General features: G+C 56.0%; 99 protein-coding genes and 3 tRNA genes (2 of these 102 running past the window's edge). 64 read left to right on the forward strand and 38 right to left on the reverse strand.

Translation table 11 applies throughout. From position 1 onward, the window contains the following. Nucleotides 1-1,546: the 3' portion of an NAD-dependent DNA ligase LigA gene (ligA, locus tag B142_RS0102840; RefSeq protein ID WP_018120037.1), read on the forward strand. The gene continues 533 nt to the left of window position 1, outside the view; 1,546 of the gene's 2,079 nt are visible here — the last part of the coding sequence; the start codon falls outside the window, past its left edge; the stop codon is at nucleotides 1,544-1,546. Here the strand turns inward: ligA and B142_RS0102845 are convergent. Continuing rightward, nucleotides 1,535-2,197 carry an ACT domain-containing protein gene (locus B142_RS0102845; RefSeq protein WP_018120038.1) on the reverse strand — a complete coding sequence of 221 codons (663 nt, stop codon included), beginning with the start codon at nucleotides 2,195-2,197 and terminating at the stop codon, nucleotides 1,535-1,537. The two genes, ligA and B142_RS0102845, sit on opposite strands and share 12 nt — an antisense overlap. Nucleotides 2,198-2,393: 196 nt before the next feature. Between B142_RS0102845 and gatC the strand changes: the two genes are divergently transcribed. Continuing rightward, nucleotides 2,394-2,684, forward strand: coding sequence for an Asp-tRNA(Asn)/Glu-tRNA(Gln) amidotransferase subunit GatC (gene gatC, locus B142_RS0102850; RefSeq protein ID WP_018120039.1), 291 nt, complete (start codon nucleotides 2,394-2,396; stop codon nucleotides 2,682-2,684). Nucleotides 2,685-2,744: 60 nt separating this feature from the next. Beyond that, nucleotides 2,745-4,232: an Asp-tRNA(Asn)/Glu-tRNA(Gln) amidotransferase subunit GatA gene (gatA, locus tag B142_RS0102855; protein WP_018120040.1), complete on the forward strand. Its 1,488-nt coding sequence runs from the start codon at nucleotides 2,745-2,747 to the stop codon at nucleotides 4,230-4,232. 9 nt (nucleotides 4,233-4,241) lie between these two features. Here the strand turns inward: gatA and B142_RS0102860 are convergent, their stop codons facing one another. Continuing rightward, nucleotides 4,242-4,565: a hypothetical protein gene (locus B142_RS0102860; protein ID WP_018120041.1), complete on the reverse strand. Its 324-nt coding sequence runs from the start codon at nucleotides 4,563-4,565 to the stop codon at nucleotides 4,242-4,244. A gap of 182 nt (nucleotides 4,566-4,747) precedes the next feature. On the opposite strand from B142_RS0102860, the gene B142_RS0102865 reads away from it, so the two are divergent. From B142_RS0102865 to B142_RS0102880, 4 genes are all read left to right on the forward strand, one after another. Further along, nucleotides 4,748-6,154, forward strand: coding sequence for a DHA2 family efflux MFS transporter permease subunit (locus tag B142_RS0102865; RefSeq protein WP_018120042.1), 1,407 nt, complete (start codon nucleotides 4,748-4,750; stop codon nucleotides 6,152-6,154). Between the two features lie 117 nt (nucleotides 6,155-6,271). After that, the gene (locus tag B142_RS0102870; protein ID WP_018120043.1) at nucleotides 6,272-7,303 is read left to right on the forward strand and encodes a 6-phosphofructokinase; all 1,032 of its coding nucleotides are present in this window, start codon (nucleotides 6,272-6,274) and stop codon (nucleotides 7,301-7,303) included. A gap of 82 nt (nucleotides 7,304-7,385) precedes the next feature. Continuing rightward, the gene (gene gatB / locus B142_RS0102875; RefSeq protein WP_026167784.1) at nucleotides 7,386-8,903 is read left to right on the forward strand and encodes an Asp-tRNA(Asn)/Glu-tRNA(Gln) amidotransferase subunit GatB; all 1,518 of its coding nucleotides are present in this window, start codon (nucleotides 7,386-7,388) and stop codon (nucleotides 8,901-8,903) included. Between the two features lie 105 nt (nucleotides 8,904-9,008). Further along, nucleotides 9,009-10,427, forward strand: coding sequence for a YkvI family membrane protein (locus B142_RS0102880; protein ID WP_018120045.1), 1,419 nt, complete (start codon nucleotides 9,009-9,011; stop codon nucleotides 10,425-10,427). 156 nt (nucleotides 10,428-10,583) lie between these two features. Here B142_RS0102880 and B142_RS0102885 read toward each other — a convergent pair whose 3' ends face one another. Continuing rightward, the gene (locus B142_RS0102885) at nucleotides 10,584-11,678 is read right to left on the reverse strand and encodes a glutathione S-transferase C-terminal domain-containing protein (RefSeq protein WP_018120046.1); all 1,095 of its coding nucleotides are present in this window, start codon (nucleotides 11,676-11,678) and stop codon (nucleotides 10,584-10,586) included. Between the two features lie 166 nt (nucleotides 11,679-11,844). Between B142_RS0102885 and B142_RS11670 the strand changes: the two genes are divergently transcribed. Beyond that, nucleotides 11,845-12,687 carry an HNH endonuclease family protein gene (locus B142_RS11670; protein ID WP_018120047.1) on the forward strand — a complete coding sequence of 281 codons (843 nt, stop codon included), beginning with the start codon at nucleotides 11,845-11,847 and terminating at the stop codon, nucleotides 12,685-12,687. Between the two features lie 69 nt (nucleotides 12,688-12,756). After that, on the forward strand, nucleotides 12,757-14,004 hold the full coding sequence (locus B142_RS12825; protein ID WP_018120048.1) for a DoxX family protein: 1,248 nt from the start codon (nucleotides 12,757-12,759) through the stop codon (nucleotides 14,002-14,004). Between the two features lie 42 nt (nucleotides 14,005-14,046). Here B142_RS12825 and B142_RS0102900 read toward each other — a convergent pair whose 3' ends face one another. From B142_RS0102900 to B142_RS11680, 4 genes are all read right to left on the reverse strand, one after another. Further along, nucleotides 14,047-15,339, reverse strand: a complete 1,293-nt coding sequence (locus B142_RS0102900) for a glycosyltransferase 87 family protein (RefSeq protein ID WP_162138196.1) — start codon at nucleotides 15,337-15,339, stop codon at nucleotides 14,047-14,049. After that, complete coding sequence (ilvD, locus tag B142_RS0102905; RefSeq protein WP_018120050.1) at nucleotides 15,332-17,173, reverse strand: dihydroxy-acid dehydratase; 1,842 nt, start codon at nucleotides 17,171-17,173, stop codon at nucleotides 15,332-15,334. Before ilvD ends, B142_RS0102900 begins: the two co-directional genes overlap by 8 nt. 89 nt (nucleotides 17,174-17,262) lie before the next feature. Next, nucleotides 17,263-17,838 carry a PH domain-containing protein gene (locus B142_RS0102910; protein WP_236588361.1) on the reverse strand — a complete coding sequence of 192 codons (576 nt, stop codon included), beginning with the start codon at nucleotides 17,836-17,838 and terminating at the stop codon, nucleotides 17,263-17,265. 32 nt (nucleotides 17,839-17,870) lie between these two features. After that, nucleotides 17,871-19,109 (reverse strand): mechanosensitive ion channel family protein, encoded by a 1,239-nt coding sequence (locus B142_RS11680; protein WP_018120052.1) that lies wholly within the window; start codon nucleotides 19,107-19,109, stop codon nucleotides 17,871-17,873. A 301-nt stretch (nucleotides 19,110-19,410) separates the two neighbouring features. On the opposite strand from B142_RS11680, the gene B142_RS0102920 reads away from it, so the two are divergent. The 5 genes from B142_RS0102920 (at nucleotide 19,411) to serA (ending at nucleotide 25,672) form a co-directional block, all read left to right on the forward strand. Next, entirely contained in the window at nucleotides 19,411-21,297 is a 1,887-nt protein-coding gene (locus B142_RS0102920) for an acetolactate synthase large subunit (RefSeq protein ID WP_018120053.1), read from the forward strand. Between the two features lie 2 nt (nucleotides 21,298-21,299). Next, on the forward strand, nucleotides 21,300-21,815 hold the full coding sequence (ilvN, locus tag B142_RS0102925) for an acetolactate synthase small subunit (protein WP_018120054.1): 516 nt from the start codon (nucleotides 21,300-21,302) through the stop codon (nucleotides 21,813-21,815). Between the two features lie 110 nt (nucleotides 21,816-21,925). Beyond that, nucleotides 21,926-22,939, forward strand: coding sequence for a ketol-acid reductoisomerase (gene ilvC, locus B142_RS0102930; protein WP_018120055.1), 1,014 nt, complete (start codon nucleotides 21,926-21,928; stop codon nucleotides 22,937-22,939). Then, nucleotides 22,926-23,885: a hypothetical protein gene (locus tag B142_RS11685; RefSeq protein WP_155860918.1), complete on the forward strand. Its 960-nt coding sequence runs from the start codon at nucleotides 22,926-22,928 to the stop codon at nucleotides 23,883-23,885. Before ilvC ends, B142_RS11685 begins: the two co-directional genes overlap by 14 nt. Nucleotides 23,886-24,091: 206 nt before the next feature. Further along, the gene (gene serA, locus B142_RS0102940; RefSeq protein ID WP_018120057.1) at nucleotides 24,092-25,672 is read left to right on the forward strand and encodes a phosphoglycerate dehydrogenase; all 1,581 of its coding nucleotides are present in this window, start codon (nucleotides 24,092-24,094) and stop codon (nucleotides 25,670-25,672) included. Nucleotides 25,673-25,674: 2 nt separating this feature from the next. Here serA and B142_RS11690 read toward each other — a convergent pair whose 3' ends face one another. Next, nucleotides 25,675-26,892: an aminotransferase class I/II-fold pyridoxal phosphate-dependent enzyme gene (locus B142_RS11690; RefSeq protein ID WP_018120058.1), complete on the reverse strand. Its 1,218-nt coding sequence runs from the start codon at nucleotides 26,890-26,892 to the stop codon at nucleotides 25,675-25,677. Further along, a complete protein-coding gene (locus B142_RS0102950; RefSeq protein WP_026167786.1) occupies nucleotides 26,889-27,614 on the reverse strand; it encodes a 6-carboxyhexanoate--CoA ligase in 726 nt (241 codons plus the stop codon). Before B142_RS0102950 ends, B142_RS11690 begins: the two co-directional genes overlap by 4 nt. A gap of 108 nt (nucleotides 27,615-27,722) precedes the next feature. Between B142_RS0102950 and B142_RS0102955 the strand changes: the two genes are divergently transcribed. The 6 genes from B142_RS0102955 to B142_RS0102980 are packed head-to-tail and all read left to right on the forward strand — an operon-like array spanning nucleotide 27,723 to nucleotide 34,797. Then, nucleotides 27,723-28,640: a hypothetical protein gene (locus tag B142_RS0102955; protein ID WP_018120060.1), complete on the forward strand. Its 918-nt coding sequence runs from the start codon at nucleotides 27,723-27,725 to the stop codon at nucleotides 28,638-28,640. 47 nt (nucleotides 28,641-28,687) lie between these two features. Then, complete coding sequence (locus B142_RS0102960) at nucleotides 28,688-29,707, forward strand: 3-isopropylmalate dehydrogenase (RefSeq protein ID WP_018120061.1); 1,020 nt, start codon at nucleotides 28,688-28,690, stop codon at nucleotides 29,705-29,707. Nucleotides 29,708-29,717: 10 nt separating this feature from the next. After that, complete coding sequence (locus B142_RS0102965) at nucleotides 29,718-31,388, forward strand: cell wall-binding repeat-containing protein (protein WP_236588360.1); 1,671 nt, start codon at nucleotides 29,718-29,720, stop codon at nucleotides 31,386-31,388. Between the two features lie 50 nt (nucleotides 31,389-31,438). Further along, a complete protein-coding gene (locus tag B142_RS0102970; protein WP_018120063.1) occupies nucleotides 31,439-33,304 on the forward strand; it encodes a DUF294 nucleotidyltransferase-like domain-containing protein in 1,866 nt (621 codons plus the stop codon). A gap of 22 nt (nucleotides 33,305-33,326) precedes the next feature. Then, nucleotides 33,327-33,983 carry an exonuclease domain-containing protein gene (locus B142_RS0102975; RefSeq protein ID WP_026167788.1) on the forward strand — a complete coding sequence of 219 codons (657 nt, stop codon included), beginning with the start codon at nucleotides 33,327-33,329 and terminating at the stop codon, nucleotides 33,981-33,983. A 19-nt stretch (nucleotides 33,984-34,002) separates the two neighbouring features. Then, a complete protein-coding gene (locus tag B142_RS0102980) occupies nucleotides 34,003-34,797 on the forward strand; it encodes a fumarylacetoacetate hydrolase family protein (protein WP_026167789.1) in 795 nt (264 codons plus the stop codon). Between the two features lie 4 nt (nucleotides 34,798-34,801). Here the strand turns inward: B142_RS0102980 and B142_RS0102985 are convergent, their stop codons facing one another. Then, nucleotides 34,802-35,899: an isochorismate synthase gene (locus tag B142_RS0102985; RefSeq protein WP_026167790.1), complete on the reverse strand. Its 1,098-nt coding sequence runs from the start codon at nucleotides 35,897-35,899 to the stop codon at nucleotides 34,802-34,804. A 49-nt stretch (nucleotides 35,900-35,948) separates the two neighbouring features. On the opposite strand from B142_RS0102985, the gene gltX reads away from it, so the two are divergent. From gltX to B142_RS0103010, 5 genes are all read left to right on the forward strand, one after another. Further along, nucleotides 35,949-37,454, forward strand: a complete 1,506-nt coding sequence (gene gltX, locus B142_RS0102990; RefSeq protein WP_018120067.1) for a glutamate--tRNA ligase — start codon at nucleotides 35,949-35,951, stop codon at nucleotides 37,452-37,454. 153 nt (nucleotides 37,455-37,607) lie between these two features. After that, nucleotides 37,608-37,679 (forward strand) — tRNA-Gln (locus B142_RS0102995). Nucleotides 37,680-37,712: 33 nt separating this feature from the next. Further along, nucleotides 37,713-37,785: transfer RNA gene (locus B142_RS0103000), tRNA-Glu, on the forward strand. A 70-nt stretch (nucleotides 37,786-37,855) separates the two neighbouring features. Continuing rightward, nucleotides 37,856-38,164, forward strand: a complete 309-nt coding sequence (locus B142_RS0103005; protein WP_018120068.1) for a hypothetical protein — start codon at nucleotides 37,856-37,858, stop codon at nucleotides 38,162-38,164. Nucleotides 38,165-38,320: 156 nt separating this feature from the next. Then, the gene (locus B142_RS0103010; protein ID WP_018120069.1) at nucleotides 38,321-39,160 is read left to right on the forward strand and encodes a GDSL-type esterase/lipase family protein; all 840 of its coding nucleotides are present in this window, start codon (nucleotides 38,321-38,323) and stop codon (nucleotides 39,158-39,160) included. A 33-nt stretch (nucleotides 39,161-39,193) separates the two neighbouring features. Here B142_RS0103010 and B142_RS14150 read toward each other — a convergent pair whose 3' ends face one another. Then, nucleotides 39,194-39,325: a hypothetical protein gene (locus B142_RS14150; RefSeq protein WP_018120070.1), complete on the reverse strand. Its 132-nt coding sequence runs from the start codon at nucleotides 39,323-39,325 to the stop codon at nucleotides 39,194-39,196. A gap of 119 nt (nucleotides 39,326-39,444) precedes the next feature. Between B142_RS14150 and B142_RS0103020 the strand changes: the two genes are divergently transcribed. Then, on the forward strand, nucleotides 39,445-40,365 hold the full coding sequence (locus B142_RS0103020; RefSeq protein WP_026167791.1) for a DMT family transporter: 921 nt from the start codon (nucleotides 39,445-39,447) through the stop codon (nucleotides 40,363-40,365). A gap of 236 nt (nucleotides 40,366-40,601) precedes the next feature. Continuing rightward, entirely contained in the window at nucleotides 40,602-41,975 is a 1,374-nt protein-coding gene (locus B142_RS0103025) for an NAD-dependent succinate-semialdehyde dehydrogenase (protein WP_018120072.1), read from the forward strand. 96 nt (nucleotides 41,976-42,071) lie between these two features. Here B142_RS0103025 and B142_RS0103030 read toward each other — a convergent pair whose 3' ends face one another. Continuing rightward, nucleotides 42,072-43,589 (reverse strand): cryptochrome/photolyase family protein, encoded by a 1,518-nt coding sequence (locus tag B142_RS0103030; RefSeq protein WP_236588359.1) that lies wholly within the window; start codon nucleotides 43,587-43,589, stop codon nucleotides 42,072-42,074. Nucleotides 43,590-43,806: 217 nt separating this feature from the next. Continuing rightward, nucleotides 43,807-44,505, reverse strand: coding sequence for an IclR family transcriptional regulator (locus B142_RS0103035; RefSeq protein WP_018120074.1), 699 nt, complete (start codon nucleotides 44,503-44,505; stop codon nucleotides 43,807-43,809). 29 nt (nucleotides 44,506-44,534) lie between these two features. On the opposite strand from B142_RS0103035, the gene leuC reads away from it, so the two are divergent. Both leuC and leuD read left to right on the forward strand, forming a co-directional pair. After that, on the forward strand, nucleotides 44,535-45,968 hold the full coding sequence (leuC, locus tag B142_RS0103040; RefSeq protein ID WP_126843899.1) for a 3-isopropylmalate dehydratase large subunit: 1,434 nt from the start codon (nucleotides 44,535-44,537) through the stop codon (nucleotides 45,966-45,968). Nucleotides 45,969-45,997: 29 nt separating this feature from the next. Beyond that, nucleotides 45,998-46,585, forward strand: a complete 588-nt coding sequence (gene leuD / locus B142_RS0103045) for a 3-isopropylmalate dehydratase small subunit (protein WP_018120076.1) — start codon at nucleotides 45,998-46,000, stop codon at nucleotides 46,583-46,585. On the opposite strand, the gene B142_RS0103050 is transcribed toward leuD, so the two are convergent. After that, a complete protein-coding gene (locus B142_RS0103050) occupies nucleotides 46,586-47,581 on the reverse strand; it encodes an NUDIX hydrolase (RefSeq protein WP_018120077.1) in 996 nt (331 codons plus the stop codon). Between the two features lie 90 nt (nucleotides 47,582-47,671). Here B142_RS0103050 and B142_RS0103055 point away from each other — a divergent pair, with 90 nt between their 5' ends. Both B142_RS0103055 and B142_RS0103060 read left to right on the forward strand, forming a co-directional pair. Continuing rightward, nucleotides 47,672-48,664, forward strand: a complete 993-nt coding sequence (locus tag B142_RS0103055) for an NAD(P)H-dependent glycerol-3-phosphate dehydrogenase (protein WP_018120078.1) — start codon at nucleotides 47,672-47,674, stop codon at nucleotides 48,662-48,664. Between the two features lie 49 nt (nucleotides 48,665-48,713). Beyond that, a complete protein-coding gene (locus tag B142_RS0103060) occupies nucleotides 48,714-49,775 on the forward strand; it encodes a D-alanine--D-alanine ligase family protein (protein ID WP_018120079.1) in 1,062 nt (353 codons plus the stop codon). Between the two features lie 25 nt (nucleotides 49,776-49,800). Here B142_RS0103060 and B142_RS0103065 read toward each other — a convergent pair whose 3' ends face one another. Continuing rightward, a complete protein-coding gene (locus tag B142_RS0103065; RefSeq protein ID WP_018120080.1) occupies nucleotides 49,801-50,967 on the reverse strand; it encodes a DUF3515 domain-containing protein in 1,167 nt (388 codons plus the stop codon). A gap of 41 nt (nucleotides 50,968-51,008) precedes the next feature. Between B142_RS0103065 and B142_RS0103070 the strand changes: the two genes are divergently transcribed. The 6 genes from B142_RS0103070 to coaD all read left to right on the forward strand — a co-directional run bounded on the left by B142_RS0103070 (nucleotide 51,009) and on the right by coaD (nucleotide 57,961). After that, nucleotides 51,009-52,040, forward strand: a complete 1,032-nt coding sequence (locus B142_RS0103070; RefSeq protein WP_018120081.1) for a thiamine-phosphate kinase — start codon at nucleotides 51,009-51,011, stop codon at nucleotides 52,038-52,040. Next, nucleotides 52,037-52,765 carry a uracil-DNA glycosylase gene (locus B142_RS0103075; RefSeq protein ID WP_018120082.1) on the forward strand — a complete coding sequence of 243 codons (729 nt, stop codon included), beginning with the start codon at nucleotides 52,037-52,039 and terminating at the stop codon, nucleotides 52,763-52,765. The genes B142_RS0103070 and B142_RS0103075 overlap by 4 nt, the downstream gene beginning before the upstream one ends. 19 nt (nucleotides 52,766-52,784) lie before the next feature. Continuing rightward, nucleotides 52,785-54,494: a DAK2 domain-containing protein gene (locus tag B142_RS12830; RefSeq protein WP_018120083.1), complete on the forward strand. Its 1,710-nt coding sequence runs from the start codon at nucleotides 52,785-52,787 to the stop codon at nucleotides 54,492-54,494. A 1-nt stretch (nucleotide 54,495) separates the two neighbouring features. Beyond that, nucleotides 54,496-56,736 (forward strand): ATP-dependent DNA helicase RecG, encoded by a 2,241-nt coding sequence (locus tag B142_RS0103085; protein ID WP_018120084.1) that lies wholly within the window; start codon nucleotides 54,496-54,498, stop codon nucleotides 56,734-56,736. A 47-nt stretch (nucleotides 56,737-56,783) separates the two neighbouring features. Next, complete coding sequence (rsmD, locus tag B142_RS0103090; RefSeq protein WP_039733635.1) at nucleotides 56,784-57,365, forward strand: 16S rRNA (guanine(966)-N(2))-methyltransferase RsmD; 582 nt, start codon at nucleotides 56,784-56,786, stop codon at nucleotides 57,363-57,365. A gap of 98 nt (nucleotides 57,366-57,463) precedes the next feature. Then, a complete protein-coding gene (gene coaD, locus B142_RS0103095) occupies nucleotides 57,464-57,961 on the forward strand; it encodes a pantetheine-phosphate adenylyltransferase (RefSeq protein ID WP_018120086.1) in 498 nt (165 codons plus the stop codon). On the opposite strand, the gene B142_RS0103100 is transcribed toward coaD, so the two are convergent. Beyond that, nucleotides 57,958-58,788 carry a DUF368 domain-containing protein gene (locus B142_RS0103100; protein WP_039733636.1) on the reverse strand — a complete coding sequence of 277 codons (831 nt, stop codon included), beginning with the start codon at nucleotides 58,786-58,788 and terminating at the stop codon, nucleotides 57,958-57,960. The genes coaD and B142_RS0103100 overlap by 4 nt on opposite strands. A 155-nt stretch (nucleotides 58,789-58,943) precedes the next feature. Here B142_RS0103100 and B142_RS0103105 point away from each other — a divergent pair. The 6 genes from B142_RS0103105 to B142_RS0103135 all read left to right on the forward strand — a co-directional run bounded on the left by B142_RS0103105 (nucleotide 58,944) and on the right by B142_RS0103135 (nucleotide 62,448). After that, nucleotides 58,944-59,020, forward strand: a tRNA-Leu gene (locus B142_RS0103105). 392 nt (nucleotides 59,021-59,412) lie between these two features. Next, on the forward strand, nucleotides 59,413-59,709 hold the full coding sequence (locus B142_RS0103110; RefSeq protein WP_018120088.1) for an RNA-binding protein: 297 nt from the start codon (nucleotides 59,413-59,415) through the stop codon (nucleotides 59,707-59,709). A gap of 495 nt (nucleotides 59,710-60,204) precedes the next feature. Further along, the gene (locus B142_RS0103115; RefSeq protein WP_018120089.1) at nucleotides 60,205-60,567 is read left to right on the forward strand and encodes a hypothetical protein; all 363 of its coding nucleotides are present in this window, start codon (nucleotides 60,205-60,207) and stop codon (nucleotides 60,565-60,567) included. 174 nt (nucleotides 60,568-60,741) lie between these two features. Then, on the forward strand, nucleotides 60,742-61,284 hold the full coding sequence (locus tag B142_RS12835; protein ID WP_018120090.1) for a hypothetical protein: 543 nt from the start codon (nucleotides 60,742-60,744) through the stop codon (nucleotides 61,282-61,284). Nucleotides 61,285-61,659: 375 nt separating this feature from the next. Then, nucleotides 61,660-61,950 (forward strand): hypothetical protein, encoded by a 291-nt coding sequence (locus B142_RS0103130; protein WP_018120092.1) that lies wholly within the window; start codon nucleotides 61,660-61,662, stop codon nucleotides 61,948-61,950. A 168-nt stretch (nucleotides 61,951-62,118) separates the two neighbouring features. Continuing rightward, entirely contained in the window at nucleotides 62,119-62,448 is a 330-nt protein-coding gene (locus tag B142_RS0103135; RefSeq protein ID WP_018120093.1) for a hypothetical protein, read from the forward strand. 869 nt (nucleotides 62,449-63,317) lie between these two features. Here the strand turns inward: B142_RS0103135 and B142_RS0103140 are convergent. Next, a complete protein-coding gene (locus tag B142_RS0103140; protein WP_018120094.1) occupies nucleotides 63,318-63,950 on the reverse strand; it encodes a hypothetical protein in 633 nt (210 codons plus the stop codon). Between the two features lie 725 nt (nucleotides 63,951-64,675). Here B142_RS0103140 and B142_RS0103150 point away from each other — a divergent pair. After that, nucleotides 64,676-65,047, forward strand: a complete 372-nt coding sequence (locus B142_RS0103150; RefSeq protein WP_018120096.1) for a hypothetical protein — start codon at nucleotides 64,676-64,678, stop codon at nucleotides 65,045-65,047. 41 nt (nucleotides 65,048-65,088) lie between these two features. On the opposite strand, the gene B142_RS0103155 is transcribed toward B142_RS0103150, so the two are convergent. The 6 genes from B142_RS0103155 to B142_RS13940 all read right to left on the reverse strand — a co-directional run bounded on the left by B142_RS0103155 (nucleotide 65,089) and on the right by B142_RS13940 (nucleotide 68,551). Next, nucleotides 65,089-65,316, reverse strand: coding sequence for a hypothetical protein (locus B142_RS0103155; RefSeq protein ID WP_018120097.1), 228 nt, complete (start codon nucleotides 65,314-65,316; stop codon nucleotides 65,089-65,091). Between the two features lie 376 nt (nucleotides 65,317-65,692). Continuing rightward, complete coding sequence (locus tag B142_RS0103165) at nucleotides 65,693-65,920, reverse strand: hypothetical protein (RefSeq protein ID WP_018120099.1); 228 nt, start codon at nucleotides 65,918-65,920, stop codon at nucleotides 65,693-65,695. Further along, a complete protein-coding gene (locus tag B142_RS14155) occupies nucleotides 65,910-66,044 on the reverse strand; it encodes a hypothetical protein (protein ID WP_018120100.1) in 135 nt (44 codons plus the stop codon). The genes B142_RS0103165 and B142_RS14155 overlap by 11 nt, the downstream gene beginning before the upstream one ends. 529 nt (nucleotides 66,045-66,573) lie before the next feature. Further along, nucleotides 66,574-67,287, reverse strand: a complete 714-nt coding sequence (locus B142_RS0103175; RefSeq protein WP_222703919.1) for a hypothetical protein — start codon at nucleotides 67,285-67,287, stop codon at nucleotides 66,574-66,576. A 134-nt stretch (nucleotides 67,288-67,421) separates the two neighbouring features. After that, a complete protein-coding gene (locus B142_RS12840; RefSeq protein ID WP_018120102.1) occupies nucleotides 67,422-68,240 on the reverse strand; it encodes a HipA family kinase in 819 nt (272 codons plus the stop codon). 74 nt (nucleotides 68,241-68,314) lie between these two features. Next, complete coding sequence (locus B142_RS13940; RefSeq protein ID WP_018120103.1) at nucleotides 68,315-68,551, reverse strand: hypothetical protein; 237 nt, start codon at nucleotides 68,549-68,551, stop codon at nucleotides 68,315-68,317. A 452-nt stretch (nucleotides 68,552-69,003) separates the two neighbouring features. On the opposite strand from B142_RS13940, the gene B142_RS13945 reads away from it, so the two are divergent. Further along, complete coding sequence (locus B142_RS13945) at nucleotides 69,004-69,204, forward strand: hypothetical protein (RefSeq protein WP_236658164.1); 201 nt, start codon at nucleotides 69,004-69,006, stop codon at nucleotides 69,202-69,204. Continuing rightward, on the forward strand, nucleotides 69,201-70,217 hold the full coding sequence (locus B142_RS0103195) for an iron-siderophore ABC transporter substrate-binding protein (protein WP_018120105.1): 1,017 nt from the start codon (nucleotides 69,201-69,203) through the stop codon (nucleotides 70,215-70,217). Before B142_RS13945 ends, B142_RS0103195 begins: the two co-directional genes overlap by 4 nt. Before the next feature lie 285 nt (nucleotides 70,218-70,502). Here the strand turns inward: B142_RS0103195 and B142_RS14160 are convergent, their stop codons facing one another. The 3 genes from B142_RS14160 to B142_RS14250 form a co-directional block, all read right to left on the reverse strand. Next, on the reverse strand, nucleotides 70,503-70,637 hold the full coding sequence (locus B142_RS14160) for a hypothetical protein (RefSeq protein ID WP_259816105.1): 135 nt from the start codon (nucleotides 70,635-70,637) through the stop codon (nucleotides 70,503-70,505). Between the two features lie 948 nt (nucleotides 70,638-71,585). Beyond that, nucleotides 71,586-75,857 carry a type ISP restriction/modification enzyme gene (locus B142_RS11720; RefSeq protein WP_407927006.1) on the reverse strand — a complete coding sequence of 1,424 codons (4,272 nt, stop codon included), beginning with the start codon at nucleotides 75,855-75,857 and terminating at the stop codon, nucleotides 71,586-71,588. Continuing rightward, the gene (locus tag B142_RS14250; protein ID WP_407927001.1) at nucleotides 75,823-76,500 is read right to left on the reverse strand and encodes a restriction endonuclease; all 678 of its coding nucleotides are present in this window, start codon (nucleotides 76,498-76,500) and stop codon (nucleotides 75,823-75,825) included. The genes B142_RS11720 and B142_RS14250 overlap by 35 nt, the downstream gene beginning before the upstream one ends. Before the next feature lie 344 nt (nucleotides 76,501-76,844). Between B142_RS14250 and B142_RS0103210 the strand changes: the two genes are divergently transcribed. After that, nucleotides 76,845-77,333: a hypothetical protein gene (locus B142_RS0103210; protein WP_049148735.1), complete on the forward strand. Its 489-nt coding sequence runs from the start codon at nucleotides 76,845-76,847 to the stop codon at nucleotides 77,331-77,333. Here B142_RS0103210 and B142_RS11725 read toward each other — a convergent pair. Then, nucleotides 77,326-78,048 carry a GDSL-type esterase/lipase family protein gene (locus tag B142_RS11725; protein ID WP_236658165.1) on the reverse strand — a complete coding sequence of 241 codons (723 nt, stop codon included), beginning with the start codon at nucleotides 78,046-78,048 and terminating at the stop codon, nucleotides 77,326-77,328. The genes B142_RS0103210 and B142_RS11725 overlap by 8 nt on opposite strands. Before the next feature lie 262 nt (nucleotides 78,049-78,310). On the opposite strand from B142_RS11725, the gene B142_RS11730 reads away from it, so the two are divergent. Together B142_RS11730 and polA are read left to right on the forward strand one after the other, a co-directional pair. Beyond that, a complete protein-coding gene (locus B142_RS11730; protein ID WP_018120109.1) occupies nucleotides 78,311-78,682 on the forward strand; it encodes a hypothetical protein in 372 nt (123 codons plus the stop codon). A gap of 100 nt (nucleotides 78,683-78,782) precedes the next feature. After that, nucleotides 78,783-81,407, forward strand: coding sequence for a DNA polymerase I (gene polA, locus B142_RS0103225; RefSeq protein ID WP_018120110.1), 2,625 nt, complete (start codon nucleotides 78,783-78,785; stop codon nucleotides 81,405-81,407). A 3-nt stretch (nucleotides 81,408-81,410) separates the two neighbouring features. Here polA and B142_RS11735 read toward each other — a convergent pair whose 3' ends face one another. The 5 genes from B142_RS11735 to B142_RS0103250 all read right to left on the reverse strand — a co-directional run bounded on the left by B142_RS11735 (nucleotide 81,411) and on the right by B142_RS0103250 (nucleotide 88,599). Beyond that, nucleotides 81,411-83,198 carry a siderophore-interacting protein gene (locus B142_RS11735; RefSeq protein ID WP_018120111.1) on the reverse strand — a complete coding sequence of 596 codons (1,788 nt, stop codon included), beginning with the start codon at nucleotides 83,196-83,198 and terminating at the stop codon, nucleotides 81,411-81,413. A gap of 63 nt (nucleotides 83,199-83,261) precedes the next feature. After that, entirely contained in the window at nucleotides 83,262-84,932 is a 1,671-nt protein-coding gene (locus tag B142_RS0103235) for a dipeptide ABC transporter ATP-binding protein (protein ID WP_039733714.1), read from the reverse strand. A gap of 80 nt (nucleotides 84,933-85,012) precedes the next feature. Next, nucleotides 85,013-85,969 carry an ABC transporter permease gene (locus tag B142_RS0103240; RefSeq protein WP_018120113.1) on the reverse strand — a complete coding sequence of 319 codons (957 nt, stop codon included), beginning with the start codon at nucleotides 85,967-85,969 and terminating at the stop codon, nucleotides 85,013-85,015. Next, nucleotides 85,959-86,888, reverse strand: coding sequence for an ABC transporter permease (locus B142_RS0103245; RefSeq protein ID WP_018120114.1), 930 nt, complete (start codon nucleotides 86,886-86,888; stop codon nucleotides 85,959-85,961). The genes B142_RS0103240 and B142_RS0103245 overlap by 11 nt, the downstream gene beginning before the upstream one ends. A gap of 115 nt (nucleotides 86,889-87,003) precedes the next feature. Next, a complete protein-coding gene (locus B142_RS0103250) occupies nucleotides 87,004-88,599 on the reverse strand; it encodes a peptide ABC transporter substrate-binding protein (protein WP_018120115.1) in 1,596 nt (531 codons plus the stop codon). 558 nt (nucleotides 88,600-89,157) lie between these two features. Here B142_RS0103250 and rpsA point away from each other — a divergent pair. The 7 genes from rpsA to B142_RS0103285 all read left to right on the forward strand — a co-directional run bounded on the left by rpsA (nucleotide 89,158) and on the right by B142_RS0103285 (nucleotide 97,268). After that, on the forward strand, nucleotides 89,158-90,624 hold the full coding sequence (rpsA, locus tag B142_RS0103255; RefSeq protein WP_018120116.1) for a 30S ribosomal protein S1: 1,467 nt from the start codon (nucleotides 89,158-89,160) through the stop codon (nucleotides 90,622-90,624). Nucleotides 90,625-90,740: 116 nt separating this feature from the next. Further along, complete coding sequence (gene coaE / locus B142_RS0103260; RefSeq protein WP_018120117.1) at nucleotides 90,741-91,346, forward strand: dephospho-CoA kinase; 606 nt, start codon at nucleotides 90,741-90,743, stop codon at nucleotides 91,344-91,346. Nucleotides 91,347-91,430: 84 nt separating this feature from the next. Next, nucleotides 91,431-93,536: an excinuclease ABC subunit UvrB gene (gene uvrB, locus B142_RS0103265; RefSeq protein ID WP_018120118.1), complete on the forward strand. Its 2,106-nt coding sequence runs from the start codon at nucleotides 91,431-91,433 to the stop codon at nucleotides 93,534-93,536. A gap of 152 nt (nucleotides 93,537-93,688) precedes the next feature. Next, the gene (locus B142_RS0103270) at nucleotides 93,689-94,963 is read left to right on the forward strand and encodes an acyl-CoA dehydrogenase family protein (RefSeq protein WP_018120119.1); all 1,275 of its coding nucleotides are present in this window, start codon (nucleotides 93,689-93,691) and stop codon (nucleotides 94,961-94,963) included. Nucleotides 94,964-95,030: 67 nt separating this feature from the next. Next, the gene (locus B142_RS0103275) at nucleotides 95,031-96,200 is read left to right on the forward strand and encodes a CaiB/BaiF CoA transferase family protein (protein ID WP_018120120.1); all 1,170 of its coding nucleotides are present in this window, start codon (nucleotides 95,031-95,033) and stop codon (nucleotides 96,198-96,200) included. Between the two features lie 99 nt (nucleotides 96,201-96,299). Beyond that, nucleotides 96,300-96,770 carry a universal stress protein gene (locus tag B142_RS0103280; protein WP_018120121.1) on the forward strand — a complete coding sequence of 157 codons (471 nt, stop codon included), beginning with the start codon at nucleotides 96,300-96,302 and terminating at the stop codon, nucleotides 96,768-96,770. A gap of 21 nt (nucleotides 96,771-96,791) precedes the next feature. Next, nucleotides 96,792-97,268, forward strand: a complete 477-nt coding sequence (locus tag B142_RS0103285) for a universal stress protein (RefSeq protein ID WP_018120122.1) — start codon at nucleotides 96,792-96,794, stop codon at nucleotides 97,266-97,268. Between the two features lie 20 nt (nucleotides 97,269-97,288). Here B142_RS0103285 and B142_RS0103290 read toward each other — a convergent pair whose 3' ends face one another. The 3 genes from B142_RS0103290 to B142_RS0103300 all read right to left on the reverse strand — a co-directional run bounded on the left by B142_RS0103290 (nucleotide 97,289) and on the right by B142_RS0103300 (nucleotide 101,233). Beyond that, a complete protein-coding gene (locus tag B142_RS0103290) occupies nucleotides 97,289-99,568 on the reverse strand; it encodes a HelD family protein (protein WP_018120123.1) in 2,280 nt (759 codons plus the stop codon). Between the two features lie 21 nt (nucleotides 99,569-99,589). Next, nucleotides 99,590-100,441 carry a DoxX family protein gene (locus tag B142_RS0103295; RefSeq protein ID WP_018120124.1) on the reverse strand — a complete coding sequence of 284 codons (852 nt, stop codon included), beginning with the start codon at nucleotides 100,439-100,441 and terminating at the stop codon, nucleotides 99,590-99,592. Between the two features lie 192 nt (nucleotides 100,442-100,633). Beyond that, a complete protein-coding gene (locus B142_RS0103300; RefSeq protein WP_018120125.1) occupies nucleotides 100,634-101,233 on the reverse strand; it encodes an MBL fold metallo-hydrolase in 600 nt (199 codons plus the stop codon). Between the two features lie 125 nt (nucleotides 101,234-101,358). On the opposite strand from B142_RS0103300, the gene uvrA reads away from it, so the two are divergent. The 7 genes from uvrA (at nucleotide 101,359) to pheT (ending at nucleotide 110,388) form a co-directional block, all read left to right on the forward strand. Then, nucleotides 101,359-104,202 carry an excinuclease ABC subunit UvrA gene (uvrA, locus tag B142_RS0103305; RefSeq protein WP_018120126.1) on the forward strand — a complete coding sequence of 948 codons (2,844 nt, stop codon included), beginning with the start codon at nucleotides 101,359-101,361 and terminating at the stop codon, nucleotides 104,200-104,202. A gap of 302 nt (nucleotides 104,203-104,504) precedes the next feature. Further along, a complete protein-coding gene (infC, locus tag B142_RS11740) occupies nucleotides 104,505-105,026 on the forward strand; it encodes a translation initiation factor IF-3 (RefSeq protein ID WP_081604912.1) in 522 nt (173 codons plus the stop codon). A gap of 32 nt (nucleotides 105,027-105,058) precedes the next feature. Further along, complete coding sequence (gene rpmI / locus B142_RS0103315; protein ID WP_018120128.1) at nucleotides 105,059-105,253, forward strand: 50S ribosomal protein L35; 195 nt, start codon at nucleotides 105,059-105,061, stop codon at nucleotides 105,251-105,253. 58 nt (nucleotides 105,254-105,311) lie between these two features. Next, entirely contained in the window at nucleotides 105,312-105,695 is a 384-nt protein-coding gene (gene rplT, locus B142_RS0103320) for a 50S ribosomal protein L20 (protein WP_018120129.1), read from the forward strand. A gap of 115 nt (nucleotides 105,696-105,810) precedes the next feature. Beyond that, nucleotides 105,811-106,632, forward strand: coding sequence for a TrmH family RNA methyltransferase (locus tag B142_RS0103325; protein ID WP_018120130.1), 822 nt, complete (start codon nucleotides 105,811-105,813; stop codon nucleotides 106,630-106,632). 163 nt (nucleotides 106,633-106,795) lie between these two features. After that, nucleotides 106,796-107,854 carry a phenylalanine--tRNA ligase subunit alpha gene (gene pheS / locus B142_RS0103330; RefSeq protein ID WP_018120131.1) on the forward strand — a complete coding sequence of 353 codons (1,059 nt, stop codon included), beginning with the start codon at nucleotides 106,796-106,798 and terminating at the stop codon, nucleotides 107,852-107,854. Between the two features lie 29 nt (nucleotides 107,855-107,883). Continuing rightward, complete coding sequence (gene pheT, locus B142_RS0103335) at nucleotides 107,884-110,388, forward strand: phenylalanine--tRNA ligase subunit beta (protein WP_018120132.1); 2,505 nt, start codon at nucleotides 107,884-107,886, stop codon at nucleotides 110,386-110,388. 239 nt (nucleotides 110,389-110,627) lie between these two features. Here the strand turns inward: pheT and B142_RS0103340 are convergent, their stop codons facing one another. The 3 genes from B142_RS0103340 to B142_RS0103355 all read right to left on the reverse strand — a co-directional run bounded on the left by B142_RS0103340 (nucleotide 110,628) and on the right by B142_RS0103355 (nucleotide 114,694). Next, nucleotides 110,628-111,656 (reverse strand): ornithine cyclodeaminase, encoded by a 1,029-nt coding sequence (locus tag B142_RS0103340; RefSeq protein WP_018120133.1) that lies wholly within the window; start codon nucleotides 111,654-111,656, stop codon nucleotides 110,628-110,630. Between the two features lie 106 nt (nucleotides 111,657-111,762). Further along, nucleotides 111,763-113,280, reverse strand: a complete 1,518-nt coding sequence (locus B142_RS0103345) for an amino acid permease (RefSeq protein ID WP_051067295.1) — start codon at nucleotides 113,278-113,280, stop codon at nucleotides 111,763-111,765. A gap of 394 nt (nucleotides 113,281-113,674) precedes the next feature. Further along, complete coding sequence (locus B142_RS0103355; RefSeq protein WP_018120136.1) at nucleotides 113,675-114,694, reverse strand: formamidase; 1,020 nt, start codon at nucleotides 114,692-114,694, stop codon at nucleotides 113,675-113,677. A gap of 152 nt (nucleotides 114,695-114,846) precedes the next feature. Between B142_RS0103355 and argC the strand changes: the two genes are divergently transcribed. Beyond that, nucleotides 114,847-115,343, forward strand: partial view of an N-acetyl-gamma-glutamyl-phosphate reductase gene (gene argC / locus B142_RS0103360; RefSeq protein ID WP_018120137.1) — the start only. 547 nt of this gene lie beyond the right edge of the window; only the first 497 of its 1,044 coding nucleotides appear in the window; the start codon lies at nucleotides 114,847-114,849; the stop codon falls past the right edge of the window.

Here is a 115,343-nt window from a genome sequence, read left to right on the forward strand (position 1 = left end):
GAACCCCGAAGACTTCGCCGCCATCAACGAAGAACGCGTCCGGCTCGCCGAAGAAAAAGGTAAGAAGCCAGAGACGTTCGCTAACCCGCGCAACGCGGCGGCCGGTGGGCTGCGCATGAAAAACACCGAAGAAGTGAAAAAACGTCGGCTGCGCATGATCGCCCATGGCCTGGGCGCCCGGGAAGGCTTCGCGCCGGGCTCGCAGTGGGATGCGTATCAAGCGTTGGAGGCGTGGGGGCTTCCGGTTTCGCCATACACCAAACGCGTGGAAACGAGCGCCGAGGTACTTGAGCAAGTCTCGTACTGGGGTGAGCATCGTCATGATGCTTCTTTCGAGATGGATGGCCTGGTAGTCAAGGTTGATGACTTGTCTACACAGCGTGGTCTGGGCGCTACTTCGCGCGCTCCGCGATGGGCAATTGCTTATAAGTATCCACCAGAAGAAGTCACCACCAAGCTATTGGGTATTGAGGTGGGCGTCGGCAGGACCGGACGTGTCACTCCTTATGCGGTGATGGAGCCGGTCTTTGTTGCGGGAACCACCGTGTCGATGGCGACTCTGCACAACCAAACGGAAGTGAAGCGCAAAGGGGTGTTGGTCGGCGATACCGTGGTCATCCGCAAAGCCGGTGAGATTATTCCGGAAGTGTTGGGTCCAGTGACCGCGCAGCGCGACGGCAGCGAATACGAGTGGTCTTTTCCGAAAGAATGCCCCTCGTGCGGCAGCATCCTGGCGCCGCAAAAAGAAGGCGATGCTGACTGGCGGTGTCCGAATGCACAGTCGTGCCCGGCGCAGCTGGGTGCGCGCTTGGAATACCTGGCTTCCCGTAAAGCTTTCGACATCGAAGCACTCGGCGAAAAAGGCGCCCATGATCTGATCGCCAGTGGTGTGGTGGTCGATGAGTCTGACCTGTTTGCTATCGACGAAGTCGCGCTTACGAAATCCAGCGTCTACACCCGGCTGGACAAAGAGGACAAGACGAAACGCGTGGTCAACGCGTCCGGCGAGAAGCTTCTGGAAAACCTCGAGACCGCACGCCAGGCGGATTTCTGGCGCGTGCTTATCGCGCTGTCGATCCGCCACGTCGGGCCCACTGCGGCGCGGGCATTGGCGACGCGCTTTGGCTCCATGCAGGCGCTGCGGGAGGCCGACGTCGACAAGATCGCTGATGTGGATGGCGTTGGAATGACGATCGCGAATTCGTTGCAGGATTGGTTCGGTGTCGAATGGCATCGTGCGATCGTGGATAAGTGGGCCGAGGCCGGTGTGACGATGGAAGTCGAGGCTGACCAACGCGTGGAGCAGACGCTGGAAGGCCTGACGATTGTGGTTACCGGAACGCTGGAGGGCTTTAGCCGCGATAGCGCGAAAGAAGCCATCGTTTCCCGGGGTGGAAAAGCCACCGGTTCGGTCTCGAAAAAGACCAATTACCTGGTGGCTGGGGAAAATGCGGGCTCGAAAGAAACCAAGGCGCGTGATCTGGGCGTGCGAATCTTGTCGGAAGCAGAATTCGTGCAGCTTCTCGACGGCGAATTAATCGATTAACTTTCCCAAGATATTGCCCAGATGCCCAAGGTGAACCACTTCGCTGGCCAAGTAATCTGGGCCGCCAGCTCGGCCGATAATTAGTACCAGGCCACTGTCGCCCAGTGGAGCGCCGGCGAGTGCGGAATCGAGGATGCGCCAGGAATCTGGGATCCAGTCTTCACTCTCGGCAATCAGCACTCGGGCCGCGGTGATGTCAATATCGGCGGGGATGGAGCCATCATCTTCCGGCGCCGCACTCGAGGCGGCCACACGTGTGATCTCGTTCGTGGTATCAACGATGATCGCCCAGGAAGAAGTCAGGGCTTTGGGGAAAACTGAGACGAAATCTTGAAGCGAGGTGCGTAGGCTTCCACGGCTGGTTGCCAGCTCTGACAGCATCTCAATTTGGCCCCGCCGGTCTACTCGGCCGGAAAATGGGCGAATCGAATCGACCTCCACACCATCCACGGAATTGGCTGCCGTGATGAGGGCATCGGCCATGACTCCTTGGGGTAAATCGACAACGATATCGTCCATGACCGCATCAGCGGAAAACGATTCGATGATGTCGACGGACTGGATATTGCCGCCAGTTTGGCCGATGGCGTCGGCTAATTGTCCGAGCGCTCCGGGGGTATCCGGGAGCAGGACACGGATCAAAAACGACATGAGTTGTTGCCACCACTTTCTGAGCGTCTAGTTCGCTGTCACTATCCTAGCAATCTGGCACGTCACTTTGGGGGCAAAAACAGTGCTTTGCAGTCTCACGTACCAGACTCGCAGGCGTTGGTTAATCGATGGGTCCAGTGGCGTAGCATAGTACGGAAGAAAAAGGATTCACGGATATCGAAGGATTGAATCGACTGTGTCAGAAATTTCCCGCGAGAAAATTGAGCACTTGGCGAAGCTGTCCCGCCTGGCTTTGAGCGATGCAGAAATCGCTACTTATGCAGAACAGATTGACGGCATCGTCGATGTGGTATCAGCAGTACAAAACGTGGACACCACCGGAGTAGAACCAATGAGCCACCCGCATTCGGTGGACGCCGCGATGCGTCGCGACGAAGTAGTGCGCACACTGAATTCGGAGCAGGCCCTGGACCAAGCTCCGGATGCGCGCGACGATCGTTTCGTGGTTCCGAAGATTCGTGGTTAGTTCAGCGCACGAATACGAGCAGCTGACAAATTCTGAAAGAGCGACAGAGGTAGATAATTAATGACTGAATTTACGCGTCCACACGATGGCACCACCTCGGAAACCGCAGCGGATTTGGCGCAGCGCATCCATAATCGCGAGATCACCTCGCGGGAGGTTACCCAGGCATACTTGGACCGCATCAGCGAAACCAACGAGACGCTGAACTCGTTTTTACACGTTGGAGCCGACGAAGCGTTGGCCGCCGCCGATGCCGTGGACAAGGCTTTGGACAACGGCGAAAAGCCCGCTTCACCATTGGCGGGTGTGCCGCTGGCGCTCAAGGATTTGTTGGTGACTACCGACGCCCCCACCACAGCTGCCTCCAAGATGCTGGAAGGCTACCGCAGTCCATATGATGCGACCGTAACCCGGCGTCTGCGCGAAGCTGGGATTCCGATCCTGGGTAAAACCAACTTGGATGAGTTCGCGATGGGGTCATCGAATGAAAACTCGGCTTTTGGCCCAGTTCGAAACCCCTATGACACAGAACGTACTCCTGGTGGTTCCGGCGGTGGTACCGCGGCTGCGTTGGCATCCGGCCAGGCACCGTTGGGCATTGGTACGGATACCGGTGGTTCCATCCGCCAGCCGGCTGCGCTGACCAATACCGTCGGTGTGAAACCTACCTACGGCACGGTGTCGCGTTATGGCTTGATCGCGGCCGCATCCTCGTTGGATCAGGCTGGCCCGTGTGCGAATACCGTACTGGATACCGCGCTGCTGCATGAGGTCATCGCAGGTCACGACCCACACGATGCCACCAGCATCAACAAACCAGTTCCGGATGTCGTTGCCGCTGCCCGCGAGGGCGCACACGGTGATGTGACAGGCCTTAAAGTTGGCGTCATCAAGCAATTTGAGCGCGATGGTTGGCAGACTGGCGTGATGGATCAATACCGCAAGGCGGTGCAGACGTTGGTCGATAATGGCGCGGAAGTTGTTGAAGTTGATTGCCCTCACTTTGACGACGCATTGGCCGCGTATTACCTGATTATGCCGTGTGAGGTCTCTTCTAACCTGGCACGTTTCGACGGCATGCGTTACGGCAAGCGCGTTGGCGACGACGGTGAGAATTCCGCGAACCGTGTGATGGAGCTTTCCCGCGAGGCTGGTTTTGGACCAGAGGTCAAGCGCCGGATTATGGTCGGCACCTACGCGCTGTCCGTGGGCTACTACGACGCGTATTACCTGCAAGCACAGCGTATCCGTACGTTGGTGGCGCAGGATTTCGCTCGCGCATACGAAAAAGTCGACGTGTTGGTCTCCCCAACGACGCCGACCACGGCCTTCCCACTGGGGGAAAAGGTGGAAGACCCGACTGCGATGTACAACTTCGACTTGTGCACGTTGCCGTTGAACCTGGCTGGTGTGTGCGGTATGTCCGTGCCATCCGGCATGGCGGCCGATACCCAGTTGCCGACCGGCCTGCAAATCATGGCCCCGGCCTTCGCCGACGATCGTTTGTACCGCGTCGGTGCAGCCTATGAGGCTTTGACGAGCAACTAGCTTGCGTCGTTATTTCCTGTCGGAGATGGCGTAGGCCGCCCCAGCGGTAGCTGCGGTGACTACGCCTACTGCTGGCCAGGAACCGATTTTCTTTGCCAGTGGGTGTGATAGACCGAAGGCGGCCACGTAGCCGCCGAGTAAGCCAGCGGTGGTAGCTGGGCTGGTTTTTGCGGCCCAGGAACGAGCTGCCCAGTAGCCTGCAGCGCCCAGTACGACGCCGCCGAGTGGTCGGATTCCGGTTTGCACGGCGGTGAGGTAGCCGCCCACCAGGCCGAATGCGGTCGTGGTTGCGGTAGATACTTCCTGTGGGGATTTCTTATCAATAAGTGCCATGCCTTTTAGTCTAGGCCTCTGGGCAGCGCGGTGCAGTCTGCACTGTCGTGGTCGCTGATTGGTGTCATAGCGATAGCAGATTCACACTGTTGCAGCAGCTGTTCCACGCTAGGATCGGCGGGGTGACTACCTCGCCCGATCCACGACAAGCATCTGTACAACCACAGAATTCTGCACACCAAATGACTTCTGCACAGCCGCCCCGTTCTGCTCCTGCAGATACGGTGCTTCCAGAAGCTCAAGCGTGGAAGGCAATGTTCGCCCTCTCGTTGGGCTTTTTCATGTCTTTGTTGGATCAGACTTTGATCGCGGTGGCAATTCCGAGCATCCGCCGGGCGTTCGATGCCACGTTGGCAGAAACTTTGTGGGTGTCGTCGGGGTACCTGTTATTCGTCGTCGTGCCGTTGCTATTTACCGGTCGTCTGGGGGACCGTTTCGGGCAACGCCGCTTATTCCGTATTGGCATCGCGGTTTTTGTTATCGGGGCGGTGGCTTCTGCTTTAGCTCCCACGATCGAACTATTGATTGCCGCGCGGTGCCTGCAGGGGCTTGGTGCTTCCATCCAAATGCCGCAGACGATGTCGGTGATCAACCGGGTATTTGCCCGGGAGCGTCGTGGACGTGCACTCGGCGTGTGGGGCATTATCGGTTCGGTTGCAGCGATAACCGGCCCGGTTTTGGGCGGTTTTCTAGTGCAATCTGCATCGTGGCACGCAGTTTTTCTGATTCAAGTTCCTTTCGGTGTTATCGCCATCGCCTTGGCCACTATCTGGGTGCCTCGGATGCCGACCTACGCACGCAATCTCGACCCGGTTTCTGTCGTGGTCTCGTTGGTGTCAATGCTGTTGGTCGTCGGTGCGATCCAACAAGCACCGGAAGCCAATTGGGCGTGGTGGATTTGGTTGCTGCTGGCTTTGGGCATTGCGGGATTGTTTGGCTTTATCAAGCTGCAAGGCAGTGCACAGGCGCGCGGCGTGGAAGCGATGATCCCGCTGTTTTTATTCCAGAATCACAATTATCGCCTGGGCATTATCATTATTTCGTGCATGGGATTTATGGCTGCTTCTCTGATGTTGCCGATCATGCTGTGGCTGCAAGATGGTCAAGACTTAGATTCTGGAACGGCCGGCCTTGTCATCGCCCCGATGGCATTGACCTCGTTGTTTGTCTCGCCAATCGCGGGCATTATGGCCGATAAATTTCACCCACGCAATCTGGTGGTCGCTGGCTTTAGCGTCATGTTGGCAGCCTGTGCGGCGTCGTGGTGGATCATGGCCCATGAACAACCAGTCTGGTGGCTGGCGATTGTTGTGAGTTTTTTGGGAATCGGACAATCATTTATTTGGGGCACGAATTCTGTGACGACGATGCGTGATGTGGAAGCTCCCATCATGGGGGCAGCATCAGGGGTATATAACACCGCGCGGCAGTTGGGTTCGGTGATGGGAGTATCTATCTTGTCGGCGCTGATGCAGATTACCGTCGCCGCGCAAGGCTTGGCCGTTGGTACCGCGAATACCGTGTTGTTGTTGGTCGTTGTGCTTGCCATTGGTTTGGTGACCTCGCTGTTTTATCGCAAGACCATCTAGACGATTGCGCCTGACTAGACACTGAGCTCATTGAGCTATCAGCTAATTCGATGCTGAGCACCGTAGGGAAGCCCACCACTTACTGACACCACGTCGCGGGTTGCCTACAGTAGAAGCATGCGCATTGCCACATTGACCTCGGGAGGCGACTGCCCGGGTCTGAACGCCGTTATCCGTGCCATCGTGCGCACGGCGAATCAAGAGCATGATTCCACCGTTGTCGGTTACCGCGATGGTTGGTTGGGGTTATTAGATGATGATCGGGTCGATCTCTACGACGACGATGCCATCGACAAGATCCTTGTCCGGGGCGGCACTATTTTGGGGACCGGTCGCCTGCACCCTGATATTTTCAAAGCCAATCTGGAAACGATTAAGGCGAATCTTGCCGACGCCCGCGTTGATGCCTTAATCGCAATTGGCGGGGAAGGCACGCTCAAGGGGGCAAAGTGGCTGGCGGATAATGGGGTGCCGGTGATTGGAGTGCCCAAGACCATTGATAACGATGTACTGGCCACCGATTACACCTTTGGGTTCGACAGCGCGGTAGCCGTTGCTACCGACGCGATTGATCGGCTGCACACCACCGCGGAATCGCACAAGCGGATTTTTCTGGTCGAGGTCATGGGGCGCCATACCGGGTGGATCGCTTTGCATGCGGGTTTGGCCGGCGGTGCGCATCATATTGTGATTCCGGAAGTGCCTTTCGATGTCAGCGAGATCACGAAGTCGATGGAACGGCGCTTTCAGATGGGCGAGAAATACGGCATCATTGTCGTCGCCGAGGGGGCGCAACCGCGACCTGGAACCATGGCGGTCGATGATAAAGGCGTCGACGAATTCGGCCACCGTCGCCTCGGCGGGATGGGGCAGTTAATTGGTGAGGAAATCTCGCGCTCTACTGGCTACGACGTGCGCACCACTGTGTTGGGGCATGTGCAACGCGGTGGCGTTCCCACGGCGTTCGACCGCGTTCTTGCCAGTCGGTTTGGCGTACATGCTACGCGTGCGGCGCACAGGGGCGAGTTTGGATCTTCAGTGGTGCTTCGCGGCGAATTTATCGAGACTGTTCCTTTGTCAGAAGTCGTCGCCAAGGTAAAAACTGTGCCGATGCAGCGTTATGAGATTGCCGAGGCGTTATTCGGCTAGCTTGCAGTCGGCTTGCTTGCGTTCGGCTAGATTGCAGCAACCCGGAAACCCTGTGCACGAAAGCGAGACAGAAACCATTACCATGGTGGCTATGACTGCTGCGATGTATGACTTGCTGGACTATGACGAAGTCCTAGAAAAATACGACCCGGTGATGGGCATGGAAGTTCACGTGGAATTGGGTACGGAAACCAAGATGTTTTCGACCTCTTCGGCCCATTTTGGTGATGAGCCTAACTCCAACGTGGATCCAGTTTCGCTGGGATTACCTGGCGCTCTCCCCGTCGTGAACGAGAAGGGAGTCGAATGGGCGATCAAAATTGGCTTGGCGCTGAATTGTCAGATTGCAGAATCGTCGCGGTTTGCCCGGAAGAATTACTTCTACCCGGATCAGCCGAAAAATTACCAGATCTCTCAGTATGACGAGCCGATCGCGTACGACGGCTACCTGGACGTGGTGTTGGATGATGGCACCGAATGGCGTGTTGAGATCGAGCGCGCCCATATGGAAGAAGATACGGGCAAATTGACTCACCTTGGCGGTGTTGATGGTCGTATCCACGGTGCTACTGCCTCGCTGGTTGATTACAACCGTGCTGGCATTCCGCTGATCGAGATCGTGACCAAACCAATTGTCGGTGCTGGTGAACGTGCCCCAGAGGTGGCCCGTGCTTATGTCACCGCCCTGCGTGAACTCGTCGCTGCGCTGGGGGTTTCTGATGCTCGCATGGACCAGGGGTCTATGCGCGTGGATTCCAACCTTTCGCTGCGGCCAAAGGGCAGTGAAGAATTCGGTACCCGCACAGAGACGAAGAACATCAACTCGTTGAAATCAGTCGAGCAGGCCGTGCGCTTCGAGATGCAGCGCCAGGCGTACGCACTGGACAACGGCGAGGAGATCGCTCTGGAGACCCGTCACTACCAGGAATCCGATGGCTCAACCTCCAAGGGACGCCCAAAAGAAACTGCCGAGGATTACCGCTATTTCAATGATCCGGATTTGCCTCCAGTTTCCGCCCCACGTGAATGGGTCGAAGAGATCAGGCAGACGCTGCCAGAAATGCCGTGGATTCGCCGCGCGCGTATTCAGGAAGAGTGGGGGCTCAAAGACAAAGAAATGCGTGATCTGGTCAACGCTGGGGCGTTGGACTTGATCATTGAAACCACTGAGCATGGTGCGAGTGCCGACGAAGCACGTGCCTGGTGGGTGTCCTACTTGTCTGGCAAAGCCAATGAAGCTGGTGTGGAGTTGGCAGCGTTGGAGATCACCCCGGCGCAGGTTGCTCGCGTCGTGGAGCTGGTTAAGGAAGGCAAACTGACCACCAAGTTGGGTCGCAAAGCCGTGGACGGAGTGCTGGAAGGCGAAGGAGACGTCGACGAGGTTGTCGCCAAGCGTGGCCTGGAGGTCGTGCGTGATGATGGTGCGATCGAGAAGGCCGTGGACGATGCGCTGGCCGAAAACCCGGATATCGTCGAGAAATACCGCGCTGGAAACACAAAGGTCACCGGTGCCATCGTCGGTGCCGTGATGAAAGCGACCCAAGGCAAAGCCGACCCAGGTCAAGTCAATAAATTGATCGCGGAAAAGCTTGCACAGTAGCTAATAGAGGCGAAAACAAAAACACACAATGCTGTGATGCGTGTATCGTAGGAACGTCAATCATCCGAAGACAGTTTTCTTAAGCAAAGAAAGAGCGATAATTCGGTGTCCTATAAACGCATTACAGGTATTGCCTTGTCCTTTGTGGGCCTCGTTGTCGGTGCGGGATTCGCCACCGGCCGTGAGGTCGTGCAATATTTCTCGTCCTATGGAATGTGGGGGCTGGCAGGTGCTGCGATAGCTGGCATCGTGATGGCGCTTGCCGGAACAGTTTTCCTGCAGCTGGGCAGCTATTTCCACGCCCGTGAACACCGGCTGGTGTTCAAGCGTACGACGCACCCAATCGTGTCGATCCTGCTGGATATCTCCGTAGTCATCACGTTGTTCTCCATTGGTTTCGTGATGCTCGCCGGCGCTGGCTCCAACCTGGAGCAGCAATTCGGTTGGCAGCCATGGGTTGGTTCCACCGTCATGCTGGGGTTGGTGCTTGTCGCCGGCATGCTGGATGTCAACAAAGTATCCCGAATCATCGGGCTGCTCACTCCGCTGATCATCATCGCGATTCTTGCCGTAGCGGTGTACACGTTCGTGAACTGGCCAGATGATGTCAACCTGGTCGCGCAACGGTCGGCAGAAATTGAAAGCCCTATTAGTAACTGGCTGCTGTCCGCGCTGAACTATAACGGCTTGGCGCTGATCTTGGCTGTATCGATGACGCTGGTTATCGGTGGCGACTACTTAGACCCACGTGAAGCCGGCTGGGGTGGCCTGTTCGGTGGTATTGCTTATGCCATCATGCTGGTACTGGCCACGATGGCCATGCTGTTCAACGCTGAATTGATCGACGGCACGTCGATCCCAATGCTCACCCTGGTTGCTGACATCAACGAGAACCTGGGCTTGGTCATGGCGCTGGTGATCTTCGCGATGGTCTTCAACACTGCCATCGGTATGTTCTACGCGCTGGGTAAGCGCTTGTCCGCTGGCCGTGAGAGTCAGTACCGCGTCATCTTCATCGTCGGGACCTTGCTGGGCTTTGCAGTCAGCTTCGTCGGCTTTGACACCTTGATGGAATACGTCTACCCGGTATTGGGCTACATGGGTATGGTCATGGTCGTCATCCTGGTTGGTGCGTGGGTTAAGTCCTTCGCACGGATTCGCGATGAGGCCACCAAGCGTGCTCGCCTGCGTCAGCTGATGTACCTGTCGTTGCACCCAGATAAAGAGCTGGAGAAGAAGCACAACGAGGAGATGCAGCAGTTGGTTGCTGAGTCCAACTTGGGTGATAAAGAGCTCTACAACTACGTCTCTGACGAAGTTGCTACCCAGCTGGATGAAGACGAAGACGTCGAGTTCAGCATTGGCGAGGACTACAAGTTGCTTGCCGACGAAAATCAGTTGGAGGCCAAGGAAGAAAAGAAGGCTGACACTTATGCGGATTCCCGTGCCCAGGATTCCGTCCGCCCGGCCGATGAGTCTCCATCCGAAAAGGATGAAAAGCAAAACAAGGCTGATAACAGCTAGCGTGCTGTAAAGAGTGCACGTGATGCCAGCGGCTAAACGTGCACGGTGTCGTGGTTTGTTCACTGGCTTTTAGCATTGAGCTCTAAGCCAGAAAAACAGGAACGCCCTGCGAGGATATATTCCTTGCAGGGCGTTTTCGCCATCTCGAATGGGGAATTAGTTGAACAGTTTCCGCTGTATTTGGGTGGGATTTTTAACTCGTTCTGTTTCTGGCACTGTCCCGGGCAGGCTAGTTCCTTCTGCGAATGGTGCGCCGGGAAGGTGATCGCGGCCGTGTGGTTGCGCCAAGCCGGAGATATCTGGCCCTGCAGGCACGGTCTGCATGGGGTTTACCTCGCGGTGCACGAGGTAGTAATGCTGCTTAATTTCGGTGAAGTCGGTGGTATCACCGAAGCCCGGCGTTTGGAATAGCTCACGCAGGTAGCCGTAGACGTTGGGCATCTCGCTGATTTTGTTGCGATTGGTTTTGAAGTGACCGTGGTAAACGGCATCGAAGCGGATGAGGGTGGCATACGCGCGGATATCGGTTTCGGTGATGTGCTCGCCCATGATGAACCGCCGCGTCGCCAAGCGCTTTTCCAACCAGTCGAGCACCTCGAAGACATCAGAATATGCCTTTTCGTAGGCATCTTGTGCCGCGGAGAATCCGGCGCGGTAGACGCCGTTGTTGAATTTCCGGAAGATAAATTCGTTGATTTTTTCCATCTCATCGCGTTGTTCTTCCGGTGGCAACAAATTGGGGGCACCGGTGCGGTGATAATCAGTCCACTGGGTCTGGAAATCCCGGACCATCGAGTTGAAATCGTTGGTTACTACCTTGCCGCTGGATTCTTCGACCAGTGCAGGCACCGTGATGCCGCGCGGGTAGTCCGGGAAACGCTTGAAATAGGCGTCTTGCAGGCGCGAAATGTGCAGCACAGGGTCGACTTTGCCGGGGTCGAGGTCAAAGGTCCAGGAACGTTTGTCGTGGGTTGGTCCTGCTAGACCTAAAGAGATGACATCTTCTAGCCCCAGCAGACGGCGCACGATCACCGCGCGGTGTGCCCAAGGGCAGGCGCGGGCAGCTACCAAGCGGTAGCGGTGTGGTTGTACCGGCCAATGTAGCGTCTCGTCGTTTGTGGCTTGCGGTTGTTCGGCGGTGACGGAGGCAACGACGCGATCTGCAATGTAGCTGGTATCGCGAGTGAATTCACCATCGGTTGCAGCATTCTGGGCATCGCCGGCCCAGTCGTTGTCGTTTTCTGCTGCCACGGTATTCCTCCTTGGCGTATCGAAAATATATGATGCATCAACTATATCATTGTCGTGTATACAAGCGGCAGCGCATGCGATGTGCTCAGCCATGGTTGGGCGAGGTGTTTCAGTGCTGTCTCACCGTTCCTGTTGAAACCCGAGCTTGTGCTACTGTGTGCAAATTATGTACGCAGGTAAAAAACTCACCGGCCTCGCTCTTGCAGGCATAGTCTCGGTTTTCCTCGCTGGTTGTTCGGATGTGGAATCTGCGCACGGCGATGGCTCACATGAGTCAGCGGTCTCCATGGCCACAACGGTGTCGACGGTCTCAACGACGGTTACAACCACTCAGGGTGCCCAAGCAACTGATGGGGCAGAAGAGCCGAGTGCACCTACTGCACCTTCAGCAGACAAAGACCTGAAGGATTCCTTCCCGCACGCAGAGCCGGGCGTGTATACCGATGACAGCCTCGATTACCGCGCCATGCACGCTGCACTTGAGATCAAAGGGCGGGCACCGAACTCGGATTATGACCGTGCTTTATTTGGCCAGCCGTGGAGCGATGACGTTAACGTCGCAGGCGGGCACAATGGCTGCGATACCCGGAATGATATTCTGCAACGCGATTTGGACGAGATTTCCATCCGCAACGGGACCCGGGGGTGTTTGGTCGAAAGCGGTCGGTTGGTCAGCCCATATTCCGGCGAGACCATCAATTTTCACCGTGGCGATAATCAGGTAGATATCGAGCACGTGGTTGCGCTTGGCGACGCCTGGGTGAAAGGAGCATTCCAGTGGGATGAAACCAAGCGCCGCGATTTCGCCAACGATCCGATCAACCTGCTGGCTGTCGATGCTTCCAATAACCGCGCGAAAGGTGCTGCTGATGCTGCTACCTGGCTGCCGCCGCACAAGCCGTTTCGCTGTGATTATGGGCGTATACAGGTCCACGTGAAATATGTTTATGATCTCTGGGTCACAGAAGCGGAGCATCAGGCGCTGCGTAACCTGTTGGACCAGTGCTAAAACAGGGAAAATCCCATCGTAGGCGGGTTGGTACCGGTTATACGCTGGGCTGTCGCATAAATTGGGGCCATGAGCGATGGTAAAAATAACCCAGATAAATCGAAGGCTAAGAGTAATTTCGCGCCCCAGCCCGACAAAGCGGATTTTCATGACGACGAGTTTGATGTTCCCACTTATAAGGGGCCGCAAACATCACAGAAAAAGTCTGCAGCAGATTCCGATGCTAAAACGGAAGTGAAAGCAGACTTTAAACGGGATGCCGAATCTGCATCGGAGGGACAACGCACCACGATTTTCCAGCGGGCCGGTCGAGCGGCGCCGCAGACCATTGAGCCGAATTCAGGTGCTAGCAGGAACCGTGCTGACAGTACTGGGCCTGGTAACGATTCCGAACCGACTACCCAATTTGCGCAGCAGAGTTCTGCAGCCGGAGTAGGTAGTTCGGAAAAGGCTGCGGCTTCTAGCGCTAATGGCGGTCCAGACGGTAACGACAACCAAGTAGACGCTGATTCGCAGCGTCCGGAATACCGAGACGAAGATTTTGCAACTACCGAGGTTATTGACCCTGCAGGAAAGCAGACTACGGTGCCGGTGGCGGCATCCGCTATCCCAAACCAGGCCGCACAATCGAACAACACACCGTCGAACAACATGCAGCCGGGACCTACCCAGCCGGGACAGCCGCATGATGGCCAGCAGCAATTCCCGGATGATGTGCCTTATGCGCAGGGCAATGGCATACCAAACGAAGAAGCAGCAGGTGCAGGTGCCATGGAGCACGCTGAACTAACCGAGACGCGTCGCGGCACTATCGACTTCGGGTTGTTCTTATTGCGTATTGTATTTTCGGCCTGGCTGATTATTCAGGCAGTGGGGACGTTTTTCTCCTTGGGCAACCACGAGGGCATCGCGGGCTTAGAATCCGAATTCTCTGCTTATAACCAGGACCACTTGTTGGCTATTTTGGTGCCGGCGCTGCAGCTGGCTGCTGGTATTTTCTTGCTGCTGGGTCTATTAGCACCGATTGCTGGCATGGTTGCGGTGACAGTGAGTGGTTTTCTGGCTGTGCACCAGCTTGCCGACGCGCAGGTTGGCCTCAATATCTTTAATTGGGAAGAAACCCTGTGGGTACCGGTCATGGTTGCCGCGATCGCGGTGGTTGTACAATTTACCGGTCCCGGTTTGTATGCGCTTGATGGTGCCCGTGGGTGGGCACGACGTCCGCTGGCATCGTCCTGGATTTTCGCGATCCTCGGAATCGCTGCTGTGGTTGCTGCGTGGTGGCTATTCGCAGGTACCAACCCGTTGGCCAGCTAAACACCCAACTCTTGCGGTTCTGGTTCTGGGTGCACCGCGTGCTTACATATCGGCGGGTGCGTGGTGCTCCGGGGCCTGGTGGTGCAGACGTCTACGGTCCCGAGCGCCGGACAATTCCCAGCCAAGGATAAGCAGGGTGGCTAACCCCAGCCAGACAAAATCACTGATAAGCAGCTTCGGCCAGAAGCTGAGCGCGTGTACGTCGATGGCGTCGCCGTACCACCACTTGGGTGGCTGCTCGAGGAAAACCAAGACGGAAACCCAGGCACCGACGACTACGGTGAGAGCATAACTACGCCATGTCAGGGCTCGCCAGAACCATACCGGGACGGCGACGGCCAGCCAGACCCAGTGGTGGGACCACGATACCGGCGAGATCAGGAGCATGATCACTGCGTTGATAAGCCAGGCGTCGACAAGATAGCCACGGCGTAATAGCTGGACCATGAGCCAGGCGCCACCGGCAATCGTGAGGATCACCAGCACTGCCCACAGTGCAGTGACGAGATTTCCAGAGTCTTCCAATGCCTGCTCGCTGGTGAACCAGCGCTGGATCATTCCGCGCCAGGAGCTATTGGATTGGTATGAGGTGTTTACTCCGAAATCGCCGCCGGAGCCCATTCCTAGCAGACGCGCACCGTAGAACTCCCAGGTGGCATCAAAACGCACGAAAGCTGCCAGCAGGGTTGCCAGTGCCGCAGAAGCCCCCGCTGTGATAATCGCGCGGATGTCTTTGCGCACCAAGAAATACAACAGCATCGCCAGTGGTGTGAGCTTGATGGCTGCTGCGATGCCGATCAGCCAACCCTGCGGAAGTGTGCGCTTCCGGGGAACTAGATCGAGTACCACCAGCGACAGCAAAATGACGTTGATCTGGGCAAAACCATGATTGAGCTCGACGGGTTCGCTGATCAATGCCAGCGCCCAGCTGGTCGCGGCGGCAGGCAACGCCCAGCGGCTATTCTGCAGTAGCCAGCGCCAGACTAGCCAGAGACACAACAGCAGTAGCGCATTAGAAATCGCAATGACAATGCGCCCAGCCAGGGTGTCATCAATACCCGGAATCACATTCAGCGGTGCCATAAACAGCGCGCCGAAGGGTGGATAAATAAACGGCAGCGCAAGATCCCCGGCGAACATTGGCTCGGAGTACATCTCGCGGCCGTGTAAAAACGCGTCGACGCCTTGCCGGTAAATCACCATATCCACCGGCGATGTCGTCTCAGCGATGCGATAAATTGTGGCAGCCAGCCCCGCAAGTAGCCCGATGATGGTCAGCATAGGGGCACTGTGAGGGGCACTGAGCTGCCGCAGCGCAGCGTTCGTGCTAGTCAACTTGGCGTACGGCCCCTTTATCTGCGCTGGTGGCCATCTTGGCATAAGCACGCAATGCCTTGGTGACGGTGCGTTTGCGTTCGGTTGGGTGCCAAGGTTTCTCGCGGTTTTCCATTTCTTGCCGACGACGCTCGATCTCCGCATCGTCGAGCTCCAAAGTCAAGCTGCGTTCCTTGACGGAGATGCGGATGGGGTCCCCGTTTTTAATGAGACCGATCAGCCCACCAGCTGCGGCTTCGGGGGAAATATGGCCGATAGACAAACCGGAAGTGCCGCCGGAGAAACGGCCGTCGGTGATCAGAGCGCACTTTTTACCCAGTCCGGCGCCTTTCAAAAATGACGTCGGGTGCAACATTTCTTGCATCCCAGGGCCACCTGCGGGTCCTTCGTAACGGATCACGACGACTTCGCCTGGTTGTACCTCACGCTTAAGAATCGAGCTGACGGCTGCTTCTTGGGATTCGAGCACACGCGCTGGACCGCTGAATTCCCACAGGCTTTCGTCCACACCCGCGGTTTTCAGCACTGCGCCATCTGGTGACAGGTTGCCACGCAGAACGACCAAACCGCCGTCGGCAGAATGAGCGTGCATGACATCGTGGATGCAGCCGGTTTCGGCGTCGGTATCTAGCGATTCCCAGTGGTTCGTGCTGGAAAATGGCTCGGTGGTACGCACGCCACCGGGCGCGGCATAAAACAAATCTTCGGCATCGGTAATGGCTTTGCCGCCGCGGATATCCCAGTCATTGAGCCAGCCATCCAGGGTGTCGTACTGCACGGTGTGTACGTCTTCGTTGAGCAGCCCTCCGCGTCGCAGCTCGCCCAGGATCGCGGGAATGCCACCTGCGCGGTGGACGTCTTCGACGTGGTAGATGCCGTTGGGTGCGACCTTCGACAGACACGGCACCTGGTGCGAAATCTCTTCGATGTCGTGCAGGTCAAAATCCACCTCACCTTCCTGCGCAGCCGCCAAGGTGTGCAGGATTGTGTTCGTGGAACCACCCATGGCCATATCCAGCGCCATGGCGTTGCGGAAGGCGTTTTTTGTGGCGACATTACGAGGCAGCACGGAGTCGTCCTCGTTGCCGTAGTAGCGCTCGCACATATCGACGATGAGCTGGCCAGCTTTTTCGAATAGTTTTTGGCGTGCCTGGTGCGTAGCCAGTGTGGTGCCGTTGCCGGGCAGGGACAACCCGAGTGCCTCGGTCAAACAGTTCATCGAGTTTGCGGTAAACATGCCGGAGCACGAGCCGCAGGTTGGGCAGGCGGATTCTTCGATTTTCGTCAGCTCGGCGTCGGAAACCTTGTCATTGGCGGATGCCGAAATGGCGTCGACAAGATCCGACGAGGTCTGTGCGACACCGTCAACGACGACGGCTTTACCAGCTTCCATCGGGCCACCGGAGACAAACACGGTGGGGATGTTGAGGCGCATCGCCGCATTCAGCATTCCCGGTGTGATCTTGTCGCAGTTGGAGATGCATACCATCGCATCAACGGTGTGGGCGTTAACCATGTATTCCACGGAATCGGAAATGATTTCACGCGAGGGGAGAGAATACAGCATGCCCGAGTGCCCCATGGCGATGCCATCGTCAACCGCGATGGTGTTGAATTCCTTTGGTACTCCGCCTGCTTCACGCACCTGCTCGGCGACGATATCGCCGACGTCTTTCAAGTGGACGTGCCCGGGAACGAACTGCGTGTATGAGTTCACGATCGCGACGATTGGTTTGCCGAATTCGTTGTCGCGGGTGCCGGTGGCACGCCATAAAGCGCGCGCACCTGCTGCATTACGACCAACGGTCGTGACTTTCGAGCGAAGAGGATACACTTGTGCGTCTTTCTGATTGGATTGTGATTGGCGATACTGTAGGGAATAGCAGATATAGAGAGTCAGACGTCAGAGTCAGCAGTCGGATTTTATCCGCCGTTATCGCGGGAGCCACGGCGCGGTTGTGGCCGTTGGTGTTTGTGGGATGCCGGGTGCGATTCGTAATGCTGGGCGGCAACACCGTCGTATTTTTCAAATTCCTCACGCGTCATCATGATGCGTTGGCCATCGCGGTGCGTGATCACGACTTTGTCGTCGGCGGCTTCTTTTCCTTCGGTGAGTACGTCGCGGATGCGCCCGTGGGATGCTGCTTCCAGTTGGGGAAGCGACTGGAAGGTCACTCCGGGCAAGTTGTGTTGCTTGCCGTCCTTGGTGCTGGCAAATACGCGGGCGCGTTGAAATCCGATGCCCTGGAAATCATCCCAATTAATGAATACATCGGACTTAAAAGCGTAGGTGATGGCAATACCTGCTGCAGTAACTGTGGTTTTCGCGCGCACGGTCCAGTAGATAAAAGCTAGTGGGAATATTAATAACCAGCCAAGCACGAGTGGGGCCCAAGCGATGCCCATGATTGCGATACCGATGATGAGTACAGCGGCAATGATGTGGGTGCGCTCTGGGCGGAAACTTGTGCCCTGGGCAGGTTGTTCTGCAACACTCATGGCGACCATGCTACGGGATGAATGAAAAATCTTTAATTCGTCGATACCTTCAACGTCGTTTCCGTGGCTGGCGGTGCTAGTGGGCCGTGGACCAATTCACCATCGATCTCGATACTTGAGCCAAGTACTCGCACGACGAGCAAGGCAATAAACAACAGGGACAGCCCCGTCGTCGATGGGCGCAGGTTGCCGTTGAAAGAAAATAGCTTGCCGACGAGCGTGCGCGGGTCAAACCTGCGGTAGTGCTCGGAATCCTGGGCGGTTAGCTCTGTGATTTCTTGGCTGTTTTCTTCCGGGGTGTTGGTACCTAGCGAAATGTCGACCCACGGGTTTTCTGTATAGGCACCTGAGGTATCGGTGTTGTTGGTGCCGGAGGGGTTTTCTCGCAGCGAGATTTCGCCTTGCAGGTCGCCGCTGATAGTGGGGGCTGAGCCGTATTCGCTCCAGAATTCCTCCATAACGGAGAGCCGGATGGCGCGTTCGACCATCCATTGCATGCCTGCTTCGGTCAAAATCATGGCGCGGATATTGACCGTCCAGGGCATCCCGACGACTGTCGGCGGATTGACGCCATTGCCGACGGCCGGGTGGATCTCTAATTCGCCTTGTAGCACTTCAGCGATCTCTGGCACTTCTAATGCACGCTTGGTGGCTTTTTCGAATCTTTCGACGGCTTGCCACGGGCTTTTGACTTCCAGCAGTGGCACCGGCATGACGACGACGGCAGAAGACCAATAGTGCGAGTGGTTGATGCACACGCGTGCGGTCGAGTTGGGAATGATGATGGTTTCTTCATTCAAGGTGCGGATGCGGGTTGCTCGCATCGTGACCTGAATGATGGTGCCTTCGACTTCGATGCCGTTGCCTTCGAATTTTACCCAGTCGCCGATGCCGTATTGCTTTTCCGAAAGGATGAAAAACCCGGCCAGGAAGTCCGCGATGATCGATTGTGCGCCCAGACCTACTGCAGCTGAAGCTGCGGTGGCCGGGATTGTGGCTCCTACCAGAGAAAAGCCGAGTTGTTGGAGGAAAAAGACGAACAGCACAAAATAGGCGATGAGTTGCACGATATAAATCGCTACGCCTGCGACGGCCAAGGAAGATTTAGATTCATCAAAATCAGCGATGCGTTGTGAACGGTGTTGTGACCAGCGGTGGGCCAGGCGTCCCGCTCGTGGAACCAGCAGCGCGGCGATGAAAAGTAACGCGAAATCTACGCCGCGTTCGATCGACCAGCGCCAGATCTGTTCCAGCACGAAATCTAGCGTCATGTCGGGTAATTCTAGACTCCACGGACGTGCTGTTGTGAGCCAGATGGGGGTGAAATCGAGTTTTCTCACACCGTTGTGTAATGTAGGTCTCGTGATCAACGAGATTCGACTTCAAGTAGTAGTGCCCTAGGGGGCGTGCCCGAACGGGACACACTTGCAGCCGTATTAACGCACGCCTCCGACAGCACCCACCACAGTGCACATGTCGGGGGCTTTTGTTGTGAGAGGACCGCAATAAAACACCGCAGCTTTGCGCCCTCGCCCTGATCACCCGAGCGTGAAACAGAAAAATCTTGATGGAATGGAGACCCACAACGTGTCGGCCACAAACCAGCCCAGCCCGTCGGCAGGTGCTTCCGCCGCCGGTTCGAATGCCGCTAGTGTGCGCATGATCGGTGCAGAAGCCATCGTGAAGACCTTGGAAGACCTCGGTACCGATATTGCTTTTGGTATTCCGGGCGGTGCGGTGCTTCCTCTCTATGATGCGCTGTACAACTCACAAAAGCTGCGTCACGTGCTGGCTCGTCACGAGCAGGGCGCTGGCCATGCCGCAGAAGGCTATGCACAAGCAACTGGAAAAGTCGGTGTCATGGTCGCAACCTCCGGCCCTGGCGCGACGAACCTGGTCACCCCATTGGCGGATGCCATGTTGGATTCCGTCCCTGTTGTGGCTATCACCGGACAGGTGGGCTCGAAAATGCTGGGTACGGATGCTTTCCAGGAAGCTGATATCCGTGGTGTCACCATGCCGGTAACCAAACACAATTTCATGGTGACTCACGTCGAAGACATTCCAGAGGCAATCGTCGCCGCTTTCCACCTGGCCTCGACGGGACGTCCAGGCCCGGTTCTGGTAGATATCCCGAAGGACCTGCAGGTCGCCGAGATGGATTATGTCTTCCCGACGACAGTGGACTTGCCAGGCTATAAGCCGGTGACTAATCCGCACCCACGGCAATTGACGGCTGCAGCAGACCTGATTTCGAGGTCAGACAAGCCAGTGCTGTATATCGGTGGTGGTGTCATCAAGGCTGAAGCCCACCGTGAGCTTCGTGATTTCGCAGAATATACCGGTATCCCGGTGGTCACCACATTGATGGGCTTGGGGTCGTTCCCGGATTCGCATGAGCTGCACATGGGAATGCCCGGCATGCACGGTTCCGTGCCAGCTGTGGCTGCTCTACAGCGTTCCGATTTGCTGATTACCGTTGGTGCGCGTTTTGACGACCGCGTGACAGGTGATACGTCTACCTTTGCCCCGGATGCCAAAGTGATTCATGCTGATGTAGATCCAGCAGAAATTGGGAAAATCCGCGCGGTGGATGTGCCCATCGTCGGCGATGCTCGTGAGGTGCTGCTGGGGCTGCTGCGCGCATTCCAGAACAATTCTTCCCGTGCTGTCCGTGATTTGACTCCGTGGTTGACTTATCTTCGTGGCTTGCAGGAACGCTTCCCGCGCGGCTATGACGAACAAGAAGATGGTTCGCTGTCGCCGCAATTTGTCATCGAGCAATTGTCGAAGGCTGCCGGCCCTGATGCGGTCTACGTTGCTGGTGTGGGACAGCACCAAATGTGGTCGGCACAGTTCCTGGATTTCGAACAACCGCGGTCGTGGCTGAACTCGGGTGGCTTGGGAACGATGGGTTATTCCGTCCCGGCTGCGATGGGTGCGAAAGCTGGCTGCCCGGACAAGGAAGTCTGGTCGATCGACGGTGATGGCTGTTTCCAGATGACTAACCAGGAGCTGACGACCTGCTTCATGGAAGGCTTCCCAATCAAGGTGGCGCTGATCAACAACGGTAACTTGGGCATGGTGCGTCAATGGCAAACCCTGTTTTTCAATCAGCACTATTCCAATACCAAACTGAAAAAAGAAAACAGTGATTACGTCCCGGATTTCGTCGGTTTATCCGAAGCGATGGGCTGCGTTGCGCTGCGGGTGACTAAAAAAGAAGATGTGGCACCCGCTATTGCGAAGGCGCGCGAGATTAACGATCGCCCTGTGGTCATCGATTTTGTCGTCGGAGAAGACGCGCAGGTATGGCCGATGGTGTCCGCGGGTGCATCCAACTCCGATATCCAGTATGCAAAGGACCTGCGTCCGCTTTTCGACGAAGATAACTCTGCAGGGGAATCGCCTGCAGAAATCCACGAGACCGTGCAAGAGCACCCGGAACAGGAGAACTAACCATGGCTGAAAATGAGACCACCCGCCACACGTTGTCTGTCCTGGTGCAGGACGTCGACGGTATTATCTCGCGCGTCGCGCAGCTGTTTACCCGTCGTGGTTATTCGCTGATTTCTCTAGTTTCCGGACGCACCGAAAAATCAGGTATTAACCGATTGACTGTGGTTGTGGATGCAGATGATGTCGTGATCGAGCAGGTTACCAAACAGCTGAATAAGCTGATTGAGGTTCTGAAGGTCGTTCGGCTGGAAGATGCGCAGGCGATTGCGCGCCAAATCATGCTTGTCAAGGTCTCTGCGGATGCGTCGAACCGCCCGCAAGTGGTGGATGCTGCGAATATATTCCGTGCCCGGATCGTGGACGTGGCAAAAGAATCTGTGGTCATTGAAGCCACGGGCACTTCGGGCAAGCTTCGCGCGTTACTCGATGTACTGGAGCCGTTCGGGGTGCGCGAGCTGGTTATGGGTGGACGTATCGCCTTGGCGCGCGGACCAAAGACGATGGCACCAGGAAAATAACTCGAAATCTCATACAGTGACTTACCTGTCCCATACCGTGATACACACTGTGGTAAATTGAGGGCGGGCTAGGTGCTTATTACTATAGAATCCGTAAGAAAGGATCTGTTATGGCTATTGAAACTTTTTATGATGATGATGCGGACCTGTCGATCATCCAAGGCCGTAAGGTAGCCATCATTGGCTACGGTTCCCAGGGGCATGCCCACGCGCAGAACCTGCGCGATTCCGGCGTTGAGGTTGCCATTGGTTTGCGCGAGAACTCCAAATCGCGCGCCAAGGCAGAAGAGGCTGGTTTTGAAGTCAAGACCAACGCGGAAGCTGCCGAGTGGGCAGATGTCATCATGGTTCTGGCGCCTGATACCGCTCAGAAAGACCTCTACAACAACGAAATCGCCCCTCACCTGAAGGATGGCGACGCTGTCCTGTTCGGTCACGGTCTGAATATTCACTTCAAGCTGATTGAGCCAGCCGACAACATCACCATCGGTATGGTCGCACCGAAGGGGCCTGGTCACCTGGTACGACGCCAGTTTGCAGACGGCAAAGGTGTACCGTGCTTGATCGCTATCGAGCAGGATCCAAAGAAGGAAGGCCACGACCTCTGCCTGTCTTATGCTGCAGCCATCGGTGGTGCTCGCGCGGGCGTCATCCCAACCACCTTTGAAGCGGAAACTGTCACTGACCTGTTCGGTGAGCAGGCTGTGTTGTGTGGCGGTACGGAACAGTTGGTCAAGACTGGTTTTGAGGTGTTGGTTGAGGCGGGCTATGAGCCGGAAATGGCGTATTTCGAGTGCCTGCACGAGCTCAAGCTGATCGTGGATCTGCTTTTCGAAGGTGGCCTGACCAACATGAACTACTCGGTATCTGATACTGCTGAGTTTGGTGGTTACCTGTCCGGCCCTCGCGTGATCAACGACGAGACCAAGCAGCGCATGAAGGACATCCTGAGTGATATTCAGGATGGTACCTTCACCAAGCGTCTCATCGACAACGTGGAAAATGGCAACAAGGAGCTGGAGGATCTGCGTAAGGAGACCAACGAGCACCAGATCGAAACCACCGGTGCTAAGCTGCGTGACCTGATGAGCTGGGTCAAGAACCCACTTGATGCCACGGCGTAACCCTAGCTTGGCGGTAACAGCTGTTATCGCCGCAAGCGGCATGGTGGTCGCTTCATGCAGTTCGGTGCAGCAAAACTTTGAATCGCGGCCGTTCGAAAAGACCACCGCCGCCGTACCCACTTCAGTTAATCAGGCCAGGTCAGAAAACCTGAACCGCTTCGTCGATGACGCATATCCCAATAAGGTGCAAATCATCGCCGAAGATTACGGATTGGACACTGTGCGAGAATTCTTTGCACAGTCACGCACCCTGATCGTGGTTGAAAATCGTGCTGGTGCGATTGCCCGGGGCGCCTCCATCGCCATTGCACAATACGCGCCAGTGGTGATTTATGATCGCAGCGTGCACCGGGATATCAACGAATTGATTGCTGATCTCAACGTGGAACGTGTGCTTACCGTCGGCAGGGTGGGAATTGCTGATGCCAAGGGTGCAGTGGAGGTCTTTAACGATCCCGGAACTGACCAAGCCTTAGCTGATTTCACCGCGCATGAATTTGAACAAATTGAAGTCAAAGACCCGGCTAACCTCGTGCACGCGCTGTCGCAGTTAACGCCGGGAGGTTCGCAAGAGGTCGTCGCTACCTGGGACCCATTGGAAACCCGAGAGCACGATAAGCTTCCGGCAGTGTACGCGCAATCGCGTCGTGACAAAGAAATGGCCCCGGTGATGGTGGCCACGAATGAATCACCAGCTATTTCGGTGGCCAATGCTACGGCGTTCGGCGCCAAGGTACGCGTGATGCCGAATCCCGATCCGACGCAGAACTCTGAGTCGCTGTCGATGGTGGCAGGTCTTGCCGACGGCCCGCTGGTTGCTTTCGGGCGTCAATTCGGCACGGAACGCGAATTCGCTCATCAAATTCGGGTCGCGGAGCTTTCCGCACAACGCGCTGAAGATACCGCGAAATCCGAGAAGAAGACCTCTAAGGCGAAGTCTCTCTAAGATCAAAGTTTTCTTCGGCTAAGTCTGCGGACCGCTTACTCGGCACCCGGTGCACACCACAACGGGCGCTGTGCGGCCACCAATCCGCGAATTTTAATCCCGGTAGAGCTCGTAGCATCGAGCCTACCGGGTTGTATAATCCAAACCACATCCCAAGTTCATAGCAACTCTATTCAACCCAACATCTTTTGCAGGAGAGTATTTCAGTGACCAAGCCGGTGGTTTTAATTGCAGATAAGCTAGCCCAGTCCACGGTTGACGCCTTGGGCGATGCCGTCGAGGTGCGTTGGGTCGACGGGCCAAATCGAAAAGAGCTACTGGCTGCTGTGGGTGAAGCCAATGCACTGCTCGTGCGTTCGGCAACAACCGTGGACAAGGAAGTCCTCGAGGCTGCACCAAACCTCAGCATCGTCGGCCGCGCGGGCGTGGGCTTGGATAACGTCGATATCGACGCTGCCACCGAGCGCGGTGTGATGGTGACAAACGCTCCAACCTCGAACATCCATTCGGCTTGTGAGCAAGCGATTGCACTCCTGATGGCCACTGCCCGTCAGATTCCTGCTGCTGATAAAACTCTGCGCGATGGCGAATGGAAGCGCTCTTCGTTCAAGGGCGTCGAAATTTTCAATAAAACCATCGGTATCGTCGGCTTTGGCCACATCGGCCAGCTATTCGCCCAGCGCTTGGCCGCATTCGAAACCGAAATCATTGCCTATGACCCATACGCAAACCCGGCGCGCGCTGCGCAACTCGGTGTGGAATTGGTGGGCTTGGATGAGTTGATGTCGCGGTCTGATTTCGTGACTATCCACCTGCCAAAGACTAAAGAAACCGCCGGCATGTTTAATGCTGAGCTGTTGGCGAAGGCGAAAAAGGGGCAGATCATCATCAACGCGGCTCGTGGTGGCTTGGTTGATGAAGCTGCGTTGGCCGAATCCATCAAATCCGGCCACCACCGTGGTGCTGGTTTCGATGTTTACGAATCTGAACCATGCACTGATTCGCCGCTGTTTGACTTGCCAGAAACCGTCGTTTCGCCGCACTTGGGTGCGTCCACCGTGGAAGCGCAGGATCGTGCAGGCACTGACGTTGCTGCGTCTGTGTTGAAGGCCCTGCGTGGTGAATTCGTTGCCGATGCTGTCAACGTTTCTGGTGGACGTGTCGATGAAGAAGTCGCACTGTGGCTCGAGTTGTCGCGCAAGCTGGGTGTTGCTGCTTCGCGCTTGCTCGATGGCGCGCCAGTGTCATTGGAGGTTACCGGTTGTGGTGAGCTGTCGACCGAAAAACTTGATGTTCTAGGTCTGTCGGCTGTCCGCGGTCTGTTTAGCGGCGTCACCGATGAGGCCATTACCTTCGTGAATGCACCGCAGGTTGCTGAGCAACGCGGTCTGCAGATCAACGTGGATAGCCAGACTGAGTCCGCATATCACCGTTCGTCGCTCCAGGTGAAAGTCGTCAACTCCAATGGCGAGTCGGCCACCGTAGTTGGTGCGCTGACCGGTACGGAACGTATCGAAAAGATCGTGCGCATCGACGGCCGGGGCGTCGACATGCGTGCGGAGGGACGCAACCTGTTCTTCCAATACACCGACGTGCCTGGTGCCTTGGGAATTGTTGGTACCGAGCTGGGCAGCGCCGGCATCAACATTGAGGCTGCTGCTTTGACGCAGGCAGCTAAGGGCGATGGCGCAATTCTGATTCTGCGTGTGGAAGCGGAAGTACCGGCGGAGCTGGAGAAGACGATTGCAGACAAGCTGTCTGCAGAATCGTTCCAGCTGGTTTTCTAAAGTTAGTTTTTAGGCTTAGTCTTTGCGGCATCTCTGCGGCGCCATCCAAGGTTTTTGAGCGTTGTACCGAACTCGGCAATATCGTCGAGTTCGAGCGTGGCCATCGCGGTAGCACGCAAGATGGCTTGCCCGCGTGCCACGGTGGGATAGCGAATAGCAGGGACATGAAAGCCGCGCTGGGCTAGGGCTGCTGCCAACTCCATCGCGGCAGATTCCGCGCCGACGGGCAGTGGAATAATCGGGGAGTCCGCGGAGACACTGTCACTACCGTTACTCCGGGTGCCGGCGATCGTGCGCAGTGCAGCGACTCGTTGTTGCAGGCGCACCACCGGGTGGTGGTCTGTCAGTGGCTGCTGAATGATGCGTAACGCTGCGGAGATGGCAGCACAATTGGGTGCGCTACACGCGGTGGAATACACATAGCCGCGCGCCTGATTGCGTAGCATGTGTGCCACCGGTGCTGAACACGCGGCGAAGCCGCCTTCTGCGCCGAGCGCCTTGCTCGCGGTGACAATCAGGATATCGGGGCGCGTGGCGTGTACCTCGATGGCACCGATTCCATGCTTGCCGACGGTACCGATGCCGTGCGCATCATCGATCATGAGCCATGCACCGTGGCGATCGCAGATCTCACGCAGCACAGCGAGATCCGCGATGTCACCGTCCATGGAAAATACTCCGTCGCTGACCACTAGTTTGTGTGGACTAGTGGATTTCGTTAGTTGTTGTTCAAGTGCGGCGTAGTCCAGGTGCGGGTAGATGCTTTTCTGCGCGCCGGAGGCCCCGGCTAGGCGGATACCGTCGATCAGACTGGCGTGATTTAAAGAATCAGAAAAGATCTGTAGATCCGGTGTGGCTAGTGTCTGTAATACGGAGATATTGGCTTGATAGCCGGTGGCAAACAGCACGGCGTCGTCAAAGTCCACAAACGCAGCGAGATCTTCTTCTACTCGGCGGTGCCAGGTGGTAGAACCCGTCGTCAAGCGGGAACCACCCGAGCCGGCACCGAAGGTTTCTAGCGCAGATCGGGCTGCAGCAATGACTTCTGGGTGGGTGGCTAGGCCAAGGTAATTCGACGACGACAACAAGATACGTTTGTCGGAGTGCCCGTGTAGTCGCGCTCGTCGGTCCTGCGGACCAGCAAATTCCACGGGGGTGCGTAACAACCCTTGCTGCTTCCAGCTTTCTAGCCGCTGGGTGGCGAGGTCGTTGAGCTTCATCCGACGATCACCGCTTGGTTTTCCAAGTACTCTGAAATTTCGGTGAGTGCGTGCTCGTCGGAGCGGTCAATAACGATCACGCGGGTTCCTTGGTTGGTGCCTGCGGCTTTCATATGCGGGATGCGGTGATACCGACCTTGCACGCAGGCATAGCCGGTGGTGTAGTCCGGGTCGTCCGAAATACAGATTTCTGCCACCACGTGCGGGCACGAGGCAACCTTTGCGGCGAGCACGCGCGCCTCGTGGACATAATTTTTATTGCCAGGTTGGGCTCTGGCGTCGAGGTCTAACGAACTGCGGTGATCCATCGTGCTGGCGCGCACCCCGCGGTGCATATCCGGTTCCACACGGTGCCCGGTTTCGGCATCGACCAGCATGGCCCCGCGCATTCCGGTCACGGTTTCCAAATAATTCCAGATGGTATCGCTATGCGGGGTGATCTCTGCGAGCAAATCCGTCACTAGCTCGCTGGCCTGGCTGGGGGTGGCACACAGTAATTCGGTTACGGTGAGTTCTGGCAGATAGATAATGTCGTCTGCCGCAAGTGCCGTGGTGGTGACCACGATGGAATCTGGGATCCCTTTCGGGTGACCCAGTGCGCGGGCGTGCAAGTTCTCGCTGACCTGGCCGACGAAGCGGGCAGGCACGATGCGTTCTGCCCCGGAAATATGGGCCCCGGCGCGGCTGGCTCGCATTTTGATGGAATACATGGTCTCCGGCATGGGTGTATTTTAAACCATCACGACGCGTGTTGCCCGCGTTTTAGGGCCGTGAACTGCATTAAACAGTGTTCAAGGGTGTGTAGTGGTGCCTGCTATTAGGCTGGGGCTATGGTTGAAGCACGTAACGAGGATCAAACAACCGGCGAACCTAACAAGGGCACGCGTGACGACGTGGGTGCTGGAGACGTGCGCGATAAAGACGTGCGCAATGGTGTTGGTAGTAGTGCAAGTGTGAACGCGCGAGTGCTCGCGATTTTTGATCCCACCGTCCTGCGTCCGGAGGAGGTGCGCGCTGTCGACATCCCACCAGCGGCTATCTCTGCTGCAGATGCAGGGCTCGGCCAGCTCAATGATTCCCTGCAGGTGGTCGTCGGCAAGCTCGGTGATATTACACCAGCACCCACAGTGACCGCCCTGCAACCGGGTCTCGCATTGGTAGCGCTTGCCCCGGAGCAGGAACCGACCGCGATGACCAGCATCTTTCAAGCGGTGATCCCGAAGGGACTGGGACTGGTGGATATAGACCGCGATACGATTTTGGCCTATGGCGATGACCTGGTTCGTTACCCCATGACCACGGCGCAGTACACGTTGGGGTGGTCTTCTCCTTCAGGGATGAAAGATGTACTGGCGGCGATTCAGCGGCAGCAGACTGATACCGCGTATTCACGCACGGATTATGTGAAAATCATCGATCGCAAGCCTGCGCACACCGCGCACGCCGGAAATCAGCAACCCGCCGATGAGTCCACGCAGGAAGCTGCAGCAAGTGGCAAGTCGCACTCGCAGTGGGATACCCAGCATTATATCCAGAGTTTTTATTCTGCTACCTCGGGTTCGGTGGGCACGCAGGGCAATATCATGGCTGAAGAAGGCTTCTGGATTGAAGTGCGCAACGGCGCCGCGGAGCTGCATTTTGGCATCGGGGGATTGGACTTACCGACGGCTACCGATGTCTTTCGTCGCTGGTTGGATGGTGAACGGAAGTTCCCGGATGTCGGGCAGTGGCAAAAGCTAATTATCTAGCGGGTACGCTAAGAGAAAACCGCATTTTTGAGAAAGGATACCACTGTATGAGACTCGCTGTTATTGCTGGCGACGGCATCGGCCCGGAAGTGACCGCAGAAGCCTTAAAGGTGCTGCAAGCCGTGCGTGACGACGTCGATGTCACCCATTTTCACCTGGGCGCAGACCGCTACCTGGAAACCGGCGATACGCTGACCGATGAGGATCTTGCTGCCTTGCGCGAGCACGACGCGATTTTGCTCGGCGCGATCGGAGATCCCCGCAAGGTGGCCTCCGGAGTATTGGAACGCGCATTGCTGCTGAAGCTACGGTTTGCTTTGGATCATCACGTGAACCTGCGCCCGTCGAAGCTGTACCCGACATCGACGACTCCGCTGGCTAATCCGGGCGAGATCGATTTCGTGGTGGTTCGCGAAGGTACTGAGGGGCTATATTGCGGAAATGGTGGGGTGCTGCGTGAGGGAACTCCGCACGAGGTGGCCAGCGAGGTTTCGCAAAACACCCGGTATGGCGTCGAGCGCGTTGTCCGCGATGCTTTCGAACGCGCCAATAATCGCCGTAAACATCTTACCCTGGTGCACAAGACGAATGTGCTGGTCAATGCTGGTGGTTTGTGGATGCGCACGGTACAAGAAGTCAGCCAGGAATTCCCGGATGTCACCGTCGATTATCACCACATTGATGCTGCCACCATCTACATGGTGACTGATCCTGCGCGTTACGACGTCATCGTCACTGATAACCTGTTTGGCGATATCTTGACCGACCTGGCTGGCGCAGTCACCGGAGGTATTGGGCTGGCAGCCTCTGGCAATATTGATGCCTCGGGTACCAACCCGTCGATGTTTGAGCCGGTGCATGGTTCTGCACCTGATATTGCAGGCCAGGGTGTAGCTGATCCGACGGCGGCGATTTTGTCGGTGGCGTTGCTGCTGCGACATCTCGGTGACGAAGATAACGCCAGCAAGGTGGAACAAGCTGTGGCCGCGGATATTAGTTCTCGTGGTAACCAGGCTATTTCGACCACCGAGGTGGGTGACCGCATCGCCGCAGCGGTGAATGCATAGGATAGTAAGCATGAATCCTCGCTCAACGCTTTCGAAAGCACATCTGTCACGTTCGGTACTCGGCGCCGCCGCTCCGACGACGACGCCACGCTCGACGCCTTCTCGTGCAAAGAAGGCAGCCGGGCTGAGTACTGCGGCTGTGATGGCGTGCGCGTTGGTAGCGTGTGCGGACGCTGAGGAGGATTCCTCGCCGCTCAGTTCTGCGCATGAGCAGGACGTGGCGGGTGACGGCACAGGTGGTGACAAAGGATCTGGACCACCAGTAGCCACCGCATTATCGGATGGCAACCGCACTGGTGATGTCACCATTGATGATTTCTACGATGATTTTTCCACGATTGTCGTCGCCGCAGAGGAAGAAGGTGCACAGCGCACCGCGGCCACGGTTGCAGTAGAAGAATCTGCGCCGATGATTGCCACCATCGCTGAGTTTGAGATGGACGTGGTGGAGTTTTTTGAGTCGCATGATATCGACAACATCATCACCGTCGGTAACCCGGTCGCTCCCACCGGCCACGAGTGGTCAGAGTGGTCGGATAGTGTAGAGGCACATGCCCCTGCGCAGCCCGGGGAGCATACCGCACCGATGCCATGGGCCTACGACGGCCCAAAGATCGCTGGGCTGCTGGAGCACTTGGAAAGCAACGGAAAGCTTCCGAAAAATTCCGCCAAAGAGGCCACGCCGATTTATGTCAGCGAACAGACCGCACTGGCTTCTGTGGCATCGGTTGTGGCCGCGGGCAACGAAGTGACAGTCTTGGATGCGCCGGATATCCGCGCAACCCCGGAATCCATGGAAGCCGCACTCAACGGCGACATCATCACCTTGGGCGCGGCATTCGGAGACCAGGATTATGTTGACCGCACGGTGGATTTGGCCGAAAACGGTGAGCTTCCTGGCGGCGGCGGGCTGGTGTTCCCGGGCCGTCGCATGATTGCTCTGTACGGCCACCCGGCTGGCCCGGCTTTGGGCGTGATGGGGGAGATGCCGCCAGAAGAAGCCATCCGGCATGCGCACGATCTGGCCGACCAATATCAGCACTTGGATGACCAGCCTGTGATCCCTGCCTTCGAGATCATCGCCACGATCGCAGCTGCCCAGCCAGGCCCACACGGCTTGTACACCAACTACACCGATGAGGCGGAGCTGCAGCCTTATATTGATGCTGCGGTTGCGGATGGCGGTTATGCGTTCTTGGACTTGCAGCCGGGCCGCGAAAGCTTGTTGGAGCAGGCGAAGCATTACGAAGAGCTGTTGAAACAGCCTTATGTCGGCCTCGCATTGGATCCGGAATGGAAGCTGGGGCCTAATGAAGAGCCACTGCAGCAGGTGGGGCACGTTGATGCGGCAGAGATCAATGAGGTTGCTGATTGGTTGGCAGAGTTGGTGCGCGAGAACAACTTGCCGCAGAAAGGCCTGATGGTGCACCAGTTCCAGCACCAAATGATCCGCAACCGTGAAGCGGTAAACACCAACCACCCAGAGCTGGGCTTCGTGCTGCATGCAGATGGCCACGGCCCTCCGGAAGAGAAGTTCGCTACCTGGGACATGGTCCGCAATGATCTTTCCGACGGTTGGTACATGGCCTGGAAGAATTTCATTGATGAAGATACCCCGACTTTCACCCCTGAGCAGACCTACGAGATCAACCCTCGTCCGTGGTTTGTGTCTTACCAGTAAGTCTGTGTGAAACACGCTACTTTGACGCTTCACTCCAGTAGTCTGGGAGCATGAGCGTTGAAGTAGAGGAAGTCACCGGCTTTTTGGCTGGGCATGAGCCATTTTCGCATTTGCCGCCAGCTGATCTGGCGGCTATTTCTGCGTCTATGACCATGCGCTATATCCGGCGTGGCACCACGATCATTACCTCGGGCCAACGCAATGACACCTTGCATGTCATTCGTTCTGGAGCCGTGGATGTGTTGGATTCCGACGGCGGGCTGTTGGACCGCCGTGAGCCGGGCTTGAGCTTTGGCTATTCAACACTGGTGGCTAATCCGGGTGTTGCTGAATCACGCTATACCACCGTGGCGGTAGAAGACAGCCTGGTGTTGGAGCTATCGCGCGCAGATTTCCAACACGCGATTGCTGAGCACCCCGATATTGAGCGTTTTTACTCTTTGCAAACCCGGCAGATCCGCAGTGCGGCCCAGGAGCTTGCCGACGACGCTGCCACGGGTGTGTTGCGCACCCCTTTGCGCGATGTCATGATCGTGAACCCACAGGCCACCACGCCGGATACCAGCATTGCCGCGGCAGCGAGGCAAATGCGTGAGCAAGTAGTCTCGTCGTTGTTGATTACGGATAACGGTGCGCTGTGCGGAATTGTTACTGACCGCGATATGACCGGCCGTGTGGTTGCGCAATCGCTGGACACGTCGTTGCCGGTCAGTGACGTGATGACGCGGGACCTGCGCACCGTTACTCCGGAGACTCTCGCTTTTGAGGCGATGCTGATCATGGCGGAGTTGAATATTCACCATTTGCCGGTACTGGAAGCAGACAAGGTGGTTGGTGTAGTCGCGGGTGCGGATATTGCGCGCTTGCTCCGCGTGAACCCGATTTACTTGACCGCCGATTTTTCCCGACGTAGCTCCCGCGCGGAGTTACGTGATGCTTATCGGGATGCGTGCGCAGTCATCGCGCGCTTCTTGGATCGCAGTGGCGATTTTGCGGAAGCCGCGCAGATGATGACCATCGCCGCAGATGCCATCGCCCGCAGGCTGTTGGAGCTGGCAGAAAAGGAATTGGGCCCGGCGCCGGTTCCGTTTGCCTTTGTGGTTTTGGGATCGCAAGGCCGTCGCGAGATGGGGCTGTCCTCGGATCAAGACAACGCGATGGTGTTGTCTAATGACTATGACCCAGACGTACATGGTGAATACTTTGCGACGTTGGCGCGCTGGGTGTGCGAGGGTCTCGCCGAGGCCGGACAGGAGTGGTGCCCGGGCGATATGATGGCGACGAATCCGCAGTGGCGCCAGACAGCCCGCGGTTGGGAAGATACCTTCCACACCTGGATTACTGCACCCGATGCCGATGCTTTGCTGCATGCGCAGACCTTTTTCGATTTCCGCCCGATCTATGGCGATAGTGCGCTTGCCGACGCCGTCCACCGCACAGCGGTGCGCATGGGTGGCGAGTCCACACGTTTGCATGCGCATCTGGCAAGCCTAGCTGCGCGTCGTGAGCCCCCGCTGACGTTTTTCAAAGGCTTGGTGGTGGAACGTTCCGGGGAGTATGCGCGCACGCTGAATATTAAAACCGGCGGCACGTACAGCATCGTGCAGATGGCCCGGCTCTATGCCATCGCATCCGGGGTTGATGCCGTCGATACTGCAACGCGGCTAGAACACGCGGCTGGTTCCGGTGTGTCCAGAGAGGGGGCGCGCGATCTTGCCGACGCTTTCTATTTCCTACGCACGCTGACCTTGCGCCATCAGGCGCGGCAACTTCGTCATGGTGAGCAGCCGGATTATCACGTGGATCCGAAGCGGCTCTCGAAAATGGATCGCGAGCATCTCCGAGATTCTTTCCGGGTGATCAAGCGTATGCAATCCGCGCTGGGGAATAAATACCCCGTGCGCAGTATTTCTTAAACAATAAGCGAAACAATAGGTGGTGCTTGTGAGTTTTCGTTCTGCTATTTCTGCCATCTCCGGGGGCCTGTGGGGCCAAAAAACCTTCGATATTGCTGCGCCTGCGGATGATACCGCGTTGGATGAGCTGCCGATACTCGCGGTAGATATGGAAACCACCGGGATTAAGCCTGCCCGCGATGCGATGCTCTCGATCGGCTGGGTGCCACTCAACGGCCGCAGCATTGATCTATCTGGTGCGGGTTATGTGGTGGTCGCTGGGGCAGAGGTCGGCGAGTCTGCCACTATCCACGGGCTTACCGACGATGAGGTCGCCACGGGTGTCTCGGCGGAAGAAGCGATCGAGCAGCTGTTGCAGGCACTACAGGGCCGTGTGCTGTTGGCACATTTTGCCGCGTTAGAGACGGGCTTTGTGCACAAACATTGTCGGCAACTTTACGACGGCGCGGTCCCGGATCTCGCGGTCGTCGACACGTTTAGCCTCGAGCGGCGCCACATGGAGTGCATGGCAACCTACCCGCGCGGGGAGGATCTGCGTTTACCACGGGTTCGTGAGCGTTATCACTTACCGTATTACACCAGCCACAATGCTTTAAACGACGCGCTGGCCTGCGCAGAGGCGTATCTCGCGATTACCTCGGTGAGCAGTGTGCGCACCTTAAAAGATATTAAGGAATAGGCCTTGTACAGTAGAAAGCATGCGTTTTGGACGAATTGCTCACCCAGAGGGTATGGCTTTTGTCGTCATCGAAGGTGATGATGAGCTGGTTGCCCGCGAAATTTCTTCCACCCCATTCACTGAGCCGGAATTTACTGGCAAGGAATGGAAGTTGGATGACGTAAAACTCTTGGCTCCGATGCTGCCATCGAAAATTGTGGCGCTCGGACGCAATTATGCAGACCATGTTGCGGAGGTGTTCAAAGAATCTGCAGAATCGCTGCCTCCGACACTGTTTTTGAAGCCTCCAACAGCGATTACCGGCCCGGGTGCCCCGATTAAGATTCCGGATTTTGCCACCCGCGTGGAATTCGAAGGCGAGCTAGCGTTGGTGATCTCTCGCCCGTGCAAAAACCTGAAGGCCGAGCAGTGGAAAGACGTCACGTTGGGCTTTACCATCATCAACGATGTTTCCTCGCGTGACCTGCAGTTTTCCGATGGTCAATGGGCGCGTGCGAAGGGTATTGATACCTTCGCTCCGCTGGGCCCATGGATTGAGACAGATGTCGATAAATTCGATCTATCGGATCATCCGATCAAGGCTTATCTCACCCACGACGGCGAGACTAATATCAAGCAGGATTCTTCTACCGGACAGATGATCAATACTGTTGGCCAGATTTTGGAAAAGATTACCGCGTCGATGACGCTGCTTCCTGGCGACGTTGTGTGTACTGGTTCTCCAGCTGGCACGGAGGAAATGGTGCCGGGTGATTTCATCGAAATTGAAATCCCAGGTTTGGGCAAGTTGGGTAACCCAGTAGAGCGTGCCTAATTTTTTATAACCCCAGCGAACGCAGAATGGTTTGCAACTTCGCTGTGGTTTCTGCCAATTCTTGCTCGGGGTCGGAATCGGCCACGATGCCGCCACCGGCCCAGGTACGTCCCTGGCGGCCCCAGATTTCCGCGCAGCGGATGGCCACCAAATACTCACCGTCGCCGGTGTTATCGCACCAGCCAACCGCACCGGCATAAAACCCGCGGGCAGATTCCGCGGTGTGGATCAAATGATCGGCCGCTGCGGTTGGGGTGCCGCAAATTGCGGGGGTGGGGTGGATACGCGCGGCAAGCTCCAGCGCGCTTAACTGCGGCTGTTTCAGCTGCCCGCTAATCGGGGTTGCCAGGTGCCACATCTCAGTGGTTTTGATCAACTGTGGCTTCGTCGGAATGCTCAGCTGTTCGCACAGTGGGGATAGCGCCGCACGCAGGTGATCCACCACAAAGGCGTGTTCGTGCAGGTCTTTTGCAGAATTTTGCAGCTGAAATCGCGCATTTTCGTCTGCCACAGGGTCTGCCGAACGTGCAGCAGATCCGGCCATGGGGATGGCGCTGACAGTAGAGCCCTGGCGTTTCACCAACACCTCTGGTGATGACCCCACCAGCATGTGGCCTTCGCGTCCAGCAGGAGAGAGGTCAGCGATGAAACCGTCGCGGTGCGCAGAATTATCAATCAATCGGGCAGCAACTAACCGGGGGTCGACGTCGGCAAGAAATTCGAAATCGACTGCCCGGGCGAGCACGACTTTTTCTAAACGCGACGAGATGATCGTGTCGATGGCGGCTTCCACCCGGCGCAGGTGCTCCTGTGGTTCCGGATCCACCGAGCTGATCCGCGCGCGCAACTCACCCTGGCGATAATAGGCGGGTGGTTCCAGTGGGCCGTCTTCCCGAATGATGGATTCCGGCACCGTGAGTGCAGCACGGTCATTGGGATTAAAGGGCAAGGCGCCGACGATCATCTCGTGCTCGCCGTCGGCAAGCGCCTTGATGGCCCGATCAATGTCGGTGTAGGTGTCCACACAACCTTGGGTACGCACAGATCCGTGTGCTCGAGAGAGCAAAAAATCCGGTGCGGTGGCAGGGCGGGACGATTGCATAACTGTCGATAATACCGCCCCTACAATGCGGTGCGATAACTGGGCTACCATGGCTGCTATGAGTGATGTACGCGTACGATTTTGCCCTTCGCCCACCGGAACTCCGCACGTCGGACTGGTGCGCACGGCCCTGTTCAACTGGGCCTACGCCCGGCACACCGGTGGCAAACTGATTTTCCGCATTGAAGATACCGACGCCAAGCGCGATTCGGAAGAATCCTACCAGGCCATTATCGACGGCCTGGATTGGTTAGGCCTGGCCTGGGATGAAGGTATCAACGTCGGCGGCCCGCATGAACCATACCGGCAGTCACAGCGCAAGGACATCTATGCAGAGGTGTTGAACAAGCTGATTGCTGCCGGCGAGGTGTATCCGGCTTATTCGACTGCCGATGAGGTAGAAGAGCGCCACCGCGCCGCTGGGCGTGACCCGAAGCTGGGATACGACAACTTTGACCGCGACTTGACTGAGGATCAGATTGCCCAGTTTGAGGCGGAAGGCCGTAAGCCAGTGTGGCGTTTGCGCATGCCGGATCAGGATTGGGCCTGGACCGACCTGGTGCGCGGCGAGGTGGAATTCAAAGCTGCGACGCAGCCGGATTTCGTCGTCGCCCGTTCCAATGGCGAGCCCCTCTATACCTTGGTTAATCCTGTCGACGATGCGCTGATGGGTATTACCCACGTGCTGCGTGGTGAAGATCTGCTTTCGTCTACACCGCGGCAGTTGGCGCTGTACGGCGCGCTGCAGCGCATTGGCGTGGCCGAAGCTACCCCGGAATTCGGCCACCTGCCGTTCGTGATGGGTGAGGGTAACAAGAAGCTGTCGAAGCGTGATCCACAGTCGGACCTGTTCAACCACCGCAGCAACGGCATCATCCCAGAAGGCATGTTGAACTATCTGGCTTTGCTGGGATGGTCTTTGTCCAGTGAGCAGGATATCTTCAGCGTTGATGAGTTGATCGCGGCTTTCGACGTTCAGGATGTGCTGGGAAATCCGGCACGCTTCGACCAGAAGAAGCTCGAAGCCATCAACGCCGATCAGATCCGCCGCCTAGATACTGCGGAATTCACCCGGCGTTTGCGGGCTTTCCTGAGCGAATTTACGGATTTCCCGGCAGATTACCCAGAAGACAAATTCGCTATCGCTGCTGATTTGGTGCAAACCCGCATCAAGGTGCTTTCTGATGCCTACGACCTACTGAAGTTCTTGGTTACCGCCGATGCTGATCTGCAGCTGGATGAGAAATCGGCGCGTAAGAACCTGAAAGAGGAAGCCATCCAGCCGTTGGATGAGGCCATTGCTGCGCTTGAGGCCGTGGAAGCTGAAGAGTGGAAAACTGAGAAGCTGGAAGCGGTGTTGTCCAAGGCGCTCATCGAAGACCTTGGACTGAAACCACGTAAGGCTTACGGCGCACTGCGTGTGGGAATCTCCGGTGCTGCGGTATCGCCTCCGCTGTTCGAATCCATGGAGCTGCTGGGGCGCGAATCGACGTTGACGCGGCTACGCGCTGCACGCGCCCACACCCCGTGGGAGCAGGACGCAGGGCGTGGTTAAGCCGCCGAAAAAGTCGTAAAAACTGTAGTTGCGCTGCTGATTTGGTGGAATATCAGAGTGGTGGTTATAGTATATAACCGTTGCACAGAGCGACACGGAAGAAAACAAAATACGATCAGTATTGATCATTTTCCTCCGTAAGTTTTGCGGCAATGGCCTATGGTGTAATTGGCAACACAGCGGTTTCTGGTACCGTCGTTCTAGGTTCGAGTCCTGGTAGGCCAGCAGTGAGACTGCTGAATGGTTTCACTAGTTCTAGCCCCGTTCGTCTAGAGGCCTAGGACGCCGGCCTCTCACGCCGGTAACACGGGTTCGAATCCCGTACGGGGTACAAATAGCGCGCAGGATGATTCTTACGGATCTCCTGCGCGTTTGCTCTATGCCATCTAAGCTTGGAACCTATGGGTAATAAAGAAAAACTGCAGAAGTTTTGGGCGAGGTATTTGGAGCTCAGTGACGAGCTCGGAGAGGCCAAGGATTGGAATAGTCTGAGCCCCCAGGCTAAGCGCTTGGTGCTCGGCCTGGTGGGTTATGTTGTTTTCGAAAAGGCGTTTACGTGGCACCATGTGTACCACACGCCAGAAAAACGGTTGCGGGGTAATCGGAAAGTCTGGTTTGTAGTCACCTGGTTAGCGGACGTCGTGGGTCCGCTTGCATTCTTTCTGTTCGGGCGGAAGCCGAAGGAGAAGAAGCGCAAGCCCAAAAACTAGAAGTAGTGGATTGGTCCTGCAAAAACGGCGCAGAATGAAACGTTTGCTGCTAAATTAACGATGCATATATGTGGCTAGAGTGATTCTGGTGGCTGCTAGCGTAGCCATGTGCTGAAGAGTCATACAGTAATGCAGAAAAATCGTTAAAGGGGTTCTATGAAGTTCCGTAAAGTACTCGCAGCCGCGGCTGCGGCAGTAGTGGGAGCAACCGGTATCGTAGCGCATACGCCTGCGGCGGAAGCACAGCAGCGTAACGTGGTGCTGTTCGGTGACTCTTTGTTGGCCAACCCACCGCACGGTTTTGTGGACTTCGTGAACCCCGGGTTTACCACGGGTGTCACGCTTGCAGAACACAGCAGCTGCCCGAAGGGTATCGACCGCGTCGGCGTGGAGCTGGAGCGTCGACACGGCGCTCATGTGTCTGATTTTTCGTGTTCGGGTGCGGCAACCTACGGAACCTTGAATAATCACAGCCCGCTGGCGATGCAAGTTGATCAAGCGTTGCAGTCCCAGCAACTAAATCCCGGCACCACCAACGTGCACATGCAGATTGGCCTGAACGACAATTTCAAAGGCTTTGGAATTTATGCTCACCAAAAGCAGTCGTACCGTGACTACGTCGGTCACCAGATCGATCGTATCCGCCACGCTGCACCGAACGCGCGAATTCAGATTCTGGGCTACCCAGAAATGATAGGTATGAATGACTTTGTCTGCCCAGTCCACTTCAACCAGGTAGACCTGAGCTTCCCGTTTGCGCCGTTGGGTAATTCCTTACGTGCGGTGACAGACTGGCAGAAGACCGTTGCTGCGGACAAGAACGTCGAATACTTCGACCTCAACCGTGCGACTCATGGCCATGGCCAGTGTGCTCCGAAGCAACAGCGCTGGGTATCTGGATTCTTGGACAACCAGTCTGATCCGTACAACATGACCTTCCACTACACGCACGAAGGTAACCGCCATATCGCCGATATCATCGCTGGTACCTGGTAAAACGACATCAATTTTGCGTGCGCTGCTCGGGCTTTAGTTCGCTTCTGCGTTATTAAGCCAGTGCGATAACTCGAGTGCAAGGCGCACCTCGGCGCCGTTGATATCACGTGTGCCGAGAGCGTTGCGGAACTTGCCGACGTAACCGGTCTGCCTGCGAATGTGCATTTATCGGCTGCACACTGTTCAGCAGAATCTTGGGGAAGTGCTTTCGGGCGGCGGCTGCTGGCAACAAAATAGTGAACGATCGTGGGCAGATCTCTTCCGAACCAGAAAGAATGAACACGATGCTGTCACTTCCTGGAGCCATTGGTGTGGGCGCAATTGTGCCTGTGCAAACGGCTGTCAATACGCGTTTGCGTGCCGACGTGCGCGACCCTGTCGTCACGGCACTGTATTCGTTTCTCGTGGGTACTGTCTCGCTGTTGCCGGTCGCATGGGTTTTGACGGGGCAGCCTTTACCGGAATTTTCTTCGCTTGCCGATGCTCCGCTGTGGTTATTTCTCGGCGGCCCGCTCGGGGTGCTATTTATCGTCGGCAATATCTTGTTGTTCCCACAGATCGGGAGCGTGCATACCGTCATCATGCCCATTGTTGGTCAGATGTTGATGGGCCTGCTTATCGATCACTTTGGGCTCTTTGGATATGATGTGCTTTCGATTTCGCCGTTGCGCCTGTTCGGTGCACTTATTGTCTTGGGCGCCACCGCGGTGGTGCTTGATATCGGTCGAGGCCGCCTTTGGGAGGGACATGCTCAGGGGCTAGCCGCCTGGGTGTGGCGCGGGTTTGGTGTCGCGATTGGCATGGGCTCAGCTACCCAAACTGCTGTGAATGGGCGTTTAGGGGCAATCATTGGATCGCCAATTCACGCAGGTCTGCTTTCGCTCGCAGTCGGTGTTGCGGTGCTGTTTATCCTGAGTCTCGTTCTGCCTGGGCGCTCGCGAGTATTCCGTCCCATTCCGGCAGGTCCGTGGTGGAAATGGCTCGGCGGTGTTCTGGGCGCGTTTTTCGTTGTCGGGGGAGCGCTGTTTGCCCCGATTCTGGGTACCGGGTTGATGGTCATCGCGGCGTTATCCGGAACCATTACGGCAGGTCAGCTTCTGGAAACGCGCGGTTGGATTGGGGCGCCGAAACGTCGCCTGACGGTACGGCGAGTTTGTGGATTGGTCGGGATTTTCCTCGGCGTCGTTGTAGTGCGCATGAACTAAGCCAGCAGCAATGTCCGTATTTTTCTAATACGCCTTACGAAGAAGGAACGTGTGTATACGGGGCAGTACCGGTAAGTTGGTGCTGCGTCGTAACGATTAGTGTGTACGGAATTTTCATGCTCTGACGGTGATGCGGTTTTTGTGTATCCTCGGCTAACACAATCGATCCATACAGATCGGTTCGTGACAGATGATTCGTTTATACGTACCCGAGTAATCGGAGGAAGTAGTAACAAATGTCCATCCCATATCGCGTACAAAACCCGGCCACGAATGAGGTCGTCGAATCATTTGATACGGCGACAGACCAGGAAATCCAGGATGTTTTGAGCAAGGCTCATGAGGCATTCCAGACTTGGCGCAACACCACTTTCGCAGAGCGCGCCAAGATTGTGAACAAGGCTGCGGATTTGCTGCGTGAGCGTAAAACCGAGCTAGCAAAGATCGCTGCAGAAGAAATGGGTAAGCAGATCCCAGAGCTGGAAGGCGAGGTTGAGTTCTCCGCTAACATTCTGGCGTTTTACGCGGATCGTGCCGAGGAATACTCGGCTGACATGCCAATCGAGGTACCTGGCGGTAAGGCAGTGATGCGTCGTCTGCCACTCGGTGTGCTGCTGGGCATCATGCCGTGGAACTACCCTTATTACCAGGTTGCCCGCTTTGCTGGCCCGAACTTGATGAACGGCAACGGCATTATTTTGAAGCACGCCGAGATCTGCCCGAAGTCGTCGGCAGCTTTCGAGAAGATCTTCCTCGAGGCTGGCCTGCCAGAAGGCGTTTTCAACAACGTTTATGCTAATCACGACCAAATCTCCACGATCATTGCCGATAAGCGCATTCAGGGCGTTTCCCTGACCGGTTCCGAGCGTGCAGGTGCCGCGGTTGCTTCACAGGCAGGTAAAGCACTGAAGAAGTGCGTGCTTGAGTTGGGCGGTACTGACCCATACATCGTACTGGACACGAATGATGTCAAGGACGCAGCAAAGGTCGCTTGGGAAAAGCGCATTGACAACACTGGTCAGGCGTGCACCTCGAACAAGCGCATCATCGTCATGGACGATATCTACGACGAGTTCGTTGACGAGATGGTGCGTATCGCAGAATCCTACAAGCCTGGCGATCCACTCAACCCGAACGAGGGCGAGTTCTACCCACTGTCTTCCCGCGATGCTGCGGAGAAACTCAACGACCAGGTACAGCGTGCGGTGAAAGAAGGCGCCAAGCTGCACACCGGCGGCGAACTGCACGAGTCCGCTGCGTACTACAGCCCAGCTGTGCTGACAGACGTACCGGTTGGTTCCGAGTCCTACTACGACGAATTCTTCGGCCCAGTTGCCGAGATCTACTCCGTGAGCTCGGAAGAAGAAGCCATCGAGCTGGCTAACAACTCGAACTACGGCTTGGGCGGCGCAGTCTTCTCGGAAGACAAGGAGCGTGCCAAGAAGGTTGCCGACAAGATCGAGTCCGGCATGATTCACGTCAACCTACCACAGGCCATGACGCCAGTGCTGCCATTCGGTGGTGTGAAGAACTCCGGCTTCGGTCGTGAGCTTTCCGTGCTGGCGCTTGATGAGTTCGTGAACAAGCAGTCCTTCTACGTCAACGACTAAGAAGCGATTGACAAAAGTGACTGCGTAATAAGCTAGTTATTGACTAGTAAGCTCAGTTGGCTTTCACCCGCGGTCCGTGTATTCGGCCCGCGGGTGTTAGTTTTTTACCTCGTCGTAAGCCGCTAAGGCTTGGCGACGGGATTCTTTTAGATCCACCAATGGCTGCGGATACATCGGAGTCCCAAACTCCGGAACCCAGTGCCGGATATAACGGTAATGAGGATCGAAGCGTTTTGCCTGACTATCGGGGTTGAAGATTCGGAAATACGGTGCGGCGTCATCGCCACAGCCGGCCGCCCACTGCCAATTGAACGGGTTCGATGCTGGGTCAGCATCTACCAGGGTGTCCCAAAACCAGGCCTCACCGTGGCGCCAATGGATGCCGAGGTTCTTCGTTAAAAAACTCGCTACTACCATGCGCACTCGGTTGTGCATAGTGCCGGTTTCCCATAATTCCCGCATCCCGGCATCAACCACCGCAATCCCGGTTTGCCCCGCACGCCACGCCGAAAACACTCTTCGAAAATCATCGGCCGGAAGATCTTCTGTTGTTTCCGCACAGCGCGGATCCCGGTACGTGGTAGCTACGCGTTGCGCTTCTGTCTCATCCCAGTGCCAATCGAAATGATCGAACTGTTGCCGCACGTTGCGCCGGTGCAGCTCCGGCAAATGGTAGAGCCGATGCCACGCAAAATCGCGCCACAATAATTCACTGAGAAATGCGGAAGCATCCTCACCAGCAATGCGCCCAGTATCACTCGCTTCGGTGACCAGGGCCCACAGGCGGTGGATGCTAATCTCGCCGAAGCGTAAATACGGTGAAAGCCGGGAAGTTGCCTGCTTATCTAAACGGTCACGATCAGCAGCATAGTGCGGTGCTTGTTTCCGCGCAGCCGCAGCTAATTGGTCCAGAAACTCTTCGGCGACCTTCCAACCTGCGTTTTCGCCGGGTAGCCAATGCTGTGCAAGCGTGTGCGTCCAGTCGGGCTCGTTCCAGTCAGGCAGCGGGGATGAGGCAGGAAAATCTGTGCCCGGTCCTGCGAGCCCAATTGGGCCTAGTTCATCATGGCTTGTCGGCGAGGGGTCTTGATCATTGGCATCGTTGAGGTAGCTGGCAACATTATCTTCTGCAATAGTGCGGGCGGTTTTCGCAAACGGAGTGTAGACCTGGTACTGCTTTCCCTGTTGCGTCAGTACTTCCCAGGGCTCGGTTAATAAATGCCCGGCAAAGCTTCGCGCCGTTACCCCGCGCTCATGCAGCATCTGTTTAATTTCTGCATCCAGTTCGCGCAACGGCTCGTGATAGCGTCGCGACCACCCCACCGCGGATACCCCAAATTTCTTAACAATTGCGGGAATGATCTCGCGCGGATCGCCTGAGTGATATAGCAGCGGGACCCCGTGAGCAGCGAGGCTGTTCTTAAGCTGGTGTACGCTTCGTTGCCACCACCACCGTGCCGCTGCGCCTAGCTCCCGGGTACGGGTTGTTTCTGGATCTTCCTCGATGACAACGGCAATCACAGGGCCTTGCTGTGCAATCCAGTCGAGCGCGGAGTTATCGCGCAGCCGTAAATCGTCACGAAACCACATCAATGCTGGTTGCAGGGTGCTCATTGTATTTGGCATCTGTATATCAGTCGTTTTTACGTTTTCCGCAGTAATGTTAGCTGCAACCATGTCGGCTGCTAGCTGCAGCGCCGGTAGCAATGGCCCGCGTTAACGTAGCACGACGAGTGCGTCACTGCCGCGGTGCCCAAAACGGGTAAACGGGGGCCAGGGGAAAGGCGCATAGAACTATCTTAAGCCACCCCGAAACTAAAAAATGCCAGACTTATAGTTGCGCACTGAGGTCGTGTGCTGCCTGCTGCACAATCTCGGCATAGCACGCTGCCGGACTGGGTTGCATGCGCTCGGTGGACCCGGAAACGGAAAGCACTGCGACCAGAGAATCAGTGGCATCAAATACCGGTGCCGAGATGCTGGCTAGGCCTGGTTCACGTTCGCCGATGGATTCCGACCAACCGCGTTCGGCGGCCTCGGTGACGTCGGCAAGCGAATAGGAGGCGGTGGCAAGGATTCGGTCGCGCTCATCAGGGGTGACGTCGGCAAGTAAAACCCGGGCGGCTGAACCTGAGTTCAAAGTCAGCGTCGAACCTACCGGCACCACGTTGTGCAGGCCAGAAGTTGGTTCGCAGGCGGCGATGCAGATGCGCTCGTCGCCGCGGCGCTGGTAAAGCTGCACGGATTCGCCGGTTGCATCCATCAGGTTTTCCATGAATGGGGTAGCTGTGGCCACCAGTTTGTCCTGGGATCCGGGAAGTTCTGGGCCCGCACCCCAGCGGCCGTCAGCCCGGCGCGCCAAAATCTGGTGCATCTCCAACGCGCTGGCCAGGCGGTGTGCAGTGGCGCGGGGAATACCGGTGTCGGTGCACAGCTCGGAGAGGTTCATTGGGGTATTCGCGGTGGCTTTCATGATCGCGACCGCGCGATCGAGCACTTTGATTCCCGAGATTTCGCTATAGCGTCCCATACCATGATACTATCTTCCTAACATATGGGATAACAAGTGAGGTGGAAACCATGACAGAAAAACTCACTCTTGCCGAAAAAGTATGGCGTGATCACGTCGTCGTCGAAGGAGAAGGCGACAAACCAGACCTGATCTACATCGACTTTCAGCTGCTGCACGAAGTCACCAGCCCACAGGCTTTCGACGGGCTGCGGATGAATGGTCGTGCGATGCGACACCCGGAGCTGCACCTGGCCACCGAAGATCACAACGTGCCAACGCAAGGTATTACCAAAGGTAACCTGTTGGAGATCAAAGAGGAAACCTCCCGTACCCAGGTGGGCACGCTGCGCAAAAACTGCGAAGAATTCGGCATTCGCCTGCATTCCATGGGGGATAAGCAGCAGGGCATTGTTCACACCGTCGGCCCGCAGTTGGGTATTACCCAGCCGGGCATGACCATCGTGTGTGGTGACTCGCATACTTCCACCCATGGTGCCTTCGGTTCGATTGCGATGGGTATTGGCACCTCTGAGGTAGAACATGTCATGGCCACGCAGACGCTGTCGCTGAAGCCTTTCAAAACCATGGCCATCGAAGTCAGTGGTGAGCTGCAGCCGGGCGTGACAGCTAAGGATCTGATTTTGGCGATTATTGCGAAGATCGGCACCGGTGGCGGTCAAGGCCACATTATTGAATATCGCGGTGAGGCCATCGAAAAACTGTCGATGGAAGCACGCATGACCATCTGCAATATGTCCATTGAAGCCGGTGCGCGCGCCGGAATGGTCGCGCCCGATGAAAAGACCTTTGACTACGTGCGCGGCCGCGAATTCGCCCCAGAAAACTTCGACGAGGCAGTGGAATACTGGAAGACCTTGCCGACGGATGAGGGAGCCGAGTTCGATACCGTCGTGGAAATCGACGGCTCTGCGCTGCGTCCATTCGTCACCTGGGGAACCAACCCTGGGCAAGGCCTGCCACTGGATTCTGTGGTTCCGGACCCAGAAGACTGCACCGATGATAGCGACCGCGCAGCCACGGAAAAAGCCCTGGCCTACATGGATTTGCAACCGGGCACCCCGCTGCGTGATATCAAGATCGACACCGTTTTCTTGGGCTCGTGCACCAATGCGCGTATTGAGGATCTGCGCGCTGCCGCTGAGGTAGTCCGCGGCCACAAACTGGCTGCGGATACCCGCATGATGGTGGTGCCGTCCTCGGCGTGGGTAAAACAGCAGGCCGAAGACGAAGGTCTGGATAAGATCTTTACCGACTTTGGAGCGGAATGGCGCACCGCAGGTTGTTCGATGTGTCTGGGCATGAACCCTGATCAACTGCGTCCAGGCGAGCGCTCGGCGTCGACGTCAAACCGTAACTTCGAAGGCCGACAAGGCCCTGGCGGGCGCACCCACTTGGTTTCGCCAGCCGTAGCCGCTGCCACCGCGATCAAGGGCACCTTGGCTAGCCCGGCGGATTTGTAGAGCAGCGAGGATAAAGAGGAGCACAACCCATGGAAAAGTTCACCACACACACCGGCGTTGGTGTGCCGATGCAATACTCCAACGTTGATACTGACCAGATCATCCCGGCGGTGTACCTCAAGCGCGTTTCGCGGACGGGGTTTGAGGATGGCCTGTTTGCCAACTGGCGCAAAAACGATGACTTCGTGCTCAACCGCGAAGAATTCCGCAACGGTTCCGTGCTGTTCGTCGGCCCGGATTTCGGCACCGGTTCCTCTCGTGAACACGCAGTGTGGGCACTGGGAGATTACGGTTTCCGTGCGGTGTTTTCGCCGCGATTCGCCGATATTTTCCGCGGTAATGCCGGTAAGGCCGGGCTGTTGGCAGGAATTATGGAACAATCCGATATCGAGCTGATTTGGAAGCAGCTGGAAGCAGAACCCGGCACCGAGGCGACGGTGGACCTGGAATCGCGTTCGGTGGATGTCGGCGGAAATGTCTATCCGTTTGAGATCGATGATTACACCGCGTGGCGTCTGCGCGAAGGCCTGGACGATATTGGGCTGACGCTACAGAACGACGACGCGATCAGTGATTTTGAATCACGCCGTCCACGCTTCAAGCCACAGGTGCGCTAGCTAGCGCACTGGCAGTGGTGATGCCAGATAGTCGGCACCGACGAGCTTGCCTTCACGCAGCGCAAGCACCCAGGTGCCGGCTTTTTTAAATTCCCGCGGTGCGATGTCAAAGTCGGCCTCAGCCGCTAAAGTCTCGATGATCTCTGGCATCATCCCGCCCTGCGAGACAATCACCGGAACCCCGCCGCCGGAAGCAATCTCGCGAAAGCGCGCGGTCGCCGCCGGAAGATCATCTAATCCGGCATCCCCCACAATCCGTTCGGTGGTCACCGGCAGGCTCAGCGCATCGGAGAGCGGAGCAATGGTGGTTTGGCAGCGTGCCGGTTCTGCGGAATACAGCGCGGTCGGCTTGTATGCGCGCAGCATCGGTACCAGCAGTTCCGCCTGGCGTCGTCCCTTCTTGTGCAGCGGGCGCAGATTGTCATCGCCGCTCCAGGTTTTGCGGTCATGCGCTTTGGCGTGACGCACATACAGCACGCGCGTGTCGACGGCGTCGTCATGCCGGATGGCTGCTTGTTGCAAGACCCGCCGGTCGGTGTCGTAGGTGAGTTTCTCGTGCGCCTCGTCTACGTTGAGCCAGCGCAGTTTGTTTACTTCCTCATTTTTCTGGAATTTTCCGCCGGTGATATTCGCGTTCCAGTAAAAAACCACCTTCGTGCGTCCTTGCACGGGGTAGTTGACCGATCCCAGTAGTGAGCCAAGCTGGACTTGATAACCTGTTTCCTCGGCGATTTCGCGCACGCAGCAGCTGGCCAGTGATTCGCCAGGGTCAACCTTGCCTTTCGCCAGTGACCAGTCGTCGTACCGCGGGCGGTGAATCACCGCGACTTCCCAGGCACCATTTTCACCGCGGCGCCACAGCACGGCACCAGCTGCCAGCGTCGGCTTAGGGTAGTCGGCACCTGGATTTTTCCCGATTTGGTGATAACGGGCGGAGAGGTTAAATCCGCTTTGGTTATCTTTATCGGCTTCGCTCATCTGGGATTTTTTCACCATGCTGTCTATTTTCCCGAAAACCACCGCATTTTGCATAACCAGCGTGCGCCCAAACGGTAGGCTGGTGGGGATGTATTTCAAGGAGGCGCAATGAGGGTCGCGGTCATGGGAGCTGGTTCGTGGGGTACCACGCTGGCAAAAGTTTTCGCCGATGCCGGAAATAACGTCTGCTTGTGGGCGCGGCGGCAAGAGCTCGCGGAAACCATCAGCAACACCCGGGAAAACCCGGATTATTTGCCGGCCATTACGCTTCCCGACGCCCTGGAAGTCACCACGGATATCGCGGCCGCACTGGGCGGTGCGGAAATCGTGGTGTGTGGCGTGCCCTCGCAAACTCTGCGCGATAATATCGGCGCCTGGGCGCCGCTGATTCCCAGCGATGCCACGGTGCTGTCGATTTCGAAGGGCATTGAGCGCGGCACGTTGAAGCGCATGACGGAAGTCATCGTGGAAGCCGGTATCGAACAAGACCGCGTCGCTGTTCTATCGGGGCCGAACCTGGCGCGCGAGGTTGCTTTGGAACAACCCGCGGCTACCGTGATCGCTTGCGTGGATGAAAACCGCGCGAAGCTGGTGCAGGCCGCGGTGGCGAATCACTATATCCGCCCGTATACCAATACCGACGTCATCGGCTGTGAGCTCGGTGGGGCCTGTAAAAACGTCATCGCGCTGGCCTGCGGCATGGCCACCGGGTTGAGTCTGGGGGAAAATACCCAGGCCACGCTGATCACCCGCGGGTTGGCAGAAATTACCCGCCTGGGCAACGCCCTGGGTGCCGACGAGCGCACCTTCGCGGGCCTGGCCGGTTTGGGTGATCTGGTGGCTACCTGTAACTCGGAGCTGTCCCGCAACCGCACCTTCGGTAAGCGGCTAGGTTTGGGAGATAGCTTGGCGCAGGCGAAAGCCGCAACGAAAGGCCAGGTGGCGGAAGGCGTGATTTCGTCGAATTCGATTTTCCAGCTCGCGCAGGACCATAACGTCGATATGCCGCTGACCCAGGCGGTGTATTCGGTGTGCCATAAGGATCTGGCCGTATCCGACATGATGGTTTCGCTGATGGGGCGGTCGAAAAAGTCCGAGTAGACCGGGATAAGCCGCAGAAACGCGATGTGCCGGTGGTAGCATGACGCGCATGACAAACAAGACGCGCGTGGCAGTATTTTATGGTGGCCGGAGCACTGAGCATTCGGTTTCTTGCGTATCCGCTTCGGCGGTCATGGCTCACTTGGACCGGGACCGTTATGAGGTCATTCCTGTCGGCATCACTAAAGACGGTGTGTTCACGGTAGGCGAGCAGGGCTTAAAAATTGTCGATGGCCAGTTGCCGGAAGTTACGCTGCGCGACGAGCTTGCATTATCGCTGAACCCGCAGCGTCGGGTGCTGCACAATCTCACCACCGGTAAAGTGCATGCAGAGTTCGATGTGGTTTTTCCTGTCCTACATGGCCCGTTCGGCGAGGACGGCACCATCCAGGGCATGCTGGAATTAGCCGATATTCCGTATGTGGGCACCGGTGTGTTGTCTTCGGCGGCGAGCATGGACAAGGAGTACACGAAAAAGCTGCTGGTTGCCGAGCAGTTGCCGGTCACACCTGAGGCAGTCGTTGGGGCAGGCGAAGTGCTTGCCGACGACGACAAGCAGCGCTTGGGCCTGCCGGTGTTTGTGAAACCGGCCCGCGGTGGCTCCTCGATTGGGGTTTCCAAGGTCACTGATTGGAAAGATTTCCCGGCGGCTCTGGATGCCGCGCGCGATGCGGATGTGGCGGGCAAAGCGATCGTGGAAACCGAGATCGTTGGTGACGAGGTTGAGGTTGGTGTTTTGCAGTACCCAGACGGTCGCATCGTGGCATCGGTGCCGGCGAAGCTGAACAATATTGCTGCCAGCGAAGAGGGCTTTTACGGTTTTGAAACTAAGTATCTTGCCGACGTTGTCACCCCGACAATTCCGGCCCCGTATGACGATGAGGTTACCGGCCAGCTGCAGGACATGGCGCAGGCCGCATTCCGGGCACTTGATTGCCAGGGACTGGCACGGGTGGACTTCTTCGTTACCGCATCCGGCCCGGTGATCAACGAGATCAACACCATGCCAGGTTTTACGCCGATTTCGATGTACCCGCAGGTATTCCAGGCCAGCGGTGTTGCCTACCCGGAGTTGCTGGATACCATGATCCAGACGGCGCTGGCGCGCTAGCCGCTAGTTAGGTCGGCCCGGCGCGCTAGCCGGCATTGGGGGCGGCCGCAGTGTGTTGTTTCAGCAGCTCCGTGATGCGTGAGAGTGATTCTTGCGCAGCCGCCTGCGGCGTCGATACTGCTACCGCAACTTCCCGGCCCAACGGGTACCAGGTGGAGGCAGTAGTGCCGTCGGCAAGCACGGTGTCTTCAAACCACGGCACTTCGTTGATTTGTTGCAAACGCTCACCCAGGGGAACGTCGGGGTCGGCGATGCCGCAGCGCAGCACGATCGGCTCGTAGCCCGGGTGCGTCCAGGCGATGGTGTCTTTGGCGGTGTCGTCGTACAGTTCGTAGCCTTCCGCCGGGGTGAAACCATCCTGGGCGGCGCTGATCAGTGACTGGCAGGCAGCCAGGTCTTCCGGCGTGCCGGAGGCGAGTTCAGATAACGGGGCCGGGTGCGGTTGGTGCTTGCGAAGTTCTAAGGCCTCTGTTGCCCCGGTCAATTGCGCGATGGCTTTGTGGGCCTCGCGGGAAGTGGCGGCAGCGCTATCCTGCTCTGTATTTTCTCCGGCAGCGTCAGTGCCTGCACCGTCATTTCCGGCAGTGCCATTACCCGCGCGGTCCACGGTGACCGCGACCGTCGGAAAGCGGTTGGTGGAATACCAGGTGGTTAGCGTTGAACCTGGGGTTTGGTCTTGTACCTCGAGCCATTCGGTTGCTGTATTACCGTCACTAGAGCTGCCGCGCGTGCTATCACTAGAGCTAGCACCGTCGGCTTCAACCACCTGCGTGTGTGAATATTCGCTGTATTGGAACGGAGTGTCCACGCCACACCGCAGGCTTACTTGGTCGCGGTAGTTTCCGCCAGCACCAGAACTTCCGGCGGCCCAGGCGGCCACACCGGCGGGGGCGGGCTCGGCGATTTCTGCGCGTGGGAGGTCAGCGACTTCGTCGGGAAGCGAGTCGATAAGCTGTTGGCATTCGGCAGAATCTGCGTGTTCGGCGGGCAAATCCGATAGTGTCACCGTCGGGGCACCACCACCAATGATGCGCGCACCCGCTAATACCACTGCGACCAGGCCTAGTGATAAGCCCAGCGAGGTGTAAATGGGGGCGCGGCCGATGCCTTCCACCGGGTCGGTAGCTGCCAGCTCGTTGTCTGGTGAAGCGCCATCTGCGCTATCTGCATTGTTGGTGGGATCTGCAGTCATAATCGAAAGTCTAACGAACAGCATCGAATGAAAGGCTATGAGTGAGCGATAAGCCAACCCAGCCAACCCAGCCAGCCCAGACAGTCCAGCCAACCCAGTCAACTCGCCGTACCCTCGGCGAAGTCAGCGAGCGTGAGGTCATCCAGGCTATTACCGATGCTGCGCCGTCAGTGATTAACGGCGACGATGCCGCGGTGCTATTTCCGGGCCAACCCAACTCGCGCACGGTAGTCGCCACCGACACCTTGGTGGAAGGCCGACATTTCCGTCTGGATTGGTCTAGCCCGGAAGAGGTGGGGCAGAAAGCCATCCTGCAAAATTTCGCCGATATTGAGGCCATGGGTGCGCGCCCGACTGCGGCGTTGTTGTCGCTGTCTGCCCCGCCGGAGACCCCGCTGGAGGTCGTGCGGGGTATTGCTGCAGGCATTGGCACCCGGGCCCGCCGGTACACTGCTGAGTTGGTCGGCGGTGATGTCACCAAGTCGAACCAGCTCATCGTCACGATTACCGCTGTGGGTTCGTTGGGCGGTTCCCGCAGCCCGCTGACTCTGGACCGGGCGCGCGCCGGGCAGCAGCTGGTTGCCCATGGCCGTCTGGGGTGGTCGGCCGCTGGGCTGGCGTTGCTAGAGCGGTTTGGCCGGGCGGATATTCCCCGGGAGCTCACCTCGCTTGTCGACGCCCACTGCGCACCGTGGCTCAGCCCCAACCGTGGCATGATCGCTCGTGCCGCTGGGGCTTCGGCGATGACAGATAACTCGGATGGGTTGCTTCGCGAACTGCAGTTGTTGTGCCAGCGTTCTGGGGTAGGCGTCGATCTGGACTTTGCCGCGCTCGCCCCGGATGACTTGCTCGTCCACGCCGGTCAGGTGCTCGGCATTGACCCCTGGGATTGGGTACTCGGAGGGGGAGAAGATCACACTCTGCTTGCAACCACCGCGAAATCCGCGCCGTCCGGCTTCCGGCGCATCGGTGATATCACCGCCGGGACGAAATCCGCGCAGCACAATGTCTGTATGGATGCCACACCAATCCAACTCAGCGCAGCCAACCAAGGATGGGAGTCTTTCCAATGACCGATACTGAGCTTGCAGCTAACCACGACAGCACGGGTAACCAAGCAGGCGCCGAGCTTGCCCAGAAACTCTCCGCCTGGCCCGGCCTGCTCAATCGCGTCGACAAGTCCTGGTACCCAGTACTGGCCACCGTGAGCGACGAGATCGTCGCCGCCATGAGCTATGCCAGCCAAGGCGACTACCTGCCAGCAGAAGACGACGTCTTCCGCGCGCTGTCCCTACCTCTGGAGAAGGTCCGTGTGCTTATCGTCGGCCAAGACCCCTACCCAACACCCGGCCACGCCATGGGACTGTCGTTTTCCACCCACCCGGCAGCCACCGGAGCCCCGCCGCGCTCACTGGCGAATATTTACCAAGAACTCGCCGCCGATACCGGGCATGCTGTTACCGCCGACGGCGACCTACGCCCTTGGCACGAGCAAGGCGTGCTGCTACTCAACCGGGTGCTTACCGTCGCGCCGGGCCAAGCGGGCTCACACCGCAAGCAAGGTTGGGAGGCCGTGACTGAAGCCATCTTGCGTGCCCTACCGGCAGAAAACTTGGTGGCCATTCTGTGGGGCAAACAAGCCCAGGAATGCGAGAAATTCCTCGACTGCCCAGTGATTACCAGCCCACATCCGTCACCACTTTCGGCACGCCGCGGCTTTTTCGGCTCCCGTCCGTTTAGCCGCGCCAACCAGTACCTGACAGACCAAGGCTGCCAGCCAATTGATTGGCAATTATAAGATTGTAAGCTAGAACATCATGTCTTTGCGCCCAGATACTCTTGCCGACGCCACCGCACCTGCCACCCGCCTCGACGGGGCAGGTCTGCGTCGTTGGGCGCAGCGCGCAGCTACAGAGCTGCAGCGTCGGCGCAGCGAAATCAATGGGCTGAATGTGTACCCGGTACCGGATTCCGATACCGGCTCGAATATGTCGTTCACCATGGATTCGGCTCTGGCCCAAGCCAGCGAAACCCCAGATAACCACGTTGCTACTGCACTAGCCATGGGCGCTGCGCGCGGAGCACGCGGCAACTCCGGGGTGATCCTGTCGCAAGTACTACGCGGCATTGCCGATTCTTGCCCAGATAGCTGCCTGGAGGCCCCACAGTTGCGTTCCGCACTGCACAGCGCGGTGGAATTATCAGAAAAAGCCATCGTCTCCCCAGTAGAAGGCACCATCATCAGCGTGCTGCGTGCGTGCGCACAGGCAGTGGATCCCACGGCAGAGACCGAAGCTACAGAGACAGACCTACTCACCACCGCCTGCGACGCACTGCACGCCGGTGAACAAGCACTCGCCGCTACTCCTTCGCAGCTGCCAGAACTCCGCGCAGCCGGCGTCGTCGATGCCGGGGGAGTCGGACTACTAGTGCTGCTGCAAACGCTGGTGGACGAACTCGAAGGCCGCACAGAACCACACGCCAGTGCGCTGGCCACCGATACCTTCGTCTCGCACGCCGACCAGAACCGCAGCCACCACCTGGAAGTGATGTTCTTTTTCACCGGCGACGTCGACCAGCTCGAAGCTGGCATCGCACCACTGGGCGATAGCCTGATCATCGCCCGTGTTAACGACACCGAGGCCACCGTGCACATTCACAGTCACCGCGCCGGGGCAGTGATTGAAGAAAGCCTGGAACATGGCCGTCCGAGCGATATTCGCCTGGAGGTGCTGCCAGATGCTCAGGCCGATGCCCAGGCAGATAACCTGTCGGCTGCATCAGCACACGGCGACGGCGCTCATCGAGAAGACGGAACCGGGGCCACAGGTAATGCCATGGACACTGCCACTGACGATGACGATGACGATGGCACGGCTGCTCGCACTAAACCTCGCACCAAACCGCAGACTAAACCTCGCACTAAACGCCGCACTGAGCACCGACAGTTAGTGGCCTTGGTGGACGATTCCAAAATCGCGGAACTATTCGCGCAAGCCGGTGCGCACGTGGCAGCGCCGCAGGAATTCGTAGAACAATACCGTGGTGTACTGGGCTCTGCTAAGACAACTGCCACCAATACCTCGCACACGGGCGCAGCTACCGCAACCGCGCCCGTAAACCTGTCGGAATTGACTGTGCTCAGCAACGGTTACACCAACGCCCAGCAGCATCAACGCTGGCGTTCCCAGGGCGCCGAGGTCATCGAGACCGCCTCACTGTGCGCGGGCATTGCCGCGATTTCGGTGTACGACAAAACCCTGCCCGCAGCCGAAGCCACCGAAACCATGTGTGAGGCCGCTCATGCCATGCGTACAGCAATAATCGAAAACCCAACCGAGTTCGGTGATCAGCTCGGCCCCGAAGTACTACGAGTGGCATCCAACCTGGTCGGTGACGACATCGAACAAATCACCATACTGACCCCGTTTCCGGCCGCTATTGACGCCGAGGCACTGGCCAAGCTGGGCGTAGAAGTCATCGTATTTGCCACGGAAACAGGGCCAATTGAACTAGGGGTGGAATGACGTGCTGGGCTGGCGTGATGACCGGGACCTTGCCGACGTCGTCGGTGAGAAAGAAGCCAAGGCAATTGCCAAGGCCCTGGAGATCAACACGTGCGGCGAGTTAATCACGTATTTCCCCCGCGCTTTCTCGCGCCGGGATGACATCATCACGAATGAGGATCTTAATTCTGTCGACCCGATTACTTTTATCTCGACGGTGGTGAAAGCAGACAAGATTGATACGGGTAAGAAACGCACCGAGATTACTCTTAGCAACGGTGTGACCTTGGTGTTTTTCCACCACCAGGTTTTTGGGGTGTGGAAAGGTGCGACGATCATGGTCACTGGTAAGGTGCGGGTTTTTCAGAAGCATCTGACTGTTACGCACCCGCAATGCTTGGTGTTTAGCAATTCTTCTACAGGCCCTGATGCTAAGCCGAAGAAAACTTTCAGCAGTGGGGCGATGAAAAAGCTGGAGCGCTATGAGGGGCTGACTACCTATCTTGCGGCCCAGCCTTTCATTCCGATTTACCGGCAAAAAGGTGGGCTGGAATCTGCGCGGATTTTAGGCGCGATTTATGAATCTTTGCGCACGATGCCGCTGTTGCCAGATCCTGCCAATGGCGGTATGACGCTGAATGAGGCGTTGTGGGATCTGCATTTTCCACCTTTTCTTGGCAATGGCCCGGCTGTGGAAACATTGAAGGACAAAGAAGCGCTCACCCTCGCGTTGGTGATGGCGCTGCGCCGGTTGGATGCGCAAAAAGCTAGTGCCAACCCCTTGCCGCCGGGGGACAAATATCGCCAGCTTGTCGACGGTTTGCCCTACCAGCTCACCGAAGACCAGGAATCGGCGTTATCTGAGATCAGCGGGGAAATGCAGCGTAATTTCCCGATGTCGCGAATGCTGCAGGGCGAGGTCGGCTCCGGCAAAACGGTGGTCGCCCTCGCGGCGATGTTGCAGGCAGCGGATAACGATAAGCAGGCTGCGTTATTGGCGCCGACGGAGGTCTTGGCGACGCAGCACGCCTGCAGCATCACCGCTACTTTGCGCGAGGTCGGGGTAGAGGCAAACGTCGTGTTGTTGACTGGTTCCATGCCGGTGAAAGCCAAGCGTGAGGCGTTGCTGCAGATTGTTTCTGGTCAGGCTGATATTGTCATCGGCACGCATGCTTTGTTGGAAGACACGGTGCAGTTTTGTGAGCTCAGTTTGGTTATCGTCGACGAGCAGCACCGGTTTGGTGTCGAGCAACGCGATAAGCTGCGCGCGAAGACCTACCCGGTGGCGCACCTGTTGGTGATGACGGCGACGCCAATTCCGCGCACGATCGCGATGACGGTGTTTGGTGATCTGGCGGAATCGACGATCAAGCAGCTCCCGCGCGGGCGTCAGCCGATTAGTTCCTCGGTGGTACAGCATGAGCAGCAGGGGTGGACAGATCGCATGTGGCACCGGCTGGAAGAAGAACTCGCGGCCGGGCGCCAGGCGTATGTGGTGACCCCACGCATTGATGGTGCGGGTGGGGTGATTGAGTTCGCCCTGAAGCTGGGTGCGGAGATCCCGCCGGTGGCTATGCCGAATTCCGCCCCGGAAGATCTGGCAGAGGCAGACCCGTTCGCCCGTTATGGCGAGGATGAGCGCCCACTACCACAGGATGGGTTGTTTGCTGCTTTTGAGCCACCCAAGCGTGAGGTGCTGGACGATGTACCCACGGAGATTGCAGGCGCGCGCATTGGTGTGTTGTTCGGCCGGATGAGCGGGCCGGATAAAGAAGAGGTGATGCAGAAGTTCGCTGCTGGTGAGATCAACGTGTTGATTTCCACTACCGTCATTGAGGTGGGGGTGGATGTGCCGAATGCCACGATGATGATCGTGCGTGAATCGGAGCGTTTTGGTCTTTCGCAGTTGCATCAATTGCGTGGCCGTATTGGCCGTGGCACCCAGCCTTCGGTGTGTTTGTTCCACACTTTGGCTCCGGAGGGCCACCCGGCGAATGCCCGCTTGCAGCAGGTAGCGGGTACTAACGATGGTTTCGCTGTCGCCCAGATTGATCTTGCGCACCGCAGGGAAGGCAACGTCTTGGGTACTGAACAGTCTGGGGTGCATTCGCAGTTGAAGTTGTTGGATGTGCAGAATGATTCCGCGCTGATTGAGCAGGCGAAGGTGCAAGCCGCAAGCATCATCGAACACGATGTGGCGATGGCGCGCGCGATGGTTGCAGGCATTGACGATGATGGCTATGAGTATTTGTCTAAGACCTAGCTAGGCTAGCGCGGTTTGCCAGGTTTTCGCCGGTTACACTGGTGGGCATGACTCGGATTATTGCAGGCAGTGCCCGTGGCAGAAAGATTGCGGTGCCCGCAGAAGGTACTCGCCCGACTAGTGACCGCGCCCGGGAGGGGCTGTTTTCTGCGCTGAATGCGCGTTTGGAGTTTCCCGGCGCGCGGGTGCTGGACTTGTTTGCTGGTTCCGGCGCGCTGGGCTTGGAGGCTGCCAGTAGGGGAGCAGACCGGGTGGTGCTTGTCGACGCCAGCCAGGAGGCCTGCGAAATCATCCGTGGCAATGCTGCCGTGTTGGCTGATGTAGACGCCCAGATTGATGTGGTTGCGGCACCCGCGCTGGATTACATTTCGCGTACCGGCGAGCGCTTTGATCTGGTGTTAGCAGACCCGCCCTATGCGGTAGGCAACGACGAGCTGGCAGAGCTGTTGGATCAGCTACCGCGAGTGCTGAACCCGGATGCCATGGTGGTGATCGAGCGGGAAGTGCGCTCAGCGGAAGCTCCGTGGCCAGAAGGCTTTGTTCCGACCACGCAGAAGTTGAAACGCCGCACCTACGGCAAAGCGCGGATGGATATGGCCAATTACCGTGGAACTGAGAACGACGGCTGATATCTATAAGCCTGCTACTAACACCCCGAAATTGAAATTTCGGACCGAAAATTCCGGGGCCTTGGCTTTCCCAATACCCAGCAACACAAGGAGAAGCAATGAGCGATAATACCCAGCAGAATAAACGCACCACCGCAGTGTGCCCGGGATCGTTTGATCCGGTGACCATGGGGCACGTGGATATCATCACCCGTGCTGCGCGGTCTTTTGATCACGTCACGGTGCTGGTGACAGCTAACCCGAATAAGAAGGGGTTATTTAGCGTCGAAGAGCGCATGGAGTTGATCCGGCGTTCTGTTGATTGCGATAACGTCAGTGTCGATGCCTGGAGCGATCTACTGGTGAAATATACCGATGAGCACAACATTGATTGTTTGGTCAAAGGCCTGCGCAGTTCGTTGGATTATGAATATGAGCTGCCGATGGCGCAGATGAACAAGCGGCTTTCTGGCATTGATACTTATTTCTTGCTCACCGATGAAAAATACGGCTACACCTCTTCGTCGTTGGTCAAAGAGGTGGTCCGCTTTGGCGGTGATGTTTCGGATCTGTTGCCGGAGCCAGTTTCCAAAGCCATCGCCGAAAAATTTGGTTAAACCTGTGCCTTCTTTTTTGCTTGTGTGCGGTCGGCGATAACGAAGGCCGCCACAATGACCGCGCCAAGCAGCATCATCAGGATGAGCGTCAGGAAGTTCGCGTCACCGTCGCCTTGCCAGGGCCAAATCGCGCGCAGTGAGCCGACCATCAGGCCAGCCATGGCCACTAGGGTTAGGGTGCGGTGTTGGTCCAGCAAGTAGTTGATGACCTTCACGAAGGCTACCAGTCCGGTCAGTGCGCCAGCGGCGAAGACAGCCAGCACGGTGAGGTCGCGGTCGGAGACCGAGCCGATGACGAAGTTGTACAGGCCCAGGGTCAGCAAGATCAGCGAGCCGGATACACCCGGCAGCACTAGGGCGCAGACCGCAATAGCTGCGGCGAAGAAGACCGCGATCAGTGACGGGTCCCGGTTCGGTTCGGAGGTAAACCCGGTAACGAATGCGACGAGCCCGGCGGCGATCAGGAACGTGATGATGGCCGGGCCTTTCTTTTTGCTCAGGTCCTCGTCAATCATCATCAGCGGCACGATGATGGAGACCGCCACCATGCCGAAGAATAGAGCGCGGGCAACATCTGGGGTGCCTTCCACGAAGGAGCTCAGGATGCCGGATAGGCCGAATACGGCGGCGAACATGCCGACGCCGATGGTGAGCAGGAAGATCCATTCGACTTCGCGGAATTTTGCTTTCAGCAGCAGATTGGCGTTGTGAAGGGCGCGTTCATAGATGCCCACGATCAACGCGACGGTTCCGCCGGAGACGCCGGGAACCAGTTCTGCGGAACCGATCAGCGCACCGCGCAGAATGTTGAGGAGATGAGTAACCATGCGCGCTATTATATGCATCGCCTGGCGCCAGTAATGGCCAGACCGGGAAGTGTCGGTAATTGGTGGCTGCTGCCATTCGATAAAGGTCACGAAAATAGCTTATGAGCAGCTGATTAGTTAATTACGGGGATGGTGTTATAGGCTATTTAGCGCACGCCCCAGTAGCCCAATTGGCAGAGGCAACGGATTCAAAACCCGTCCAGTGTGAGTTCGAGTCTCACCTGGGGCACCATAACCAGCGGAAACGCCGAAAATGGATATTAAAACATGGTTGGTGTCCATTTAATGTCCATAATTAAACCAACCTCCCCTCGTTATGGCGATAGGTCTGGAATGACCCACCTCATTATTATTCGAATATATATTCGATAATAAGTATTTAAAGAGAATCAAGCCTCAAACATGAGTGAACACTGCTTTTCTTAACGTTGTCACCAGTTGGGCCAAGGGGTTTTGCTTGGTCATCTCCAGTTGGGTCATGGTATGACGTGCTCCCCACTAGTCAGAAACTGTTTTCTCAGTCCAATTAATTGGGAGCACGTCAAAGGGGCAGGGTCTTTGAGGGCATTCGTTGCCCACACCAGGTTTTGAAACGTCGAATGTGAAACGAAATGGTAGGGTACGATGGCATCAGAATTGGTTAATCAGATTGAATATGATTTGTGGGATGCAGTTGCGCCCCTAATGCGCCCTGTCGTTTCTGAGTTTAGTTGGGTTGATGCGTTTGAGGACATGGAATATGGCGGTTACCCAGCGATAGGTGTTGCAAGTTTGCTGAATGCAGCAAATGCGCCTTTGCCTGAGGAAGCTGTGGAAATAATTGAACGGTTTATTCCGCGCCTACAAGAATTCAACGGTGATGCGTCTATTGTCGCTGCTTTTTTGGTAAAGGCGAAGCAGCGCGTCGGTGTGTCTGCTTAGCTTTGCGTAATTGAGATGGCGCCACCTTGGTGGGTGTTTGAGTAAGGTTTGATTCCTTACTGGTGTACTAGAAACCCCTGTTTCTGGGTGCCCGTTTATGGGTGCTTGGTGGCGGGTGTTCTGCCCAGATCTTTATGGGCTGTCCTGTAAGAGGGATCGTGAAATTCGTATGAGGAGATGATTTGCCGGTTAAGGGTTAATCATTTTTGGTTGGTGCGGTGCGCTGTTCCCAACGACGATTGTCAGCCATTTGGTAGTTCCGGCGGCCTGGCCTCACATAGTGCCGCAAATTGCTACAAGGATGAATAATGATAAGGATTCATTTATGAGTCTACGGCGTTCTGAAGAAGGGACCATCCTTATAACGGCGGTGGCTGTGTCTATGACGCCGATCTCATCGCGATGTTTTGGGAATACATGGAAAACGGTGGGAGCAGGTCAAACTGAAGGAAATAGTTTGCGACGTTGTCGTATATGTGGAGGTGATCGGTCAAGATGTCTGATCGGTATAAAGAAATGGGCTTAGAAATGCTGCCGAATAAACATTACGCAGCATGGTCACATGAGCCGCGCGCCGGAATCGTATGGGTTTACTGTACCTCAGGTAAGGTAATTCCTGTCCTTAGTGACCAAGAAAAAATACTTCTTTGTGCTGATGGAGACGTCGACGCTTCTGACTTTGATTGGGAGCTTGGTAAAAACCTGCAACGTTTAATCATTGATTGCGCGGATAATGATCTTACGGTGCCTGAAGCATTGGCTGTCATCCGTGAAAAATGGGGCCAACCCGATATTGAATTTCCCGTTGCTGATGTCAACGATGCGAGTCCAGAGCTTCGAGCCGCTTTAGGTACATAAGCCTGTTTAGATACTCTAATCTTTGGCCACCCTGTTTTTATGGGGTGGCTTTTGCGCTATCTGGTGACAGTTCGTTGAGGTTCGATTCCTCTTTAGCGCGCAACCCCCACACCACATGGTTGGTGGCGGGGGTTTTTTTCATGCCCAAAATTAGATAACCCAGGAGGTTACGCAATGGCAGAAGAAACCACCGCCACCAATGACGGACACAACGAAGCCGCCGAGGTGGCCCAGCAGGACTCCACCCAGGAGGAGGGGCACTCAAAACCAGAGCGCACCACCGAGTCCTACCAGCAAGAGCTTGAAAAATTACGCAAGGAAAACGCGAAATACCGCACCGAACGTAATGAGTACCGAGCCGACGCTGAAAAGTTCCGTGAAATGCAGGACGCCGAGAAGACCGAGCTGCAGCGCGCCCAGGAGGCGCTGGAAGCTGAGCGTAATAAAGCTACAGAGTTCCAGGTGGAGCTTGCCCGGTCGAAGGCACTGTCAAAGTACGGAATCTCGGAGGACAACGCAGATCTGCTTGGCTTGAACCCGGAGACGTTCGACGACAACGCGAAGCGTCTTGCCGAGCTACAGGCGCAGGCTGCTAAGCGTGCCGCACCTCCGTCAGATTACCCGGTGGAGAATTTGAAGCCAGGTGCTTCTTCGAAGGAAGAGGCCTCGGATTATTCGTTTCCTGATGTGTGGCCGGTGCACGGCAAACTCGTATAGCTAACAAGATTCCTTAAGGAGGGATTTTTGTAATGTTCACTTTCCTGGGGCCTGGGCATGTGTTGTACAGGTGGGAGATCGGCCTACGAATAATGGCGATATGCCGTTACATTTGGCCTCGACTCGCGCGGGCCATGGGCGGGATTCTCGGTATTCTGGTGCGTCGAAGTTTCCTCGGAGGGTCAGATCAAAAGATTGTTGATGCCGTGCGTGATCTTTTAGAGTTTGAGAAGGTCAAACCAAGGAAGAATGGAGATAAGCGTACAATTCTTGGTCAGGTTGATGGTGTAAAGATCCGGGTTGTGTACCAGATTAGGGACAATGAGCCGTATGATATGACAGCCTATTTCGTTTCAGGAAAGTGGGTTACCCGTAATGAATGGGCCGTACGGTTTAGTTAAAGAACGTGACTTGTTTGAGTGGCTAGTGGATAAAGTTTCAGCTCCCCAAGATGCTGTTGAGGACGCGAAAGTTGATAACGAGTTTAGTTATCCGGATATTGCGCTAGCTACGTTATTCGATACGATAAATGCTCCTCTCGCTCGCGAAGTGGTAGATGTTGTCGACCGCTTCATCACTGATCAAATTCGGGGTGAATTGTGGGTGCGTTTTTATTATGAAGCGGTTGATAGGTTTGGCATTGCTGGTGACAATGCGTCAACTTAATCAATTTGAAGTGCCCCGGGGTCAGACCCAACATGATAATCGATCTGCATAGAACTGAATTAACTCTCGAAGAAGCGATTGCGCAGGTGGATCGAGCGCAAGCACGGTATGATCGTGTTCAGGAAGTGATTATTATTTCACAGGATAATAGGGTGGCGAGAAGGAAACGTGGCTGAGAGTATAGCTTTCGTTACTGATGCTCGGCTGGCTAAAGTAATTGAGGTTTTTGATGCCGCTGGGGAGTGCCTTAATTTAAATCCTGATGATGATTCCCTGGAGACTTATAGATTCAGCACTCCGGGCGGTGCTTATGTAACTGCTTTTTGGGATTTGAAACCAAATATCGACGAATACGAGATGGTTATCGACGTTTACGAGCAAACTGATGCTGGAGCGGCTGCACGACTTTTTGAGGTAGTTGCTAGCTCAGTAGAACAAAAAGTTGTTCTGTTTGGTGCTGATTCTGATGAAGTGGTTGCCGAATCAAACGGCCACTAACTAAAGGTATTCGCTTATCTAAAAATCAATTTCAAGCACCCTATTTTAACGGGGTGGTTTTGTGTTATCTGGTGACAGTTCGTTGAGGTTTGAATCCTTTTTAGCGCGCAACCCCAACACCATTTGGTTGGTGGCGGGGATTTTCATGCCCAAAAAATAGATAACCCAGGGGTTTTCGCAACGACGCGCAACCGTGGCCGGGGAACCGTTTAGAACGAAGCACCGCTAACAACTGGGAAAAGATTGGAGGATAATGCTACTGGCATAGCTGAGCCGGAGACCCTGGCCGGTTCGCGTGGCACTCCCGCACCTCGTCTGTCAATCACAGTCGCGTGCGGCCCAAAATCGTAGTCACGTGTTCTGGGATGCGATGGTTGGCGGAGTAGTTACGCCACGCTGCGTAGCTCACTCCACTGTGGTCGGCTCAGATTGCGCCGACCACAGTTCTTGGCCAGTGTCCACGTTAATAATTTTAGGCTGCATGGTGTTGCCTTTCTAGCCAATGCTCGCGGGTATCCAGGGCTAAGCAAACGGTCGTGGCTGTAAGTGCTGTGGCGGTAGCCCAAACTGGAGCTTTAGTAATGATGAATGATGCACTGATAAGTGCGGTGATGATTGTCATCTTGTAAGTCCTTTCTGTAGTGTGAGGGGGTGACCCCCGGCTGGGTAATTAGCGTATCCAGCCGTGGAGGCTTTCTAATCCCACTGGCTGTTTACTTATTCCACTTTAGTGGATCTGAGGCTTTCCGGGTGTTGTTCCACTTGCTGAACACCCCAAGTTGTTCATGGTGAAGGAAAGTGACAATCGACCGCTTTTGATGGGAAATTCAGTCGAATTCATGGTTTGAGAGGGCGCTAATTCTTCCCTGTTAAGCCGCGATCTTTAACTGTAATTCAACTGCTCGATTAGGTGCCTGTTCAATTGGGATGTCGAGGACTCCTAACTGGCGCCAAATTTTCTGCGCGCGTTCTAGTGCTTTGAATTGTTCTTCACGGGGTGGGGACTGATAGAAAGCGAGAATTTCCGTGTCATCGTCAATCGTGAGCTTCGCATCGTCAGAAACCAAAAATGCATTACTGTGCCTGAGCTTATCAATTCTTAATGCCCAATTTTCTGCACGCGTGAACGCGGCCTCGGACTTTTCGGTCTCAAAGTTGAATGCATCATTGAATTCGAAGACGACGTCGTCTAGCACTACCGCACAATTAGGTTGCAGCTTGTAGCCTGAGAATTGCACGCTAGAACCCGTTCTTACCGCTTTTTTGAGCGTTGGAAGTCGTTGGTAAGCTTCTTTGACTTGGGCATGTAAGCTAGAAGCGGTTATTCTATGCTGCTTTTGCCGTTTCGGGGTGATGAATTCTTGGAATAGAAGATCACACGCGTTTGCTAAAGAATCCGATAGCACTGACTTTTCATGGTCGACTCGCAACAAGTTATTCCAGTGATTTGAACACCAGCTGAGGTAGTCAGGGAGTGTTTCCGATCCACGAATATCAAGCATCAATCCTGATTCTCGTAAGCCTTTGAGCCGGTACTGAGCTGCCTCTTTGCGCTCTTTACAGCATTCCCTATCCCGTACATTCCACGGTAATCATCGTGGAATTTCCACAGGGCTTCGCCGTTGTCAGGATTCTGTACGATCACGCCGAACCCAATCGACGTAATCGCGAGTGGGGATGGGACCACGCGAACAGTCCAGTATCTGAATCGCATAGCTACTCCCTTCCTAGCGTGGCCCGGTAGTCTTCTAATATCGATACCATGAATGGTTTTCGGGTGAGAAGATCGCGAACGAGAGCATCGACTTAATCTTTGCTTACGTGCCATTCATCCGGCATTGGGGCTGCCTCCTGAAAATGGACACATCGGGGTAGCCATGTTGATTTAACCAGTGTAGCTAACAAGCGAGCGTCAAAACATCAGGAGTCAAAAGATTGCACCTGGAATGCCGCCTGCGTGTGGCGCAACGCCTGCACCATTGAAAGGCTTTGTTGCGCAGATGATCGCACGGCGACGTTTTGGGAACGCATGGAAAATAGCGTGAGCAGGTCTAGCTGTCTGAGATAGTTTGTGGAGTTTCCGGGACCGGAGGCTAACGCAGAACGCACCCGTTCAATCTGGTTTTTGCAGGGCGGATCTACTTCCTAGCGCGTAAGTTGGTAAGGAAGTAGTGGGGGAATGAATGATTTTTTGACTACGACGAATATGCGGAGGTGATCGGCCAAGATGTCTGATCGGTATAAGGAAATGGGCTTAGAAATGCTGCCGAATAAGCATTACGCAGCATGGTCGGATGAGCCGCGGCCTGGTCTTGCTATGGTGTACCGCACCCGGGATAAGGTTATCCCGCTTATTTGCGATGAAAAGCGGATTTTTACCTGTGATGATTCGCCCGTAGATGCTTCTTATTATGACTGGCGTCTAGGCAATGACCTGCAACGTTTAATCATTGATTGTGCGGATAATGATCTTACGGTTGCCCAAGCGCTGGCTGTTGTCCGCGAAAAATGGGGCCAACCCGATATTGAGCTTAAGGTCGATGATGTCAATACCGCTGGCCCTGCGATTCGTGCAGCATTAGGGATGGGGACTGCTTAATCGGGATCCTATACAGGTTCTAGCGAATACCGGGGCTACCACTATTTGCGTAGTTGATGGGGAGACCCGGGCCGGTTCGCGTGCCACTCGCGCACCTCGTCCGCAAGCCACAGCCGTGTGCGGCCTAAAATCATGGCGACGTGCTCTGGGGTGCGGTGATTGGCTGAGTAGTTACGCCACGCTGCGTAACTCACTCCAATGTGGTCGGCGCAATCCGCGCCGGTCCAGAGTTCTTTCCCTGTGTCTGCGTCAATGATCTTAGGCTGCATGTTTCCGCCATTTCTGCACGATCTGGACGGTCTCAATTGTGAGCGTAACCGCAGTGGCGCCCATGACCATCCAGAATATTGGGGTATCTCCTATGGTGAGTGCGATAAGTATCGCGAGCACTATTAGTGCGCTGGAAATTGTAGACATGATGTCCATGATGTGTCCTTTCTGGGTTGTGGTATTTTGAGAGAGGGTGGGCACCCCGGGAGCTGAGTACTTTCTCTATTCAGCTCCCGAGGTGCTTAGCTATCTAGCTCCAGCTTTTTCATCTCAATCCTATGATTTGAGATGAAAAAGCTGTCTCTATCGATAGTCGCCAGGGGGTCGCTCCGAACCAAGCATCGCTGATAACTGGAAAACGGTTGGAGGATAACGCTACCGGCGTAGCTGAGCCGGGGAGCCGGGCCGGTTTGCGTGCCAGTGCTTAATATCCTCGGCAAACCACAATGCGCTACGGCCATCGAGCATGGCGACAGGGTCGGGTGTGCGCCCATTCGCATAGTAGTTTGCCCACGTGCGAGTGGTGATGTCGCAGTGTTTGGCGCACTCTACGGCGCGCCAAAGCTCTTTCCCCGTGTCTGCGTCAATGATCTTAGGCTGCATGCTTTTTCCTTTCGTTGCTGTCGATGGCGATACCGACGGCAAGGAAAGCAGGAATGAAGAACGCGCTAGCACCCGCCAAGGCCATGATGGTGGCTGCAGCGGTGGAGATGAGCGTAAATCGCATGATTTTCCTTTCGTGTTGTATGGTGAGGGGTGCCCGGCCATCCTATTTATGGCCGGGACTTTTGTTAGTGGCTATTCGGCACTACTTGCGAGTGTCGAGCCAGATCAAAATCATTACGATCAGTGTGATTGTCGCAATGATGTCTGTGTAGCTGACATTTTCAGTTCTTCTATTTAGTTGTTGTAGCGCCTTTTGGTCTGACAATAATCATTCTACCGCACTGGTACGGTATTACTAAACTGGAATTAAGTTAAATTTATGTCATTTTCCAGCACTCAAAACACATTCAAAATAACCCCTGGCCGCTACCAGGTTGGTCGTTAATTTTATGCCAATAGGCAGGCGAAAATGAAAGATTGTTACCAGGTACTACCTGTTAAAATCTGGCTACTGCAAATGATCTGTACCCCCCCCTTTGTCGCATATCCCTAATTCAACGCCCCGCTCAATTATCTGGTTGAACGCAGCCTGGCGTGTGGGGGCGACCAGGCCTAGTCAAATGAATAACGGTGTATCCCATTCCGCAACGTCATGCGGCTAGCCGCTTGCTTAACTCGGTTGCGCGCGATTCCACAGCGTCAATCGGCAGATATTGCACTCGCGAAGCATCCCAAATTTCTCGCGCGCGCTTAAAGGTATCAAATTGCCCGTTAGTCTGAGGTTCGTAGTAGAAGGCTACGATGTCTGTATCCTTGCCGATTTCGACTCGGGAATTTGCAAATTCTAGCTGTGAACTCGTGTTTTGCATTTTTTCGATTTTTAGTGACCAGGCTTCCACATTTGCGAAACCAGCATTCGGATTCGCAGTCGCGAAGTTGAATGCTTCGTTGAGTTCAAGCACTGTGTCTGCTTTCACGACTGCACAGTTTGGGTTCAGTTGATATTTCGCAATGATAAGAGTCGAGTCAGTTTTTATTGCAGTGCGAACAAGTGGCTGATTTTGATAAGCCTTTTTGATTTTAACCCGCAGATTGCGCACATCATTTGCTGGTTGGTTCCTTGCAGGGGGTTCTATTAGCTGGCTGAACAAGAGAGCGCACGCCTCTGTCAGGGAGGCCGCGTGCATGAACTTCGCAGCATCAACGCGCAATAGATTGTTCCAGTGATCGACACACCAACCAAGGTAATCGTTAAGCGTCTCGGTGCCCTCGATGTCTAACGCGTGGTTTGCATCTTGTAGTTGTTTGAGCTGTGTTTCCAGGTTTTTCCGTGCGGTTTTGACGGCACCTTGTACTGCTCCCATTCCGCTGTGGTCATCGAGAAATTGCCATTCTGATTCGCCAGTGGATACGCATTGGACGATCACCCCATATCCGAGGGACGTAATCGCTAATGGTGAGGGGACTATGCGGACAGTCCAATATCTGAATTGCATTGTCACTTCCTCCCATTGGTATTGCGGTATCGCTCTAGTCTTGACAGTGTAAATGGTTTTCGAGACAGTATATAATTTACTAGGTTAGATACTTCATTCTTATCGACGGCCCATTCTGGAGGCAGTTGGTCCAAAATAGTCGCGAAGAGATTTTTGTCGAGAGCGTCGACAGCTGCGCTGGCTTTATCCCAGCATTCCTGAGGAATATGCGCCCTTAACATCGGCAAGTCTGGGGTAGCACCTTTCGCCTCTGGAGGGCCGTACCCCCAGGGTTGTTCGAATGAATCGAACCAGAAACCGTGGTCAATAGACCACAGCTGATTATCCGCATCGCAATCAATAAGTAATTGGTGATCGTCGTGAACGCAGCAGAGATCCCACAAAGCCAAGATTTTTGGAATGTGATTTATGTTTGCGTCGTCGGTGACATGGGGAATAACAGCCGGAGAAGTGCAAACGGTGGATGTATGTAAATTCAAAGAACCGAAAAGAGGCAATTTGCCGATTCGATAACGATCAGTACGGTTATGGTCGCTGGTGATCAAGGTATCACTCAAAGACTGCGGTACATGAATTATTTGCCACGGGCGTATTTGGGCACCGATAGTCTCACCAGTAATGCTTGCGACAACTTCGTTAATGACGGCTTCGTGCCCATGAGGATTCTCGAACCGTTTGCACCAGTAAGAATTTCCGTCACTAGCAAGACCAAGGAATGGTTTAGAACCGGAGTTTGCCATTTGACGCGGCAGAACCAATTCAATCCGCTCTTGGCGTTTTCTGTGCGCGTCGAAGTCTATTACATTTTCGTTGGAGTTCATTTAATTCATTTCAACTATGATGCTGGTCGGTCGCTTGTAAAGTTGATTCTACTGTAACTTAAGACACAGATCGATTATGCGGGCGTTGTTTCGGTGGAAGCCATCAGTGCAGTGCGCAGGACGGAGCTGTCGCCGAAGCTTTGCCCCACCAGGACTATCTGCCTGCTGTTGATGATGATCGCCGGAAGTTCGGTGGCCAGTGTGCTGGCGAATGCTTGAGAGGCGTACTCCTCGCTGCGGTCATCGTGGCGTGCGGTGCACCGTATGACGAATACCTTCCGGTCGATGGATAGGTATGCCCCAAGATGCACATATCGACGGTGGGCATCGATTCGGTGAGCTCGACGTCCGAACGGTAGGGGACCGTGAAGACGAGGGCATCTGCGTCTGTGGGCACCGAGATTCGGTGAACGGTGGTCATGTCCGGGGAATCTGTCATGGAAGTTGCGCTACTTTCATCATTGACTAGATAGGTAAACATAAGCTAACATTCACTGTATGCGAGTTGCTGTTTCCGGCTATCAGCCGTGGGGGCACCGGACGTTGTCTACGGTCATCAGGGTTGGTCATGAAGCAGTTTTGGTAGTTGCGCACCCCGCCAGCGATCACCCTTATGAGCAAATGTGGGCAGACTCCGTTGAGGAGCACGCCAGTGAGCATGGGCTCCCGGTGTGTGTCATTGAGCGCGCGGGGCAAGACGTCATTGAGGCGTTACATGATGCTGCATCAGACTTACTTCGAATTCCGAGGTTAGCGCGTCCACGTGCGTTCCGCGCACGTCTCGCAAGGTCGCTTCGGCGGAACCCCTTGCCGAGTCACCATCCCTCACGAGGGAGGAATCGCGATGGTCTGCGGATCGCGCGTTGCCGACGTGCCGGCGCCGGCGATTGTTCTGGACCTTGTTCGTCTCGACGACAACTCGGAACTGCCCGCGACCGAAACCAATAACAACGGAGAAAAATGACACTCAAGAAGATTCTCGTTAGCACCGCTGCTGTGCTGACCTTGGGCGCAGCACTGACCGCGTGCTCGACTGATGACAAGTCCGGAAACTCCGGGGATTCCCAGGCAGTCAACGCCGAACAGGGCGCATTCCCCACCACCATCGAGCACCGCTACGGCTCGACCGAAATCAAGGAAGCCCCACAGCGTGTGGTCTCCTTGGGCTACACGGATCAGGACGCACTGCTGGCACTGGGAGTTACTCCTGTCTCCGTAAACTACTGGGACGGAATGACCCCGGATGGTCAGGCTGCGGGCAACTGGTCCAATGACAAGATCGCGGGCGAGACTCCTCGGATCGACAAACACGCAGAGGTTAATGCGGAAGCTATCGCTAAGGATAAGCCAGACCTCATCGTGGCCGTTTACTCGGATATCGATGAAGCCACGTACAAGAAGCTGTCTGGGATCGCCCCTGTCGTCGTACAAAAGGGCGAATACGAAGAACTACAGCAACCATGGGACGTGACCACGGAAGAGATCGGGCAGGCCGTGGGCAAGCCTGAAGAGGCAAAGCGCCAGGTGGAGCAGGTCAAGGAGAAGTTCGCAGAGCTCAAGGCCCGCCACCCAGAGTGGGCCGAGAAGGAACTCGGTGTAGCCACTGTCTCTGACGAGAATCTGGCGGTCTTTGCCGAGGGTGATCCGCGCAGCCGCTTCTTCACCGAGCTGGGATTCAAGATCAACCCGGCCTACGCGGGCATCACCAAGGACAAGTTCTACGGCGAGGTCTCCAAGGAAAACGCAGCCAAGATCAATTCCGACATATTGGTCTGGGATCAGCTGTCCTACTCTCCGAAGCAGAGCAAGGCTTCTGTGATCGAGGATCCGATCGTGGGCGAGCTGCCTGCCGTGAAGGACGGACGCAGTGTTTATTTGGAAGGCGACTTGGAAAAGGCCTTCGGGTGGCAGACCGTGCTGAGCCTGAACTATTTGCTGGACAAGATCGAGCAGCCGTTGGCAGACGCCACGAAGTAGTCTGAATCAACTTCTGAGCCGCCCCGCGCGAAAGTGCCGGGGCAATCTTGCTGTCGTTGAAAGCTCTTAAATTCCACGACAGGTCATGCGGAAAATCTCTCCAAGATTTCGTCCGCATGCCCTTTCGCGGGGCTCCGTCGAGTTGAGATGTCGAAACATGCCGAATCTCCAGTCCCAGTGGTCCGAGTTACGGGGAAGTACCCCCTTCAGTCATCCATCCTGCGGTACAGCAGACCGTTGAAGTGAACACGGGTACGGGCGAGGAGAGAGGTTTCTACTTTTCAATTAGACCGCAACTTTCAGCCCATCGCGCAGCATGCGATAAACTGCGTCAAGAGCGGTAGCGGTAACCGTCAAAAATGGTCCTTCGAAGACAACGGCGCGGAAGATATTTGCTGACCTATAGGGGAGACGAGCCAAGTCTAGCTACAGTACAGTTTTCTGAGGGTTCCAGCAGTAAAGAAAACTTCGGTTTATATAAGTCGACGTGGGTTCTATAAGTGGCCAACTACAGAACGATACTAGTTAGATGCAGACATACAATAGATACGATTCATTTGGGGAACCAAAATGGGATTTTCAAAGCTCTGTAGAGGTCCCATTCCCAGATATATTCCCTTACGATATTAATGACGGTGGTTGCCTCGCTACGCTTAGTCGGAACTACTCGTATGCAGTAGAAGTACGGATGGAGTCCTCCATTTTTCCACCGTTAGGTGACAATAGAGCCTGTACCTGGCGGGAAGTGGGAATGGCCCTTAATCGACCAGTTCTCCCTGCTCGCTCTTTCCGAAATGCTTTCGGAAAAATGAGCGAAACTCAATTCAAGTCTGAGATAGCAAACAAGGTGTCATGGCCCTTCGATACGAACCTAAGCCTCTTATGGTATCCGCTTCGCGCCGAACTTGGAAGGCCTGAATATTGCTGGTACCTCCCGGAAGGCTATGAGATAGGCGACTGTGAAGAACGAGAATTAAACGGATGGCATTACGTAGCTGGCTCACTAATCGAGGAGACGCACAATGATTCTGAAGGTGTCGTTATGGCTACCGCAGCATGGCATTCAGATTTGTGGCTTATGTTTTTAAATGAATGCAACTCGCGGGTGATTGTTACCTTAAACAACCGCGATCAGGCGCGTCGAATACTAGAGAATAATGTCATTGAATCGTATTTACTCTGGGGGAACTGCTAACACTCCCATAAGGCTATTCGGAATAGTACTGCAGGCCCATTCGCTTCGATCATTAGGGACCTGACCCCCGACGTGTCCACTTTCCGGGGGTCAGGTCCTCTTTTCGATTCCTTGTTGGACTAAGACTTTCGGGCAGCAGATGCTGATTGGTGGTGGAGAGGACTCCGTGGGTACTAGTTTTCCAACCCATCAACAATCCGCACGGTTTCCATCGCCACCCGCGTGACCTTGCCAATCAGATCCACGATGTAGCGCGGGTTGCCCACCTCATCGGCCCAATCATTCGGATCATTCACAATCCCCGAAGCTTTGTCCTTCTTCACCTGGTACCGATCAATCAACCATGCCACCGCGGAACGCGAGCCCAACATGTACTCATCCGCCTCTGCCGGAATACCGGAGATGGTCACCTGCTTGTTGTAGATCAGCTTGGTCACGTCATTGACGTTCTTGCCCGTTTCCGGATCCTTGCGCCTAGCCCACTTCATCTTCTGCACACGCCAGGTCTCACGGTTGGACTCATCACCCTTGACCTGAATATCTAACGGCCACGGTTCCACGGACTCATAATCCACGTGCAACTCCATGAGTTCCTTACCAGCTGCAGCGAACTTATCGAACTCAGCACGCGACGACGGCGTTTCAATATGCGGCAGCATCTTCTTCAAATCTGCCGCATACTGCGTGCGATAACCCGGATCATGCAACTTGCCGTACACAAAGTGGAAGATGCCATCACCCGTGACATCACCGCCCAACGCATCCCGGTAAATCTGCTTAATCTCATCCGTGATGTTGTCCACCCGCACATACCCATCAACAACCTCACCGACTTGGCCGTAAGCACTGGTCTCACCTTGCTTGACGACGTTCCCTTCACCGAACAGACCACCATCTTCGGCATCGACTGGGGTCCAGGTGAAGCGGGTAAAGAACTGGCCAGTATACGTGAAGAACGACAGATCTGGGATTAGTTCTGTAGCTAGCACTGCAAATTCAGCTGCATCGCGAGGGGCCATAACGATGAAACCGATATTGGAGTGCTCTGGGGTCGGAAACATTGAAGGCAGTTGGTACCTACGATGGTTCAGTTGTTCGTCGAAGTATACATATTGCTGGCAAAATGGTCGATACTGGCTCTTTGTTCGGTAGCCGTTTCGGTTAATATCTACTCTCCGATCCAGCTGGGCTTGGAGACTTGAAGACCATTTACTCCGGACCGGATTTACGAACCATGGCTCGCTCTTTAAAAACTCTTCCGCATTTTGTTCGGGGTGAATCGTTTCCAGGGCTTGAGTGTAAGTCGATTTCAGAACTGCGACATTTTCTCCTATAGCCTTTGTTGAAAATGAATACAGCCAAGAATCTCTGGCTGATTCTAGGCCCCTAGAGAATATATTAAAGAATGTAGTCGAACTTCCCTTTTTGTCACCAATAATCGGCCACGTCTCAAACTCTTCAGATCGTTGATTTAGCCAATCGCCTTCTTTGTTAGGTTCGATAGTTTGCCAAATAAGGGTTTCGATTGATGCGCTTGTAATTGCACTTATCTTGTCAGCTTTAGAGGAATAGTCCGGTAATTCGGCATAGTGCAAGTCAAAGGATTGCTTCGACTCATCCTTGATCCCTATAGCAATGGAAACCCCAACCCGGATGTCAAAAACATTTCCGCCTTCACGTTTGGCGTGTTCGCCAGCGGTACGAGAATTTCCACGAAGATTAAAAACGTAGAGATCTGTAAAGTCTTCGGCCATCGACAAGCGCACACCGGCACCGGCATTGCCGTCGATCCACCCATTATTTGATACGAATGCCACGATTCCTTGGTCGCCGATGCGGTCCGTAGCCCAGCGGAAAGCGCGCAGGTAGGAGTCGTACAGGGAGTTTTTATTGGTGGCCGTGGACTTGGCCGCGTAGGTGTCCGCGATGCGCTTATCTAGGCTGGGGTACTTCTGGTTGGCATTGAGGTCGTTCGCGGACTTTTGGCCGACGGAATACGGCGGGTTACCAATGACCACATTGATGGGCGCATTCTTCTGCCGCTCAATGGTGGCGTTGTTTTCGCGGAAAATGTTGAGGTCTGGAATATCGCCGTCTTCGTGGACTTGGAAGGTATCGGCAAGCGCGATATTCGTAAATGACACGTAGTCCGGTGTTGGTGCACCGTTGCGCTGCGCGGCTTCCTCACGCAGGGCGTTGTAGGTGGTCTCGATATTCACCGCAGAGACGTAGTACGCCAGCAGCATGATTTCGGTGGCAAACAGCTCGTTGGCATATTTGCGTGCCATGTCTTCTGGTTTGATCAGCCCAGACTGCAGCAAGCGCACCATGAACGTCGAGGTCCCAGCGAAGGGATCGAGGATGCTTACCCCCTCATCGCTTAAGCCCTTGCCAAAGTGCTTGCGGGAGACCTCATCGGCAGCGCGCAGGATGAAGTCCACGATTTCCACCGGGGTGTAAACAATGCCGAGGGCCTCTGCCTGTTTCTTGAAGGCCTTACGGAAAAAGCGCTCATACAGATCCTTAATCACCTGCTGCTTACCCGACGCAGAGGTCACTTCAGACGCACGCACGCGCACGGAGTCGTAGAATTTCTCCAGCGATTCCGTTTCGCTGTCCAGGTGTGCGTCCTGCAGCGCATCTGTCATACGCTGCATTACCTGGGCCACCGGGTTGTTCTCAATGAAGTCGTGGTTATCGAACAACGCGTTGAACACTGGAGCAGTGATCAAGTGCTGCGAAAGCATCGAGATGGCATCGGCTTCACCAATCCCGTCGTTCAGGTTATTACGCAGGCCATCGACGAAATCATCGAATTCAGCGCGCAAGTGCTTATCCGCGCCGTCGACAAGCTTAGTAATGCGGGTGACCTGGTTTTCGGCAATCTTGGCGACGTCATCGGCCCAGTCTTCCCAATACGTGCGCGAACCAACCTTATCCACCAACTTGGTGTAGATGGCTTCCTGCCACCGCTCCAAAGAAAACAGCGCGATCTGCTTCGCTGTGTCTGCATCAGTGGGATTATCGGTCGGGGAGGGAACAGGATCGACGATCGGCTTTTTAGGTTTCACAACTGGATCCACGACAACTGGCAGCTCGTCTGGGTTGCCTTCGTTTAACGCGATGGAGTTGATCTTCGCATTGAAGCGATCATCGTGGGCACGCAGTGCGTTCAGGATCTGCCAGACCACCTTGAAGCGCGTGTTGTCGTTGAGCGCCTGCGATGGGCTCACCCCAGGAGGCACCGCGACCGGCAGAATAATATAGCCATAGTCTTTGCCCTCTGCCTTACGCATCACGCGGCCGACAGACTGCACCACATCCACCATGGAGTTACGCGGTTGGAAGAAGATCACCGAATCCAGCCCAGGCACATCCACGCCTTCCGACAGGCAACGCGCGTTGGTCAGAACCCGGGATTCCGTAGGCGCAATGTCCGCTTCTAGCCAGTTAATCCGCGAAGAGCGCTGCATCGCGTTCATGGTGCCGTCGACATGCTGGGCTACCACAGCCACATCCGTGTTGTGCAGGCTGATGTCTTCCAGCGCGGCGTGCTCGTGCAGCGATTCCTGGTGCGCAGCCACCAAAGCAGGGAAGGAATCTGCGATCTGCTTTGAATGTTTGATGTCTTTCGCGAAAGCCACCGTGCGTTGCATCGGCTTGGCATTAACCTCGAAGCCGTCCTTGGTGCCCTGCAACTTGCCGGAGCGTTTCGCCAGCGCATTCCACGCGCCGATGATTGCTGAAGCCGTTGTGAGGTTCACTAATTGTCCTGGGGCGTTGGCAAGGGCTTCTGCGGCGACGTCCTCGTCGACCGTCATCACCAACACCTTGTAGTCGGTAAGCAACCCGCGCTCGACGGCTTCGCCAAAGCCTAACCGGTGAAACTCCGGGCCGTAGACACCTTCATCATCCATCGATGCCAACTCAGCCGAGTGGTCTGCGGCTTTGTCTTTCACATCGTCGTCGAAAAGCTTGGGTGTGGCCGTCATGTACAGGCGCTTGTCGGCTTTGATGTAGTCGGCTTCGTGGATGCGCACAAAGTTCGAGGCATCCTCGCCAGCCAGCGTCACACCCGTGGTGCGGTGCGCTTCATCGCAAATAACCAAGTCGAAATCGTCAAGGCCGTTGTGCTGCGCGTCGTGCACCGTCGGTAGCGACTGGTAGGTGGAAAAGACCACGTGCAGGCCGGCAGAGTGCTTGCCGGTATTGAATACTTCCGCTAGGCGCTTACCATTTGTAGATACCGGAACTTCTAGGTCATACGGCGCAATATCCTCGGCGCCTTTGCCCACCTTGGTATCTGAGCACACCGCAAAGCTGCGCATATCGACCGTTGCCTGTGCGGTCCACTCACGCAGGGTTTGTGAGAGCAGCGCGATAGACGGAACCAGGAATAAAACCCGGGCTTTACCCCCCCCCGTTTTCGCGGGCGAACTGTTCAGCCAGGCGCAGCGACGTAAATGTCTTGCCCGTACCGCAGGCCATAATCAGCTTGCCGCGGTCATGGGTAGCGAAACCAGCCAAGGCTTTTTCGATTGCCTCAGATTGGTGTTTGCGGGGTTGGAAAGCTTCCTTACGCTCCAGTTTCACCTGGATCTCTGAACCAGGGAATGCCACATCCCAGTTCACCGGGGCAGAGGCAATGTCTGCGATACCGATACGGCTGGTTTCAATGATCTGGTTCGCCAGCGCGGCCTCGGCATTCGAGGACCACTTATCCGTCGTCGAGATGATATAGCGGTGCGAGAAATGTTCCCGGCCGTTTTCCGTTTCGAAGGATTTGCCAGAAGCCTCAAAGAAGGAGTCGATGTGGCCTTTTTGGATACTGGTGGTCGGCCTATAAAACTTCGCCTGGATGGCCACCCAGCTGTCATCGGCCACGCGGTGGGCCACCATATCGATGCCCGTGTCGGTCTGGCCGTTGTTATAGCGCCAATCAGACCAGCGGCAGACCTCATCGAACTGCTCGGCCAGGGAAGGAGTAGTGCGGAAGAAGTTCACCATGAGTTTTTCGAAGGCAATACCGTACTTGCCCTGCGGTTGATTCTCACGTAGCTGGTCCAGAACTTCTTCAAACGTAGCCATGCACCGATTATGCCTTATCGGGGTTGCGGGGCGAGGTTCTTGGTGCACTTTGCCCAGCCTATGGTTCCTGGCCAGTGCCCGCGTTAATGATTCTATGCTGCACTGTCTTCCTTTTTGGAGGAAGCGGCCGTCGCTAAGTTGTAGCCAGATAGTGCCGCGAGTGCCACGACTATCCCCCAGATCGGAGAATCAGCAATTAAAGGCAGCGACGAACTTGGGAGCTGTACAATCACAAAGAATTATTGAGTACAGAGAGAATGTTTACGAATGTTCGAAACGTTCCGGGGTATGAGAACACTGGATTGGGAAACCTGTTAGCTCCTTCCACAACTAGTATTTGATATATGAGCATTGAAAACTGGGTATCAGTCTTGTCAGCCGGTATTGCATTAGCTTCCTTCGTGTTGGCCTCGTGGAATGCAATGCAATCTCGCAAATCAGAGGAGAAATCTGCCCAACAAGCTAAAGAAGCCACACTAGCAGCCAAAGCGGCTGCGAAATATCAGAGCGAAATTGCCAAAGCATTGAGTAAGCTCGAACCCAAGAATGGAGCTCCCTGGGAAATCAAACTAGATAAAGGTAAAAGTTACATTCTAACCAATATATCGGGAAAAATACTTCAAAACGTTCATATCGAGATTGGAGATTTATCTAGAATCAACGGAGGTGATCGACGTTTAAAGGTTGGCCCTGGTGAGCAGATCAGCTTTATCTACGGTGCGATTTTCGGTTCGAACAATCCTTACCAGTTGCATATTTCGTATGAAGCGCAGGATGAGGAAGGGCGTCAAGAATGGACGGGGGTGACTCCCCGACCGGAAAATTTTAAATAACGAGTGCTTCGGCAGTTAAGATCAATCGCCCGTAACCGTGTATTCCGAGAGCGTTGAGGTGCAGCGGGATGTTTCCCGGTGCTGGAGGTGCAACGTCAAAAAGGTTGCGCCACCAACGTTGCGGCGAACACATATCGTGGCCTGCAGAGGCAGGCCACGCGTCGATAAAGGTGGCCCCATTGTGCTCAGCTACCTCACGCAGGTTGTGCTGCAAATGCTCTTCCGTAGCGGCAATGAGGGGAGTAGTGATAGGCAGCTGGTCAGAAGAATGCAGCCCACTGTTCGCACACGTTGTGCCATCGCTTGTGACACGGGGATATCCAACCACCACAATCTTGGCATTCGGTGCGTGCTCGTGGATAACGTCGATGGCGTTCTGCAAGCCACTACGGACCGCGTGATCAACCGCCTGCGTATCGAGTCCGTAACGGTAGGTATCGTTAGCCCCCGCAACAATAACGACGTTTCTCGTGCTCCGGGTGAGATCGCCCTGTTCTGCAGCTGTGCGGAGAGTATCGTCAATACGAAGCTCACGACTAGCTAACGAAGCACCAGAACATTGATACTGATCCACTCGAGCGGCGCCGGACGCCTGACGAATCTCGTCGGCAATGGCGCCGTCGGTAACGCAACCGACACCGGTGGCCATGATGTCTTTGCTACTACTGGACGTATCAGTGGCGCTACCTGACGAAAGCGGCATGTTATTGCGCACAACATCGAAAGGTACGGGGTTGGCGACCAAACTGTCACCGGCCAATACGGTATTTCCCGGAGGTGCCGTGTGAGCTACAGCAGCACCAGCAGTAAGAGATGCAGCAGCGGCCGTGATGGCAGTCAGTAGAACGAGCCTAGTGCGTATAAGTGTCCTAGCGGAATGAAAATGGTTTTGCGTTACACCTTAGTCGAACTTGTCGAACTTCCATTCTCGCAGAACTAGAATGCCAGGGAAGAATACAGCGAAAGGTAACACCCCAATGCTTAATCCCTACCGCGTAAACCTGGATTGGCTCTGGGGTACACCACCCGGGAACGACGGCACCCCAGCTACCGTGCGCGCAGTCGTTACCGGGGAAGAGGCCTGTGCCCTGGCCGCAGCCTGGTTAGAGAGCCTGTCCGCCGACGAAGACGGCAACCGCGGCGAAGGCGGATGGGGAGCACAGCTAGTACACGCCGAGGAATATTCGCGCCGGGCCATACTGGCGATCACCTCTGCCGGAGAAGACGTCGCTGACGGCATCGTAGACGGTACCGATAACCTGTACTGCTTCCTCGCCGAACAGGTGCGCGGTGTGGCAGAATCCGATCTCAACGTGGAATGGCAGGAGCTTGACCGTCGGCAAGCGTAACGGGGCAGCAGGCCACGGTGGGTGTAGCGCTTGGGCTCGAGCATGGTAGCTCTAGCGCTGTGGCTGTAGTGTGCTGCCGGTGGCGGCTAAAGTGTAGGGCATGAAACGCCTCTTGCTCATCGACGGACACTCCATGGCCTTCCGTGCTTTTTACGCACTCCCGGCAGAAAATTTCTCCACCGGCGGCGGCCAGCACACCAACGCGGTCTACGGATTCCTCACCATGCTTACCGGCATCGTCGGCGATGAAAAACCCGACCACATCGCAGTGGCCTTCGACGTCGGGCGCAAGACCTTCCGCACCGAAAAATTCCCGGATTACAAAGCCCAGCGCGCAGCCACGCCAGAAGAATTTAAAGGCCAAGTCGAGCTCATCCGCGAAGTCATTGAAGCACTCGGCATCACCACGCTCTCAGTCGAAAACTACGAGGCCGACGACATCCTCGCCACCCTGGCCACCGCGGCCGGGGCACAGTCCGGTGAATACGAAACCTTGATCGTCACCGGCGACCGCGACTACCTCCAACTGGTCAACGACACCACTACCGTGCTGTACCCCATGCGCGGGGTATCCAAGCTGCACCGCTTCACCCCGGATGCCGTAGAAGAAAAATACGGCTTGAGCCCGCAGCAATACCCGGACTTCGCCGCGCTACGTGGCGACCCATCCGATAACCTGCCCAACATCCCCGGCGTCGGCGAAAAAACCGCACAAAAATGGATCAAACAATACGGCAGCCTCGACGAGCTGATCGCACACGCCGACGACATCAAAGGCAAAGCCGGCAACAGCTTCCGCGAACGCATCGAACAAGTGCGCCTCAACCGTGAACTCACGCAAATGATCACCGATATGCAGCTTTCGCACAGCCCGGATGATCTTTCCTTTGCCGACGTCGACGCCAACCAAGTGGCCGCCCATTTCGACGACCTCGAATTCGGCCCCAACCTGCGCGACCGCGTACTCGGCGTATTTGGCGCTGAAGCCGAGATAGACGACACCCCCGAATTACCCGCCATCACACACGACGAAGCCACACTCACCGACTGGCTCGCGGAGCACACCGAAGGCGTCGCCATGTTCGTCGACGGCAACGGCGCGCCGGGCCAGGGTGATGCTACGGCGATCGCGCTCGTCGACACGAACCGGCAAGGCATCACGGTGGTGCTGGAAGATCTTTCCGCCGACGAAGACAAAGCCCTGGCAGAATGGCTTGCCGACGACAGCGCCAGCAAATATTTGCACGAGGCCAAAGCAGCCTTCCACATGCTGGCAGGCCGTGGCTACCAGCTGCGCGGCATTAGCCACGACACCGCGATCGCCGCATATCTGCTGCGCCCAGGCCAGCGCGGTTATGATCTGGCCGATGTATACCAGCGCCACCTACAGAAGACCTTGCCGGGCGGGGAGGGGGAAACCCAGCAGTTGTTGGAAAAAGCCGGGGCGATCCTCGAGCTGGCGGAGCTTTTGACCACCGAGCTGCTGAAGATCGAAAGTTTCGAGCTGTACCGCGATCTCGAGCTGCCGCTAGTGCAGATCCTCGGAACTATGGAAGCCACCGGCATTGCCGTCGACCGTGAGGTGTTGGACGAGCAAGCCGAGACCTTCGCCGAGATGGTGCGCGAAGAACAAGACGCCGCCCGTGAGCTGGCCGGTGATGAGAACCTGAACTTGAATTCGCCCAAACAGCTGCAAACCGTGCTGTTTGAGACCTTGGATTTGCCGAAGACGAAGAAAACCAAAACTGGTTATTCCACCGCCGCCGGTGAGATCGAGGCTTTGGCGGCGAAGCACCCGCACCCATTTTTGGACCGGCTGCTGGCACACCGCGAATACCAGAAAATGAAGACTACCCTGGAAGGCTTGTCCAAAACCGTGCAAGGCGATGGGCGCATTCACACCAGCTTCCACCAAACGGTGGCCTCGACCGGCCGGTTGAGTTCGTCAGACCCGAACTTGCAGAATATCCCGGTGCGTACCGAGGCTGGGCGGAAAATTCGCTCAGCATTCCAGGTCAGTGAAGGTTTTGAAACGCTGCTGAGTGCGGACTACTCGCAGATCGAAATGCGCGTGATGGCGCACTTATCCGGCGATCCGGGGCTGATTCAGGCCTACCAAGAAGGCGAAGACCTGCACAATTACGTTGGTTCGCGCGTGTTCGACGTGCCGGTGGAAGAAGTCACCCCGGAACTGCGCCGCCGCGTTAAGGCGATGTCCTACGGCCTGGTGTACGGCTTGTCTGCTTACGGTTTATCGCAGCAGCTGAATATTCCACCGGGGGAGGCAAAAAAGATCATGGAAAATTACTTCGCCCGCTTCGGTGGGGTGAAGCAGTATCTGGATGAGGTCGTCGACAAGGCCCGGCACGATGGGTTTACCTCGACGGTGTTTGGCAGGCGCCGCTATTTGCCGGAGCTGAACTCGGATAACCGCGTGGCCCGGGAAAACGCGGAACGCGCAGCGTTGAATGCGCCGATTCAGGGCACGGCGGCCGACATCATTAAGGTAGCGATGATTCGTGTCGACGACGCGCTGCGGGAAGCGAAGTTGCGGTCCCGGGTGCTGTTGCAGGTGCACGACGAGCTGGTCGTGGAAATCGCAGAAGGCGAGTTGGAGCAGGTGCGCCAGCTGGTCGAACACGAAATGGATCAGGCGATCACGCTGACTGTCCCGCTGGAGGTCTCCACCGGTTCCGGCACGAACTGGCAAGCTGCCGAGCATTAAGGTTTAAGTGAGGAACTCGAAGACGCGGTAGCCGTCGTCGTCTAGCGGAGCGGAGCCGTTCTTGCCGACGGTCGGTGCTGGCAGCCCCGCGCGGCCGAAAAGGTAATACAGCTCTTCGACGCTGCGCAGCTGGTCGCCGTAGAGCGCGAAGGTAATAAGTGCGCGCTCGGCACTAGAGCGCGCGGCGGCAGAACGTGACGCAGCAGACTGTGCGGAGCCACCGGTTTCACCAGTGGAATCCGGCAAGCGGCACTGGCAAGCAAGACGCAGCGAATCCGCCCCTGCTTGTTGGCGCGTGCGGTAGAGATTGCGCAGATACTCAATTGCTGCGCCATCGTCGCGTCGGGCTAGTTCCGCGGTTACCGGGATGACCGCGTTATTAGCGGTCTCTGAGTCTGTGGCGTCTGCCACTGTGCCTGGTTCGCCAGCTGTTGTGTTCAGTGCCGCGGTTGTTATTGAGGTGCCTAAACCAGGGGATTTCTGGGCCGCATCCGCAACTCCCGGGTGATAGCCGTCGACAAGCGCGGCACGCAAATGCACCAGGGCCGCCAGAACTGCGTGATTGCGCTGATTATCAGCAGACAGCCGCTCGATGGTGGTGTCGTCGGCAAGAATGCGGCCAGAATCCGTCAACTGCCACTGTGCAGACGCGACAGGCAGCACCATGCCCAGGGTTTCCAGGTACAGCAGCAGCTTTTCTAGCCCTGCCGGTTGGGTATTGGTGGCTGCGGCAAGCTCGTGCACCTCGCGCGGTGCAGTGGCCAAAGCAGTGCCCAGTCCCACGGTCACGGCCGTGCGGATAGCAAACGCAGCAGTGAGATCGCTCAGGGCAGCAAATTCCGCATGAGCGTTGAGGTGTGATGCAGAATCTTCAGAATGTTCAGAATCTGCGTACGGCTGTGGTTTCGCTTGCGTTGACTCGAAAGCCTTCGTTGCGGTGGTGCGCGTGCTCGGGTTGGCCAGCGTTTCCGGTTCCCGGCGTGGCGCCGTGGAACGGTGCTTCATGCGGGATTTCCAATAACCAGAAAAATGCATCTGGTGCTTGCGCAGGCCCTTGGTATCGTGCAACCAGCGGCGGATCGGTTTCAAACTCGCAGATTCACCAGCGACCCAGGCGAAAACTTCACCATCCCACCATTCGGTGGCGGAGATAGCGTCGTAAAGCGTGTCCCCTTCGCTGTGGAATAACCAGGTGATCTCCACGCCATCCGGGCAGGGGAATTGCTGGCGGTGCGAATGTTCATCGACCACAATGAAAAACTTGCCGCGTTGTCCGGCGGGCCATTCTTCCAGCCAGCGGCTCAGCGCGGGCAGGGCGGTGGCATCACCGGCGGCCAAGATCCAGTCGACGCCCTGCGGCTGGGACGAGGTCGATTTCGGCCCCGCTATTTGCACAGTATCGCCAGGTTGGGTTTGAGCAGCCCACGAGGTGGCAGGCCCGGTGCCGTGCAGAACAAAATCTACGTCCAGCTCGCCGTGCTGGCTATCGAAGCGCCGTACGGTGTAGGTCCGGCGTGGCGAAGACGAGGATTTTGCAGGCCAAGCTAGTTTGCCTTCACGCTGTGTTGGGCCTACCGGTTTTTCGCCGGGAGCCTGCGGCAGGATGAGCTTGATGGAATCGTCGAAATTATCCGAACGAAATTCCGGGACCGCGCAGCCGTTATCAGCCACATGGGCGGCGAGTTGCGGGCCGCCCAGGGTCACACGGCGCATGCCGTCGGTGACATCCTGGACGCGCAGGACCTGCAGAAATCGGGTGCTCGCTGGGTATGGGGTGCGTGTTCGGGACATAATCCCATTTTAGCCGCATGATTCGAGCTGGCTGCGTCGTTGTGCACCCCGCACCCTAGGTGCCTAGCCTTGCTGCAGACCAGACCCCAGTTTGATGGACAGGCCCGGAACCGAATTGATCAGCTCCTTGGTGTAATCCTGCTGTGGATCGTCGAATAGCGTCTCTGTCGGGCCGCGTTCGACAATCTGCCCGTTTTTCATCACCACGACGTTATCGGCAGTCTGGCGCACCACCGCCAGGTCGTGCGTAATGAACAGATACGACAAGCTCAAGTTCTGCTGTAGATCATTCAGCAGCTCGATGACCTGGTTTTGCACAAGCACGTCGAGGGCGGAGACGGCTTCGTCGAGGACGATAACTTCCGGTTCCAGCGCCAAGGTGCGGGCAATTGCGATGCGCTGCCGCTGACCACCAGACAGCTCGTTCGGGTAGCGACGCATGGCAGAAGCTGGCATGGCAACCATGTCCAACAACTCGGCGACGCGCTTTTCACGCGACTTCCGGTTGCCAACCTTGTGCAGCACCAGTGGTTCCTCGATGGACTTGTATACCGAATACATCGGGTCCAACGAGCCATACGGGTTTTGGAACACGACTTGCAGTTTGCGCCGCAAGCGGAAAATTTCTTTCGCCGACATCTTCTGCACGTTTTCGCCCTGATACAGAATTTCGCCCGAGGTTGGTTCCAGCAGGTTCAGCACCATATTTGCCACAGTGGATTTACCAGAACCGGATTCGCCGACGACAGCTAGCGTCTCACCCTTGTTCAAGCTGAACGAGACGTTGTTGACCGCCTTGAACATCTCTCCGCGTTTACCACGTACCGGAAATTCCTTGGTCAGATCCCGAACCCGGATAATCTCCTGCGAGGCAGCTTTGTCGTGCGCTGCCGTGTCATCTTGTGCGGCAGTTCCATCAGCCTGCTTGCCGATGCCTACCTGTGCTGTGGTGTGCGTGCGCTGCGAAGCCATCAGCGGTGCGGCGTTGACCAATCGCTGGGTGTACGGGTGGTGCGGGTCTTCCAAGATTTCCCGGGAAGGTCCTGACTCTACGATGCGTCCGCGGTGCATCACGATCAGGTGTTCGGCGCGCTCTGCAGCCAACCCCAGGTCGTGGGTAACAAAAAGCAGGGCAGTGCCGTGCTGGTCAGTCAGCGTTTTCAGGTGATCCAGGATCTTTTTCTGCACGGTCACGTCCAACGCGGAGGTCGGCTCGTCGGCAATGAGCAAACGCGGGTTCGCTGCCAGTCCGATACCGATCAGTGCACGTTGCCGCATACCACCGGAAAACTCGTGGGGGTACTGGTTCGCCCGCGCTTCTGGATCCGGCAAACCGGCTTCTGCCAGCAACTCGTTAACGCGTTCTTTCACCTCGGAGTTGGCGACGACGTTGTTTGCCTTGAGGGATTCTGCGACTTGCGTGCCGATCTTCCACACCGGGTTCAGGTTGGACATGGGGTCTTGCGGGACCAAGCCGATTTCTGAACCGCGGATTTTCTGGATCTGCTTTTCGCTCATGTCGTTGATGGTCTGGCCGTCGAAGATGATTGACCCGCCAGTGACAGATCCGTTTTCGGGCAACAAACCAAGAATTGACATCGCGGTGGTGGATTTACCCGATCCAGATTCGCCAACGATCGCGACAGATTCACCCGGATAAATATCGAAGCTGACGCCGCGGACTGCTTCGACGACACCGGTAGACGACTGGAAGGAGATCTTCACGTCGTCCATGCGCAGCAAAGGCTGTAGTGAGGCTGCAGTCGAGGTAGCTTCGCTGGTTTTTGCGTCGCTGGAGTGTTTCTCGGAAGAACTCATCGTTTCCTCGCTTTCGGGTCCAGGGCGTCGCGGACGACATCGCCCATGAGGATGAAGCTCAGCACGGTAATTACCAGTGCTCCGGCCGGGTAGAACAGAATTTCAGGTCGGGTACGCAATGAGCTTTGTGCCGAAGAAATATCGCCACCCCAGCTCACGACCTCTGGCGGTAACCCGATACCCAGGAAGGACAAAGTCGCTTCGGCAACGATGAACACACCAAGTGCGACGGTGCCGTAGACGATAATTGGAGCCGCGGCGTTGGGCAGGATGTGTTTGGTCAGCATGGTCCAGCGTGACGCACCCAGCGAGCGGGAAGCGGTAACGAAGTCTTCGTTTTTTACGCTCATGACACTGCCGCGGGCAATACGGGCGATATTTGTCCAGCCGAATAATGACAGCACCAGGACCACGGACCAGAGTGAGCGTGATTCGCGGAACATCTGCATGACGACGATGGCTGCCAGCAGCAGCGGTACGGCGAAAAACACGTCGGTAAAGCGAGAGAGCACCGCATCGATCCAGCCGCCGAAAAAGCCGGCGGTTGCGCCAATAACGGTCCCGATAATCATGACCATCGCGGTTGCAAGAATGCCCACGGCCACCGAGGCGCGTGCCCCGTATACCGTGCGTGCGTAGATATCGCAGCCTTGGCGGTCAAAACCGAACGGGTGGCCAGAGGTTGGTTCGCCGAGCGAGTTGGATAACTGGCAAAAACGTGGGTCCGTTGAAGTAAACAATTGCGGGAATAGCGCCAGGGCAATGGTGAAAAGGATCAGGATTGCAGAGACCCAAAATAATGGCCGCTTGCGCAGGCTAACCCATGCTTCGCCCCATTGGGAGCGCGGTGGGCGGTCGTCGTTCACGGCGTCGACTGCGCCCAGGCCCTGCTCATCGGTGTCGGCGACGTAGCGTTCCAGGCGCGGGCGTTGGAAATAGTTTTTATTTGTCATAGCGAATCCTTGGATCGAGCACGGCGTACATCAAATCGACCAGCAAGTTGGCGATGATGTAGACGATGACCAGCACGGTGGTGATGGATACGACGGTGGCGGGTTCACCACGGATAATCGCCTGGTACAGAGTTCCACCAATACCGTTAATGCCGAAGATTCCCTCGGTAATGATTGCACCGCCCATCAGAATGCCGAGGTCGGCGCCGATAAAGGTAACCACGGGAATCATGGAGTTCCGTAGCACGTGGCGGGTCATTACTGAGCCGCCCGACATGCCTTTGGCACGAGCGGTGCGGACGTAATCTGCCCGGAGATTTTCCGATACTGATTGCCGGGTTAAGCGGATGACATAGGCCAGCGATACTGCACCCAGCACGATGGCGGGCATGAGTAGCTCGAGGAAGGTTTCATTACGACCGACCGTGACGGGTAACAAGCCCCACTTCACACCGACGAAAAATTGCATCACGAAACCGATCACGAAGGATGGGATTGCAATTACCAGCAGAGACAGCACCAAAACGGTGGAGTCGAAGATTCCGCCGCGGCGAATTCCGGCGATGAAACCGAATAGCACACCAAAAATGGTTTCGAACACGACAGCCATTACTGTCAGTTTGATCGTCACCGGAAAGGCGTTGGCCATAAGCGATGAGACTGACTGGCCAGAAAAAGTCGTGCCAAAATCAAGGGTGAAAATCCCTTTGAGGTAGAGCAGGTACTGCACGAGGAAGGGCTTATCCAGGTTGTATTCTTCCTGGATACGCTGACGGGCAATATCACTGAGACCGCGGTCGCCGCCGAGGGCTTCGACGGGATCACCTGGCATCAAGAACACGAGGGCAAAAATCAAGAATGTGGCTCCGAAAAAGACTGGAACCATTTGCAAGACTCGGCGCCCTATGTAATGCAACATAGGTTTTTCCTTAACTTATAACGGGCGAAATCCGGTCAGTCGCATTCGGACTGACCGGATTGACGTCGCCTTAGTGTAACCTATCTGAGTGTTTTGTAACACTCATTAGGGCTTCTTAAGACTTGGTGATGGCGTAGAAGACCGGGATTCGGTTCCATGCGAATTCCACGTTTTCGACAGCTTCGGAATATCCAGCTGCAGCGTTGGAGTACCACATTGGGATTGCTGGCAGGTCCTTAAAAAGGATCTTCTGTGCTTCCGAGTAGAGCTTGGTAGCTTCTTCGACGCTCTCTGCCTGCTGTGCTTCAGCCAATTTGGCATCGAATTCTTCACTGGAGTATTTACCGTCGTTTGAGCTACCACCGGTGGCAAAATTCGGTTCCAGGAAGTTACCCAAAGATGGGTAGTCGGCCTGCCAGCCGGAACGGAAAGCGGTATCGATGCTTCCGCTCGTAATGTCATCGCGCAGACCCTTGAAGTCAGGGTATGGGTTGCCGATCGCATCGATGTCGAGGTTATTCGACAACTGGTTGGTGAGGGCATCAACCCATGCTTGGTGGCCACCATCGGCGTTATAAGCGATTTCGAATGTGCCGTTGAACTCGCTGATATCGTCGGCCTGCTCCCAGAGTTCCTTCGCCTTTTCAGGATCGAATTCAAGCACCTCATTGCCCTCTAGGTCTTCTTCATAACCAGGGATAACTGGGGAGGTGAAGTCCTTGGCTGGGGTGACGGTGTCACGGAAAATCGTCTTGGAGATTTCTTCCCGGTCAAAAGCGAGGGAGATGGCTTGACGACGAAGTTTGCCTTCTTCACCCTCGAAGTGCTCCAGCTTGCTCGGGATGGTGAATGCCTGGAAAACTGCGGATGGCTGCGAGACTGCCCGATCGCCCAGCTCGTCTTCAAACTGGGACAATGCGGATTCCGGAATGGAGTCAATGACGTCGAGGTTTCCGGACAGCAGATCTGCATAGGCGGCATCCTGCTGGGTGTAGATGCGGAAGTCGACGCCGTCGTTTTGTGCTTTGCGGTCGCCTTCGTATTCCTCATTAGGAACGAGAAGGATGTTTTCGTTGTGGTTCCACTCAACAAGTTTGTATGGGCCATTAGCGATCGGTTTTTCGCCGTAGGCGTCGATGTCGTCAAATGCTGAAGGATGCAGTGGTTTGAACGGGCCGTAGCCGAGACGCTGCTCAAAGTCAGCGGTTGGTTCGGAAAGCTCAATGGTGAAGGTCTTGTCGTCTTCGACGGTCAGGCCTTCCATGGACTCTGCGCCTTCTGCATAACCTTTGATTAGTGTGAAGAAAGACTCCTGGAGTAAAGATTCCGAGACTGTGTAGTTCCAGGCATCGACGAAGTCATTTGCGGTAATCGGGGTGCCGTCTTCCCACTTGGCATCTTTCAGCTTGACGGTATAGGTGCGGTCGCCGTCGAAGTCGATGCTTTCAGCGAGGTCATTGTGTGATTCGCCCTCGGCATCGTAGTAGGTCAGTCCCGAATAAAGGAACTGAATTGCGGTTCCGCCACCAGCCTCGTTGGTGTTTCCTGGAACCAGCGGGTTTTGTGGCTCTGTGAGGTTGGCAAGCACGTAGTTGGTGCCGCCTTCAGCACTGCCGCCAGCACTGGAGCTTCCAGAATCGTCGCTGCAGGCGACCAGTGTCAATGAGAGCCCGGCAGCTGCCAGAACTCCGATGGACTTCGTCATCTTCATTACATTCTCCTGTGAGTGTCGAATTCAAAGCTCCACGCGATGACGTCAATCGGCGACTGAAATATCACTGCAAGTACATGTAAGTAGTTTTGCCTAGGTGAGATCGCGGGATTGCGCAAAGTATAGCAGTGACTGTACTCTCACTGAAATTTTCGTGTGTTTTGATTCACCAGTTATTTAGCCGAGCCTAAATTGTGGAACTAGCTTGGGGTAATAGGTTGCAGTGTGGTGTGTTTTGACCTGTCGGGCGTATTTAACAACAGGGCAGTGTTGGGGTGTCATGTCTGGCGATTGAGTCTTAACAACGTCCCCTGCTCTGAACGGATAATAGAGCACAAAAGCTTGCATAGCTTGGGTGATGGGTTTATGCTTTAAAGGGCACGTCTATGCGTTAGAAGTGTGTGAACTCTGATAGGAAGTTTTACGCACTTGTGGCGCGAGATCGTGAGCTTGCATGACGGGCTGAACTGTTCTTAGGTTCAGTGCCTGATGTGAAGTTCGTGAGAGACTGCAAATGTACACAATCGATTTCCTATCCATTTCGGAGCACGCAACAATATGACAGCTTCTAAGGCCCCTCAGGTAGCCGTAAACGACATCGGCACCGCTGAGGATTTTCTCGCCGCGATCGACGAGACCATCAAGTACTTCAATGACGGTGACATTGTAGAAGGCACCGTCGTAAAGGTCGATCACGACGAGGTACTGCTTGACATCGGATACAAGACCGAGGGCGTAATTCCTTCTCGCGAGTTGTCCATCAAGCACGACGTCAACCCAGATGAGGTTGTTCAGCTGGGCGACCAGATCGATGCCTTGGTTTTGACGAAGGAAGACAAGGAAGGCCGCCTGCTGCTTTCCAAGAAGCGCGCCCAGTACGAGCGTGCTTGGGGTGCTATCGAGGACCTCAAGGAAAGCGATCAGCACGTTACCGGTACCGTCATCGAGGTCGTCAAGGGCGGCCTGATCCTGGATATTGGTCTGCGTGGCTTCCTGCCCGCTTCCCTGGTGGAAATGCGCCGCGTTCGCGACCTGGAGCCATACATTGGCCAGGAGCTTGACGCCAAGATTATCGAGTTGGACAAGAACCGTAACAACGTTGTTTTGTCTCGCCGCGCATACCTGGAGCAGACCCAGTCTGAGGTTCGTTCCGAATTCCTGCACCAGCTGCAAAAGGGCCAGGTTCGCAAGGGTGTCGTTTCCTCCATCGTCAACTTCGGTTCCTTCGTGGACCTGGGCGGTGTCGACGGTCTGGTACACGTTTCCGAGCTGTCCTGGAAGCACATCGACCACCCATCCGAGGTTGTCACCGTCGGCGACGAAGTCACCGTCGAGGTTCTGGACGTGGACTTGGACCGCGAGCGCGTTTCCCTGTCTCTGAAGGCAACCCAGGAAGACCCATGGCGCGTCTTCGCCCGCACCCACGCTGTGGGCCAGATCGTTCCGGGCAAGGTCACCAAGCTCGTTCCATTCGGTGCGTTCGTTCGCGTCGAAGAAGGCATCGAAGGCCTGGTTCACATCTCCGAACTGGCTCAGCGCCACGTCGAGGTTCCAGACCAGGTTGTCAACGTTGGCGAAGAAGCCATGGTCAAGGTCATCGACATCGACCTCGAGCGTCGTCGCATCTCCCTGTCCCTGAAGCAGGCCGACGAGGACTACACCGAGGAATTCGATCCTTCCAAGTACGGCATGGCCGACTCCTACGACGAGCAGGGTAACTACCTGTTCCCAGAAGGCTTCGACCCAGAGACCAACGAGTGGAAAGAAGGCTACGACGAACAGCGTCAGGCCTGGGAAGCTCGTTACGCCGAATCCGAGCGTCGTTTCCAGCTGCACACCGCGCAGATCGAGCGCAACCGTGCCGCAGCTGAAGCTGCTGCAAACAGCGACGAATCCGCGAACTACTCCTCCGAGTCCGGCGTATCGGATGCCGCTCCGTCATCCGAAGGCACCACCGAGGACGCAGGTTCGTTGGCTTCCGACGAGCAGCTTGCTGCACTGCGCGATAAGCTGGCCGGCAACTAAATCAGCCAGCGCGCTTAACTAGCCACGCGTCGGCTAGTACCGCATAGCCGCAACCCACTTCTTTCTGCCCCAACCAGGGCATTGAGAAGTGGGTTTTTGCATTCTACACTGGGCCTATGAAAATCATCGGACTTACCGGAGGGATCGGCAGTGGTAAGTCAACCGTCGCCCGCGCCCTCAACGAACACGGATACCCCATCGTCGACGCGGACCGTATTGCACGCGAAATCGTCGAACCCGGCCAACCGGCACTGCAAGAACTAGCCGAAGAATTCGGCGCCGACATCCTCGATGCCGACGGCGCACTTGATCGCGGGCTGCTTGCCTCACGTGCCTTTGAAAACAAAGAAACCACCGCGCGACTCAACGAAATCACCCACCCGCGCATCAACCAACGCACACAAGAACTTTTTGACGAAGCGCGTCAAAACGGGGCAGAAGCAGTCATCTACGACATGCCACTGCTCATCGATAAGGGCCTGCACAAAGACATGGACGCAACCATCGTTGTGCATGCCGACGAACACCTGCGCGTCGAACGGCTGACTACCAAGCGCGGTCTCGACAGCGATGACGTCCGGCGGCGCATCAACGCGCAGATTGACGACGAGACACGCAAACAACACGCAGATATCCTCATAGACAACAACGGCAGCGAAGAAGAACTGCAACCACAGGTGGCACACGCCGTCGACAAGATTCAACAGCTGGCTGCTCGGTAGCTCGCACTTCGCTAGCTTTCGCGTGGCAGTCGGCAGCACCTCAGTAGCGGGTTGAACCAGATACAGCAGAGTAGACTAGAAGCCATGGCTTTTGCTGCTGAGTACCCTGTTTTATCTGAATCCGAACACCGCCCAGTCGGCGAGGTCGAACGCCGGAAAAAGACCTTCGAGGTCGTCTCCGAGTACCAACCGGCCGGTGACCAACCCACAGCAATCAAAGAGCTAGATCGGCGCCTCAAAGAAGGCGAATCTGACGTCGTCCTGCTTGGTGCCACCGGTACCGGTAAATCCGCCACCGCAGCCTGGCTGATTGAACAACAGCAGCGTCCAACCCTAGTCATGGCGCCGAACAAAACTCTGGCGGCCCAGCTGGCCAACGAATTGCGCCAACTCCTGCCGCACAACGCGGTAGAATACTTCGTGTCGTACTACGACTACTACCAGCCGGAAGCCTATGTCGCGCAGACCGATACTTATATCGAAAAAGACTCCTCCATCAACGAAGACGTCGAACGCCTGCGTCACTCTGCGACTTCCGCGCTATTATCGCGTCGTGACGTCGTCGTGGTGTCCTCGGTATCTTGCATCTACGGCCTGGGAACGCCGCAGTCTTACCTAGATCGCTCCGTGGTCATGAAAGTCGACGATGAAGTAGAGCGTGATCGGTTCCTGCGCTTGCTCGTCGATATTCAGTATGAGCGCAACGATGTTGGCTTCACCCGCGGTGCTTTCCGCGTCAATGGCGATACTGTCGATATTATCCCTGCCTATGAGGAGCGCGCAGTGCGAATCGAATTTTTCGGAGACGACGTCGACGCGCTGTACTATATTCACCCTTTGACCGGAGATGTCCTCGAACAGGTTGATGAAGTTCGCATCTTCCCAGCCACGCATTACGTTGCCGGGCCCGAGCGCATGGAAAAAGCCATTGCGGACATCAAAGAGGAGCTACAACAGCGTCTTACAGAATTGGAAAACCGGGGAAAGCTCTTAGAAGCCCAACGGCTGCGCATGCGCACCGAATACGACCTGGAAATGATTGAACAAGTCGGCTTCTGCTCCGGAATCGAAAACTATTCGCGGCATATCGACGGGCGAGAGGCTGGCAGCGCGCCAGCAACATTGATGGATTATTTCCCAGAAGACTTCCTCACGATCATTGACGAGTCGCACGTGACCGTCCCACAGATCGGAGGCATGTTCGAAGGCGATATGTCGCGCAAGCGGAACTTGGTGGATTTCGGCTTTCGCTTACCTTCCGCGTTGGATAACCGCCCGTTGACATTCGATGAATTCGAAAAACGAGTCGGCCAGACCGTTTATCTCTCTGCGACACCTGGCGACTACGAAATTACTGCCGCAGGCGGTGAATACGTAGAGCAGGTCATTCGCCCGACGGGGCTGGTGGACCCGAAGGTCACCGTGAAACCGACCAAAGGCCAGATCGACGACCTTATCGATGAAGTCAAGACACGAACCGAGAAAAACGAGCGTGTTTTGGTGACTACGCTCACTAAACGCATGGCCGAGGACCTCACCGATTACTTGCTGGAACACGGTGTCAAGGTGCGCTACTTGCACTCTGACATTGACACCTTGCAACGTGTGGAATTGCTGCGGCAGCTGCGGTTGGGTGAATTTGATGTGCTTGTTGGCATCAACCTGTTGCGTGAAGGCTTGGACCTGCCAGAAGTTTCCCTGGTGGCGATTTTGGATGCAGACAAAGAAGGCTTTCTGCGTTCGACAACCTCGCTTATTCAGACCATTGGTCGTGCGGCCCGTAACGTATCCGGTGAAGTCATCATGTATGCCGACAAGATCACCGAATCGATGCAAAACGCCATCGATGAGACGGAACGCCGCCGCGAAAAGCAGATTGCCTACAACACTGAACACGGCATCGACCCGCAGCCGCTGCGGAAAAAGATCGCGGACATCCTCGACCAGGTCTACGAGTCGGACGACGGCGGGGATGCGGCAAGCAACTCGGAATCCGGCGATGCGGCGCTCGTCGACAAGCCAGACGTGTCATCCATGGCAGAAGGCGAGATCCAAACTCTTATCGACGACCTCACGAAGCAAATGAAGGTTGCCGCCCGGGATCTCAAGTTCGAGTTGGCAGGCCGATTGCGCGATGAGATCGCGGATCTGAAAAAGGAGTTGCGTGGGGTGAAAGAAGCCGGAATCTAGGCCCCGCTGATACCGGGCGCTGATATCGGGCGCTGTTACCGGAAGCTGATACTGGAAAGGCGAAGCGAAAAACTTGCCATAATCGGTTGAAGTTAGGTTGGTCTCCTTATAGTGTGATGTTCACAACCGTGAGATGAGGAGGCCGTCGCACTATGCCGAATAACCCCAGCACACCAGGACAGGAATCATTCCTCGGCGCTGTTGACATCACCCAGCTTGATTCCCTGTTTTCTGCGGAAGAAAAAGACGTCGCGCTGCGCGTGCGTGGCTTCGTTGATGAGCACATTCGCCCCAATATCAGTGAGTGGTTCGACAAAGCACATTTCCCACTAGAGATCATTCCAGAGATGGGCAAGCTCGGTGTGCTGGGTATGCACCTCGATGGCTATGGCTGCCCGGCGCGCAGCGCAGTGGAATACGGCCTCGCGGCCCAGGAACTCGAAGCCGGCGATTCCGGTTTGCGCACCTTCGTGTCTGTACAAGGTTCGCTGGCAATGTCCGCGATCCACAAGCACGGCTCCGAAGAGCACAAGCAGGAGTGGTTGCCGAAGATGGCGAAAGGCGAAGCAGTCGGTTGCTTCGGTCTGACTGAACCAGACGCAGGATCGGATCCCGCCTCTATGACAACCGTCGCTAAGAAAGATGCTAGCGGTGACTGGATTCTCAACGGCACTAAGCGATGGATTGGCCTAGCCAGCGTCGCCGATGTCGCGATCATCTGGGCGCAGACCGGTGAACACGGTGATGCGCGCGGCGTGCGTGGCTTCGTGGTTCCCACCGACACCAAAGGCTATTCGGCGCAGGTTATCGAGCCAAAAATGTCCATGCGTGCTTCAATCCAGTGTGAAATTCACCTGGATGATCTGCGCCTACCGGAATCAGCGATGTTGCCCGCAGAAACCGCAGTGGGGCTTGGCGGCCCTTTCCGGTGTTTGAACGAGGCCCGCTACGGCATCATCTGGGGAGTCATGGGCGCTGCGCGCGACAGCTTCAACGCCGCATTAGAGTACAGCCAACAGCGTCGGCAGTTCGGCACTCCATTGAGCAATTTCCAAATCACGCAGACCAAACTGGCTGATATGGCCGTCGGCATCAATCGCGGTTACTTGCTCGCGCACCAGATCGGTCGGCTGAAAGATAGCGCGAATGCTAGCGCAGGTGCCGCGGAACATGCCACCGGGCTGCCCCACGGTTCGCTATTGCCGGCGACAATTTCCACCGGAAAGCTCGATAACACACGCGTCGCGCTCACTATCGCACGCGAAGCTCGCGCGATGCTGGGTGGTAACGGCATTTCCCTGGAGTATTCCCCGCTGCGCCACGCGAACAATCTGGAATCGGTGCGTACTTATGAAGGCACCGATGAGGTACACCAGCTCACCATCGGCCGTCACCTGACAGGCGTCGGCGCATTTCACGCACGGTAAAAGGGTAAAAGGAAAGGCCCAAAAATTTATGCCATCGAGGACACCGACTACCCAGAAGGAGCGATCTGTGCCCGATAGCTCCGCGCGCGGACCACTGGCGGGAATCGTCATCGCAGATTTCTCCCGCGTATTGGCTGGCCCTTTTTGTACCATGCTCTTGGCAGACCTCGGAGCGCGAGTGATTAAGGTGGAAGCACCGAGCGGTGATGACACTCGTCAGTGGGCGCCGCCGGTGGCCAACGACATGAGTACCTATTTCATGTCGGCCAACCGAAACAAAGAATCCATCATGCTGGACTTGCACGATCCTGCTGATCGCGACACGGCCTACGAGATTATCGAACGGTCCGACGTCCTGATCGAGAACTTTAAACCAGGAGGGCTGCAGAAATTCGGCCTGGACCCAGCACAAACCACTAAGCGCTGGCCACGGTTAATTCATGCCTCGATTAACGGTTTTGGCTCGGACAAAGGCGCCCATTTGGCGGGCTATGATTTGCTGATCCAAGCATTGTCCGGTCTTATGCACGTGACCGGCGAAGCCGACGGACCACCACAAAAAACCGGTGTGGCCATCGTCGATGTGTGCACTGGTCTGCACTGTGCGGTCGGCATTTTGGCCGCGCTACTCGAACGCGAGAAATCACAGGCAGGGCAGTCACTTGAGGTCAATTTGTTGTCCGTGGCGTTGTCGAGTTTGGCTAATCAATCAGGCGGTTATGCTGCGACCGGGCACGAACCCATGCGCATGGGTAATGATCATCCAAGCCTGTTTCCGTATGGCCCATTTGCCACCCACGACCAGCCGCTGATTATTGCCTGTGGCAATGATGCACAGTATCGCAAGCTCGTGGAAGAGCTCGGAAAGCCGCAGCTTGCCGACGACGACCGTTTCGTTACCATGCAGGATCGCAATAAGCACCGTGAGGCACTGCGCGCGGAGATCGAAGAAGTACTCCAGCAGAAATCGGCGCAAGATTGGTATGACGAGTTGCTTGCTGCCGGGGTGATGTGCGCCCCGATTAATTCTGTGGGGCAGGGGATCGAATTTGCGGATTCGCTGGGATTGGAACCCGTCGTTGCCATTCACAGTGCTGAAGGCTCCACCTACCGTACGATCCGCAACCCCGTGCAGTATTCCCGAACGAAAGCCGAGTATCACACCCCACCGCCACGGCTCGGAGCAGACGGCGATGCAGTGCGTTCGTGGATTGCGCAGACGGACCCGCGAGCGTGATAAGCGCATCATATTTATTGACGGCGGCGGTGCTTTTCGGGTGGGAGCTATACCCAGGCGTTAGAATCACACTAACGCCAAGCTCGGAAGGAGCACCCCGTGGTTGCATATTCCACCATCGTTACCGGATCTGACGGATCGGATTCATCCCTGCACGCTGTGCGTGCGGCCGCGAGTCTGGCACGAGTTTACGACGCGCGGCTGATCATCGTGTCTGCTTATTATGAAAAACACGGGTTAGTCATTGACGCGAAAGCTGATGCTCATGCGTTGCCTGTGATCAACCGGGACGCCGCCGAGGACATCTTGCGCGAGGCGCACGAAGTTTCTGTCGCCGAAGGCGCAAAAGATATCGAACTCCGCCCGATCAATGGCGGCCCCGTGGCAGTGCTGCGCACCGTCGTGGAAGATTCCGCAGCGGATCTCGTTGTGGTGGGTAACCGTGGGCTGAAGACGCTATCCGGCCGCGTGTTTGGCAGCATTCCGAGTGAAGTTACCCGCCGTTTTGACGTCGACGTCTTGGTTGTCAACAGTGACGGTGCCGCAACTTCTGCCAGCGGCAAGGCATAGGGCAGCAGGGTAGCGGATACGATGACTTCGGAGACGGCGGAAACCACCGATCCACATAGCGCTGATTATTCCAGCATTGTCGTTGGCAGCGACGGCTCACAGTCGTCCATGTTGGCGGTGCGTCGCGCAGCACGGCTCGCGGCTGCCTTTGACGCACAGCTGCTTATCGCTTGCGCATACTACGAACCCGGTCAAGTAGCGGGCCCGCAAGAACCATTGAGTGATCACCCTGTTGTAGGTGCGGAGCAGGCTGAAGCCATCCTGGAACCAGCAGTAGAAGAAGCCCGTGCTTTAGGTGCAGAAAAAGTAAGCAGCGCGGTACAAACAGGAAGCCCCGTCGCAGCATTGATGAGTATCGTCGCCCAGCACGATGCCGATGTGCTCGTGGTAGGCAACCGCGGTATCAATACGTTGACGGGGCGATTATTAGGCTCTGTACCAGCAGATATTGCGCGGCAATCCGATTGCGACGTGATCATCGTGCACACCGTCGCTTAGCCGGACTGTCGCACCTGTCGCTATTCGGCTAAATCCAGCTCGCCGATAATGCTCAGCGTCTGCGTCGCGCGCGTACATGCGACATAAAGATCCTGCCAACCACGCGGTGTGGCCGCGATGATCTCCGCAGGTTCAACGACGATGACGTGGTCATATTCCAAGCCCTTATGCTGGGATGCGTTCTGCGCGGTAATGATTGCACAACTGCGTTGTTGCTCGTCGGCATGCAATTGCTCCCGCACTGATTCCGGAGAAGTCCCACTCGGCAACCACCGCACCGCAGCCTCCCGGTTCCGGATCGCTTGGGCCACCGTGGCATCCGGTTGATACTTGCGGACAATCGTTTCTGCTAATTCTGCGATCTCCACGGGGGTGCGGTAATTGATCGTAAGCTGATGTTGGCGATAGCGCTTGCCGACGAATGGCTCGAGCGCCTCACTCCAATTATCGCAACCGGCCGGCGAGCTCGTCTGTGCAGGATCACCCACTACCGTCATCCAATGATTTGGGCTGCGACGGAAGACCATCCGCCATTCCATCGCGGAAAGCTCCTGTGCTTCGTCAACCACCACGTGGCCGAATGCCCAGGTGCGGTCGCCTTCTGCACGCTCGGCAGTCGTGCGATAATCGCGGGCCTGCTGGCGTCGCGCTAGCGTTTCCGCATCGATTACGTGGTGCGCGGAAAGAATCTCCGAATCAAATACGTCATCGTTATCGGTGGATTCTGACGTAGCCAGAATATCCAGTGCACCCTCGGCTTCTTCCAAGGCTTCCTGCCATTCCCGCTCATCTGCAGCAGCTTGTTGCTCGTCATCACCGCTGCCGAGCAATTGCGCGAGCTCGTCCAAGAGCGCGGCATCAGACTCTGCCCAGCTGTGTGCGGAGGAGTCTGCATTACGCAACAATGCGGAAACGAATTCCTCGCCTCCATTAGCGCGGCAGGCAGCGTGCAGCGCGGTGTGGTTAGTAAGCAATTCTCGAAGTACCTGGCGGGGTCCTAACTGCGGCCAGAATTCGTCGACAAGTTCCTCGATGATGGCCTCGTCCGAGATATCCTCGCGCAACGCGGCGATATCCGTGCTATCCAGCAGGTTGCCGCCATCCAGCGGATCATGGCCGATGATAGCTGCCAGTCCATGCGCCAATTCCGAGCGCAGCTGCTCGGTAAAGACCTCGCGTGCCTCATTGTGCGGTTTCCGGGAACGGCGTGCCCGGGTCCGCGCAGTTTTCACCATCGCTGGGGTCAGCTCTACCCGGGTGCCTTCCAACACCACGTCGCGGTTGTGCTTCGGAACCTGCTGATAAGCCTTGACCGCAGCCTTCAACACGTCGACCATCTGCTGTGAGCCTTTCACCCGACGAGTCTCTGCGTCTTCGTGCATCGTGGGCCGCAAACCAGGGTAGAGGCGCCCGATCGTGCTCAAAACAACACCGGTTTCTCCCAACTCGGGCAATACCTGCGAAATATAGTTCAAAAACGTTGGATTGGGCCCGATAATCAGCACACCGGTGCGTGATAGTTGTTCACGCCAGGTATAGAGCAGATAGGCCACACGGTGCAAAGCCACAGCGGTCTTTCCAGTACCGGGCCCGCCTTCCACAACAAGTACCCCGCGGGTGGCACCACGAATAATCGCGTCTTGTTCCCGTTGGATGGTTTCCACGATCGACTGCATGTGTTCACCGCGGGCGGTATTCATCGCGTGTAGAAGAGCGGCTTCTCCGGCCACATCCGCGCGGGCGGCATCGTCCGGTGCCGTGCCAGAGAGCAATTCGTCGTCAATATCTTTGACTACCCGGTCCGCGGTGCGGATATGCCGCCGCATGCGTACGCCTTCCGGGTGTGCTGTGGTTGCCAAATAAAACGGGCGTGCCATGGGCGCGCGCCAGTCGATCAACAGTGAGCGGTAATCGTCGTCACGGTCCATCAGACCAATGCGCCCGATATAACGGCGATCTAAGCCATCTGGTGTTGGGTTTTCGCCGTCTGCATCGACATCGATGCGTCCGAAGACCAACCCGATCTGCGCGAGGTTTAGTTGATCTAGTTTTTCTTGCAGCCGGTGGTATTCGGTTTCCCGGCGCAGCAAAGCGTCGGAATCAGCATTGGCTGGATCAATGGTCAATTGGGCGTCGGCAAGACGCTGTCGTGCATTGGAGACATCAGAATCCAAAATGCCGAACAAAGCATCGAGATAGCTTTGTTCGGCAGCAAGCTCCGCAGAAAACTCTGAGTGATGTACTCTTTGGGCTTTCTGCGAAGCCGTGGATTCGTGTCCCCGAGAAAAACGGGGAGACACTGTGGGGTGGTTTCCTAAATCTTAAAAGTCGATCTTCTTGTCTAGCTTCTTCATTGCCTTAGACAGAGCCTTGTCTGCCTTGCTCTGAATCTTCTCGGCGTTCTTACGTGCCTTCTTGGCTTTTTTGCCGTGCTTCTTCTCGGCATCCTTCAGAGCATCGTTGGCCTTGTCCTGAGCCTTCTGGGCAGCCTTGACGGTGCTCTTCTTGGCAGTTTTGGCGTTCGAACGCGCCGCATCGAGCCATTCGTTGGCTGTCTTGGACCAATCGCCCTTGTTGTCATTGACATAGGCCTGGGCCTTTTCGCTGGAATCCTTAATCCAGTCACCAGCCTGGCCGGTGAAGTCGCCTGCCTTTTCGCGGGCCTCATCCCACATCTTCTCGGAGTCGGACTTGGTTGGCAGTGCCTGCTGCACCTTCTTGCCGGCCTGCTTGGAAGCATGCTCCGCGCGCCACTTCAAACCAGGCTTGCCCTCAGTGTCCTGGGAGGCGATGAACAAGCCGCCCAGCAGAGCAGACGAGGTAGCAAAGTTGTTCAGACGAGCACGACGTTCGCCTTCTTCGTCCGCAGCCCAGAACGCATCACGAGAAATCAGCGTCGGCAGGGTAGTGACAGCCAAAGTAGCGGCAGCGAAACGCGGTGCCTTGCCAATAGCGAACAGGGAACCAGCGCCCACCTTGGTGCCGCCCAAGATGCGGGCGACAGTCTTTGGGCTGTCTGGAATAGCGTCCGCGATGTCCGCTGGGACAAACTTGCGCACGCGCTTGATCAGGTCTTCGGTGGTGTCAACGCGCTCGTTGGTCTTACGCAGCGCATCAACGCCGTCGAGAATAAAGACCGAAGCCAGCATTGGTCGTGCAATCTTGCGGATCATAGCTAGTAATGCTCCTTGTAATAGTAGCTAGAAGTACTAGAGGTTAATTCTACGCCATAAGCGCGCACAATGTGGCCGGTATTACTGGCAGAAAACCGTGAGCAGCCTCACGGATTCGACGCCGAGCCGTGCAGGTAGTTATCGCGCTTTAGTGCCGGACGGTGACCACCCAACTGCTGCCCAAATACGGGCTTACCAGCGGCGTTCCCACCATTCTTCCAGTTTGCCGCGCTCTTCGCCCAACGTCGTCGGATTTCCGTGTCCTGGCCAGACTTTGGTTTCGTCAGGGTACTGCTCGAAGATACGTCCATTGACGTCATGGAACAGGCGCACAAAATCGCCCTCAGAATCTGTCTTTCCCAGACCACCGGGAAACAGCGAGTCGCCGACAAACAAATTCGGCACACCATCAATCACAGCGGCCAAGGCAACTCCGCCAGGAGTGTGGCCGCGCAGAATAATCACCGGGTATTCCTCGCCGGCGAATTCCACAACATCACCGTGGTGCAGTTCGACGTCGATCTCCCCCGGAATTGCCGGGGCATCCAGATGCGATGCGTAGTGTTTCGCTCCGGTCTTTTTCAGAACCTCTTCCACGGCACGGGTGTGATCCCAGTGCCGGTGCGTCGTCAACACGGCGGTGATGGTTACGCCGAGTTCTTCCGCGAATGCCAACAACTTCGCGGCATCGTCGGCGGCGTCGATCAGCAACGCTTGGTCGCCGTCGACAAGAAAATAACACTGATTGTCCATCTCGGACACGGATAAAGAATGTAGCGCGAGAGTGCTCATACCCACAGTTTACGGATACTGCATCGAGATAGCTGTTTCTGCCTGCGGCCTGGTAGTTTTAAAGAGTCTAATTCTTATATAAATCGGTTTTTACAGCTAAATTTGTGGGAAGGCTTGGTGGCTCCGTGGCAGACCGTTTAGTGGTCAAAGGTGCGCGTGAACACAACCTGAAAGGCGTGGATATTGATTTGCCGCGCGATAAAATGATCGCTTTTACCGGGCTGTCTGGCTCGGGTAAATCGTCGCTGGCGTTCGACACCATCTTCGCCGAGGGGCAGCGTCGTTACGTGGAATCGCTGTCATCGTATGCCCGGATGTTTTTGGGACAGATGGACAAGCCGGACGTGGAGTTTATTGAAGGTCTATCGCCGGCGGTCTCGATTGACCAGAAATCAACCAACCACAACCCGCGTTCCACCGTGGGCACCATCACTGAAATTTATGACTACCTGCGTTTGCTGTTTTCGCGCGCGGGCACCCCGCATTGTCCAACGTGCGACGCCGTGATTGAGCGACAAACCACGCAGATGATCGTCGACCAGGTGCTTGAGCACGAAGAAAGAGCCAAGTTTCAGGTGCTAGCGCCGGTGGTGCGTACTCGCAAAGGTGAGTTTGTGGATCTGTTTGCTGACCTCGCGGCGCAGGGATTTTCGCGTGCTCGCATCGACGGCGAAATCTATCAGCTCAGTGACCCGCCGACGCTGAAAAAACAGATTAAGCACGATATTGACGTCATCGTGGACCGTTTGCAGGTGAAGGCTTCGCAGAAACAACGGCTGACTGATTCGGTCGAGACGGCGTTGCGGCTTGCCGACGGCCTGGTCACGATTGATTTTGTGGATGACCCGGAATCCACGCGGATGTTTTCTGAGAAATCCGCCTGCCCGAATGGGCACGCGTTGACGATCGACGAGTATGAGCCGCGGTCGTTTTCTTTCAACTCCCCGTATGGTGCCTGCCCGTCCTGTGATGGATTGGGTTCGCGCCATGAGGTGGATCAGGATTTGTTGATTCCGGACCCGGATGCCCCGGCGAATAAGTCTGTTCAGCCGTGGTACGCCAGCCCGAACCAGCGCTATTTCATCAAATTGGTCGAAGGCTTAGCGAAGGCCCTGGATTTTGATCCAGAAACACCGTTTTCGGAGCTTACTAAGCAACAGCGCGATGCTCTGGTCAACGGCACGAAGACTGAAGTTCGTGTGCGTTACCGGAACCGTTACGGGCGCCAGCGGGATTGGACGGCACCGTTTGAGGGTGCGGCAGGTTATGTCCGGCGCAAGCTCGATACCGCGGAATCCGACTCGCAAAAAGACCGCTTCATGGCTTATACCCGCCAGGTGCCATGCAAAAAGTGCAAAGGCACGCGTTTGAAGCCGGAGATCCTCGCGGTGCGGTTGGCGTCGACCTCGCATGGTGAACTCTCCATTGCTGGGCTGGCCGAGCTGCCAATTGAAGAAGCCACGCAATTCCTGGATACGCTGCAGCTGGATCACCGCAACGAAATCATCGCCGGTGCCGTGCTCAAAGAGATTCAAGCGCGCCTGCAATTTCTTGTCGACGTCGGCTTGACCTATCTCACGCTCAATCGCGGTGCATCCACCCTTTCTGGCGGTGAGGCGCAGCGCATCCGCCTGGCAACACAAATTGGTGCAGGTTTGGCCGGTGTGTTGTACGTGTTGGACGAGCCGTCCATCGGCTTGCATCAGCGTGATAATCATCGCCTGATTGCCACGCTGCAAAGGCTGCGCGATTTGGGTAATACGCTGATCGTCGTCGAGCACGATGAGGACACGATTCGTGCCTCCGACTGGATGGTGGATATCGGCCCTCGTGCTGGCGAATACGGTGGTGAGGTGGTCTACCAGGGTGAGCCTGAGGGAATCGAGAGTTGCTCTGGGTCATTGACCGGTGATTACTTGTCCGGGCGCAAGGTCTTGGCGGTTCCGGAGTCACGCCGCCCAATTGATAAGGAGCGGCAACTCACCGTCGTCGGTGCCCGAGAAAATAACCTGCGTGGCATTAACGTCACCATCCCCCTGGGTGTTTTGTGTTGCATTACCGGTGTTTCCGGCTCCGGTAAATCCACCGTTGTGAACGGAATCTTGGCAAAGACTTTGGCCAATGAGCTCAACCGAGCCCGCCAGGTTCCCGGCCGGGCTAAGCGCGTGGAAGGCATCGAAAACCTGGACAAAATGGTGCAGGTGGATCAGTCACCGATTGGGCGAACCCCGCGGTCCAACCCAGCGACCTATACCGGCGTATTCGATAAGATCCGTAACTTGTTTGCTGAAACTCAAGAGGCCAAGGTGCGCGGCTATAAGCCCGGCCGGTTCTCCTTCAACGTCAAGGGTGGGCGCTGTGAAGCCTGCCAGGGCGAAGGCACGCTGAAGATTGAGATGAACTTCCTTCCGGACGTGTTCGTGCCGTGCGAGGTGTGTCAAGGCGCGCGCTATAACCGTGAGACGCTGGAGGTGCACTACAAGGGCAAGAACATTGCTGAAGTGCTGAATATGCCAATTTCCGAAGCCGCGGAATTCTTTGAGCCGATTACTTCGATCCACCGTTATCTGGACACGCTTGTCGACGTCGGCCTGGGCTATGTGCGCCTGGGGCAGTCGGCAACGACGTTATCCGGTGGTGAGGCGCAGCGCGTAAAGCTTGCCTCCGAATTGCAGAAGCGCTCGCACGGACGCACCGTTTATATTTTGGATGAGCCGACGACTGGCCTGCACTTTGAAGATATTCGCCGCTTGATGCTGGTAATTCAAGGCCTGGTGGATAAAGGCAACTCCGTGCTGATCATCGAGCACAATCTCGATGTGATCAAGGCTGCGGACTGGATCGTCGACATGGGGCCGGAAGGCGGTTCCGGTGGTGGCACCGTGGTAGCGCAGGGTACCCCAGAAGATGTGGCGCAAGTGGAAGCTTCGTATACTGGGCAATTTTTGGCGGAGATACTCAATGCTTAAACAGCGATGAGTCAAAAAGGCGATGAGCCAAAACTGTGGGGCTGCCTGTCGCGATTTGTGTTGGCTCAGTGCATATGCTAACTTTCAATGCACTACCACCTAGGGTTCCGTCCAGGAACTTAGGTCACAAGTGGAGTCTCCTCCCACCTCATGCCGCTGCTTAAGTTGGCTACGGGTAAAAGGTACATACCGGTACCACGGCAACATATGCCGACTGTCCCGGTATGTGTTTTTCTCGGGGAGTACTCCTATTGTGGCAGGGTAGACGTTTCATTCGCCCCTTTTGAACTTAGGAGTCACACATCAGCGCTGAAGCTCGCATTAATGAGCGTATTCGAGTACCGGAAGTCCGTCTTATCGGTCCTGAAGGTGAGCAGGTTGGTGTCGTTCGTACCGACGATGCCCGCAAGGTTGCTTACGAGGCCGATCTCGATCTAGTTGAGGTTGCCCCAAAGGCAAAGCCACCTGTCGCCAAGATCATGGACTACGGCAAGTTCAAGTATGAACAAGCCCAAAAAGCCCGTGAGTCCAAGAAGAATCAGCAGCAGACCGTCGTCAAGGAGCAAAAGCTCCGTCCGAAGATTGACGACCATGACTATGAGACCAAAAAGGGCAATGTTGTCCGCTTCCTGGAAAAGGGCTCCAAGGTCAAGGTAACCATCATGTTCCGCGGTCGTGAGCAGTCGCGCCCTGAACTTGGTTTCCGCTTGCTGGAACGGCTGGCCAACGACGTCGAAGAATATGGCGTGGTGGAAGCAAAGCCGAAGCTGGATGGTCGCAACATGACCATGGTGCTTGGTCCAGTACGCAAGGGCAAGAAATAACGAACCGTCAATTAAGGAATTAAGGAAACTCCATGAAGCAGAAGACCCACAAGGGCACAGCAAAGCGATTCAAGCAGACTGGTTCCGGCAAATTGCGTCGTGAGCAGGCGAATCGTCGCCACCTGCTGGAGCACAAGCCTTCTAAGCGCACCCGCCGTCTGAAGGGTGACGTTGACGTTGCACAGGCTGATCAGAAGCGCATCAAGCGTTTGCTTGGCAAGGCCTAAAGGCCCACTCGTTTCATCCCACATCAGTACCAACAACAAGATTTAAGGAAGTATCACCGTGGCACGAGTAAAGCGGTCCGTTAACGCCAAGAAGAAGCGTCGCACAATCCTGAAGTCCGCTAAGGGCTACCGGGGTCAGCGTTCCCGCCGCTACCGCGTAGCAAAAGAGCAGTGGCTGCACTCCATGACTTACGCTTACCGCGACCGTCGCGCGCGTAAGTCGGAATTCCGCAAGCTGTGGATCCAGCGCATCAACGCTGCAGCCCGCATGAATGACATCACCTACAACCGTCTGATCCACGGCCTGCGTCTGGCCGAGATCGAGGTTGACCGCAAGATGCTCGCAGAGCTGGCTGTCAACGATTTCGACACCTTCTCCGCATTATGTGAGGCTGCCAAGTCCGCACTGCCTGCCGCCGTCAACGCACCGGCAAACGCTTAATTTCCCGCGCAACACCGTACGTATGCGCCACACGCCCTCGGAAGATTCCGGGGGCGTTGTGCTGTGCTCACACCGCCTTAGATTCCGCGAGGCTGTTGCCGTAGACTTAGCCTCCATGACGCTAGATTTCTCTGAGCCGTTTACAGAGCGCACCCCACGCGTATCCCGCGCTGCAAAACTACACCGTGCAGCCGCTCGCAAAAAAGAACAACGCTTCCTTATTGAGGGAGAAAATGCGGTAGATGCTGCAGTATCGACGGGTGCGGCTACTGACGTGTTTGTTACCGAATCTGCGGCGAAGCGCTTCGCGCACATCGTGACCACCGCTGGGTTTATGGACGTTTATCTCCATCCCATCACCGATGGTGCCGCCAAGCTGCTATCAGAAACCACTACCACGCCCGGTATTTTTGCCGTGTGCTTGCCGGTAATGTTTAGCGCTGGCAAAATCATCAAGTCCTCGCCCAGATTGCTGACGGTTCCGGTAGAAACCTCCGAACCCGGCAACGCCGGCACATTGATTCGAGTCTCGGATGCCCTCGGAGCAGATGGCGTCGTGTTTGCGGGAAACACCGTCGATCCGCACTCTAATAAGGTCGCGCGAGCCTCCGCAGGTTCGCTATTTCATACCCCGGTTGCCCGCGAGACGGGAATCAATGACGTGGTAGGCCAGTTGCGCGCTGCCAATCTGCAGATCCTCGCTACGGCTGCCGATGGCGAGATCAGCCTAGAAGAAGCAGAAGAAACTGGCATGTTGGTAAAACCTACGGCGTGGTTGCTGGGCAATGAAGCGCACGGACTTTCTGACGACGTCGCAGCCCGAGCTGACCACCGCGTGTCCATCCCAATTCGTGGCAACGCAGAATCGCTGAACTTGGCGACAGCAGCATCAATTTGCCTATACGAATCCGCGAAAGCGCAGAAGCGAGCCCGCTAGCGGGAGTGGTGTTGCCTCGTTTAGCGCGAGCGCGCAGGCTGCATATATAAAATTGATGCCGCTAACCGTTGTGTCATAACGGTCGCTAGACTGGCATGCGGACGATACTGAAATTTCACCCATTAATACTAACCACCTGACGATTAGCGCGAGGATAGCCGACGTGTCGAATGCACCTGATAACGGAACTGACATTGATTTGAGCCAGGAAGCCCTGGACGCTGCTGCCGAGAAAGCGATCGCAGATTTCTCTGCGGCATCCACCATGGAAGAGCTCACTGAAGCTCGTCGGCAACATCTTGGTGATGGTGCTTATATTCCGCGTGCTCGGCAATCGTTGGGCTCGTTGCCGAAGGATCAGCGCAAAGACGCCGGTAAAGCTGTGAACATGGCGCGCGGCAAAGCAGAGAAGTTTTTCGCAGGCATTCAGGCGGAATTAGAAGAGCAGGAACGCCAAGCGCAACTGGTCCGCGAAAAAGTTGACGTCACCATTCCAACTACGCGGCATCAGACCGGTGCTTTACATCCAATTACTGCCTTGTCTGAACGCATCTCGGATATTTTCATAGGTATGGGGTGGGAGATTGCCGATGGTCCCGAGGTGGAAGCCGAGTACTTTAATTTTGATGCGTTGAACTTCAAGCCAGACCACCCAGCTCGTACGCTGCAGGATACGTTCCACGTCGGCAAGCCAGGCTCACAGCAGGTGCTGCGTACCCACACTTCGCCGGTGCAGGTGCGTTCGATGCTAGAGCGCGACGTGCCGCTCTACATCGCCTGCCCAGGGCGTGTGTTCCGTACCGACGAACTCGACGCCACTCACACCCCGGTCTTCCACCAGATCGAAGGATTGGCCGTCGACAAGGGCCTGAATATGGCTCATCTCCGCGGCACCTTGGATCACCTGGCGAAAACGCTGTTCGGCCCAGAGACCACGACGCGTATGCGCACCAATTATTTCCCGTTCACTGAGCCTTCCGCTGAAGTTGATGTCTGGTTCCCAAACAAAAAAGGCGGTGCAGGTTGGATCGAATGGGGTGGCTGCGGCATGGTCAACCCCAACGTCTTGACTGCCGTTGGGGTAGACCCGAACGAATACACCGGTTTTGCCTTCGGCATGGGCCTGGAGCGTACCTTACAGTTCCGTAATGGCCTGTCAGATATGCGCGACATGGTCGAAGGCGACGTTCGCTTCACCCTGCCATTTGGAATCCACGCTTAAGTACCAACCCAGAATAAGGAGCCGCAACTATGCTGATCACCCAGAACTGGGTTACCCGTCTACTGAACCAGCACAATCCGGAATGGGCCGTCAGCCCGGCCGACTTCGACGGTGGTTACGTCCGCGTTGGATTCGAAACCGAAGGCTATAAGGCAATCGAAGAGACCACCGGCCCATTGGTATTCGGGCGGGTAGAAGAAATTGAAGAACTCACAGAGTTTAAAAAGCCGATCCGTTATTGCCAAGTCAACGTTGGTGAGGCAAATGGCACCGGTGAGATGCAGGGAATTATCTGCGGTGCCCGGAATTTCGCGGAAGGTGATCTTGTGGTGATCGCGCTTCCCGGAACCGTGCTCCCGGGTGGTTTTGCCATCGGCGAGCGTAAGACCTATGGAAAAATGTCTCGCGGCATGATTTGCTCTGTGGCTGAGCTGGGTCTCACCGATAAATCTGACGGCATTTTGACTCTCCCGGCTGCTGCCGGTGAGCCAGGCGAGGATGCCCGTGGTTATTTGGGCTTCGATGATGTCATCTTTGATGTCAACATCACTCCAGACCGTGGCTATGCGTTGTCCGCCCGTGGATTGTCGCGCGAAATCGCTTCGGCGTTCAATCTGAAGTATGTGGATCCCGCAGTCGACCCGACCGTCGCAGGGTTGAGCATCGACGGCGTGCCTGCTGCCGACGGTGAAACCCTGTCCGTCAGCATCGCCGAGGACACCAAGACCCGCCGTTTTGGGTTACGCAAAGTCTCTGGGATTGACCCAACTGCGCAGTCACCATGGTGGATGCAGCGCGAACTGATGCTTTCCGGCCAACGCCCGGTCAACGCAGCCACGGACATCACGAACTACCTGATGTTGCTGTTGGGGCAGCCGATGCACGCTTTCGACGCCGACAAGATCCAGGGCGGGCTTACCGTGCGGTGCGCAGAAGAAGGCGAGAAATTTGAGACGCTCGATCACATCAACCGCACCCTGAATGCGAAAGATGTTGTGATCTGCGACGAATCCGGAATTCAGTCCATGGCTGGCGTGATGGGCGGAACCACCTCTGAAGTCAGCGATGAGACCACCGACGTCTATTTCGAGGCTGCAAATTGGGATCCGATCACTGTGGCTCGCACTTCACGTCGGCACAAGTTGTCGTCGGAAGCCTCCCGTCGTTTTGAACGTGGTGTCGATCCGGCACTGGTCGAGGTCAGCCTCGATCTGGCCTGCGCGCTGCTGGCAGATATCGCTGGCGGCACCGTAGAAGCCACCCGTACTGTGCACGGCGATGTTCCTGCCATGCCGGAAATTTCCATGGACGTGAATTTCCCATCGCAGATCGCTGGCGTCGACTACCCTGAACAGTCCGTTATCGGCCGTGTAGAAGAAATTGGCGCGGACGTCGTCAAGGATCGAGACCAGTTGCGTGTGACTCCACCAACCTGGCGTTCTGATCTCGGGGTTGCCGTCGATCTGGTGGAAGAAGTCTTGCGCCTGGAAGGGCTGGAAGATATTCCGACGATCTTGCCGACGCCTTCGGCAGGCCGTGGCTTGAGTCCCGCGCAAAAACGTCGCCGCGCAGTTGGCCATGCTTTGGCGTATTCCGGTTATGCGGAGATCTTGCCGACGCCGTTTATCGCCAATGACACCTTCGATATCTGGGGATTGGCCGCTGACGATCCACGCCGCAATACCGTTGCGGTACAGAACCCGCTGGAATCTGACCACGCAGTTTTGGGCACCACGTTGTTGCCATCGATGTTGGATGCGGTACGGCGCAACGTCGCCCGGGGCCGTGATTCGGTTGGTTTGTTTGGTCTCCAGCAGGTGAGCTTTGCCTCTGCGGACTACACGCCAATGCCGTCGGTTGCCAACCGGCCCGATGATGCCACCGTGGCGAGTGTCGTCGATAGTTTGCCGCGCCAGCCTTTGTACGTGGCTACCGTGGGGTCAGGTGAACAGGAATTTACTGGACCGTGGGGTAGTGGTCGGCACTATACCTATGCAGATGCGATTGAATCTGCGCGTATCGTGGCGCGTGCCTGCGGCGTAGAACTTGAAATTGCGAATGCAGAATATTTGCCATGGCACCCGGGACGCTGTGCGCAGCTGAGTGTTGCGGGCACCGTGGTTGGTCACGCCGGTGAGTTGCACCCACAGGTTGTTGAGGCTCTCGGATTACCGGCGCGTACGTGCGCTATGGAATTGAATCTTTCCGCATTGCCGTTGGACGAGTCCTTCCCGGCACCACGGTTGTCGGCATTTCCTGCTTTGCACCAAGATTTGGCGCTGGTCGTCGATGATGAGGTTCCAGCCGAGACTGTGCGACGGGTTGTCGAATCCGCGACTGGTGAGTTGCTGGAGTCCGTGGAACTGTTCGATGTTTTCCGCGGTGAGCAGGTCGGAGCAGGCAAGAAATCACTGGCTTTTAACCTGATTTTCCGTGCTGCTGATCGGACGCTGACCGACGAAGAGGTTAATGAATACCGTGTACAAGCTGCAGAGAAAGCACGAGTGGAGCTGGGAGCACAGATGCGCGCTTAGCGTGCTCAATCCTTGGATCAGTGCTTAGCCGCAGAAGAATGGATTTCTAGGTCACAGTATTTCACTGAAATTTGGTTTAGTGAAGTACTGTGATCAGACATCATGAAACACCGAAGACGCTCGTTGAGTAGGGGTTAAGCAGCAATCTGCAGATACACAAACGCGCACTACCAGGATTGGTAGTGCGCGTTCACGTTAGGTGCTCTCGTGATTGGGCAGCCTATGGCTGCACCTAATTTTTAGACCAGGGAAGGAACTTCTGCGACCAGCGAGAAGAGATCCTTTGGGTCTTCGGGGTTGGCGATCAAGTCAATGTCGGTCTCAAGCTCGGTACCGGCCACATCATCGCGGAGGTAACGCAGAGCAGAGAAATCGTTGATGGCGAAACCAACGGAATCGAACAAGGTAATCTCTTCATCCGAGGAACGACCCTTTTCCTTGCCGGTGATGACCTTCCAGAACTCAACTACCTCGTAGTCGTCTGGCTTCTGCTGGATCTCACCTTCGATGCGGGTCTGCTCAGGCAGTTCGACGAAGACGGTGGACATATCCAGGATGCCTTCAACCAACTCGGTCTTGCCAGGGCAGTCGCCGCCAACGGCGTTGATGTGTACGCCCGGCTTGACGTGCTGGGTGCCCAGAATCTGGTTCTGTGCCTTATCCGCGGTGCATGTGGTAATGATGTCTGCACCCTCGACGGCTTCTTCGGTGGTGGAGCAGACAGTGATGTTGAAGCCCAGAGGTTCCAGGTTGCGGCGAACCTTCTCTAAAGCCTCGGGGTCTACGTCGTAGATACGGATGTCTTCGATGCCCAAGTTGCCGCGGAAGCCGAGTGCTTGGAATTCAGCCTGTGAACCGGCACCGATCATGGCCATGGTCTTGGAATCTGGGCGCGCTAGCTTCTTGGCCACCATGGAAGATACCGCTGCGGTGCGCAGTGCAGTCAGCAGCGTCATTTCCGACAAGAAGGTTGGGTAACCATTGTCGACGTCGGCTAGCATGCCGTACGCGGTCACAGTCTGGAAACCACGTGCCGGGTTGGATGGGTGGCCGTTAACGTACTTGAAGGAGTACTCTTCGCCGTTCGATGTTGGCATCAGCTCGATGACGCCGAATGGGGTGTGGCTAGCAACGCGAGGGATGAGGTCGAAACGCTCCCACTCGGAGTAATCCTTCTCCAAATAGCTGACCATACCGGTGATGATCTTTTCGACACCTTCGCGCTGGATCCAGCGTGCCATGTTGTCGACATCTACAAATTTGACCATGAGTGTGTGGTCTCCTTTCGTACTGAGTTTGTTGTTTCGAATCGGTTCCGACGTGACTACTTGTGTGTCACTGAGTTCAAGCCGGAAGATCCGTTGTGAACTTTATTTACTCGCCAGATTCCTGGCTGTTGCTCCCCTGATTGTACGCTTTCATGCGCGATTGACGAGCTTCCAGCTGTGCCATTACTTCTGGTTTACATGCCTTCCAGCCAATCCAGAACATCGGGATGAGCAGGAGAGAAGCGGCCAAGGTATAAGTTCCCACCGGCCAGTCGAAGGCCATGAGAATGATGACAACTCCGATGAAGATCACAACTGCGATATCGCCCCACCCGTTAAATGGGCTCGCATAACTAGAGCGTTCGTATTCTCCAGTCTTCGACAGTTTGACGAACTTCCAGTGCGCCATGCTGATCGCCGCCCAGCTGGCCATGGTGCCCAGTGCTGCCAGGTTCAGTACGATCTCAAAGGCCATTTCTGGAACCACGAAGTTCAAGAACACACCAGCGAATGCGATTGCGCCCGCGAGCAAGATTCCGCCATACGGCACGCCGTCTTTGGATAGTGCCTTGCCGAATTTTGGACCAGAACCGGAAATCGACATGTTGTACATCACGCGGCCGGTGGAGTACAGGCCTGCGTTCAAGGAAGACAAAGCTGCGGTAATCAGCACCAATTGGAAGATGGGTGCAGCGACGCCGATGCCAAAGGAATCAAAGAAGGTCACGAATGGTGACACACCTGCAATGTATTCGGTGTGCGGCAGAACCAGCGTGAGCAGTAGTACGGAACCGAAGTAGAAGAAGATGATGCGGAACAACACCGCGTTGACGGCCTTCGGGATGATCTTTTCGACGTTTTTGGTCTCACCCGAGGTGGTGCCGACCAATTCGATACCGGCGTAGGCGAAAACCACGCCCTGGATGACGACGATTGCAGGAAGCAGGCCGTTCGGAAGCCAGCCGCCACCTTCGCTGATCAGTTGGAAACCAGTGTCATAACCCTGTGGGTGGCCAGTGAGTACCACCCAAATACCCAGTGCCATGAAGACTAACAGTCCGAGAATCTTGATCAGAGAGAACCAGTATTCCAGTTCACCGAAGATCTTCACCGAAAGCATGTTGAAGCCCAGAATGAAGACCACCACCCCGAGGGCTAGCGCCCATTGTGGGATCGCATCCAGAATTGAGGTGTAACGGTCGAACCACAATATATAGAGAGCTACGGCGGTGGAGTCTGCGATGATGGTCATTGCCCAGTTACCCCAGTACAACCATCCGGTAACGAAGGCTGCCTTTTCGCCGTAGAACTCACGAGCATAAGAAACGAAAGACCCCGATGACGGGCGGTAAACGATGAGCTCGCCAAGGCCACGCAGGATGATGTAGCCAAAGAAACCACAGACCAGGTACAAAACAGCCAGGAATGGGCCGGCCTGTTCCAGACGGCTACCGGTACCTAAGAGCAAACCGGTACCGATCGCGGAACCAATGGCAATCATTTGCAACTGGCGTTGACCCATTCCTTTGGACAGGCCTTGATCTTCATCAAGATAGGATTCACGCCTTCCATTTGTTGTCGGCCCCATTGCGCCGCCATGCGGCTGGGGAGTTTGCTCTGACATATGACTTTCTCACCTTCTGTTCAGTGGAATGCAATGCATCGCAGGCCTAAGTACCTGGCAGCATCACATGTGGCAAATGTGACACGGGCTACGCCCAAGTGTTATTAGAATAAGTGACTGAGGTTATAAAAACAACCAACATTGTTGAACAGAAGTTGTTGCCCACATTACGACTAGTGCGAAGAGAAGGCCGTTGCGAGAATAACTGTTGCGAAGAATTTATCGATGTGGGGACCTATCGGAGTGGTGTGAGGTGGAGCAAACCCCAGTAGGGGTACCGCTGTAGGGGACGTCGGCAAGAAAAACGACCAGCACGACATTGGAATGGCGTCGTGCTGGCCGCGGGGAGCAATCAGCTTCCTGATTGCTTGATTGTTGGGGACTCTGAGAAATTTTACTTCTTGAACTTGTCCGGCAACGGTCCGAGCTGTGGACCATCAGGATAGTATTTCCAGCCGTCCTTGATTCGGACCTCATCCGCCCATGGCACTTTGTACTGGCCTTTGGCAAGATCATCGATCCAGGTGAGGTAGTTTTCGGTCGCGCCGCCTGGTACTGCAACGTAGCCGCGATTGCCCAAGTTGAAGATGTTGTTTTCTAGGCCCCAGTTGATGCGAGCCTTATCGGCAAGCGCCGGGAAGATCTCGGCGGTGACAATCTCGTCTGGGTTACGGTGACCTTCCGCGATGAGGTTTCCGTCGTAGTTGCACACATTGCCTTCGCCGAAGTAGTAGAAGACATTGTCATACCCTGCCAAGTTGACGGACGCGGTGAACATGAGGTTCTGGAACGCATTCGTCTTGTTGGTCATGATCCACTGGTCCTGCACTTGCGTGCTGTAGCCAGAAATGCGGATGTAGACGTTTGCACCTTTGTATGCTGCTTCCCGGGCCAGTTCCGGGAACATGCCGTCGTGGCAGATATTGACGGCAAGCTTGGATCCTTTGGGTCCGTCGCATACCGGCATTCCGAGGTCGCCTGGGGACCACGGTTCAATAGGGGTCCATGGCTGGAGCTTACGATAATGGAGTGCGAGATTACCGTTGTTGTCGATGATGATCGCGGTATTAAACGGTGGCTTTCCCTCTTCGTGGTGCGGTTCCATGATGGAGAACACGCCCCAGATGTCGTTGTCTTTGCACGCCTTGCGGAATTTGTCGACCTCGGGAGAATCAACCGCAATGAGGAATTCATCGTAGGACCAGATTGCGGTATTCAGGCCGGAAGAGGAATATTCCGGGAACACAATCAAGTCAAGGTCCGGATAGCCCGCCTTGGTGGAAGCGACACGGCGGCAAATTTCGTCAACGTTGTTCTGTACGTCTTCGGGTTTTTCAACAATGGGGACGCGGTATTGGACGAGGGCCATCAATAAGCCGTCGGGTGAAGCGGAAATCGAACCAGTGCTAGACATGGGTCACTCCTTTGGGTGATGTGAATTACGGTATGCACACCACTGTACGCCCAAGGGAGGTTGTGCCACGATTTTCCGCGAAGTCGGGGCTGGTAAACATTCATGAATGAATAATTTGCATTTTGTTGCATAAAGTTTGCTAGGGTGGCGCTATGACGATTTCAGTTGCTGTAGCAGGAGCCACCGGTTATGCAGGCGGTGAGATTCTCCGCCTGTTGCTGAACCATCCGCGTTACCACAGCGGCGACCTGCGAATCGGCGCGCTGACCGGCCACTCGCACGCCGGTGAGCCGGTTTCACAGCAGATGCCGCATCTGCCGCAGCTTCGCGATCGTATGATTGAAGACACCACAGCCGAGGTGCTGTCCGGTCACGATGTTGTTTTCTTAGGTCTGCCGCACGGGCACTCTGCAGAATTGGCGAAACAGCTGCCAGACGACACCAAAATTATTGACTGCGCGGCTGATTTCCGGCTGCAGAAGAAAGCGGACTGGGATGCGTATTATGGCGGGGAATATGCGGGCCAGTGGCCGTATGGTATTCCAGAAATGCCAGGGCATCGCGCTGAAATTGCAGCAGCAAACAAGGTAGCTGTTCCTGGGTGTTTTCCCACGGGAATGACGCTTGCTTTGTTGCCCGCCGTAGCGGC

The organism is Corynebacterium propinquum DSM 44285 (genome assembly GCF_000375525.1).
GTDB classification, from domain to species: domain Bacteria; phylum Actinomycetota; class Actinomycetes; order Mycobacteriales; family Mycobacteriaceae; genus Corynebacterium; species Corynebacterium propinquum.

Excerpts from the sequence above, each read along its gene's own strand:
- B142_RS0102860 (WP_018120041.1), bottom strand. The coding sequence starts at position 4,565 with ATGGCACTTATTGATAAGAAATCCCCACAGGAAGTATCTACCGCAACC.
- B142_RS12840 (WP_018120102.1), bottom strand. The coding sequence starts at position 68,240 with ATGAACTCCAACGAAAATGTAATAGACTTCGACGCGCACAGAAAACGC.
- B142_RS0103130 (WP_018120092.1), top strand. The coding sequence starts at position 61,660 with ATGAATGGGCCGTACGGTTTAGTTAAAGAACGTGACTTGTTTGAGTGG.
- B142_RS0103345 (WP_051067295.1), bottom strand. The coding sequence starts at position 113,280 with ATGTCAGAGCAAACTCCCCAGCCGCATGGCGGCGCAATGGGGCCGACA.
- B142_RS0103060 (WP_018120079.1), top strand. The coding sequence starts at position 48,714 with ATGACAAACAAGACGCGCGTGGCAGTATTTTATGGTGGCCGGAGCACT.
- B142_RS0102960 (WP_018120061.1), top strand. The coding sequence starts at position 28,688 with ATGAGACTCGCTGTTATTGCTGGCGACGGCATCGGCCCGGAAGTGACC.
- B142_RS0103030 (WP_236588359.1), bottom strand. The coding sequence starts at position 43,589 with ATGAGCACCCTGCAACCAGCATTGATGTGGTTTCGTGACGATTTACGG.
- coaE (WP_018120117.1), top strand. The coding sequence starts at position 90,741 with ATGAAAATCATCGGACTTACCGGAGGGATCGGCAGTGGTAAGTCAACC.
- B142_RS0102955 (WP_018120060.1), top strand. The coding sequence starts at position 27,723 with ATGGTTGAAGCACGTAACGAGGATCAAACAACCGGCGAACCTAACAAG.
- B142_RS0102965 (WP_236588360.1), top strand. The coding sequence starts at position 29,718 with ATGAATCCTCGCTCAACGCTTTCGAAAGCACATCTGTCACGTTCGGTA.
- B142_RS11730 (WP_018120109.1), top strand. The coding sequence starts at position 78,311 with ATGCTTAATCCCTACCGCGTAAACCTGGATTGGCTCTGGGGTACACCA.
- B142_RS0103100 (WP_039733636.1), bottom strand. The coding sequence starts at position 58,788 with ATGGTTACTCATCTCCTCAACATTCTGCGCGGTGCGCTGATCGGTTCC.
- rpmI (WP_018120128.1), top strand. The coding sequence starts at position 105,059 with ATGAAGCAGAAGACCCACAAGGGCACAGCAAAGCGATTCAAGCAGACT.
- B142_RS0103210 (WP_049148735.1), top strand. The coding sequence starts at position 76,845 with ATGAGCATTGAAAACTGGGTATCAGTCTTGTCAGCCGGTATTGCATTA.
- B142_RS14155 (WP_018120100.1), bottom strand. The coding sequence starts at position 66,044 with ATGCGATTTACGCTCATCTCCACCGCTGCAGCCACCATCATGGCCTTG.
- B142_RS14150 (WP_018120070.1), bottom strand. The coding sequence starts at position 39,325 with ATGCACATTCGCAGGCAGACCGGTTACGTCGGCAAGTTCCGCAACGCT.
- B142_RS0103075 (WP_018120082.1), top strand. The coding sequence starts at position 52,037 with ATGACCGATACTGAGCTTGCAGCTAACCACGACAGCACGGGTAACCAA.
- B142_RS11735 (WP_018120111.1), bottom strand. The coding sequence starts at position 83,198 with ATGTCCCGAACACGCACCCCATACCCAGCGAGCACCCGATTTCTGCAG.
- B142_RS0103245 (WP_018120114.1), bottom strand. The coding sequence starts at position 86,888 with ATGTTGCATTACATAGGGCGCCGAGTCTTGCAAATGGTTCCAGTCTTT.
- B142_RS0103055 (WP_018120078.1), top strand. The coding sequence starts at position 47,672 with ATGAGGGTCGCGGTCATGGGAGCTGGTTCGTGGGGTACCACGCTGGCA.
- B142_RS0103020 (WP_026167791.1), top strand. The coding sequence starts at position 39,445 with ATGCTGTCACTTCCTGGAGCCATTGGTGTGGGCGCAATTGTGCCTGTG.
- B142_RS14250 (WP_407927001.1), bottom strand. The coding sequence starts at position 76,500 with ATGGCTACGTTTGAAGAAGTTCTGGACCAGCTACGTGAGAATCAACCG.
- B142_RS0103010 (WP_018120069.1), top strand. The coding sequence starts at position 38,321 with ATGAAGTTCCGTAAAGTACTCGCAGCCGCGGCTGCGGCAGTAGTGGGA.
- pheT (WP_018120132.1), top strand. The coding sequence starts at position 107,884 with ATGCTGATCACCCAGAACTGGGTTACCCGTCTACTGAACCAGCACAAT.
- gatB (WP_026167784.1), top strand. The coding sequence starts at position 7,386 with ATGGTGGCTATGACTGCTGCGATGTATGACTTGCTGGACTATGACGAA.
- B142_RS0103050 (WP_018120077.1), bottom strand. The coding sequence starts at position 47,581 with ATGGTGAAAAAATCCCAGATGAGCGAAGCCGATAAAGATAACCAAAGC.
- B142_RS11690 (WP_018120058.1), bottom strand. The coding sequence starts at position 26,892 with ATGAAGCTCAACGACCTCGCCACCCAGCGGCTAGAAAGCTGGAAGCAG.
- polA (WP_018120110.1), top strand. The coding sequence starts at position 78,783 with ATGAAACGCCTCTTGCTCATCGACGGACACTCCATGGCCTTCCGTGCT.
- rsmD (WP_039733635.1), top strand. The coding sequence starts at position 56,784 with ATGACTCGGATTATTGCAGGCAGTGCCCGTGGCAGAAAGATTGCGGTG.
- B142_RS0103300 (WP_018120125.1), bottom strand. The coding sequence starts at position 101,233 with ATGAGCACTCTCGCGCTACATTCTTTATCCGTGTCCGAGATGGACAAT.
- B142_RS0103005 (WP_018120068.1), top strand. The coding sequence starts at position 37,856 with ATGGGTAATAAAGAAAAACTGCAGAAGTTTTGGGCGAGGTATTTGGAG.
- B142_RS0102870 (WP_018120043.1), top strand. The coding sequence starts at position 6,272 with ATGCGCATTGCCACATTGACCTCGGGAGGCGACTGCCCGGGTCTGAAC.
- coaD (WP_018120086.1), top strand. The coding sequence starts at position 57,464 with ATGAGCGATAATACCCAGCAGAATAAACGCACCACCGCAGTGTGCCCG.
- B142_RS12825 (WP_018120048.1), top strand. The coding sequence starts at position 12,757 with ATGAGCGATGGTAAAAATAACCCAGATAAATCGAAGGCTAAGAGTAAT.
- B142_RS0102865 (WP_018120042.1), top strand. The coding sequence starts at position 4,748 with ATGACTTCTGCACAGCCGCCCCGTTCTGCTCCTGCAGATACGGTGCTT.
- B142_RS0102920 (WP_018120053.1), top strand. The coding sequence starts at position 19,411 with ATGGAGACCCACAACGTGTCGGCCACAAACCAGCCCAGCCCGTCGGCA.
- leuD (WP_018120076.1), top strand. The coding sequence starts at position 45,998 with ATGGAAAAGTTCACCACACACACCGGCGTTGGTGTGCCGATGCAATAC.
- B142_RS0103340 (WP_018120133.1), bottom strand. The coding sequence starts at position 111,656 with ATGGTCAAATTTGTAGATGTCGACAACATGGCACGCTGGATCCAGCGC.
- B142_RS0103115 (WP_018120089.1), top strand. The coding sequence starts at position 60,205 with ATGTCTGATCGGTATAAAGAAATGGGCTTAGAAATGCTGCCGAATAAA.
- B142_RS0102980 (WP_026167789.1), top strand. The coding sequence starts at position 34,003 with ATGCGTTTTGGACGAATTGCTCACCCAGAGGGTATGGCTTTTGTCGTC.
- B142_RS0103285 (WP_018120122.1), top strand. The coding sequence starts at position 96,792 with ATGACTTCGGAGACGGCGGAAACCACCGATCCACATAGCGCTGATTAT.
- B142_RS0103165 (WP_018120099.1), bottom strand. The coding sequence starts at position 65,920 with ATGCAGCCTAAGATCATTGACGCAGACACGGGGAAAGAGCTTTGGCGC.
- B142_RS0103250 (WP_018120115.1), bottom strand. The coding sequence starts at position 88,599 with ATGAAGATGACGAAGTCCATCGGAGTTCTGGCAGCTGCCGGGCTCTCA.
- gatA (WP_018120040.1), top strand. The coding sequence starts at position 2,745 with ATGACTGAATTTACGCGTCCACACGATGGCACCACCTCGGAAACCGCA.
- gltX (WP_018120067.1), top strand. The coding sequence starts at position 35,949 with ATGGCTGCTATGAGTGATGTACGCGTACGATTTTGCCCTTCGCCCACC.
- B142_RS0103150 (WP_018120096.1), top strand. The coding sequence starts at position 64,676 with ATGTCTGATCGGTATAAGGAAATGGGCTTAGAAATGCTGCCGAATAAG.
- B142_RS0102950 (WP_026167786.1), bottom strand. The coding sequence starts at position 27,614 with ATGCCGGAGACCATGTATTCCATCAAAATGCGAGCCAGCCGCGCCGGG.
- uvrB (WP_018120118.1), top strand. The coding sequence starts at position 91,431 with ATGGCTTTTGCTGCTGAGTACCCTGTTTTATCTGAATCCGAACACCGC.
- B142_RS0103270 (WP_018120119.1), top strand. The coding sequence starts at position 93,689 with ATGCCGAATAACCCCAGCACACCAGGACAGGAATCATTCCTCGGCGCT.
- B142_RS0103110 (WP_018120088.1), top strand. The coding sequence starts at position 59,413 with ATGGCATCAGAATTGGTTAATCAGATTGAATATGATTTGTGGGATGCA.
- B142_RS0103295 (WP_018120124.1), bottom strand. The coding sequence starts at position 100,441 with ATGATCCGCAAGATTGCACGACCAATGCTGGCTTCGGTCTTTATTCTC.
- B142_RS0103065 (WP_018120080.1), bottom strand. The coding sequence starts at position 50,967 with ATGACTGCAGATCCCACCAACAATGCAGATAGCGCAGATGGCGCTTCA.
- B142_RS11685 (WP_155860918.1), top strand. The coding sequence starts at position 22,926 with ATGCCACGGCGTAACCCTAGCTTGGCGGTAACAGCTGTTATCGCCGCA.
- B142_RS0103140 (WP_018120094.1), bottom strand. The coding sequence starts at position 63,950 with ATGCTTGATATTCGTGGATCGGAAACACTCCCTGACTACCTCAGCTGG.
- B142_RS12830 (WP_018120083.1), top strand. The coding sequence starts at position 52,785 with ATGTCTTTGCGCCCAGATACTCTTGCCGACGCCACCGCACCTGCCACC.
- B142_RS0102985 (WP_026167790.1), bottom strand. The coding sequence starts at position 35,899 with ATGCAATCGTCCCGCCCTGCCACCGCACCGGATTTTTTGCTCTCTCGA.
- rpsA (WP_018120116.1), top strand. The coding sequence starts at position 89,158 with ATGACAGCTTCTAAGGCCCCTCAGGTAGCCGTAAACGACATCGGCACC.
- B142_RS0102910 (WP_236588361.1), bottom strand. The coding sequence starts at position 17,838 with ATGAGTGTTGCAGAACAACCTGCCCAGGGCACAAGTTTCCGCCCAGAG.
- B142_RS0103240 (WP_018120113.1), bottom strand. The coding sequence starts at position 85,969 with ATGACAAATAAAAACTATTTCCAACGCCCGCGCCTGGAACGCTACGTC.
- B142_RS0103325 (WP_018120130.1), top strand. The coding sequence starts at position 105,811 with ATGACGCTAGATTTCTCTGAGCCGTTTACAGAGCGCACCCCACGCGTA.
- B142_RS0103025 (WP_018120072.1), top strand. The coding sequence starts at position 40,602 with ATGTCCATCCCATATCGCGTACAAAACCCGGCCACGAATGAGGTCGTC.
- B142_RS0103235 (WP_039733714.1), bottom strand. The coding sequence starts at position 84,932 with ATGGACGACGTGAAGATCTCCTTCCAGTCGTCTACCGGTGTCGTCGAA.
- B142_RS0103195 (WP_018120105.1), top strand. The coding sequence starts at position 69,201 with ATGACACTCAAGAAGATTCTCGTTAGCACCGCTGCTGTGCTGACCTTG.
- B142_RS0102845 (WP_018120038.1), bottom strand. The coding sequence starts at position 2,197 with ATGTCGTTTTTGATCCGTGTCCTGCTCCCGGATACCCCCGGAGCGCTC.
- B142_RS11670 (WP_018120047.1), top strand. The coding sequence starts at position 11,845 with ATGTACGCAGGTAAAAAACTCACCGGCCTCGCTCTTGCAGGCATAGTC.
- B142_RS0103355 (WP_018120136.1), bottom strand. The coding sequence starts at position 114,694 with ATGTCTAGCACTGGTTCGATTTCCGCTTCACCCGACGGCTTATTGATG.
- B142_RS0102970 (WP_018120063.1), top strand. The coding sequence starts at position 31,439 with ATGAGCGTTGAAGTAGAGGAAGTCACCGGCTTTTTGGCTGGGCATGAG.
- B142_RS0103175 (WP_222703919.1), bottom strand. The coding sequence starts at position 67,287 with ATGGGAGCAGTACAAGGTGCCGTCAAAACCGCACGGAAAAACCTGGAA.
- B142_RS0103035 (WP_018120074.1), bottom strand. The coding sequence starts at position 44,505 with ATGGGACGCTATAGCGAAATCTCGGGAATCAAAGTGCTCGATCGCGCG.
- B142_RS12835 (WP_018120090.1), top strand. The coding sequence starts at position 60,742 with ATGGCAGAAGAAACCACCGCCACCAATGACGGACACAACGAAGCCGCC.
- ilvC (WP_018120055.1), top strand. The coding sequence starts at position 21,926 with ATGGCTATTGAAACTTTTTATGATGATGATGCGGACCTGTCGATCATC.
- B142_RS11680 (WP_018120052.1), bottom strand. The coding sequence starts at position 19,109 with ATGACGCTAGATTTCGTGCTGGAACAGATCTGGCGCTGGTCGATCGAA.
- ilvN (WP_018120054.1), top strand. The coding sequence starts at position 21,300 with ATGGCTGAAAATGAGACCACCCGCCACACGTTGTCTGTCCTGGTGCAG.
- B142_RS0103155 (WP_018120097.1), bottom strand. The coding sequence starts at position 65,316 with ATGCAGCCTAAGATCATTGACGCAGACACAGGGAAAGAACTCTGGACC.